Consider the following 115,343-nt stretch of genomic DNA (forward strand, 5'->3'; position numbering starts at 1 on the left):
TGCGTGTTGATGCTGTGCCTGAAGATGCTGGCGATTTCCTGCTATCAGGGCTTCTTCCGCCTGCGCGCGCGGGCGTTCACCAACCCCGAAGATGCGGCTTTCTTCAACCGTGTGCCGCAGCCAGACGAACTGCCGCAAGTCGGCCGTGCCGCCAGGGCGTGGGCCAATGACCTGGAGAACATTCCGCTGTTTTTTGTCCTCGGCGGGCTGTGTGTCGTGGCGGGCACCGCTTCGGTAGCCACGGGAGTGCTGTTCGGGGTTTTTACCCTGGCGCGGGTGGCACACACGCTCATGTACCTGATGGAGTGCCAGCCCTGGCGCACGCTGGCCTATGGGGTGGGCGTGGCGTGTCTGATCGGGTTGGGCGCGATGCTCGTGTTGAACATGATATGAAGGGCACCGGCGTCCTCAAGCGCTAGCTGTAGGCGCCGGCCCCGTGCGATCGAGCCGCCGGATGCCCCGGCAGGCTCAACCGATCAAACGCCTTTGGTCGACGGCAACAGAATCGTCAGAACCCCAGCAACGGCAGGAACGAGCACAGCGTGTAGACGTACTCGATGCCATGGCTGTCCGCGAGCAACCCCAGCAATGCCGCGCCGATACCGCTGAAGCCGAACATCAGGCCAAAGAACACGCCGGCGATCATCCCGACATTGCCCGGCACCAGCTCCTGGGCGAAGACGACGATGGCGGAGAACGCCGACGCCAGGATGAAACCGATCACCACGCTGAGCATCGCGGTCCAGAACAGGTCGACATACGGCAGGGCCAGGGTGAACGGCGCCGCGCCGAGGATGGAGAACCAGATGACGGTCCTGCGTCCGATCCGGTCGCCGATCGGCCCGCCAAAGAAGGTGCCTGCAGCCACCGCGCCGAGGAACAGGAACAGGTAAAGCTGGGAACTGGCGACCGACAGGTTGAATTTCTCGATCAGATAGAAGGTGAAATAGCTGGTCAGGCTGGACATGTAGAAGTACTTGGAAAACACCAGCAAGGCCAGCACCACCAAGGCAAAGGTCACGCGACCTTTCGACAGGCCGTGGGTGGCTTTGCTGCCTTGCTTGAGCTTGAACAAATTGAGGTGGTTGCGGTACCAGCGGCTCAAGCCATACAGCACCAGGATCGCGAACACCGCAAACAGGCCGAACCAGGCGATATGCCCCTGGCCGTAGGGAATGACGATCGCCGCCGCCAGCAGTGGGCCGAACGCGCTGCCAGCGTTGCCGCCGACCTGGAAGGTCGATTGCGCCAGGCCGTAGCGCCCGCCGGAAGCCAGGCGGGCCACCCGCGACGTTTCCGGGTGGAAGGTCGACGAGCCGACGCCGATCAGCGCTGACGCCAGCAGGATCGCCGGGAAGGTGCCGACAAACGCCAGCATCAGGATGCCGATCAAGGTACACACCATGCCCGCCGGCAACAGCCAGGGCTTGGGGTGGCGGTCGGTGTGGTAGCCGATCCACGGTTGCAGCAGGGAGGCAGTCAGTTGGAAGGTCAGGGTGATCAGGCCGACCTGGGTGAAGCTCAGCCCGTAGTTGGCCTTGAGCATTGGGTAGATCGAGGGCAGCACGGCCTGGATCAGGTCATTGATCAAATGCGCCAGGGCGCAGGCGCCGAGGACGCGCATGACCAAGGGGCTGACTTGGGGCGGGCTGGAGGTGGCAGCGGGAGACGCGGTCAAGGTCGACATGCAGGCATTCCATACAAGGCAGTGAACGACGGGGACGGGCAGCGATGATTTAAACCGCCGCTCCATGGATGAACTCGGCGTTTATGCTAGATTTGTCGAAAACGCCTGTCTCGCGAAATTCGGGCAGCAAACATCGCAAAAGAGGCGTAGCCATCAAAACACTGGATAAATTTCTGCGGGATATCGATGAGGGCGAGTGGGCCGTCATCAGCTCGGCCACCGACTATCCGGAGAGCTGGGTGATCCCCGACCATAGCCACGAGAAGCATCAACTGCTGTACGCCACCGAAGGCGTGATGGTGGTGCATTCGGCGCAGAATCAGTGGACGGTGCCACCCAATCGCGGCTTCTGGATGCCCAGTGGGCATGTGCATTCGCTGCGCTGCGTCGGGGCGTTGAAAATGCGCAGTGTGTTTGTGCGCCCCGCAAGTTTTCCGAACCTGCCGAGCGAAACCAAGGCCGTCAGCATTTCACCGCTGCTCAGCGAACTGATCAAGGCGTCGGTCAGCTTGAAGCCGCCGTATGCCGAGGATTCGCGCGACGCGCGGATCATGCACCTGATCCTCGACGAACTGGCGCTATTGCCGGCCTTGCCGTTGTCCTTGCCCCAGCCTGCAGACCCGCGCATCCGCCGGATTTGCCTGGCGTTGCAGGACGACCCGGGCGATGCCTCGACCGTGGCGGATTGGAGCGAGCGCCTGAGCCTGGACCAGACCACCATCCAGCGCCTGTTCCGCCGGGAAACCGGCCTGACCTTCGGCCAGTGGCGCCAGCAAGCGCGGTTGCTGCTGGCACTGGAGCGCATAGCCGTGGGCGAGAAGATCATCGATGTGGCATTTGAGCTGGGCTATGAAAGCCCGAGCGCCTTTACCAGTATGTTCAAGAAACAGTTCGGCAAGACGCCGAGTCATTTCTTCCGCTAGCGCAAGGCGCTGTCGAGCGCTAACACGGCGGGGTGCTTGCGCACACGTCCAGCAGGCCGTTGAAGGCGTCGACGTCCAGCGGTCGGCTGAGGAAGTAGCCTTGGCCTTCGTCACAGGCCACCGCCTTGAGCAGTGCCAGGTGTTCGGCAGTTTCGATTCCTTCCGCGGTGACTGTCAGCGACAGGGCGCGTCCCAGGCCGACAATCGCCTGCACAATGGCCTTGTCATCGGCGCTGTCCTCCAGCCGGTTCAAGAAACTGCGATCGATTTTCAACCCGTCGAACGGGAACGCGCGCAAGTAGCTCAGTGAGGAATAGCCGGTGCCGAAGTCGTCCATGGCGATGCGGATACCCAGGTGCTTGAGGGTGTGCATGACTTCAAGCGCGCCGACGGCATCTTCAAGCATCACGCTTTCGGTGATTTCCAGCTCCACGCGCGTTGGCTCGATGCCGGACTTATTCAGGGCGTACCGCACGCGCTCCACCAGGTTGCCGCGCTTGAATTCGGTGGGTGACAGGTTTACCGACACAAACAGCTCATCCGGCCACTGCGCGGCGCACGCGCAGGCGGTTTCCAGCACCCAGTCGCTCAGCGAGAGGATCAACCCCGACTCCTCGGCAATCGGGATGAACGTGTCCGGTGCGATCAGGCCACGCTCCGGGTGTTGCCAGCGCACCAGCGCTTCGGCGCCGACCATTTGCCCGTCGCTGATGCGATAGCGCGGTTGAAAGTGCAGACGCAGCTCTGCGTGCTTGATCGCAAACCGCAGGTCGCTTTCCAGGCGGCGCCGTTCGATGATCCGCGCGTTCATTTCGCCGGAGTAAAAACGCCAGGTATTGCGCCCGGCGGCCTTGGCTTCGTATAAGGCAATATCGGCGTAGCGCAACAACTCGGTGACGCCGTTGGCATCATTGGGCGCGAGGGCGATGCCGATACTCGCGCTGATGAACACGTCCTGCTCGTCGACCCTGATCACCCGCTCGACGGACTCGATCAAGCGCCGGCACAGGGCTTCGACTTCGTCCTGGGCGCCGGCATCGATCAGGATCAGTACAAATTCATCGCCGCCGACCCGAGCGACCAGGTCACCGTGGCGCACGCAATCAGAGAGGCGGCTCGATACCTCATTGAGCACCCGGTCGCCGGCGGCATGCCCGAGCAAGTCATTGACCGGTTTGAACCGATCCAGGTCCAGGCTGAGCATGACCAAAGGGTGGGTGAGGGTGGGCAAGGCTTTGAGTTTACCGTCCAGAAACGCTTGCAGGCGCGTGCGATTGGGCAGCCCGGTGAGGGCGTCGTGCTGGGACAGGAACTCGATGCGGCGACGCGCCTCGACTTCTTCGGTGACGTCGGTGGCCGTGCCGCGAAACCCGCCGCAGGGCATCTCGCGCGCCGACAGCCGGGTGGTGCGCTCCCGTCCCCGGGCGTCGACGTAGCGACACTGCAGGCTGATATCCGCGAGCCGCCCGGGCGTGGTCAGCCACTGAGAAAGGGCGCCGGCATCGGTGTCCAGCAGGTCGTACAGCGTGGCGCCGATCCAGGCCTGGCGGTCCAGGCCGGTGACGCTTTCGAAACGCTCCGACAGGTAGGTGAAACGCCACTCGCCGTCGATTTCCCAGACCCAGTCCGAACTGGCTTCCACCACATCGCGAAAGCGTGCTTCGCTGGTGGCCAGCGCGTTTTGACTGTCTTGCAGCGAGGTGTGGCTGTTGTCGAGGGCCTGGGCGTCCGCCGTGGTGCGGCGCACAATCAGCCAGGTCATCAGGCACACCAGCAACGCCGCCAGGCCCAGCAGCGGCAAACCGACAGCCACCAAACGCATACCGGGCCGCTCGGGGTGCCAGTGCAGGCTGCCGGCGGCACCGTTCTCACCGAGGGCAAACAGCAAGGTCTCGCCGATTTCATCGGGTGTGGCGATGTGCAGGTGATCGACGCCAAAATCGTTGCCGATTTCGGTCAGCTTGGCGCTGTCTAGGATGTTGATGAAAAGCAATACCGAGGCTTTTCGGTCATCGGCGATCACGCTGGGGTCAGTGCCGGGCGTTATTGCCGCTGCCGCCACCAGCGTGGGGTTGCCGCGCACGTTAATGAACGTCGTGACCGGTGTGTCCGTCGCGGCGCCTGCGCGCGCTTGTTCGAGTAGCGCCGCGACGGGCTGGTCGAGCCATTCGGTCAGCTCAATCGGTTGCAGCTTGCCCTCGACCAACGCGTATACCGTGCGGTCCAGGTCGTCGACGACAAATACGCCTTGGAAACCGAAATCATGAAACAGCGTCGGCCCGACGTTTTCGCGGGTATAGGCCCAATCCGTGTCCACGGAAACGTGCAGGTGTTTGTAGGCATCGCCCCAGAATGCGTAATCCTTGACGGTCAGGCGCTGGGATTTTTCCAGGGACTGCACCGCCTTGCGCGTGTAGAAGGCGCTTTCGCTGTCTTCGAATCGGTTCAGTTCCTGGGCGAGGTACACCAGCGAATAGCTGGCCGCCGCAAACACACAGGCGAGCAGCGCCACGCACTGGAACAACGACGTGCGCGCCATCGACAGGCTGGTGCGTTGGGAAAGGTTACGAATGATCGGGGCGAAGGTATTTGGCATTGATTCCCGCAGGGCGTCGCCGCTTGTCAGGGTGATGACAGGCTATCGGCAGCCTTACGCAGAAAATGAGCGTTTGAGGCGCGGCGCGCCCATTCTCCCGGTACCTGGCTCAAGTGTGGGCGGGTGCCCTTAGTTGATTCGAGGCATGGAACCTCATCCCAACAGCCGCGGGAGAGGCGGGCGTGGGTCTGCCGGTTGTCGGTTCAAGAAGTTTGGCTTTGGCCAATTGCTGGATCAGTGCTTCGCTGGGCTTTTCTGGCGGGACGTTGGCCAGGCGTGCTTCCAGCCATTGCAGTTTGCCGTCCCAGGCGGGGAGTTTGGCGGGAGGTAAGGGGAGGATGTCGTTGATTTCGGGGACTTTGGGGTTGGCGTAGGAGTAGTCCGCTAGCAGGCTCCAGATTTTTTCATAGCGTTTAGCGCGTTCGAGGTCTTCCTGTTGACCGAGGTAGTACAACCTATCGGAGGGAGGATGACCGCGAAAGGCTTCTTCCAACCTACCAGCAGCGCTCTCGTGACCAGCTACAACGCCCATCTGGAAGACCTCAAGCGCTTCCTGGTACCGACTCTCGTTTTTAAGATCGACACCCAAAGCAATAGCTGCATCGCCATTACCCTGTTCAGCCGCACAGCGGCGCATCTGCCGGGCAACATCAGGCGCGATGTCAATCGGCGCCAGTATATCCCCTACAGCGTACTGAGCTTGGGCACTGCCCTGATCGGCCGCCTTGCGAAAATAGCGCAATGACATAGCCGTATCCTGCTTCAGTCCGGCAGAACCGTTCTTCAGGAAAACGCCGATAAAGTAATATCCCGTTGCCACGTTCACGTCGATCAATTGCTGACTCAGGCGCAGGTGTTCGGCGCCACTGAGCGTGAAGTGGCCGCGCATGGTGCCGTTTTGCAGGTTGATGTTGGCTTTGTAATGGCCATTCTCGGACGCAATACGGTACAGCCGTTCGATCTCCAGATCGACCGCCTTATCCTGCTTGAGCAGGTTGTTTTTCTGGAGCCAGCGAGCGTATTGGAACAGCTCATCGGCCTCGGCGGACGGCGAAGGAATTTGCTCGTGTACACAGGTAAAGGCCAGCTTGGCTTTAATCTCGGTCAGTGGGTTCACGGCAGGGTCCTGAGTTGGGTGAGTAGGGGCGCTGCCGTTATCGCAGGCAGCCAGCAGCAGGCTTGTCAGCAATAGGAGTCTGCACATCAGTCAAGGTCCTTCACGATCTTTCCACACTAATAATGTCGACGCGACCGATAGAGCCGTACCGCCGCCGGTTGTCTTGTCGCCGACGCGAAAGATGCCTCACCCCAACAGCCGCCATTCGATGCTTTCCTCATTGACTGTGATGATGTCGGGCAGCAAAAGCCGTGGCTTGTGACTCTCAACCTGCAGGGTGGGCATGATCTCGTTCTTCTCGAAACGGCGGATCACGCCATCGTTGAACCGCGCGTAAACATCGCGACTCAGGCTGAATGCCCGCCAATAGCCAGTCTGGGGGCAGGCCTGGCCGCTGGAACAGGTCGGTTCGGGGTAGCTGGCCTTGATGAACGCGGGGGAGTCGGGCGTGGGTCTGCCGGTTGCAGGTTCAAGGAGTTTGGCTTTGGCCAACTGCTGGATCAGTGCTTCGCTGGGCTTTTCTGGCAGGACATTAGCCAGGCGTGCTTCTAGCCATTGCAGTTTGCCGTCCCAGGTGGGGAGTTTGGCGGGAGGTAAGGGGAGGATGTCGTTGATTTCGGGGACTTTGGGGGCAGCATAGGAGTAGTTTGCGAGAATTCGCCAGATTTTTTCATAGCGTTCGGCGCGCTCAAGGTCCTCCTGCTGGCCGAGGTAGTACAAACGATCATCCGACTTGGGGCCGAGAAAGCCTTTACTCAGAAAGGACGCGGAGGTGCTGTCACCTGCAATTAACCCAAGTTGAAATGCCTCAAGGGCCTCCTGATAGTGTCCATCTGTCGACAGGTCAACTCCTAGCGCCCTGGCGGCCTTACCATGGCCCTGTTCGGCCGAGCATCGGCGCATCTGCCGGGCGATGTTCGGAGCAATGTTGATTGGCGCCAGTATGTCCCCCACTTCGTACTGGGCTTGCGCGCTGCCCTGATCGGCGGCCTTACGAAAGTAACGCAATGACATGGCCGTATCCTGCTTCAGCCCAGCCGAGCCGTTTTTCAGAAAGAGGCCGATAAAGTAGTACCCCGTCGCCACCTTCGCGTCGATCAGTTGCTGGCTCAGGCGCAGGTGTTCGGCGCCACTGAGCACGAAGTGGCCGCGTATGGCGCCGTTTTGCAGGTTGATGTTGGCTTTGTGATGACCATTCTCAGTGGCGATGCGATACAGTCGCTCGATCTCAATATCGGCCGTCTTGTCCTGCTTCAGCAGGTTGTTTTTCTGTAGCCAACGAGCGTACTGGAACAGCTCATCGGTTTCGACGGACGGCGCAGGGATCTGTTCATGTACGCAGGTAAACTCCAGCTTGTTTTTGATCTCGGTCAGCGGGTTCACAGAAGTGTCCTTGGATGAGTGAGGAGGGACGCTGCCGTTATCGCAGGCGGCCAGCAGCAGGCTTGTCAACAACAAGGCCCGGTGCATTAGTCGAGGTCCGTCAGGGACTTTTCGCCGTAATAAAACTCGACGAGCGGAGTGATGGGTGCCAAATTTTTGGATTGACGATCCTTGTTCTTATCGATGATCTCCTGCCAAGCATCGAATGCTTTCGCGACATCATCCTGCGCCCCCCTCCCATTCGTATGCAGATCCCACAACCTGCGCCGCAACGCCCGCGTCACACTCATCCACTCATGCGCAATGTTCAGCTCGCTATCCACCTGCATGCTGCGCGTGTTGATATTCGCCGAGCCGTGGGTGGTGAACACGTCATTGACGATCATCAGCTTGGAATGGATGTACACCGGCATCCACTGCTGCCCCGCCGGCGAATCAGGCGCGACCAGCGAGCACACGTGGATTTTCAGGCCTGGGCGCGACTCTGGTTCAAGCGTGCTTTGCTCAATCGCCGCGATCTGGGCTTTGAGAGCTATCTGTCGAGACGCATTGTTTCTGGCGGCGTCCCGTTGGGCTTCACGGGCCTTATCGCTTATCTCGCCACCCCCCAGTGCGTCGGTCAGGCTGGTCAACGTGAGCAAGGCTTGTCGCTCAAGCAGTTCAGCCAAGGTCGGCGTCTGCGCGTTGGCTTGGGCTTTGGCCTGTTCAATGCGCTGCAACTTGGTGATTTCAGGAATGGTATCGCCGCGTCCGAGGCTTTCGAGCATGCGCTGGGTGTTCAAGCTCCCCGGCCCCACGCCGTCTGGGCTGGCATTGGTGATTACAAACAGGTGTAAATTTCCATGCAGGCCCGGATCACGCCCAGCGCCGGTTTGGACTTCGGCCGCCGCTTTGATCGCCTCGGCCAATGGCGGCCAGCGAAAGTACTGGTTCTCGATGTAGATGAATTGGGTCGCGTTGTTGACCGCCTTCAGGTAGATCTTTTCGATATCGCGCTTGCCGTCTTGTGCCTGGGTACGCACGATTTGGGCCAGTTGGCGGGTGACGCCGGGGGCGCATTGCAGTTGGGGTGCCACCGCCATCGCTTTGCGCGATGCGAGCAGGTCTTCGCCGGTTTCCTTGCGCCAGGCGGTGGCGAAGTTATGGTGCAGGTGCTCCAGAATCGGCCCGCTGATCTGGCTGGAAATATCCTGGCGTGGTGTGTTGCCACGCGGCCCGCGATTGGGTGCAGGCTTGCTGCCCTCGGTGCGGTTCAGTGCTGAGTGCTTGTCGGTGTCCCAGTACTCGTCGAGCATGTTGTGGCCCATGACAAAACCAACGGCGCGGTCTGTCTGTTCATAGTCGATCAGGACGGTCTTCTGATGGTGGGTCGCAGTGCTGGCCAGCACGCCCAACGTGCTGAGGCTGAGCTGTGGGTCGAGGCTTTTGTATTTGGCCTGATAGGCAATTTCAGCCCGTTCATACATGCTGAAACCGCGGCCGACAAACACCGGCACATTACGAGCCACTCGGATCGCGGGCGCTAAGTGATCGGCGAATGCACATCGGGAAAACCATTTCCGATCTTCGGTATATTGGTCAGCGGTGGAGCTCTGCATCGCCCGATCCTTGATACGAAGCGGTCCTTTACCGGGAAGGTTGGCCTCGCCCCCTGCGCCCGCAGCATTGAACGGCATCTCCCAACCGAGCACCCGAACCTCGATCCCTTTCCCGGCTTTGGTCATCAGCAGTTCGCCAATGCTTGGGGCACTGCCATCGCGGATAAAGTACATCGACGGTTGAAACCCCCAGCAGATGATGTCGATGGTTTTAGTGGCTTGGGCGATAGCCAGATGCACGGCCTCGAAGGCTTCTTCACCGTTGATCAGCGGCTTATAGGTGGCTTTCGCAGGAGGGTACTCGGTGTTCGGCACGTACCAGGGCGCGGAGCAGGTCACCTGCTGTGTGTGTTGCAGGGCGACGGGGGCGACGATATCGGGTTCAGTCATGAAGTTTTCCCTTCCTGGTCATTGATCACGGCGGCATACAGGGCACGGTGATCCGTGTGCGATGTGGGTTGGCTCACCTCGGTGTCGGCTCGCGAGAGGTGGTTGTGCATGCCGCCATTGGCCAGGTGTGCTTGTTCGGCATTGCGATAGTCAGTAGGCACCGGGATCTGGTAGCTCACCCCGTTGGCCAACACCATTCGGTACTGCTGCGTCACGACCGCGTGGTCGATCGACACTTGCCCGGACTTGTCCAATACGCCGTGATTGAGCACTGCACCATCGGCGTAGAGCGTGTAGGGCATGCCTGCCCAGCCTTGATCAGGGGCATTGGGGGTTTGCGGCACGTTGAACCGCAGTGCTTGTTTGAACAGGCTTTGTGGGTACTCCGGACCTGCGGCTTTCTGGCTGGCTGGACCGAGGGCTTCGAAGTACGCCGATTTGATCAGGTAGTCGCCCAGGGTCCCTGACTCGATGCTGCTCGCATCGAGGGTGATGTAGCTGCCGCCGGCATTCAGGGTGATTTTCTTTTTCGCAACGATGCGGATTTCATCTTCGGAGCTGGTGATCTCCAGACCATGCCGGGCCATCAGTTCCAGTGTGTCGTTCTGTGCCTGGACACTCACCGGCCCCTGGTTGGCGATCAATTTGATGCCCAACTCGCGTACAAACAGGCTCAATCCTTGGCCCACGCCTATAAACAGTCGTTTGACCACACTGATATCCGCCTCGGCTCCGGCGTTGATCATCAGGTTGTCCTGAGCGGCCAATTGCAGGTGCTGGCCGCTGGTGACGGCAACGCCTTGGGGGGCGCTGAGCAATACGACCGAGGCCTTGAGTTGATCGAGCTGGTCTCGCATCAATTTCAGTTGCGCTTGCACATCCGCTGGATCTGCGTTGGCGGCCTGGGCATCGGTCGATAATCCTTCCAACTGGTTACTCGCCTGTTGCAACCGACCCAGCGCGGCGCTCATTTCCAGCATGTGTCCCTGAGCCTTGGGTTGTGCGTCGGCACTGATCAAGATCCCACTGCCGGCACGAATGGCGGCATGCCCATCAGTCCGCAACTCCGCGCCCTGGCCTCGCGGTTGGCGCTTGGCATCAACCAAATGCCCCAGGTTGAGCTGGCTCTTACCACTGTGCTCAGTACTGAGCTTCACGTGTTCTTGCCCCCGCGTGTCGTCCATGCGCAATTTGTTATTGGCGGGGGTGCGCAAGACGTTGCGTTTGTAGTTGCGCAAGGTCACATGGTCAGGATGCTGGCTGTCGTGCAGGGCATGGGCGATGTAGGGCCGGTCGGGGTCGCCTTGTTCAAAGGCGATCGCCACTTCGGTGCCGGGGATCAACGGCAGGTGCAAGCCGTGGGTGTCGCCGGCGTAGGGCCTGGCCAGGCGCAGCCAGAGGCTTTCTTCGCCGGGTTTCCAGGTGTCGCGGTCGAACAGGAAATTGACCTTGTAGCGGCCTTCGATGTCGATGTGGCCGTAGGGGTCGTGGTCCTGCGGGCTGGTGACGCGGGCCGGGACGGTGCCGGCGATCCGAGGTTTTGGCGGCAGTGCTGGACGAAAGCACACGGTTTCCGAGTAGGGAATGGCTTCAAAGTTGATTTCAAAACTGCGATCACGGGCGGCGTGGGTGGTCAGTTGCGTGATCACCGCGCCGGGAGCAAAGGCCTGCGGCGCGCCGCCGGAGATGTTCAGGACCTGGCCGGGCGCCAGGGCGGCGCTACTGCTGACGCCGCTGAGTCGGGTCTGGCCGTTGAGGTAACGCTCGTGACGCAGGCGAGCATAGAAGTAGCCACTTTCGCTTTGCAGGTCTTCGTCATGGGCGTATCGGTCGCCCATCCCCGTGTACGCTTCGGCGTAGTGATAAGCCTCGCCGTAGGTACCGCTGGCGCCACGCGTTTGGTCGATCTCGCCATTCAGGTGAGCGTTGGCCACGCGGTGATGGTAGGTGCGGATGTTGACGCGTTTTTCCACCACGTGGTGGCTCGATTGCAGGCCCCACGTGCTGTCTTTTCCGCCGCTGCTGAGCCCGGATTGCGGACGGTAGGCCAGCTCGACATCGAACGTGTAATGACGCTGGTCGTCGTGAAATTCCACCACATCGATGTTCAACCGCTCATCGTGGGTGAAGCGATACCAGATGCCCACATCGGCCAATAAGCGCGAGATAAAGGCCAGGTCGCTTTCGCCATATTGCATGACCTGCTCGCGCCTGGGGTATTCGCGCACCAGCTTGAAGAGGAAGTCCTGGCCTTCAAAGTCGTGGCGGCTGCGCAGGATGCTTTCGACGATCTGCGGGACAGATTGGTGTTGATAAATGCGGAACTGGCGGCCACGCCCAAGCAGGGCCAGGCGCGGTTGCAGAGTGATTTCGTAGCGGGCTTCATCAACGGAGCCGGACAGGCGTTTGAAGCCGGTGACCACGCCGTGCAAGACACGCAGCGGTTCGCTCGAGGGCACGCTCAGGCCGCGAAAGGGCGGAGGCTGCCGCGCCCCGTACAGACTGAAGCAGGCGTTTTGGCCGAGCATCTTTTCAGCGGCAATGTCGCCGTCGGTGCTGGTGAATTCCACAGCATAGTTGAATGGTTGGCTCAGGCCTTCTGTGCCCTCGAAGGCCAGGACGTCGAGCGGCTCGTCAACATCGCGAACAGTGAGCGTGTGCCGACGATGGTCGAAGAAAACGCTCGGTAATACGCTGGAAGCCATTCCTTTTACTCCTAGGCGCGAAAGCCCGAAGAGTAAAGATTTGGTCTCGGTGATTAATGTCGGAAGATTCGCCTTTACGAGACAGCCACTTCCTGAACGTGTTTTTGCGCCCCCTCTCACACAGGGAATGCGGCGTGCTCGACGATGTCCCCGGTGAGGCGCCGAACTTGGCGATTTGGCGTGTCATCCTACAACTAGGGTTTTCATGGCCAGCGCTGTATCCGCATAACCCCCAGATAAACGGCAATCTTTCAGATTGACAGCGCAGAGGGCGCCCGCTATAAAAGTCGCAGTTGTACGACGACATATGACGTTGCATATGTCTTATCTAACAAAAATAAAAAGTGATGCCATGAACTTGAATGAGCCCATCAACGCCCATCGCGTGGGCCAAGCGGTAGGCAACTATCGCTGGACCATCTGCGCGATGCTGTTCTTCGCCACCACCGTCAACTACCTCGACCGCCAGGTGCTCAGCCTGTTGGCGCCACAGTTGTCCACGCAATTTGGCTGGAGCAACACCGATTACGCGAACATCGCGGCGGTGTTCCAGTTTGTCTATGCGATTTCCATGCTGTTCGCCGGGCGGTTCGTCGACAAGATCGGCACCAAGGCGGCCTATGTCGTGGCAATCGGCATCTGGTCCACCGGCGCCATCATGCATGCGTTCGCGGTGCCGATGGGTGAGGGGATCGCGGCCGTGAGCGGCGCGATTGGCCTGGCGGTGATTCCGGTGTCGATCGCGGGCTTTATGCTGTCCCGTGCGGTACTGGCGATCGGCGAGGCGGGCAACTTCCCGATTGCGATCAAGGCCACCGCCGAGTATTTCCCCAAGAAAGAACGCTCGCTGGCCACCGGCATTTTCAACTCGGGCGCCAACGTCGGCGCGATCCTGGCGCCGATCTGTGTGCCGCTGATCGCCGGGGTGTGGGGCTGGGAAGCGGCGTTCATGATCATCGGCATGCTCGGCTTCATCTGGGTCGCGGTGTGGGCCGCGCTGTATGAAAAGCCCGATCAGCAAAAACGCCTGTCGGCCGAGGAACTGGCCTACATCCGCAGCGATCAGACGGTCCAGCCGTTCACCGCGCAGGCTGCAGGCGCGGCGTCGCAAAAAGTCTCATGGTTCAAGCTGCTGACCTATCGCCAGACCTGGGCCTTTGCCTTCGGCAAGTTCATGACTGACGGCGTGTGGTGGTTTTTCCTGTTCTGGCTGCCGACTTATCTGTCGGCGCAGTACGGCATGAAAGGCGCCGATATCGTCATGCCGCTGGCGGTGCTGTACAGCATGACCATGGTCGGCAGCATCGGCGGCGGCTGGTTCCCCAGCTACTTCATGGCGCGTGGTGATGCGCCCTACGACGGCCGCATGAAAGCCATGTTGGTCATCGCGCTGTTTCCGCTGGTGGTGCTGCTGGCGCAACCGTTGGGCTACATCAGCTTCTGGGTGCCGGTGTTGCTGATCGGCGTGGGAGCGTCGGCGCACCAGGCGTGGTCGTGCAATATCTTCACTACCGTGTCCGACATGTTCCCGCAGAAAACTGTGGCCTCGGTGGTCGGTATCGGCGGCATGGCCGGTGGCCTGGGCGGGGTGGTGATGACCAAGGTCGGCGGCTGGGTGTTCGATTATTACAAGTCCATCGGCGATATCCACACCGGCTACATGATCATGTTCGCGATCTGTGCGCTGGCGTACCTGGTGGCCTGGAGCGTGATGAAGACGCTCGTGCCGCGCCACAAGGAAATCACCGACCTGTAAACCGGGCGGGGCTTGAGTCGTGCCAGCCCCGCATCACAACGCACGCGCCCAGGTCTGGCTGACCAATGGCTTGCCGAAACTGAGAGTGGGCTCTTCTTCAACCAGCTCAAAACCGGCTTTCTGGTAGAGCCTGCGTGCGTCGGTGAGGGCGCTCATGGTCCACAGCATCATGCGCGTGTACCCGGCATGTCGGGCAAAGCGCAGGCATTCGTCCACCAGCCGCTGGCCGATGCCCAGGCCCCGCGCACTCGCGTCGACGTAGAGCATGCGCAACTTAGCGGTGCTGTCGTCATGGCGCACGACGAACACTGAGCCCACCACCGCGCCGTCTTTCTCCGCGATCCAGCAGCGCTCACGGGTCGGGTCGAACTCGCGCAGGTACTTGGCGACAATCTCCGCCACCAACGCTTCGAACTCCCAATTCCATTGGTATTCTCGCGCATACAGTGCCGATTGCTGCTGCACCACCAGGCCCATATCGCCGGGTTGTGGGTCACGCAATACGTAGCTCGGCGCGCTGCCTTGCAGCAACGTCTGAATGCGCTGCATGGCTGCGGTCAATTGCTGTTGTTGCGGCTCGGGCAAGGCACTCAATAAGGCCATGACTTCTTGCTGGGTTTTCTCTTCCAGCGGAGCCAGGACTGACCGGCCGAGGTCGCTGAGGTGCAGTTGCACCGCGCGCGCATCGGTGATCGAACGGACTTTCTGGATCAAGCCCTTCTTCTCTAGCCCGCTGATCAACCGGCTCAAATAACCCGCGTCGAGACTGAGCATCTGACACAAGTCGGCGCTGGTCAGGTCGCCACGCGAGGACAGTTCGTACATCACCCGGATTTCGGTGAGGGAGAAGTCGCTTTGCAGCAGGTGTTCCTGCAGCACGCCGATCTGGTGCGTATAGAAACGGTTGAAGCCGCGCACGATACCGGCGCGCTGCACAAGCAGGGGAGTGGACATGATGCGCGCTCTAATAGTTGCCTTGGGCAATTATATTGTTGCCTTAGGCAATTATGTCAATATGTTTAATTCAGCCGAACAGCACCTTCATCAGCGCGGCGACGATGGCTTCCGGTGCGTCTTCCTGCACCAGATGCCCCGCGTGCGGGACGCGAATGCAGGTCGGCTCCGCCAGCCGGCTCGCGAGTGCATCGCCTTGCGCCACGGCGAGCCACTGATCTTCCTCGCCCCACAGCAGCGTCACCGGGCAGCGTATCTCGGCGAGTCGCTGTTCGATCGCGTCGGTGTAGCGTTGATCCATCTGTGCGATCTGTCGATAAAAGGCCATCTGGCCTGTTTCGCCGGTCCACGGTGCGACATAGGTTTGCAGTACCTCGGCCGGCAGTGGCTTGAAGGCGGCACCTTGGAGGTAGGCGCGCACAATTGCCTCGTGGATATATGCCGGTGCTTCGCTGAACGCCGATTCGTGCAGGCGCACGTGCTGGATCAACGGGGAGCCCCAGGGCGCCATCGCGACGGGATCGACCAAGGTCAGGCTGGCGTAGTTGCAGCCATCCAGCAGATGGGCGCGCAGCGCCGTGGCACCGCCGAAGTCGTGGGCGAGCATGTGCGGGCGGTCCAGTTGCCAATGCTCGAGCAGCGCCGTGAGCAGGGTGTTTTGCATGCCGAGGGAGACGTCCTGGCCGGAGGCTTTTTCCGACTGGCCGTAGCCGAGCAGGTCGTAATAGAACACGCGACACCGTTGCGCGAACAACGGCGCAATACGCCGCCAGACCTGGGACGAGAAGGGCGTGCCGTGAACCATCACCAGCGCCGGTCCCGCCGTGCCGATGTGCCCCCAGCGCACGGCCTGGCCGTGAAAATAAAAGGTGTCGGGTAATGCAATGGCGTCACGCGCGATGGTCATCGATGAATCTCCTGTGAGGATGATGCGAACGGTTATGAACACGCCGCCCGACACCGGCGAATGTTGAGGAGTGTGCAGCGGTCATCAGGCTTATCCATGAGGCCGTGCCTGCATGGTGCATAACCCCGATGCTGTGCTACAAACGAGTTCTCGGCCCTGAACGCATAACTTCAGATTATGAATATGTTCGGCAAGACCTTACCGCCGCTCGCCAGCTTGTTGCCCTTCGAGGCGGCGGCGCGCCTGGAGAGTTTCTCCAGGGCCGCCGATGAGCTGCACATCACCCAGGCCGCCGTCAGTCGGCAGATCCGCGGGCTTGAGGACAACGTCGGGGTGAAACTGTTCTGCCGGCGCAATCGCGCGGTGTTTCTCACGCAAGAGGGGCGTGAACTGGCGCAGGTGGTCAGCCAGGCACTGCTCAGCATCAGCGAGAAGGCCGCCGCTCTGCGTGCGACGCCCCAGCGCAACCGTGTGGTCCTGCTCTGTCAGTTGTGCGAAGCGTTTTACTGGCTGATGCCGCGGCTGTCGAGCTTCCACCAGCAATACCCGGCCATCGAAATCCAAGTGGTGACGTCCACCCGGCCACTCGCCGAATTCAATGACCACTTCGATGTGGCCCTGCAAAGCACGCGGCGCGCCAGCGGGCCGCATGCGTTGATGTTCTCTGCCGCCGACGAGGTGTTCCCGGTGTGCAGCCCGGCCTACCTGAGTGCGGAACGACCGCTGCACCTCAGCGAGCTGCAGCCCTGTACGTTTTTGCACCACAGCTCCGAGCCGCCCCATTTGATGGAGTGGGACAGCTGGTTGCAGGTGTTCGGTCAGACGTTGGCCAGCGACGCGCGCAGCGCCACGTTCGACAGCTACCCGCTAATGCTCCAGGCCGCTGTCGAAGGGCATGGGATCGCCATGGGCTGGCGGCGCACCGCGAGCCGGCTGATTGAAAGCGGGGCGCTGGTAAGGCCGTGTGTCGAGAGCGTGCATTTACCGCAGGCGCTCTCGGTCTACCGACAGCGGGGCGGCGGCAACCGCCCCGAGGTGATGGCGCTGTTGGCCTGGCTTGAGGCGCAGTTGCAGAATGAGGGCTGACGGGAGCGAAACCGCTTGCGCCAACCATGTGGCAATGTAAGCGTTCTACGCGTATTTCAAACATCCTTCGACAGCGAAAACGGAGCCTTTCCTTATGCCCACCCTGCACCTGCTGTGCGGCAAGATCGCCTCGGGCAAGTCGACGCTTGCCAAGGCGCTCGTCAGTGAACACGCCGCCATCTTGCTCAGCGAAGACCTGTGGCTGGCACAACTCTATCCCGGTGAAATACTCGCGGTGGCCGATTACGTGCGCTGCGCCCAACGCATTCGCGGGGTCCTGGGGCCGCTGGTGATCGATCTGCTGCAGTCGGGCGTCAACGTGGTGCTGGACTTCCCGGCGAACACCCTGGCCAGTCGCGAGTGGTTGCGTGGCCTGGCCCAGGCCGCACAGGTGGAACATCGCCTGCACTATCTGGAGCTGGATGACGACACCTGCCGCAGCCGCCTGCATGCTCGCAATGCCCAGGGTGAGCATGACTTTGCCGCGACCGATGCCGAGTTCGAACTGATCACCCGCCACTTCTGTGTGCCGAGTGAGGACGAGGGCTTGGTCATTGAGGTCCATCGCCCATGAGCATGGAATGGCCAGCGGGATTTCAGCGCTGATGTCATCGGTCACGCCGACACTGACGCGGCGTGACCGTTCTGTCACGGCTCAGTAGACATCGCGCAAGTAACGCTTCTGCTCACTCATCCGCCGCCAGTAATCGACGGCGCTCTCGACGCCCAGCCCGCCGTGGCGATGGGCAACCTGGCGCAGGGCCTGGTCGACATCCTTGGCCATGTGGCTGGCATCCCCACAGATATACAACTGCGCACCTTCCTGCAGCCAGCGCCACAGCTCGGCGCCGTGTTCGCGGATGCGATCCTGCACGTAGATCTTCTGCGCCTGGTCGCGGGAAAACGCCAGGCTCAGGTGGCTGAGCAAACCGTCGCGCTGCATGCCCTGCAGTTCATCCTGGTAGTAAAAATCGCTCGCCGCATGTTGCTCACCGAAAAACAGCCAGTTGCGGCCCTGATGCCCCAGGGCCCGACGTTCCTGCAAAAACGCGCGGAAGGGCGCCACACCGGTGCCGGGACCGATCATGATGATCGGCACATCGCCGTCGGCGGGAAGCCGGAAGTGCTTGGAGGGCTGCACGAACACCGGCACTTCGCCGTTGCCGGCACGGTCGGCGAGGAAGGTGGACGACACCCCCTTGCGCTTGCCGTAGCGCACGGCCGCCACGGTGAGGTGGACTTCACGCGGGTACGCCTTGGCGCTGGACGCGATCGAATACAAGCGCGGTTGCAGGCGCTTGAGCGTGCCGAGCAGTTCGTCCGCCGAGCAGTCGATGGGGTATTCGTGCAGCACGTCCGCCAGTTGCCGGCCCCACAGCCAGTCTTTCAGTTCGGCTTTGCGCTCAGGTTCGAGCAGGTGTTTCAGGCCTGGCTTGGCGCTGCGTGCGGCAATGAAGGCCAGGGTCTCGCTGTTGGGCCGGGCAATTTCAAAGTGCTCGGTCAGGGCCTGGTGCAGCGGCACGTCGCCGAGTCTGTCGATGTTTACGCAGGTACTGGAACCCAGGCGCGTCAGCTCGAGCAGCTCGCTGACCAGTTCCGGGCAGTTGCGTGGCATCACTCCCAGGGCGTCGCCGGCTTCGTAGGTCAGCGCGGAGTCCGCCAGGTCCAGGGAGAACTGGCGGGTTTCCTTGTGCGGGCTTTGCTGGTTCAGGTGCAGGTTGAGCAGCAACCGTGACGCATGAGGCTTGGGTTTGCCGCTCGGCGTGGCGAGCGCGACGGGCGTTGCCGGGTTGAGGGTGTGTAGGAACTGTGTGAACCAGGCATCGGCGCGCTCTTCGAATTCGGTATCGCAGTCGACGCGCTCCAGCAAGCGCGTGGCGCCCAATTCGAGCAGGCGCCGGTCGAGTTGTTTGCCGTGCTGGCAGAACTGGTCGTAGTTGGGATCGCCCAACGCCAGTACCGCGAAGCGCAGCGACTCCAGGCGGGTTTCGGCGAGGGTCAGGCTGTGCCAGAAACCTTCGCCGTTGTCCGGCGGGTCGCCGTCGCCGAAGGTGCTGCTGATCAGCGCGAGGTTCTGCGTGTGCGCCAGTTTGCTCGCGGGGAAGTCCGCCATTGCGCTCAGTTCCACCGCGATGCCGCCGGCGCGCAGGCGTTGGGCAAAGCGCTCGGCCAAGGCTTCGGCGTTACCGGTTTGCGAGGCCCACAGCAAGGTGACGGCCTGGGTGTCGGCAGCGGGCGCCGGTGCCACGGCGCTGGCCTCGGTGCGGCTGAACAAACCGCCCAACAGGCCGTCCAGCCACAGCCGCGCGTCCCTGGCCACGGGCGCATTCGCCGGCAGCGTCGGAACACCGCTGGCCTGGCGCGCAGCACTGGATTGCAGGCCACTGAGAAAACCGGCGAGGTAGGTGCGCTCATTGTCGCTCAATGACGGCGACGGCAGGTTGCGGATGCCGACCAGGTCGGCGAAGGCGTCGAGGCGCGACATGGCGAGTTCCTCTGTTAAGGGGGAAACGGGGTGGGCGGCCGGTGCCGATACGTCGAGGAACTGGTGCTCGATCAGCTCGACCCGTTGCAGGGCGACCGCACAGAACTTGAACTCGGGCTGCAGCGAAATCGGGTCGACCGCGTCATGGGTCACGGCGTTGATCGCCAGGTTGTCGCCGAACACATCGTTCCAGTGAAACGGCGCAAAACAGTTGCCCGCCCGCACACGGTCGCTGATCACCGCGGGCAGCACGGCGCGGCCGCGTCGTGAGCGCACCTCGACCGGGTCTTTGTGCTTGATGCCCAGGCTGGCAGCGTCGTCGGGGTGGATTTCCACGAAAGGGCCGGGGTTGAGTTTGTTCAGCGTGGCGACCTTGCCGGTCTTGGTCAGGGTGTGCCACTGGTGTTGCAGGCGGCCGGTGTTGAGCACGAACGGGAACGCTTCATCGGGCATTTCCGCCGGGGACAGGTGTGGGCGCGGGAAAAACCGGGCTTTGCCGTGTTCGGTGGCGAAAACGATCGTCGGCTGGCGGCCGTCGGCGTCGGTCTTGAGGGGCTGGTTGATGCCGTTGTTCAAGTAGCGGATCGGGTTGCGCTCTGCGGCCTCAATCGACGCGCACGGCCATTGCAGCGGTCGTTCGCGCAGGCGCGCATGGCTGGCGCCGCGGATGTCGTAGCCGGTGGCGGGGTTCCAGGCGCGCTTGATCTCGTCGAACACCTCGGCGGCGGACGCATACGTGAAGGCGTCGGCGAAGCCCATTTCGCACGCGACCCTGGCGATGATCTGCCAGTCGGCCAGCGACTCGCCGGGTGGCTCCACGGCTTTTTGCATCAGGGTCAGGTTACGCTCGGAGTTGATCATCACGCCTTCGGCTTCGGCCCACAGCGCGCCGGGCAAGAGGATGTCGGCGTAGCGATTGGTCTCGGTATCGAGGAACGCATCCTGGGTGATCACCAGTTCGGCGCTTTGCAGCGCCTTGATCACGGTCTGGCGATTGGGCGCGCTGGCCACCGGATTGGTGCAGATGATCCAGCAGGCTTTGATCTGCCCGGCCGCCATTTGTTCGAACATGCCCACGGTGCCACTGCCGGCCTGGCGCGGCAGGCTGTCGGCGGGCAGGTCCCACAGTGCTTCGATAAATGCGCGGTCGGCGTCGACCAGCACCGAGCGCTGCCCAGGCAGGCCGGGGCCCATGTAGCCCATTTCACGACCGCCCATGGCGTTGGGTTGCCCGGTCAGGGAGAACGGCCCGCTGCCGGGGCGGCAGATCGCGCCGGTGGCCAGGTGCAGGTTGCACAGCGCGTTGGTGTTCCAGGTGCCGTGGGTGCTTTGGTTGAGGCCCATGGTCCAGCAGCTCATCCACTCGGCGGCCTGGCCGATCCAGTCGGCGGCTTGGCGGATGTCGGCTTCGGCCAGTCCGGTCAGTTCGGCGACCCGCTGCGGCGGGTAGTCTTCCAGAAAGCTGGGCATGGCCTCCCAGCCTTCGGTGAACGCGGCGATAAAGGCCGGGTCGGTGTGCCCGTTTTTCACCAGCAGGTGCAGCAAACCGTTGAGCAGCGCGAGGTCGGTGCCCGGCTTGATCGGCAAGAACAGGTTGGCCTTGTCGGCCGTGGCGCTGCGCCGCGGGTCGACCACGATCAGTCTGGCGCCGGCCTTGACCCGGTCCATCATGCGCAGGAACAGGATCGGGTGACAGTCGGCCATGTTGGCGCCGATCACGAAGAACAGGTCGGCGCGGTCGAAGTCTTCATACGAGCCGGGCGGCCCGTCGGCACCGAGGGAGAGTTTGTAGCCGCTGCCGGCGCTGGCCATGCACAGGCGTGAGTTGGATTCGATATGCGCGGTCCGCACAAAGCCCTTGGCCAATTTGTTGATCAGGTACTGGGCTTCCAGCGACATCTGCCCGGACACGTAGAACGCCAGGGCGTCCGGGCCATCGCGGTCGAGGATGGCGCGCAAGCGGCCGGCGGTCTCGCTGATGGCCTTGTCCATGCCGATCCGCACCGGGTCATGCTCCCGCGCCTGGCGCAGGTAGGCGTTTTCCATGCGGCCGGACTCGGCGATGGCTTGCCCGCAGGTGGTGCCTTTGGTGCAGAGCCGGCCGGCGTTGGTGGGGTGGGCCTTGTCGCCGATCACCTTGACCACGCGGTTGTGCTCGACCTGCATGACGATGCCGCAGCCCACGCCACAATAAGGACACACGCTGCGTACACTTTGGTTTGCCATCGGTAACCCTCGGATCATTTCTGCCACCCATAAAAAAACGCCCTGCAACCCTCCGTTGGAAACGGGGATTACACGGCGCCTTTGTCGTGAGTGGCAGTCTGCGTTGACTGCTTGGTATGCGTATTCCTAGCAAGTCACGCGCCAGGTTTTTCACACGCCGCTGTGACGGGCCTGGTTGCCCCCAGCGCGGGCCCGTCACGCGCAGAAATGCACTTTTATGACGCCGGAGCGCACCAGTTGGAGGCACAACCAGCGGTGTCTGGCAGGGTTGAGCACCGTTTGCAGCCTTTGCGACGGGCATGGCGGCTGGTTGGCACAGAGCCTGCAAGCACTCTGTACAACCCACCTCGGTCAACGACGATCGACAGGCCATACAGGTCATGGGCACCAGCGGTAGAACCGGCGAAGACGTCCGGATCGACCCCGCATCAGAACAGGCAAAGGCGCCTGGAACCGCAAGGTTTCAGGCGTTTTTTTTGCTTTTTAAACCGTGATGAGCTTTGTCGGGTGCTTGATATGAATTCCACTCTCGCCAGTCTGAAACAGCTGAAAACCCTGATCGTCGTCGGCAATGGCATGGTCGGCCATCATTGTGTGGCGCAACTGATCGAGCGCGGCGCCCTGGAGCACTATCGCCTGCATGTGTTCAGCGAAGAGCCGATGCGTGCCTATGACCGCGTGCATTTGTCCGAATACTTCACTGGCCGTGATGCCGAGTCGCTGGCGTTGTCGCACGCTTCGCTGTACCAGACGCCGGGCGTGACCCTGCACCTGGGGGCGCCGGTACTGGAAATCGACCGCGCCCGCCGCGAGGTGATCACCGCCACAGGCAGCGTGGCGTATGACAAATTGGTCCTGGCAACCGGCTCTTACCCGTTTGTGCCGCCGATCGACGGCGCGCAAGGCGATTCGCGGCTGGTCTACCGCACCCTTGAAGACCTCGATGCCATCCGTGGCGCCGCCGCGAATGCGCGGCGTGGTGTGGTGGTCGGCGGTGGCCTGCTCGGCCTGGAAGCCGCCAACGCCCTGAAAAGCCTGGGCCTTGAAGCCCATGTGGTGGAGTTCGCGCCGCGCTTGATGCCGGTGCAACTGGATGACTTCGGCGGGCTGGCGCTCAAGGCGCAGATCGAGCGCCTGGGCGTGGGCGTGCATTTGTCCCGCGCCACCCAATCGATCAGCGCAGGCGAGCAGTACCGCTATCGCATGAACTTTGCCAATGACGAATTTCTGGAAACTGATCTGATCGTGTTCTCCGCTGGCATCCGCGCCCAGGACGCACTGGCCCGCCAGGCCGGCCTGGAGATCGGCCCGCGCGGCGGGGTGGTGATCAACGATGAATGCCTGAGCAGCGACCCGGACATCTACGCGATCGGCGAGTGTGCGTCGTGGAACGGCAGTCTGTTCGGCCTAGTCGCGCCGGGTTACCAGATGGCCCGAGGGGTGGCCGCCCTGTTGTGCGGGCAGACCGCCGAGCCCTTTGTCGGCGCGGACATGTCGACCAAACTCAAACTGCTGGGGGTGGACGTGGGTTCCATCGGCGACGCCCATGCACACACCCCCGGTGCGCGCAGCTACCAGTTCATCGACGAGGCTAGCGCCAGCTACCGGCGCCTGGTGGTGGACGCCAGCGGCAAGCAGGTGATCGGCGCGGTGCTGGTCGGCGACAACAGCTATTACGACACCTTGCTGCAGTACATGCAGAACGGCATTGCGTTGCCGTCCGAACCGGCCGGCCTGATCTTGCCGTCGTCCGCCGGCGCACCGAGCCTCGGCCCTGGCGCGTTGCCGGAGTCGGCCACCGTCTGCTCCTGCCATAACGTCACCAAAGGTTCGATTTGCGCGGCCATCGACAGCGGTTGCGCCGACCTCGGCCTGCTCAAGGCGCAGACCAAGGCCTGCACCGGTTGCGGCGGCTGCGCCGGTTTGCTCAAGCAGGTGTTCGAGCATGAACTGGTCGCCCGTGGCGTCAGCGTCGACAAGAGCCTGTGCGAACACTTCGCCTACACCCGTCAGGAGTTGTATGCGCTGGTACGCGTGGAAGGGGTGATCACCTTCGAAGAGTTGCTGGCCAAGCACGGCCGTGGCCACACCGGTTGCGATGTATGCAAACCGGCGGTGGGCTCGATCCTGGCGTCGTGCTGGAACCAACCGATCATGGACGCCTCGCTGGTGCCGTTGCAGGACACCAACGACACGTTCATGGCCAATATGCAGAAGAACGGCACCTATTCGGTGGTGCCGCGTATTCCGGGCGGCGAAATCACCGCAGAAAAACTCATCGCCATCGGTGTGGTCGCGCAGAAATACCAGCTCTACACCAAGATCACCGGCGGCCAGCGTATCGACCTGTTTGGCGCGCAACTGCATGAGCTGCCGGACATCTGGGCCGAGCTGATCGACGCCGGGTTTGAAACCGGGCACGCCTACGGCAAATCCACGCGCACGGTGAAGTCGTGCGTCGGCAGCACCTGGTGCCGCTACGGCGTGCAGGACAGCGTGAAAATGGCGCTGCTGATCGAGGACCGCTACAAGGGCCTGCGTTCGCCGCACAAGCTCAAGTTCGCGGTGTCCGGCTGCACCCGCGAATGCGCCGAAGCGCAAAGCAAAGACGTCGGTGTGATCGCCACCGAGAAGGGCTGGAACCTCTACATCGCCGGTAACGGCGGCATGCGCCCACGCCACGCCGAGCTGTTCGCGACCGACCTGGATGACGCCACGCTGATCCGCTACATCGACCGCTTCCTGATGTTCTACATCCGCACGGCCGACAAATTGCAACGCACCTCGGTGTGGCGTGAAAGCCTGGAAGGCGGCCTGGATTTCCTCAAGGACGTGATCCTCGACGACAGCCTGGGCCTGGGCGCCGAACTCGAAGCGCAAATGCAACTGGTGGTCGACCGGTACGAATGCGAATGGGCCAACGCCCTCAAAGACCCGGAAAAACTCAAACGCTTCCGCACCTTCGTCAACGACAAACGCCCGGATCCGGACATCCATTTTGTCCACGAACGCGGCCAGCGCCGGCCGATCATGGCCGCCGAACTCAACCTGATTCCCGTCATCGAGGAGCTTGCCTGATGAGCCAGTCCAACACTTTGCGTAACCTTGCCACCTGGAAAAGCGTGTGCAGCGAAAGCGACCTGGTGAACAATTCCGGCGTGGTGGTGTGGTACGACGGCGCACAAGTCGCGCTGTTCTACCTGCCGGACGCGCCGGACCAGACCCTCTACGCCATCGACAACCATGACCCGGAATCCGGCGCGAACGTGATCGGCCGCGGGCTGGTCGGCAGTATCAAGGGCGATCTGGTGGTGGCTGCGCCGATCTACAAACAGCATTACCGTCTGGCGGACGGCCAATGCCTGGAGGCACCGCAGCAGCGCTTGCGGGTATGGCCGGTGCGGTTGAATGCGGGGGTGGTGGAGTTGGGGGCGAGTTGAGGCGAGGTCGGCCGAAGGCGCCCATCCTCCAGCTGCCTGCGGCATGTGGAGAATGGGCGCGTGCCTATCCGCCGTCAGCGGTTGAAGCGTTCAACCAGTGCGTATTGGGTGGACGCGGTGTGGGTCAGTTCCTTGCTCAGGTCCGCGGACTGATGGGCCTGGACCGACGTCTGGTCGGCCAGTTCGGCGATGGTGGTGATGTTGCGGCTGATCTCTTCGGCCACCGCGCTTTGTTCTTCGGTGGCGGCGGCGATCTGGGTGGTCATCTCGGTGATGTGGGACACCGCTTCGCTGATGCCGACCAGCGCCTGGTCGGCCTCAAGTACCCGGGCCACGCCTTCCTGCGCCTGGCGCTGGCCGTGTTCCATGCTTTGTACAGCGTTGCTGGACGATGCCTGGAGCTTGGTGATCAAGTCATGGATCTGGGTGGTGGAGTGCGACGTGCGTTGCGCCAATTGGCGGACTTCGTCGGCGACTACGGCAAAGCCGCGGCCCATATCCCCGGCACGCGCCGCCTCGATCGCGGCGTTGAGGGCCAGCAGGTTGGTCTGGTCGGCGATGCCTTTGATCACGTCGACGACAGTGCCGATTTCGTCGCTGTCGCGGGCCAACTGCGCCACGGTGACACCGGTTTCGCCGACCACGGCGGAGAGGCGCTCGATGGCTTCGCGGGTATCGCGGGCCACCTCGCGGCCACGCCCGGTCAGCACGTTGGCTTGCTGGGTGGCATCCGCGGTGCGCTGCACGTGGCTGGCGACTTCCTGGGTGGTTGCGGCCATCTGGTTGACGGCGGCCGAGACCTGCTCGGTTTCGACGCGTTGACGGTCAAGGCCGGTCGAACTGGCCGTGGCCAGTCGGTTGGATTGCCCGGCCAGCGCGTTGAGCTGCTCGGCACTGTCCTGCAGGCGGGTGAGGCAGGTTTTCAGCCGAGCGTTCTGGCTGAGGAACGCGGTTTCCAGGCGGCCCTGGGGGCCGCGTTCATCGCTGTACATCTGCGCAATCAGCGCATCCGAGGTCGACGGTTCGATGCCCGAAAGCAAGCGTAACGTTGCACGCCGACGCACCTGCGCGCCGATCATGCTTACGGGCACCGCAACGGCTACCGCCACGGCCATGGCCAGCGGCGCACTGAGGAACAGCCCGCCCACGGCGCCGGCAAGCCCGGTGGCGACGTAGGGCACGCTGTCGAATAACGTCGACAGCCAACTGTCCCGGCGCGAAACCGCCGATTTGTTCTGGCTCAAACGCCGGTAAAGCGCCTGGGCACGTCGGATTTCATCGGCGCTCGGCTTGACCCGTACCGACTCGAAGCCCACCACGCGGCTGCCTTCGAAGATCGGTGTAACGTAAGCATTGACCCAATAATGGTCGCCGTTTTTCGAGCGATTCTTGACGATACCCATCCACGGCAGGCCTTGCTTGAGCGCGCACCACATATGGGAAAAAACGGCTGAGGGGACGTCGGGATGGCGCACGATATTCTGCGGGGCGCCGATCAAGTCGGCGCGTTCAAAACCACTGATATCGACAAAAGCATCGTTGCAGTAAGTGATCATCCCGTTAACATCAGTTGCGGAGATGAGCTTCTGCGAAGGCGCGAGGGAAATCTCGCGCTGTGTCACGGGTTGGTTATTGCGCATTCGACTACTCCCAGAATTGCCTGTAGGACATCGGCAAGCATTCAGATAAGTTGAAGACCGATTGTCTGACAATCTCAAACAGCAACATTTCACCGGTCTAAATCAGGTATTCAGCCCTGTCAGTCGGCGGCCGAAACGCGAAAGCACAAGACTTCAAACGCAAATACCGGATAATGGCGGCCAATTTGAAGTTCGCTATTTTGGTAATCCCGTATGGAAATTAAGGTTAACTTTCTCGACAACCTTCGGCTTGAAGCCAAGTTCGATGACTTCACGGTGATCGCCGATCAACCGATTCGCTATAAAGGCGACGGGTCGGCGCCGGGGCCATTCGATTACTTCCTGGCTTCGTCGGCATTGTGTGCGGCGTACTTCGTGAAGTTGTACTGCGAGACACGCAATATCCCCACGGACAATATCCGGTTGTCGCAGAACAACATTGTCGACCCGGAAAACCGCTACAACCAGATTTTCAAGATCCAGGTGGAATTGCCGGCAGACATCTCCGACAAGGATCGCCAAGGCATCTTGCGCTCTATTGACCGTTGCACGGTGAAGAAAGTGGTACAGGCCGGCCCTGAGTTCGTGATCGAAGAGGTGGAAAACCTCGACGCCGACGCCCAGGCCCTGTTGATGCCCAATTCCACTTCCGAGGCGGGCACCTACATCGTGGGCAAGGACCTGCCGCTGGAGCAGACCATCGCCAACATGTCGGGCATCCTGGCCGGCCTGGGCATGAAGATCGAGATCGCCTCGTGGCGCAATATCGTGCCGAACGTGTGGTCGCTGCATATCCGCGATGCCCATTCGCCGATGTGCTTCACCAACGGCAAGGGCGCGACCAAGGAAAGCGCGTTGGCCTCGGCGTTGGGCGAGTTCATCGAGCGCCTCAACTGCAACTTCTTCTATAACGATCAGTTCTGGGGCGAAGAACTGGCCAACGCGCCGTTCGTGCATTACCCGGACGAGCGCTGGTTCCAGCCTGGGCGCAAGGATGAACTGCCAGCGGAAATCCTCGACGCCTACTGCCTGAATATCTACAACCGCGACGGCGAGTTGCGTGGCTCGCACCTGTTCGACACCAACTCGGGCAATGAAGACCGCGGGATTGTGGCACTGCCGTTTGTGCGCCAGTCGGACGGCGAGGTGGTGTATTTCCCGTCCAACCTGATCGAAAACCTGTACCTGAGCAATGGCATGAGCGCCGGCAACACCCTGGCCGAAGCCCAGGTGCAGTGCCTGTCGGAGATCTTCGAGCGGGCGGTCAAGCGTGAAATCATCGAAGGTGAATTCGCCCTGCCGGATGTGCCGGCTGACGTGCTGGCCAAGTACCCGAGTATTCTGGCCGGGATCCAGGGGCTGGAAGCCCAGGGCTTCCCGGTGCTGGTCAAGGATGCCTCGCTGGGCGGCGAGTTCCCGGTGATGTGCGTGACCTTGATGAACCCGCGTACCGGTGGTGTGTTTGCCTCGTTCGGCGCGCACCCGAGCCTGGAAGTGGCGCTGGAACGCAGCCTGACTGAATTGCTCCAAGGCCGCAGTTTCGAAGGCCTGAACGATCTGCCGCAGCCGACGTTCGAAGGTCACGCAGTGACCGAGCCGAACAACTTCGTCGAGCACTTTATCGACTCCAGCGGCGTGGTCTCGTGGCGCTTCTTCAGTGCCCGCTCGGATTACGAATTCGTCGAGTGGGACTTCTCCGGCCAGGGCGAAAACTCCAACGCAGAAGAAGCCGCGACGCTGTTCGGCATTCTCGAGAACATGGGCAAGGAATCCTACATGGCGGTGTATGAGCACCTCGGTGCCACCGCCTGCCGCATCCTGGTGCCGGACTACTCGGAAATCTATCCGGTGGACGACCTGATCTGGGACAACACCAACAAAGCCCTGTTTTTCCGCGCCGACATCCTCAACCTGCATCGCCTGGACGACGCGCAACTCAAGGCCCTGGCCGAACGCCTGGTGGAAAGCGAACTGGACGACTACACCGATATCACCACCTTGATCGGTATCGAGTTCGACGACAACACCGCCTGGGGCCAACTGACCATCCTCGAATTGAAGCTGCTGATCTACCTCGCCCTGCAGCAATACGAGGAAGCGAAGGAAGCGGTGGAAATGTTCCTGCAGTACAACGACAACACCGTCGAGCGCGGCCTGTTCTACCAGGCGGTGAACGCGGTGCTGGAGATGGAACTGGATGAAGACCTGGAATTGGCGGACTACGAGGCCAACTTCCGGCGGATGTTCGGTAACGAGCGGATGGATGCGGTGATCGGCTCGGTCAACGGCAGCGTGCGCTTTTATGGATTGACGCCGACCAGCATGAAGCTGGAAGGGCTGGACCGGCATCTGCGCTTGATCGAGAGCTATAAAAAACTGCATAGCGCGCGGGCCAACATCACGTCAGCCTGACGCAGCATCCAGTGTGGGAGGGGGCTTGCCCCCGATAGCAATCTGTCAGTCACTGAATCAGGAGACTGGCCACCGCTATCGGGGGCAAGTCGAATCGTCGCACCGCCCCTCCCACATTAAGATGGAACTGGCAGACTACGAGGCGTCTGCAAAAACTGCACGGCACGCGGGCCAACATCACGTCAGCCTGACGCAGTATCCATTGTGGGAGGGGGCTTGCCCCCGATAGCAATCTGTCAGTCACTGAGTCAGGAGACTGGCCCACCGCTATCGGGGGCAAGTCGAATCGTCGCACCGCCCCTCCCACATTAAGATGGAACTGGCAGACTACGAGGCGTCTGCAAAAACTGCACGGCACGCGGGCCAACATCATGTCAGCCTGACGCAGTATCCAGTGTGGGAGGGGGCTTGCCCCCGATAGCAATCTGTCAGTCACTGAATCAGGAGACTGGCCCACCGCTATCGGGGGCAAGCCCCCTCCCACATTAGATATGTGCCAACGCTTGCGCGAGGTCTGCGCGCAAGTCCTCCACGTCCTCGATCCCCACCGACAACCGCACCAACCCATCGCCAATCCCCAATTGCGCCCGCGTCGCTGCCGGGATGCTGGCATGGGTCATGATCGCCGGGTGTTCGATCAGGCTTTCCACGCCGCCGAGGCTTTCGGCCAGGGCGAAGAGTTTGACGTGTTCCAGGAAACGCCTGGCGCCGGCCAGGTCGCTGTTCAATACCACCGAAATCATCCCGCCAAACCCGCGCATCTGCCGACGTGCCAGGGCGTGCTGGGGGTGCGAGACCAGGCCCGGGTAGTGAACCCGCGCCACCTGCGGTTGGTGTTCGAGCCAGCTCGCCAGGTCCAGTGCATTGCTGCAATGGCGCTCCATGCGCAGGGCCAGGGTTTTCACGCCGCGCAGGGTCAGGAAGGCGTCGAACGGCCCGGCGATGGCGCCGACCGAGTTCTGCAGGAAGCCCAGGCGCTCGGCCAGTTCGGGGTTGTCGCCGACAATTGCGATGCCGCCGATCACGTCGGAGTGGCCATTGAGGTATTTGGTGGTGGAATGCACCACGATGTCGCAACCCAGCTCCAGCGGGCGCTGGATCCACGGGCTGGCGAAGGTGTTGTCGGCCACGCAGAGGATGCCGCGGGCGCGGCAGATGCGCGCGATGGCGCTGAGGTCGGTCAGGCTCAGCAGCGGGTTGCTGGGCGTCTCGACCCAGACCATGCGCGTGTCGTCCTGCAACGCCGCTTCAAACGCCTGCACATCGCTCAAATCGACAAAACTGAAACGGTGCCCGGCGCTGCGTTGGCGCACCTTGTCGAACAGGCGGAAGGTGCCGCCATACAGGTCGTTGCCGGAGACGACATGGCTGCCGGCATCCAGCAACTCCAGCACGGTGGAAATCGCCGCCAGCCCCGAGGCAAAGGCAAACGCCTGGCGGCCGCCTTCCAGGTCGGCCACGCAGCGCTCCAGGGCGAACCGCGTGGGGTTGTGGGAGCGGCCATAGTCGAAGCCCTTGTGTACGCCGGGGCTGTCTTGCCGGTAGGTGGAATTGGCGTAGATCGGCGGCATCAGCGCGCCGGTGGTCGGGTCGGGCGATTGCCCGGCGTGGATCACACGGGTGGCAAACGCGCTTTTATCGGGCTGACTCATGCAAGGGATCTCCGCAGGTGATTGAGCAGGTCGACACGGGTGATCAGGCCATGGAAGCCCGACGCGTCGGCGATGATGGCGACCAGGCCGCGATCCAGCTCCGCCTGCAACTCGGCGAGGCTGGCGCTGGGGTCGAGCGTGTGTACGGTTTCGGTCATGGCGCTGGCGACGATCATGGAAAAGTCCGCGGCGTCGTGGTGCAGGCCCAGCAGGATGTCGGATTCGTCGATCACACCCACCAGTGCCTGGCCGTTCACCAGCACCGGCAATTGCGAGACATCGGCCAGGCGCATGCGCTGGAAGGCCGTGAGCAGGGTGTCGTCGGGGCTGACGCTGATCACGCGGCCGTCTTCGAAGCGCCGGGCGATCAGGTCGCGCAGGTCGCCGTAGTGCTTGTAGTGCAGCAAGCCCGCGTCGCTCATCCATTGGTCGTTGTAGACCTTCGACAGGTAACGCGTGCCGGTGTCGCAGACGAAGCTGACCACGCGCTTGGGCGCGGTCTGTGCGCGGCAGTAGCGCAAGGCTGCGGCGAGCAGGGTGCCGGTGGACGAGCCGCCGAGAATGCCTTCGGCCTTGAGCAACTGGCGGGCGTGGTCGAAGCTCTCTTCATCGCTGATGGAATAGGCGTGGCGCACGCTGGACAGGTCGGCAATCGAGGGGACGAAGTCTTCGCCGATGCCTTCCACCGCCCAGGAACCCGGGGTGACCAGGGTGCCGCTGCGGCTGTATTCGGCCATCACCGAACCGACGGGGTCGGCCAGCACCATCTCCAGCGCCGGCTGCACCCGCTTGAAGAAGCGCGTCAGCCCGGTGAGCGTGCCGGCCGAACCGACGCCGACCACAATCGCGTCGAGGTCATGCTCGGTCTGCGCCCAGAGCTCCGGCGCGGTGCTGGTTTCGTGGGCGAGCGGGTTGGCCGGGTTATTGAACTGGTCGGCGAAGAACGAGCCCGGGATGTCCTTGGCCAGGCGCGCAGCCACGTCCTGATAGTACTCGGGGTGGCCTTTGCCGACATCGGAGCGGGTGATATGCACTTCGGCGCCCATGGCCTTGAGGTGCAGCACCTTTTCGGTGGACATTTTGTCGGGCACCACCAGCACCACCCGGTAGCCTTTCGCCCGGCCCACCAGCGCCAGGCCCAGCCCGGTGTTGCCGGCGGTGGCTTCGACAATCGTGCCGCCGACGCGCAGGCGGCCGTCGCGCTCGGCGGCGTTGATCATGGCCAGGCCGATGCGATCCTTGATCGAGCCGCCGGGGTTTTGCGATTCGAGTTTGAGAAACAGCGTGCAGGGGCCTGTGTCGAAGCGGCTGATCCGCACCAGCGGAGTGTTGCCGATCAGTTCAAGCACGGCGGGGCGGGCAAGCGTGGGCATGTCGTCACCTGGGTGTAGGGTGGGGGACAGCAAACGGCAAAGCGTGGCTTGGAACATAGGCCGCTATTGCACGGGTCGCAACTGCGCGGTCGGCCGGCTGTCTTTTTTTGGCGCATGAGCGAAGGCTCGGTGCGCCATCGGTGGGCAGTCTTGCCGCGCCGCCTGGGCGCGAACCCGCGCAATCGTTGGGTGTGCGCAGTTGGCCTGGGGTTTGCTAGAAACAAATCCAAACTTGGATACAAGATGGAGACCCTTATGCAGAGTGTTATCGGCTGGACCCTCGGCGAATGGCGTGAGGCCTATCGCAACGGGACGATCACCCCGGACATCGTGCTGACCCTGGCCGCGCAATACGCCGCCGCCGACAACGCCTGGATCGCCCGCGCGCGGCCTGAACAACTGACGGCGCAGTTGGCGCAATTGAGCGAGCGGCTGGCGGCAGTCGGTGGCGATATGACCCAGTTGCCGTTGTATGGCGTGCCGTTTGCGATCAAGGACAACATCGACGCGGCCGGTTGGGAGACCACGGCGGCGTGTCCGGAATTTGCCTACGCCCCGGCGTCGGATGCGAGCGTCGTCGCCAAGCTGCGTGCGGCCGGTGCGATCCTGATGGGCAAGACCAACCTCGATCAGTTCGCCACCGGCCTGGTGGGCACCCGCTCGCCGTATGGCGCGGTGGCCAACAGCTTCAATCCGGCGTATGTCAGCGGCGGTTCCAGCTCCGGTTCCGCCTCGGTGGTCGCCCGGGGTTTGGTGGCGTTCTCCCTGGGTACCGACACCGCCGGCTCCGGTCGTGTGCCGGCGGGGTTCAACAATATCGTCGGGTTAAAACCCAGCAAAGGTCGCCTGTCCAATACCGGCCTGGTGCCTGCGTGCCGCACGGTGGATTGCATCTCGGTGTTTGCCCTGACCGTGGAAGACGCCGAATCCGTGGCGCAAGTGGCCGAAGGCTACGACGCGAGCGACGCCTATTCCCGCGCCAACCCCCATACCGCGCCGGTGGCGGTGGGGCGTGCGATCAAACTCGCTATTCCGGCGACTCTGGAGTTCTTCGGCGATACCCAGAACCAGGCCGTATTCGAGCAGGCCGTCGAGCGCTTCAAGGCGTTGGGTGCGCAGATCACCCCGGTGGATTTCAGCCCGTTCAAGGCGCTGGCGGACCAGTTGTATTTCGGCCCATGGGTCGCCGAGCGCACGGTCGCCCTGCACAGCATGCTTGAACAGCAGCCAGACGCGATCAACCCTGTGGTGCGCGGCATCGTCGAAAACGGGCTTGAGTACAGCGCCTGCGACGCCTACAAAGCCGAATACCTGCGCGCCGACCTGAGTCGGCGCATCAACGACACGCTGGCGGGCTTCGACGCATTGCTGGTGCCGACCTCGCCGACGATTCGCACCCAGGCCGAGATGGCGCTGGAGCCGGTGCGCTACAACTCGCAATTCGGCTATTACACCAACTTCACCAACCTGGCGGACCTGTGCGCGCTGGCGCTGCCCGCCGGCTTGCGCGCAGATGGCTTGCCCAGCGGCATCACCTTGTTGGCGCCGGCCTGGCACGACACGGCCCTGGCCCACTTGGGCAAGCGCTGGCAAGCCGGCCTCGGCCTGCCGCTGGGCGCCACCGCGCGCGAGTTGCCCGTACCGGCCGCACCAACCCCCGCGCCCGGCAGCGTGCGCCTGGCGGTGGTCGGCGCGCACCTGAGCGGCATGCCGCTGAATTTCCAACTGACCACGCGCAATGCGGTGCTGGTGGAGCAAACGCTGACCGCCGACAGCTATCGACTCTACGCGCTACCGGGCACGGTACCGCCCAAGCCGGGGCTGGCCAGGGCGGACAGTGGCCGCTCGATCATCGTCGAGCTGTGGGACATGCCCATCGCCCGCTTTGGCGAGTTCGTCGCCGAAGTCCCCGCACCGCTGGGCATTGGCAACCTGAGCCTGACCGACGGGCGCAGCGTCAAAGGCTTTATCTGCGAACCCTGGGCCCTGGCCGATGCGCTCGACATCACCGAATTCGGCGGCTGGCGCGCCTTTATCGCGAGCCGGGGCTAAGCATGCCGGGCTCAACCCTGAAAAATCCCAAGGCGCGCCCCGACAGCCTGGCCGAACGCATCTACGCGCAGCTCAAGGCGGATATCTTCGACTTTCGCCTGCTGCCGGGCGACCGCTTCAGCGAAGGCGAAGTGGCCGAGCGCATGAACGTCAGCCGCACCCCGGTGCGTCAGGCGCTCTATCGTCTGGAGAAGGAAGGTTACCTGGAGGTGTACTTCCGCAGTGGCTGGCAGGTGAAACCGTTCGACTTCACCTACTTCGAAGAGCTGTATGACCTGCGGATCATTCTGGAACTGGCGGCGGTCAACCGTTTATGCCTGATGGATGAACCGCGCCCTGCACAGTTGCAAGGGTTACAGGCGATCTGGCAGGTGGAGGAGGGCGAACGCCAGCAGGACACCCAGGTGGTGTCCGAGCTGGATGAGCGCTTTCACTGCGCCTTGGTGGAAGCCACCGGCAACCGCGAAATGGCGCGCATGCACTACGCCATTACGGAAAAAATTCGCATCATCCGCCGGCTCGACTTTACCCAGGTTTCGCGGATCGCGGCGACCTACGAAGAACACGCGCAGATACTCGACGCTATCCTGCAACGGCGCGGTGAAGAGGCGCAGCAGCTGCTCAAGCGGCATATCGAACTGAGCAAGCAGCAGGTGCGCAACATCACGTTGCACCGGTTGCAGGTGGCGCGGGACACTCAGTCAAGTGGCTTCACAGCAACGCTTGCAGACGGCTGACGGTGGCATCGCCGGCCCGCTGCATCGGTGCGCGCAATTCACTGCCGATCAGCCCCTGCAAGGCCAGCGCCGCCTTGACCGGTGCCGGGTTGGGCTCCATAAACAACGTATCGATCAACGGCAGCAACTGGAAAAACGTCTGCCGCGCCTCGCTCAACTGGTTATCCCGCACCTGCTGCCACAGCGCCACGAACTGCTCGGTGTGTACATGTGCCGACGCTGCGATCGCCCCAGTGGCGCCAAGGCACAACGCGTTAAAGATCTGGATGTCCTCGCCACACAGCACATCCACCGCCCCACTGGCCAGCAGCGCCAGGGTATTGCCCAGGTTGCCGCCACAGTCCTTGACCGCGACGATGCGCGGATGGGCGACGATGTTCAGCAGCGTGGCCTGTTCGAAGGTCGCGCCGGTGCGATAGGGAATGTCATAGAGAATGATCGGCACGCCGGAGGCGTCGGCCACCGTGCGGAAGAACGCTTCAAGGCCGCTCTGGGACGGACGGATATAGCTGGGCGCCGGCACCAACAGACCGGCCACCGGGCGTTTGAGGATTTCGCCCTGGAACTGCAACAGCTCAATCTGGTTATATCCCGCCAGGCCCATCACCACGCGGTGCGCCGGCACCCATTGCAACACCGCATCCAGCACCGCCAGTTGTTCCTGGCGGCTCAACGCCGCGGCTTCGCCCGTGGTGGTGCAGACCATGATCCCGGCCACGTGCTTTTCCAGCAGATGCTCGACCAGCCGGCGCAAGCCGATAAAGTCGATGGCGCCGTCCTGAAACGGCGTGACCACGGGAACCCAGATACCTTGAAACGCTGACATGCACTCTCTCCTGATGATTGACCGATTAAGTCACCGTCAGAAGGGCAGAAGGAATTGTGCAAGGGCAGGGTGTCCGTCGCGCTCAATGTCCTGTCAGCTCATCTGACGGGACAGCGCGCCCCGGTCACATGAGCGACTGTTTCTTCGATTTGAGGGCGCGCGCAACGCAACCTTGCGCCTTGGCGATCAAGCCAATGACGGAAAGGTTAACGGAAGACGTTGCAAGCATGAGCTGACACACCCTGAATGAGGGCTCCATCTTCAGGGGGTGTGAGTAAATGTGTCAAGCCCTGCGTAGTTACCGGCAGGTTGCACGGCCCAGGCACTTGAACAGTGCCTGGGCGGTGAAACGATCGTTGTCGGTCAGGGATTAGCCACTGCGGCCTCAATCGCGGCAATGTCGATCTTGGTCATGGTCATCATCGCCTCGAAGGCTCGCTTGGCCGTCGCCGGGTCGGCATGGGTCACGGCGGCCGACAACACACGCGGCGTGATTTGCCACGACAGGCCCCACTTGTCCTTGCACCAACCGCAGGCACTGGCCTGGCCACCGTTGTCGATGATGGCGTTCCACAGCCGATCAGTCTCGGCCTGGTCATCGGTAGCCACCTGAAAGGAAAACGCCTCGGTGTGCGGGAATGCCGGACCGCCATTCAGGCCGAGACACGGGATGCCCAGCACGGTGAACTCGACGGTCAGAATGTCGTCGCCCTGTTTACCTGCTGGATAATCCCCCGGCGCGCGGTGTAACGCCTTCACCGCACTGTCCGGGAAGGTCTTGGCATAAAACGTCGCAGCGTCCAGGGCGGTGCCGTTGTACCAGAGGCACAGGGTGTTTTTGTTGTTCATGTTCGGTCTCCACGGTGAATGGGTGTGTGGAGTTTAGATCAGGGTGAAGGGCGGATGCGGTGTTGCGAACCGAGTACCGCGGCCTCGCTGACAGGCGCATGCTGCGCCATCAGCTCCGCGACCCAGTCGATGAACACGCGCACCTTGATGCTGATATGCCGGTTCGGCGGAAATGCCACGTAGATCGGCATCGGATCGAGACGCCAGTCCTTGAACAGGGGCACCAATTCGCCGCGTGCTTCGTAGGCCGTGGACATGTACTTGGGCAGCCAAAGCACACCCAGCCCGGCCAGGCCGGCCGCGAGGTAGGCGTTGCCATCGTCGACTGCCAGCGCATAGCGGCCTTTGACCTGGAGGCTCTCAGCGTGGTTGCGCATGGAGTAGGGCAGGGCTTTACCGGTGCGCGCCCACAAGAAGCCGACGATACGGTGTTGCGAATCTTCCAGCTCCCGCGGATGCGCGGGGATACCGACGCGGGCCAGGTAGCTCGGTGCGGCGAAAACGCCAAGCTGGAGGTCGCCAACCTTCCGGGCCATCAGCGACTGATCCTTTATCTCGCCGCCGCGCACCACGCAATCGATGTTCTCACCGATCATATCCACGATCCGGTCGCTGACGCCCATGTCGATCTGGATGTCCGGGTAGCGCAGGTAAAACTCGGGCAATGCGGGGACTAGAATCATGCTGGCCAGGGGGCTTGGCACATCCACTCGCAATCGCCCCCTGGGCAGCGTCGAGGCGCCGGACAGGCTGGTCTCGGCGTCGTCCATGTCGGCCAGCAGTCGTAACACTCGCTCGTAATAGACTGCACCGTCGGCCGTGACGTTGACTTTGCGCGTGGTGCGGTTAAGCAATTTAACCCGCAACCGTGCCTCCAACTGCTGTACCAGTTGTGTCACGGTGGTCTTGCTCATGTGCAGTGTTTCGGCCGCTTTGGTGAAGCTGCCAGCTTCCACCACGCGAGCAAACGCCTGCATCGCATCAAAACGGTCCATTGCTAACCCCCGCTCTCGATTGGATTGTTTGGATTTTACAAACAGTGCTAGCTAGGGTTGCGTGTTTATCGCCCAGGTACAAGTCCATACAGTCTCTGCATCGTTAGTTCCGGGTCGGCTTTGACCCATTGATGGAGGCACCTATGACGCAGCGTGATGTTGTTTTTCCACCTGGACGCCAGGCGCTTTACGAGCGCAATCGCTATTCGCCGGCGATCAAGTCCAATGGTTTTTTATTTGTGTCGGGGCAAGTCGGCAGCCACGAAGACGGCTCGCCCGAACCCGATCTGGAGGCCCAGGTCCGACGCGCGTTCACCAACCTGAATGCAATCCTGGTCGCTGCCGGTTGCACCTTCGACGATGTGATTGACGTCACCGTCTTCATCGTCGATCCCGAGTCGACGTTCGAGACGATCTGGAAGGTTGTGCCGGAGTTCTGGGGCCGGGCGCCACACCCGACGCTGACCGGCGTGGGTGTCACGTGGCTGTATGGTTACCAGTTCGAGATCAAGGTGATTGCCAAGCTGCCGGAAGGCACCGGGGGATGATCTGGCCAGCGATTACGCAAGGGCGCGGTACCGAAAGCGGTTCATCCTGAACCGTTGGGCTGTGACAGCGCGCACGTCACACCACCGCAGTTGCAAGCGTTCTGGAACGCCAGGCAAAAGCCAACACCATCAGCAGCCCCAGCCCCGCCATTGCTGCTCCGGCCAGGGAAATCGCCGGATAACCCAGCCCGGCATTGATCACCGCTCCGCCCAGCGCCGCACCAATCGCGTTGCCTAAGTTGAAGGCGCCGATGTTCACCGCCGAGGCCAGATTGGGCGCGTCCTTGGCCGCTTCCATGACGCGCATCTGCAGCGGCGGCACCAGGGCGAAGCTGGCGATACCCCATATCAGGATGGCAACGGCGGCCGGCAGCGGCCAACGCATCAGTACGGTGAACGCGAGCAAGACGAGAATAAGCACGCTCAGTGAAACGATCAGGGTGCGATCTATCGAGCGGTCGGCGGCCTTGCCGCCCCACATGTTGCCCAGCGTCAACCCCACACCGAACAGCACCAGCATGGCGGTGATGTAGGCGGTGGACGCGTGGGTCTCGCTGCTGAGAATCGGCGCGATGTAGGTGAAGACGGTAAACATTGCCCCCGAGCCGACGACAGTGAGGGCCAGTGCCCCCAGCACCGGGCCACGGCCCAATACCCGAATTTCGGCCAGTACGCCGCCGCTTTGCGGCGCCGGCAGGTTGGGCAGGGCGAACCATAACGCAGCCATGGCCACCACACCGAGGCCGGTAATCCCCCAGAATGCGCTGCGCCAGCCGAACAGTTCGCCGAACCAGGCGGCCAGCGGCACACCGCCGATGGTCGCCAGGGTCAGGCCCATGAACATGGCCGCAACCGCTCCGGCACGTTTCTGCGGGGCAACCACGCTGGCGGCGACGATGGCGCCGACGCCAAAGAACGCACCGTGGTTCAGTGAGGTCACCACCCTGGCGACCATGAGGCTGTAGTAATCGGTCGCCAGGGCTGACATCAGATTCCCCAGGGTGAAAATCGCCATGAGTCCGATCAGCAGATAGCGCCGTGGAATCCTGCCGGTGGTCAGGGTCATCAGCGGCGCGCCGAGCAGTACGCCCAGGGCGTAAGCGCTGACCAACAGACCTGCGGCGGGAATGGAAACACCGAGATCCGCCGCGATGCCCGGCAACATGCCCATGGGGGCGAACTCGGTAACGCCGATGCCAAAGGCACCCATGGCGAGTGCGACAAGTGGTGGATTGATACGCATGGAAGGCTCCTTATCTATGCCGCCAATGCTACGATTCAGCCTTTTCAGGCGGTAGATAGCATTTTTGGCAATCACCTTTGCGTAAGGGGCACAAATGGACTTCAACGGCAGATCGGGTGAAATGGGCGTGTTCGTCAGCGTGGCGCAGGAAGGCAGCCTGTCGGCCGCCGCGCGGACATTGGGGCTGACACCCTCGGCGGTCAGTCGGATTATCGCCCGTACTGAACAGCGTCTTGGCACTCGGCTGCTGTTGCGCACCACCCGATCGCTCACCTTCACCGCCGAGGGCGAGGCGTTCCTGCGCGGCGCCCGGCGCATCCTGGCCGACATGGCCGAGGTCGAAGAAGCCATCGCCGACCAGGGCGTCCCAAGGGGGCGATTGCGCGTCAGCGCCGCGCTTGGTCATGGGCGGTTGGCGATCGTGCCCTTGGTGGCGGCATTCAGTGCGCGCTACCCGAACATCGTCGTCGACCTCACCCTCGGCGACGAAGTGGTCGACATTCTCGGCGGCCAGGCCGACGTGGCGGTACGCTTTGGTTATCTGCCCGACAGCCCGCTGACCGCACGCAGGATCGGCGCCACCGGCCAGGTAGTGGTGGCATCGCCCGCGTATCTGCAGCGCCACGGCATCCCCCTGGAACCGGAGGATCTACTTCGGCACAACTGCCTACGCTTCAACTTCCGACGTGCCGAACCCAACTGGCCATTCATCCGCGACGGAAAAGCGTTTTCCCTGAAGGTCAGCGGCAACATCGAATGCAGCAGTGGCGAAGCGCTGGCCCAACTCGCGCGAGTAGGTGCCGGCATTGCGCGTATCGGCGAATTCAGCGTGAGCGAGGACCTGCAGCGTGGCGATCTGATACCGCTGCTGGAAGCCTGGAACCCCGGCGACGAGGAACCGATTCATGCGGTGTTCGTGGGTGGCTCGGCAATGCCGGCGCGGGTGCGGTTGTTCGTGGACTTTCTGCTGGAACAGCATCGGATGTAGGTGCTGGCGTTAGCTGATCCTTGCGGATACTCGCGCGATGCTGTTTGCATTAAGCAAATAGTGAGCAACACCCGAATCCAAACTCATTCGAGTGCTAATAGAATGTTGCGCAGCAGCTGGCGAAGTGCCGAACATGAATTGTATTCGACCGCCGAGCAATAAATTTATTGGCTCGGAATTGGTCGTTTTGGGTGAGATGCCGGGGCCAACCGCGAAGCACTGTTTTAGCTGCGCTTAAGCGTGACTTTGTTGTCCGACTTACTCACTATCTTATAGTTGCCTCTTAACTTTTTTAACACGCTAAGGCTTCTCACCGAAACGGCCATGGAAATAGCCGCCGAAGTTGCTGCAGCCCCTAGAACGCTGAGGGCTCCGCCTGACCCGGCAACCGCAGCGAAGCCAGCAACCGGTGTGGCAACACCACCCGTACCGACGGTGGCTATGACGCCATAAAAGACTATGCATATAGAACCAATGGCCACAGCCCATGCAACCGTACCGGTAGCCTTTATCCGAATGGTTTTTTTTGCAAGATCGCCTTCAATCACGATGGTGTCTTCATTGCGGTTTACCGCGTCGGCTAGTTCTTTCTCTGTCGTTACGCTCATTGCTTGTCCTTCGTTTTTTTATTGCCGGCAATAATGAACCCGATGATTAAAAAAAGAATAATGATCGGTGGAAAAGCTACGCACAAAGCGATTGCGCCAAGTAGCAGCAGCCCGCCGATTATCACGCCTACCATTTCCCCTAAAAGTGGAAGCAATAGCTTGAACATAACGACGGCTAAAATAATTCCGGCTATTACGACAATAATCATGTGCGGCCTTATGTGGGTTGTGTTGGTTTTTAGAATATGTTTGTCGGGTCTGCACTAAAGGCCGTACCCCGGAATGATCCGGAAATCGTCGATTGAGCATCCATGTCCGTCGCGTGAATTTCTGATCTTCCAGTTTGAAATCCCATCGCGATCCTGCGTACTTTGCTTATCTGATACTTGGTTGGGCTTCTAAAATCCCCCTTCGCACGCTCAGGTTGTCGGCTGTCGCCCATCATTCTTTAGTTTTAAGGCATCCCTGCCAGTCATTCCCAATCCCCTCAGTGATTAATGATCTGCACTTCGCGGTACTCAAATAACAGTTTGAGGTGTCGAGGGCGAGGCACAGCCATTGAGCACGCTAGGGTTAGAGCAGCCCTTTGTTATTCAGCTTCAAGCGCGCATAGAAGAGAATCGCAACCGCGGGAATCAAGGCCGAGTAGCCGGGCTTGACTGCACTTTTCAGGTTCGTAACCGCCGCCTTGATGCGCTCGGTCGAAACCAGATGAGTGAGGGAGGGCAGTCGCGTTGCAGATCCCAGCGTTAACTCCTTGTTCTTACTGGTCAGCGTTGAGTGCGCCTTGCGATACACAGGGGCAGGTGCGCTAGGGGTCGAGAAGTAAGACGTAACGGTCAGGCTTGCCGCCAACGCATCGACCTGCTCAAAGTAAGCTTTCTCGGACATGACCTCCAAATGCTGGACAATGTCCTGTTTTGACGCGAGTACATGACCCTCACCGAAAGAAGAGTGGAAGCATTTGCTGATGAGCAACCCCTCCATCTCAATCACCCGAGCACAATCGTGCAACTCGTCTACCAAGTCGTAGTGTTCTGTCAGCATGAGCAGGATCTGTAGATACTTAAGACCGCGTCTACGCGCCAGGTTGGCCAAGCAGTGGCCGCCCAGTAGTTGGAATTCCTTAGTCAGCAGATACAGTGAATGGTCGGTCTCAAGGGTCGTCCAACTGCTGCTACGCAGGTGCTTGGCGACTTGATTGCGGATTCGATCGCTGGTCAGTTCGAGCAGGTCATAAATGAAGTGGTCGGTCACGACCGGATCGGGATTCTTGATGATCAGTTGGGGCTGATTCGACGCCGGCAGGCCACTTTTGTAGCCATGGAAGCCTGATGCCCTGAGTACTTGCTCCAGACGCGGCCAATAGTCTGTATGACCGAAGGACTCCATCCGAACGTTTTTGCAGTTACCGATTGGCTGGCGACCCGCGCTGCTTTCGCCCATATTCAATCGCAGAACGTCGTCATCTTTTGAGTAAGCATTGTACAGCCTGCAGTTTGTGCGCTTGCGGATGGCTCGAGCCTCGTCTCCCGACAATTCGGCAGCCGCCGCCATCAACAACACATCGCCAATTTCAAGATCGTGATCAGTTGGCCTGTCGAGCAGATCGAGTAGCGCACTCACGATGACCCGCCCGCCAAGCGAGTGCCCAACCAGATTGACCTTCGACACGTAGGGGTGATGTTTGAGCAGGTAGCCCTCAAGTTGCGAGAGCAGTGTCTTGCCCATGGCGGTGGCGCGCTTGCGGCTGGTGTTGAAGTGGACGGCGCGATCGGCCACTGCTGCCGCGGTACCCGCGAAGATGTTCAACCGAGCCATTGCCGCCACGCTACTGCTGGATAACTTATCGAACTGGCTCCAATGACCGGAAGGCCAGAACGCAAAGATGTTGATGCACTCGTGGAGGGATGACGGGATACATTTGCTCAGCGCGCATCGGTCTTCTATATCGTGGCCGGCTGAGTAGCCGTGGATAAAGATGTTGGCGACCTCGCCGGAGCGGTGGGGCAGGGTCAAGAACTTGAAGTTGTGGCTCACGCGACGCCCTTGTAGCAAATCGTAGATGAGCGAATGGTGGCATTTGGCTATTGCTGTTGTAAACGGATGTTTAGGCACAAAGGCGCGGGGCTAGACCTCGACTCAGTAGGGCCTGAACGTGGCTTGCTGCTTATTCGTCCCGAAAACGCGGTGTTGGTGTTTGAAGAGCAACCCATGAGGCCGACAGGCATCACCGCGCGCATCCCGCCGCCTTGAGAACGCCATTCAAGCCCGCCGCGCCATCAGCAACACCGTCGCCGCCGCAGACAACAGCCCCGCGCAGCAGCGATTGAACAACCGCTTGCCCCGTGGCTCGGCGAACCAGCGGCGCATGTGCAGGCCCATATAGGCGTAGAGGCTGATGGCGATCCATTCCAGCACCAGGAACAGTGCGCCGAGCAGGGCGAACTGTGGGGTGATGGGCTGGCCGGGCACCACGAACTGTGGGAGGAAGGCGGTGAAGATCAGGATGGCTTTCGGGTTGCCCGCCGCTACCAGAAACTCCTGACGCGCCAACGCCAATATTCCTACCTTGGCCGTAATCGATTCGTCCTGTGCCTGCGGATCGGCCCGCCACAGTTGCAACGCCAGATAGAACAGATACGCCGCACCGACGATCTTGATCGCGTAGAACAACAACTCCGACGTTTGCAGCACCACCGCCAACCCGGCGGAGGCGAGGGCGATCATCCCGGCGAAGGCGAGCAGGCGGCCGATGCCGGCGAGGCAGGCAGTGCGGTAGCCGTAGCGCGTGGCGTTGCTGACGGACAGCAGGTTGTTGGGGCCGGGTGCCATGTTCAGTGCGAAGCAGGCAGGTAGGAAGAGGGCGAGGGTGGTGAGGTCCATGGCGGTTCCGGGTACTGGCGGGGAGGGGCGAGGATAAAGGGGCTTGAGGGGGGAAGACAATCCAAGTCCTAAAGTTTGCCCCCTTGACGTCGATAACCGCTGTGAACCACTCAATCATGGACCGATGAAATGGTACTTACCCTCAGTTCTACCTATATCCCGCCCGCCAATACCCACCTTACGCCTGCCGACCAGATACTCGTGGCCAAGCCTCTGACGGACCTCGCGAAGGACGCCGTGGCCAGCGCCGGCCCGGCGGCTGTCTACCATCCCAGCGCAGACGCTGAACCAATGCAGTCGCTGGAGGCTATCGATACGTGGGTCGGCCGCTCCGCATCACGGGCGCTTCCTCGGATCATCGAGATCGCCAAAGGCGCGCAAAGCGTGCTGAACGTCACGTTCAAGACATTCCAGTCAACGCTCGCGGCGACTTATCCGGATTTGGCCGGCACGAAATACGGCTTTACGGTGGAGGCCGATGGCGCGTTGAAGGTGCTCAATGAAGCCGGTCAGCTCAGCAGTTCGCAGACTCAGCGGCTGACCCTGCTGCTTAATCAATCCAAGGATCTGAAAGCCGCCGCCATTACGTTCCGCGATGCATCTATCGATATGGTCGATGCTGATTCGCCGTGGTCCGGGAACTACCTGGGCCGCTACAGCCTGACCAAGGAGAACTTCGCCGCCACGATTGACCTGGTGCCATTGTTCAACAAACCAGGCTCGGTGCCTCCTCAGGAGTATGCCGACGGCTTTTTTTTCAGCCAGTTGGAGTACAAAGGCGAACTGGCCACGCGCGAGACGGAAACAGCGATGCTTGAGCGCCGCGGCGCGCAGGGGCTTGCATCGCTCTACTGATGGGGCTTGCGCGCCACTCTCAACGCACGGATGAAACCCGCGTTCGTGCGTCTTTTGCGCCTGCCTGAAGATCGAGAACGGCTACCCGAGCGGCCTCATCAGCGTCAGAAACTGTACTTCGCCGTTACCCCAAAGCTGCGCGGGTTGCCGTAGGTGTCGGTGGAGCCCCAGATCGGGCTGTTGCCGATCGCCGAGTAGTAGGTGCGGTCGAAGATGTTGTTGGCGTTCACTTGCAGGTCCAGGTGCTGGTTCACTTGGTAACCGGCCATCACGTCCGCCACCGCGTAGCTGCCTTGCTCCAGGCGATAGCTGCCGTTGGTGAGGGCGATGTCGTTGTACATGCGGCTCTGCCAGTAGACGTTGCCACCGATGCGCAGTTTTTCCAGCGGGCCCTGGAAGCGGTAGGACGTGGTGAGTTTGAACAGGCGCTCCGGTGTATCGGAGCTGAAGCGCTGGTTGTCATTGGCCGGGTCGCTGTCCTTGATGAAATGCGCGCGGGTGTAGGTGAAGCCGCCGCCGACTTGCCAGTTTTCGGTGAGGGCGCCTTGCAGTTCCAGGTCGATGCCCTGGCTGCGCACCAGGCCGGCGGCTGCGTAACAGGTGAGCACCGGGCAACCGGCCTGGGTGGCGGCGGTGGTGGCGCGGTTTTTCTGGTCGATCTGGAACACCGCCAGGCTGGCGTTGAGCGCACCGTTGAAATATTCGCCCTTGATGCCGACTTCGTAGTTTTCGCCCACGATCGGTTCCAGCACCTTGCCCGAGAGGTCCTTGCTGCTTTGCGGGTTGAAGATGTCGGTGTAGCTGGCGTAGACCGAGTGGTGCTCGTCGAGGTCGTAGATCACCCCGGCGTAGCGCGTCAGGTTGCGGGTGACTTTGTAGTCGCCGTCCTGGCTTTGGCGGTCGTCATAGTCGTACCAGTCCAAGCGTGCGCCGAGGATCACCTTGAGCGGGTCGGCCAGGTTGAGGCGCGTGGTCAGGTAGACGCCGTCCTGGGTGGTGAGGGTGTGGGTTTTGCCGTTGCGCTGGAAGTCGGGTTTGGCGCCGTTGAGCGGGTAATTGGTGTCGTAAGGGCTGTATTCCTTGGAGGTGGCGTCGTAGATGCGTTTGCTGGTGCCGACCACCACTTCGTGGGTGCGGCCGAAGGCGTCGACCGGGCCGCTGGCGAAGGTGTCGAAGGCGTACTGTTTGTCGTCCTGATGCGACTGGTAGGCGGTGCGCGCCAGCTCGGTTTGGTAGCGCGATTGGTAACTGCCGGTGAACACGCCGTCCAGCTGTGACGCGGAGCCGGCGACGTTGAGTTTCCAGCCATTGTCGAAGCGGTGCTGGATGTCGCCGAATACGGTGTTGATCGTCAGCTCCTTGTTTTCCCAGTCGCTGCCGGGGTTGGTGGAGCGGGGCAGGTTCAGGTGATGGCCGTCGGTGCCGATGGGCAGGCCGCCCCAGAAGAAGTTGGTCTGGTCTTCCTGCCGGGAGAAACCGAGGGTGGCGGTGGTGTCTTCGCTGAGGTCGGCTTCGCTGATCGCGTAGAACAGGCCGTGGTCGCTGGTTTCGTTGTCGCGGAAGCTGTTGGCGTCGCGGTACGAGCCGACGACGCGGCCGCGCAGGGTGCCGCTGTCGTTCAAGGCGCTGGAAGCATCGAGCTCCATGCGATAGTCATCCCAACTACCGGCCGCGCCAGTGATCGACACCTGCGGCGTAGCGGTGGGGCGCTTGCGCACGAAGTTGATCGCCGCCGAAGGGTTGCCGGCGCCGGTGACCAGGCCGGTCGCGCCGCGGATCACTTCGACCCGGTCGAACATCGCCAGGTTGGGCTGCACGCTGTTGGCGTAACCCGAATAGGCGCTGGGCAGACCATCGAACATCATGTTGTCGATGTCGAAGCCGCGCGAGCTGTAGGTCTGCCGGCCGGGGCCGCTGGACTGGCTGAGGAACAGGCCGGGGGTGTTCTTGACCACATCGTTGACGCTGGTCATGGCCTGGTCGTCCATGCGTTGGCGGGTGATCACGGTCACGGCCTGCGGGGTTTCGCGCATGGTCAGCGGCAACTTGGTGGCTGTGGCCATAGCACCGGTGGTGTAAGACTGGGTGCCTTCGGTGGTCTCGCCGAGTGCCTGGCCGCTGATCTCGGTGGCGCCCAGTTCAAGCGGTGCCGCTGCCTTTTCGGTATCGGCCGCCAGCGTTGTCTGGGTGCCGCTGAGGCAAATGGCCAATGCCAATAGGCTGGGTGAAAAACGCGTACCGACAGGTTGTTGAACGGACATGAATCTGAGCCTCCCCCGAGCGCCATCCATGGCGAATAATAAACGTATTGATAATTATTCGCGTAAGTGTGACAGATTAGATCCGCGCAAAAAAGACTTGGGGGAGAATTGCTTAACAACTTTTTCACATCTGTCGGGGGGACAGATCACCCTCCCAGCGCGAAATCATCCGCCGCTGCGTGGGCTCGCGGGCGCCAATGGGCTGGCGCTCAAATCGACGGCACCGCGAAAAAAGTCGCCGTCAGAATTCCATTCGCAGGCCCACGGTGCCTTGTCGGCCATTGAGCATCTGGCTGTCCAGGTTGCGGTTATAGCCGACTTCGCTGTACAGGCTGACGCCCTTGGCCACCTCCAGCGTGGCGCCCAGACTCAGGCCCAGGGTGGTGGATTTCTGTTCGGTGTCGATGTCTGTCACACGGTTAAAGGTGACGGTGTTCTGCCCGGCGGCGGTGTGCCAGATATTGGCCCGCGCGTAGGGCTGCAACGGCAGGCCACGAACCTGATAATCGCCGCGCAGGCGTATGCCCAGGCGCGTGGTGACGTTGGTGTCGGCGTTGTAGGCCACGTCGGAGATGCCATCGTTCTGACTGTCCAGTTTGGTTCGGCTCAGGATCAATTGAGCCTGCGGTTCAACCACCCAATCGGCGATCATCTGGAACGGCCTGCCGACCTCGACGGATGCGGCGACGTTATGCCCGCGGGTTTTCATCTTTACCCCACGGTCCGATTCGTTATTGCCATCGAAACGGGTGCCCATCAGCACCAGATCGAGGTAGGCCCGGTTGGCACCGATCAGTGTCCAGTAAACGCCCAGGCTGTCACCGCGCAAGGTGGTGTTGCCGGCGGCCTTGTCTTGCCAGCCGCCGTTGAAGCCTTTCACGTCACCTTTCAAGCGACTGTGGCCGACGAAGAAGCCGACTCGCTGCACCGCGCCGTTGGCGGTAGCGCTCGCGTACACGTCGGTACCGATCTGGAAGGCGGACATCGAACTGTCCAGCGTCGGGCTCACCGTGCCGGCAAAGCTCTGGCGGCTGCTGTTGCCATACACACGCCCCCAACCGGCAGGAAACGCACCGGTCTGCTGTTGTTGGCGCTGATCGCCCATGCGTTCGTGATAGGTGCCGAGCATGGCCTGTACGATTTGTTGCGCGGCAGGAAACAACACCGCGTAGATCGGTACTTCCGGACGATAGATCGGGATCGGCGTGAGGCCCGGATTGGTCGGCAGTTCAGGGGTGCCCACCACCGGTTCGGGGAGCTGTGTCACCGGGCCCGGCAGTGGTGCCACCGGCACTGAAGAGCGCAGGTAGTAGTTTTCGCCCGTGCCCGCCTTGTCGCCCCCTTTGAACAGGTAGTAGTCGAAGGCGCCTGCGGAAACCCGGTTTGCCAGGGTGAACTGGGTGCCGGCGCCGCTGGCGCCGTTGATTGCGCGGACCACCTGGATGCCGTCCTGCACGGTTTCGGCCCCCGGCCCGGCGAGATTGGTCACGCTGATAGCGGTGGTGCCGCTGATCTGGCCCGTGCCGATCACCAGCAAATCGCTGGGTGAGCCGTCGCTGCCCAAGACGCTTTGCAAGGCGAGTCGGCCAGCGTTGCCGTTGTAGTTCCCGTTCACTGTCAGCATGTCGGTGGCGCTGGTACTGCCGGTGGTCATGTCGATCAGGCCGCCGTTGTTCAAGGTGACGGATTGGCCGGCGGTAAAGGGGTCGATCGAACCGTTGGTGACAGTCAATTTGCTCGAACCGTCGAGGCTCATGATGCCGCTGCCGGTTGCGCTGTCGCCCAGCACGAAGGTACCGCCCAGCTTGAGGTCCGAGCCGTTATCCAGCAGCACCTGTTCCCAGCCGGTATAGCGTGCGGGGACGTCGGTCTGCGTGTTGTCGAATGTGAGCGTGTCGTTACCCAGGCCACCATCCATCAAGGGGTTGGAGGACAGCGACGTTTCGTTGAGGTTTTTCAGCAGCGCGGTGTCGTCGTCGGCGCCCATGACGATCAAACCGTTGACCTTGCCGCCATCGTGCCAGATCAACTGGTCCTTGCCGAAACTGGCGAGAATTTGCCCGTTGACCGTGCCGCCGCTGACTTCAATCAAGTCATCGCCGCCGCTGGTGCTGATGTTGCCTCCGATGTAACTGGTGCCCGAGACGAGAATATGGTCATTGCCGAACCCGGTGACCAGATTGCCCAGGATGGTGCCGCCTTGCATGTCGAACACGTTGTTATCGAGCTTCATATCGACCCGGCCAATGGTGCCGCTTCTCATCGTGGCTTGGTCGCCATCTTCAAACGCCCCGGTGATGACCCCGCCGCTCATGTTGAAGGTGTCCAGGCCATCGCCCTGGGCCAGGGACGCGATGGTGCCGCCGCTCATGGCAAAGCTGTCGATGCCGCCGCCTTGGCTTATTGCCCCCGCCTGCCCACCGGTGATCTGTACCACATCCGCGCCTGCGCCTTGGGCGACCGAGCCAGTGACGGTGCCCAGGTTGAGGCGGAAAATATTCGCGCCGTCGCCTTGGTTCAGCGCACCGTTGAGCGCCGCCGTCGGCCCGTTCACGTCCACCAGGTCGTTACCCGCACCAAAGGTGACATTGCCGTTGATGGCGCCGCTGCCACTGATATTCAGGGCGTTGTTGCCACCGGTGTCGGTAAACCCCGGTGCCGAGGCACTGTCGCAGGTGGAGATGTCGTCGCCGGCGCTGTTGTTGATCGTGCATGCGCCATAAGAGGGGAGTGGCCACGCCGTCACGGCGATGATTGAGCTGATGCCCAGGTACCACAAAGAAGGTGTTGGTGCGCGCATGACCCGTCCTCGTTCGAAGGGAACATCTTCCGGCACCTGGGCAAGCAGGTGCGTTCGGACCATGGCAACAACGAACGATACGGATCAGGGAGTACCGGTTACCCGATTCTGAAAACATCGGCCAATGCAAAGGGTTGGCATGGCTTTCTCGACTGCGCCTTAAGCAGTGCAGGTTTTTTGCACCTTAGTCGCACATCAAACGGGCCGCCACTGTCAGAAATAACAGGTATAGACGAGTGGGCTTCTAGACGAACACGATCTCATAGGGCTCGCGCATCCGCTCCAGCAACACCTGGGCGAGCATCGGCGCGAGCCCGATCTCCGGGTCTCCGGCCAGTTGGCTGGCATAGGCATGGGCCGCATGCAGCTTGCGCGCCACGCTCCAGGTGTCGAGGCGCACCTTGCGCGCACGCTGCCAGGGGATCATCGAACCTTCGCGCGCCGTCCAATGCCAGGCCCAGATCGGCAGCTCATACAGACGTGCCCCGACCAGGCTGCATGCCTTGGCGCTGGCACGGCCGACGGCGTCGTGGTCGGCGTTGCCGTCGTTGCGCCAGGTGCTGAAGACCACATCGCCGGGCTGCAGATATCGGGCGATGAGTTGGCTCATGGGGTGTTCGCTGGCGGCCAGCGCGTCATCGCGAAAGCCGCCGCGAATCCACTTCAGGCTGTGCAGCGGCATGCCCAGCCGGCGCAGCGCTTCGACGCTTTCCTGGGGCCGCACCACGCTCAAGCGCCTCGCCGGCCAGACATTCGAGCCGGGGTGGCTGGCGCTGCCGTCGGTGATGGAAATCAACAGCATCGGGTGTTCGAGGGTGCTCAGCCGTTGCAGCAAACCGCCACAGGCCAACACTTCATCGCCGGGGTGGGGCGCGATGATGACCACCCGCGCACCCGCAGGCACCAGCGAGTGAGGATGAATGGCGGGGATTTGCGCCAACTGCGGGGCACTGTTCCAGATCTGCGCTGGGCCGCGGCGGCTTTCGCTGAGGGAGGCGGGTTTCATGGCGGGCACGTCCTTGTCAATTGATGCTGGGTCGTAGCCCGTGGACGGGACGACGCTCTTTTTAGTCGCCGCAGGCTCCGCTGCAGCGATTGCTCGGCATTTCAATCCTGGATTGCCGGCAAGGCGTCCTCAGCATAGACAAGGATTCGCTGCTTTCACATCTTGTAACTTCGATTTTTTTTAACGGCCCCGTCTCAGGCTGCTCAACGCAGGCCCTCATGGGTGGCGACCGACGTACCGTCGCGGCTCCAGAGGTCGAGCAGGAAGTCACTGTCGTGGTGCCGCGCAACACACGGCATGGCCAGCCGTTGCTCGAGCAGCGCATGCACTTGGGCGGCGGTTTGCGGGCAGCCGTCGATCGGCGCGCGCCAGTGACAGGCCAGCAGTTGACCGTCGTCGCTCAGCGCGGCGAGGGCGCAGTCGATCAGGCGGGTGAGGTCATCGGCGTCGAGGTAGTAACACAGCTCGCTCAGGACGATCAGGTCGAAGCGGCCGTCAGGCCACTGTGCGGGCAGGCGACTCTGCTGCACCTGGGCATGGGGAAATCCCATCAGACGTGTCTTGGCCAGGGCCACTGCCGCGGCCGCGGTATCGCAGCACACCAGGCGGTCACAACGCGGCGCCAGTTCGACGCTCAGTTCACCATTGGCGCAGCCGGGCTCAAAAATCGCGGCGTAACGCGGGCGGGTCAACAGCGCCAAGGTCAGCGCGCGCTTGCGCCGCTCGTACCAGCGTTGACGGAAGGCCCAGGGGTCATCGTTGTCGGCGAACAGCCGATCAAAATACGGTGTCGCCACGCTCATACAAACACCACTTCAAAAGGCTGCAGCAAACGCTCGACGACATACGGTGCCAGCACCGGCGGCAAGCCGATCTGCGGATCGCCCTCCAATTGGCTGGCGAACGCGTGGATGGCATGGCGCTTGCGCGCGACGACTTGGCAACTCAGCGGGAGTTTGCGCGCGCGATGCCACGGTACCTGGCTGTCTTCCGGGGTTGCCCAGTGCCAGGTCCACACGGGCAACTCGTACAGGGTCGCGCCGACCGCCAGTGCGGCACTGGCACTGGCGCGGCCGACGGCTTCATGGTCGCAGTGGCCGTCTTCGCGCCAGGTGGTGAACACCACGTCCCTGGGTTTGAGGTGGCGCTCAATGAACGCGGCCAACTGCGCTTCGCGGGCGGCGACCTGGCTGTCGGTAAACCCGGCGCGCAGCCACTTCAACCGGTGCAGCGGCAAGCCGAGGCGGTGCAAGGCCTGGGCCGACTCCTGCGGGCGCACCACGCTGAGGCGCTCCACCGACCAGCGCCGCGAACCGGGGTGACTGGCGCTGCCATCGGTGACAGAGATCAACTGGATCGCCCGACCCAGCGCGGCCAAGCCTTGCAACAGGCCGCCGCAGCCCAGCACTTCATCGTCCGGGTGCGGTGCGATGATCACTGCGCGATGCCCTTCGGGTACCAACTGTTCGACGCTGATCGGCGCCAGTTCGGCCATGTGGGACGAGGTCTGCCACTGATGCAGCGACGTGCCCTGGCCCACGATCGGATTGGCTTTCATAACTGCCACCTCCCAGGTGGCTCGGCGGCAACCTGTTCACCGAGGGCGGCCAGGTCACGCTCGGCATGGCTTTGACGTACATACACCGGCAGGTCCGCCATCAGTTGGGCAAAGTGCGGGTCTTTGCAAAAAGGCCCCGCACCGGCGGCGCGACCGACGTGGCGCATGACCTGTTCAACCGTGTCTTCGAGAGACGCGCGTACCTGTTGGGCCAGTTGCCTGGCATCGGCCAGCGGGGCGCGGTCGATCTGCCGCGCACTGGCGCGCAACACGCAGGCGGCACTGTTCAAGGCGCTGTCGACCGCGCCGAGGTGGGCCAGGGCATGCGGTTCCGCACGCCTGTTGCACTGCTCGCGCAGCACTTCAGCCAGGCGTTGCGCCGCGCCATACCAGCACGCTGCGATACCGACGGCGCCTTGCCAGAAGCCGGGGCGGGCGAGGTAGTCGCCGGGCCTGCCGATGGCAATCCCGCTGGCCGCCTCGAACAGGACGTCGACACTGCCGGTGGCCGCCATGCCTACCGCCTGCCACCCCTCATCGGTCACGCAGATGCCGGGCTGGCCCATCTCCACTGCGACCAATTGCTGGCGATCCTCCTCGTCCCAGGCGGTCAACAACCCATGGCTGACCACCGCCGCCCCCGAACACCAGGCTTTACGCCCCTGCAGCACCAGACGATGGCCGTTGCGCCGCGCCCGCACCCTGGCCGTCGGCGGTTCTGCCGCCCACATGCCCCAGAGGCTGCCCTCCGGCGGCAAGGGGCTGCGCAGCTCGGCAATGATCGCCAAGGCATCGGTGTGACCTTCGAACAACTTGCACAAGCGCAGGTCGTGTCCGGCGACCTGGGCCAAGCGGCTGAACCGTTCGAGGGTCTGGCCGCTGCCGGGGAGCGGCAGGCGGTCCAGCCCCTCGGCCTGCAGCGCCTTCAAGGCCGCGCCCAGGGCCTGCGTGTCCGCATAGCCTTGGTAGCCTTGAAGGAATCCATGCAGGCCCATGTCACACCTCTTCGTCGTGCTGCAGTTCAAACAGCAGCAGCGAGCGCCCGGTGACCGCGTACTCATGGTGGAAATCAAAGCGTTCCTGCCCGCGTATCGTCGTGTCATGGGTGTCGAGCATGCAGGTCCAGAACTGGCCTTCCGGCACGGGGGGCAGGCGGAAATTGACCAAGTCGTGATGGGCGTTGACCACCAGCAACAACGTGGCATCGCCACCCGGACGGCGAATCCCGGTCTCCTGGGCGCGGCCATCCATCAGCATGCCCAGGCAACGGCCGTGACTGTCTTCCCACTGTTCGGTGCTCATCTCGTTGCCATCCGGCGCGAGCCAGGTGACGTCCTTCACGCCGATGTCTTCGTTGTAGTCGCCCACCAGGAAGCGGCCACGGCGCAGGATCGGGTACGTCATGCGCAGTTTGATCACGCGCTTGACGAACTTGAGCAGCGCCTTGCCGTCATCGTCCAGCTCCCAGTTGACCCAGCCGATCTCGCTGTCCTGGCAGTAGGCGTTGTTGTTGCCGTGCTGGGTGCGCGCGAACTCATCCCCGGCCACCAGCATCGGCGTGCCTTGGGCGAGCAGCAGGGTGGCGAAGAAGTTGCGCATCTGGCGCAGGCGCAGGGCGTTGATTTCCGGGTCGTCGGTGGGGCCTTCGACGCCATGGTTCCAGGACAGGTTGTTGTTGCTGCCGTCCTGATTGTTTTCGTCGTTGGCTTCGTTGTGCTTGTCGTTGTACGACACCAGGTCATGCAGGGTGAAACCGTCGTGGGCGGTGATGAAGTTCACCGAGCTGTAAGGCCGGCGGCCACGGTGGTTGAACATCTCGCCGGATGCGGTCATGCGCCCGGCGAAGTCCGCCAGCTGGCCGTCATCGCCTTTCCAGAAGGCGCGCACGGTGTCGCGGAAGCGGTCGTTCCATTCCACCCAGCCCGGCGGGAAGTTGCCCACCTGATAGCCGCCGGGGCCGCAGTCCCAGGGTTCGGCGATGAGTTTCAACTGGCGCAGCACCGGGTCTTGACGGCAGGCGACGAGGAAACTGTGGCGCTCGTCGAACCCGTCACGATAACGGCCGAGGATGGTCGCCAGGTCGAAGCGGAAACCGTCGACGTGCATCTCGGTGGCCCAGTAACGCAGGGAGTCAGTGACCATCTGCAGCACGCACGGGTGGCTCAGGTCGAGGGTGTTGCCGGTGCCGGAATCATTGATATAGAAGCGCTTGTCGTCCGGCATCAGGCGGTAGTAGGAAGCGTTGTCGATGCCGCGCATGGACAGGGTCGGGCCGCGCTCGTTGCCTTCGGCGGTGTGGTTGTAGACCACGTCGAGAATCACTTCCAGCTTGGCTTCGTGCAGGTGCGCGACCATCTCCTTGAACTCGGCGATCTTGCCGCTGGCCAGGTAGCGCGGGTCCGGGGCGAAGAAGGCGATGCTGTTGTAGCCCCAGTAGTTGGTCATGCCTTTTTCCAGCAAATGCTGGTCGTTGACAAAGGCGTGTACCGGCAACAGTTCCACGGAAGAAATACCCAACTGGCGGATGTGCTTGAGCAGATCGTCTTCCATCAGCCCGGCGCAGGTGCCGCGCACGGCCTCGCCGACCGAGGGGTGACGCATGCTGATGCCGCGCAGGTGGGTTTCATAAATGATCGTGCGGTCCCATGGCACGCGCACCGGTTGGTCGTCGCCCCAGGTGTGCGCCGGGTCGATGACCTTGCACTTGGGCACGAAGGGCGCACTGTCGCGTTTGTCGAAACTGAGGTCGTCGTCGGGGTGGCCGATGGTGTAGCCAAACAGCGCTTCGGACCATTTGAGCTCGCCCACCAGCTGTTTGGCGTAGGGGTCGATCAGCAATTTGTGGTGGTTGAAACGGTGGCCGTTGGCCGGGTCATACGCGCCGTACACACGGTAGCCGTAAATCAGCCCGGGGTGGGCGTCGGGCAAGTAGCCGTGGAAGATTTCATCGGTGTATTCGGGAAGTTCGATACGTTCCAGCTCGACCACGCCAGCGTCGTCGAACAGGCATAACTCGACTTTGGTGGCGTTGGCCGAGAACAGGGCAAAGTTGACACCCAGGCCGTCCCAGGTCGCCCCCAGGGGGAAGGGCAAACCTTCGCGAATCCGCGATGGTTCGTGGGCCGGGGGGGCCTGTTTTTTATCGGCTTTGCTCATTGTGTTGCTCCTGCATGGGTCTTTTTTCGGGCCGAACGTAGCCCTGCTGACGAAGGGTCAGCTAACAATCGGGCAAGTGGCTGACCTCCGGCCGGGGTTGCCGGCCGGAGGTTCATGACGGCACAGGGCTTACGGCTTGGGCTTTTTTGTGGCCGCCGGCTTTTTAGCCGCCGGCGTGGCCGGTTTGCCTGCGGCCGCTGCCGGCTTGGCTTTCGCTGCCGGCTTGGGCGCGGTTTTCGGTTTGGCGGCGGGTTTGGGCTTGCTGGGTGTCAGTGCTTCGGCTTCTGCCAACTTGCGGGCCATTTCCCAATGGCGCGCATCCTGACCTTGCGGCTTGCCCTCCGATTCCCAGATCTGATACGCGAATTCGCGAACACGTTTGTCTTCAGTACTCATCACAATGTTCCTCGCAGAAAATTTCAGCTTGATTGATCATCAGGATCGATAAAGACGTTGACCGGGAAATCCCCCAGCGCAGTGCTGATCAACAGCTCCTTGTCTGGTGTGACTGCGCGTGTATGAAAAAGTCCCTTCCAGTTTTCGGTTGGCGCGGCGAACGGTAATTTCACTCGGGTATCGCCCCAAACCCGCGCATTGACCTGGGGATGCACACCGTTTTCCAGCAGGCGATAGGGCCAGCGCGGCACCACCACCAGTGCGCGTTTGCCCTGGTATTCGCGGCAGAACGCGACCACGTGCTCGGCGTGTCGACCGACCACGTCCAGGGGCGTGTAGCTGCCCCGATGGAACAGTTCAGGATGGGCCTTGCGCAAGGCCAGCACCTGGGCGATCAAGGCTTGTTTGATACGCCCGTCCTGCCAGTTGAACAACAGCTTGCCGATGTCCGGTGGGGTATCCAGCGCGTGCTGCCGTGCGTTGAAATCCACCGGGCGGCGGTTGTCCGGGTCGACCAGGCTGAAGTCCCAGAACTCATTGCCCTGGTACAGGTCCGGCACACCCGGCACTGTGACTCGAAGCAAGGATTGCGCCAGCCCATTGAGCGCGCCAGCGGGGGCAATCGCTTGGGCGGCGGCGCCGATGGCGGTGCGCAGTGCGCGGCCTGCGTCGCTGAGCAGCAGGCGCGTGAGAAACGTTTCCACGCCCTGTTCGTAAGCCTCGTTGGGCGCGCTCCAACTGCTCTGCAACTTGGCTTCGCGCAGGGCCTTTTGTTGCCATTGCCAGAGGCGTTGTTGATAGGCTTCGAGTGCCGGCCGGTCGTCCAGGTGCAGGTCCAGCGGCCAACTGCCGAGCAGTACCTGATAGAGGATCAACTCATCGCCTGCCGATGGGCAACTGGCGTCGTTGCGCAGCGGCGCGGCGAGGCGGCGCCAATGCGTCACCTGTTCGGCATACCACCCTGCGCACTCACTCAACACGGCGAGGCGGGCGCGGCTGTCTTCACCGCGTTTGTGGTCGTGGGTGGCGGTGGCCAGCAGGTTATCGGGGAACGCCTGCAAGCGCTGCTGATTGGCCGCGTGAAAATCGGCCAGCGGTGCGCTGAACTGTTCGGTACTGAAGCCCACGTCGTTGCGCGACAGCAACACCGCCGAGCGATAGAACGCGGTGTCTTCCACGGCTTTGGCGGCGGCCGGCGAGGTCAATTGCTGGAAGCGCACGCAGGCGTGCTTGAGCAGCTTGCGCTCGCGGCCGAGCGGGCGATTGCGCCACGGTTGGCCGCCCAACCATTTTTCCAGGTTGTCCAGCACCGGCCAGTCGCCTTCGCTCAAGGTGCTGCGCGCGCCCGCCAGGGCTTGCAGGAAAAACGTGTCGTCGCGTTCGCTGCGGCCACAGGCGCTGATGTAGGTGCGGTACACCGGGAAATGCACGATCAGTTCCTGCAGGGCGCGGCGGATCGCGCCGAGGGTCAGGTCGCGGCTCATCACGTCGTCGCGGGCCACTTGCAGCAAGGCCTGGGCCACGCTTTCGAAGTCGCCGGCAAGAGAACCGTTGAGGATCTGCCGGCGCGCCAGCCAGGCTTCTTCGATAAAGGCCGACGGCCGTTCGCTGTGCCGGGTCCACAGCTCGGCCAGCGTTGCGAAGCCTTGCGGGCGGTGTTGCAGCAGCGACAGCTGGTTCATGAATTCGTAGCCGGTGGTGCCGTCCACCTGCCAGTCCTCGCGCAGGGTTTCGCCTTCGCCGAGGATTTTTTCGACGAAAATCGGCAGGTGACGCTCGGGCGACAGCGTATCGACCCGCCGCCGCAGCTTGCGGCAATACCCGCGTGGGTCGGCCAGCCCGTCGATATGGTCGATGCGCAGGCCATCGACCAGCCCCTGGCTGATCAACTCGAAGATCTTGCCGTGGGTGGCTTCGAACACGGCACTGCGTTCTACGCGCAGGCCGCCCAGATCGTTGACATCGAAGAAGCGCCGCCAGTTGATATCGTCCGCCGCGGTGCGCCAACTGGCCAGGCGATAGGCCTGTTGCTCCAACAGCCCGTGCAGGCGCTGGAAACCTTCGGGCTGACGTGCGTCGAAGGTGCCCAGCCGCTGTTCGATGGCCTGCCGCACGGCGTTGTCGGTGGCGCGTTCGGCCAGGGCTTGTTTGAGCCAGGCCGCCTCGGCGTAGGCATCGCTCTGGTAGGCGAGGGTGCTGAAGCGGTCGGCGAGGGGCTTGAGCAGTTCATCGGCGCCCAGAATCGTCGCGTAATCTTGTGGGCAGATCGGGAAGCGGTGTTCGTAGTGCTCGACGGAAAAACTGCCATGCGCGGCGTCGAAGTGCAGGGTCAACGTGCCGGCTTGCAGGGCTTCGCCGTAGTCGCAGCCGAGGAACGGCATGAGCAATTGGCCCTTGAGCAGCGGGTCGGGCGAGTGCCATTGAATGTCGAAGAATTCGCAGTAGGGACTCAACCGGCCCCATTCCAGCAGGTCGAGCCACCAGGGGTTGTCGGCGCCGCCCACGGCCATGTGGTTGGATACGATATCGAGGATCAGCCCCATGTCGTGTTGGCGTAGGGCGGCCACCAGGCGGCGCAACGCGGCTTCGCCGCCCAGCTCCGGGTTGACGGTGGTGGGGTCGACCACGTCATAGCCATGCATGGAACCTGCGCGGGCACTGAGTAGCGGTGAGGCATACAGATGGCTGATGCCCAGCCGGGCAAAGTACGGCACCAGAGCCACCGCGTCATCGAGGGTGAACCCTTTATGAAACTGCAGGCGCTGGGTAGCGCGCAGGGGCAGAGCCTTCATCGGTCACGCTCATGGGCTTGATTGCGCGCCACCGCCAGCAGTTCCAGGCGGCGCGCGGCCCCCGCGTTGTCGAGCAGGCTCGCCGCCTCACCCGGCAGGCGGCGGCGCCAATTGGGGTGGGTGTCGACGGTGCCGGGCAGGTTGGCTTGTTCTTCGAGGCCCAAGGCATCTTCCAGCGGCAGCAGCACCAGCGGCGCGCGGGTGTGGCCGAGGTAGCGCACGCTGGCGTCGATCATGTGGTCGGTTTCATTGCGCACTTCATCGACGAAGTTCTGCGGGTCCTGGCTCAAGGCCTGGCGCAGTGCCTGGCGTTCGCGCAGGCGGTGCTCGCGCCATTGCTCCGTGGTGGGCGCATCGATCAGGCCGAGCTGGACGTTCCAGTCGATGTCGCGGCTGTGCCACCAGCCATTGAGGGTTGGCAGGTCGTGGGTGCTGGTGGTGGCCAGGGCGTTGTCCGGCCAGTCGAGGATCGGCTTGAATTGGCCATCATGACCCTGTTCGAACAGCAGCACGCGCATGCCCAGAATCGAGCGGCCGATGAGTTTGTCGCGCAGGCCGTCGGGCACGGTGCCGAGGTCTTCGCCGAGGACGATGGCCTGGTGGCGGTGCGATTCCAGCGCCAGCAGACGCAACAGATCGTCCACCGGGTAATACAGGTAGGCGCCGTCCTGGGGCGAGGCATCCATGGGCATCACCCACAGGCGTTGCAGGCCCATCACATGGTCGATACGCAAGCCGCCGGCGTGGGCGAAATTGGCCCGCAGCATCTCGATAAATGCACGGAAGCCGTGGCGCTTGAGACCTTCGGGGGCGAAGGCGGAGATGCCCCAGCCCTGGCCGGCGCGGTTGAGAATGTCCGGCGGCGCGCCGACGGTTAGGCCGGCGAGCAATTCATCCTGGCGGCTCCAGGCCTGGCTGCCGCCACCGTCGGCGCCGACGGCCAGGTCGGCGATCAGGCCGATGCTCATGCCACTGCCTCGGGCGGCTTGTTGGGCGCGTTCCAGGCAGCGCGCGATCAGCCATTGGCCGAAGGCGTAGAAGCCGATGTCGTCGCGGTTTTCCTCGGCGAAGCGCAGGAGTGCCGGGCTTTGCGGGCTGCGCCATTGCTCTGGCCAATGGCGCCAGTCGAGGTCTTCGCCAGCGGCGGCGCGCGCGGCCTGGACCGCTTCGAAACGGCAGTGGTTCTCCAGGGCTTCACCGCCCGCCTGGCGGAAACTGAGGAAGTCGGCGTGTTGCGGGTGTTGACCGTGGCGGAAGTCGTCGTACAGGGCACGCAACAGGCGGTGTTTGGCCTTGGCCGCGGTGGGCCAGTCGATCAGGGTGTGTTGTTCGAGGGTGTGCAGCTCGTCGGCCAGACCGCAGGCCTCGATGGCATTGCGCACCTGGCGCTCACCCAGGATGCAGCCGGGCGATGCGTACAGGCTATTGAGAAACAGGCGGCTCGACGGCGAGTACGGGCTGTAGCGCTCGGGGTCGGCGCTGAACATCGCGTGCATCGGGCTGATCGCCAGGGCGTCGGCCCCGCGTTCGGCGGCCGAGCGGGCCAGGTGTTCCAGCGCCAGGGTGTCGCCGAACCCGCCGTCGCCGAGGCGACGCAGGGCGTACAACTGGGCGCTCAGGCCCCAGGCACGTGGGGTTTGACTGTCGACGGCATCGGCGACGCTGTAGCAGTGGCGAGGGGCCACGGCCAGGGTGAAGGCCTGGTCGGCGATATGCACTTGGTGGTAGCCGAGGGCGATCACGCCGGGCAGTACCGCGTTGCCGTCGAGGCGTAATTCGAGGACTTCGCCCTCCTCGAGGCTGACCCGGCAGACGGTGTCGGGCGCGAAGTAGCGCGCCAGGTCCAGGCCTTCGCCACTGTCGACGGTGAGCAAGGGCGGCAGGTGTTTGTCCTGTTGCACTTGCTCCAGGTCTCGCAGGCTGGCGTCGATCTCGGCATCGCTGTCGGCCGGGTGGCCCAGGCCTTTGAGGACGGCGCGCAGGGCGTCCGGTTTGACACGTTGCGGGCGGCCGTTTGCGTCGATCCAATCGACCGCCAGGCCCGCTCGGCCGGCGAGGATTTCCAGGTTCGCTTCGCTCAAGGGTGCTCTCCAACAGGGGATAGGGTAACGCGTGCGCTGAAGGGCGCCAGGTGCGCGTGGTCATGCGCTGGCGTTTGGAACAGCACATGCTGCGCAGCGGGGTGATCCAGGGCCGTGGCACTCAGGTTCAGGTCGATCTGTAACAGGCTGCCGTTGCCCAGGCGCCAACGCGCACTGACAGCGCGGTCTGCCAGCACCTGCGCACCGAGGGCCACGCTGCCGGGCAGGTGCGGCACGATATGCTGGTGGCGCAGGCGCAGCAGGTGGCGATAGAACTCGGTGTGTTCGTTGGCGGCGAACGACGGCGCCGATTGCTCGAAGGTCGGCAGCGCGTTGGGATCGGGAATCCGCTCGCGCCGCTCGGGGTCGTGGAACGCGGCGAAATCGGCGAATTCATTGCGACGACCTTCGCGTACCGCTTCAGCCAGTTCGCCATGGTGGTCAGTGAAAAACAGAAACGGCTCGCTGGCGTTGACTTCATCGCCCATGAATAGCAACGGGATCATCGGCGACATCAGTAGCAAGGTGGTCGCCGCCTTCAGCGCCTGGGGCGAACACAGTTGGTGCAGGCGTTCGCCGAGGGCGCGGTTGCCGATCTGGTCATGGTTCTGCAAGAACGCCACGAAGGCGGTGGGCGGCAAGCCGCTGCTGGGTTCGCCGCGTGCATGCCCGTGGCGTGTGGTGTGGCCTTGGTAGACAAAACCGTCGCTGAGGCAACGTGCGAGTTTGGCGGTAGGCGCTTGGGCAAAGTCGCTGTAGTAGGCTTCGGTTTCGCCGGTCAGCAGCACATGCAATACGTTGTGGAAGTCGTCGTTCCATTGCGCATCGAAATCGTGTTTCAGCAGGCTGGCCTGGTTCAGTTCGTTTTCCAGCACCAGCCAAACATGACGGCCGATGTCGACCTGCTGGCGCACCCGGTGCGCCAGTTCCCGCAGGAAACCGGGGTTGTCGATGGCGTGTACCGCGTCCAGGCGCAGGCCGTCGAAGCGGTAGTCGAGCAGCCACATCAGGGCGTTGTCCAGAAAGAAGTCCCGCACTTCACGCCGCGCGAAGTCGATGCCGGCGCCCCATGGCGTATGCACATCTTGCTGGAAGAAGTCTTTGGCGTACTGGCCCAGGTAGTTGCCATCGGGGCCGAAGTGGTTGTAGACCACGTCGAGCAAGACCGCGAGCCCGTGTTCATGGGCGCTGTCGATCAGATGCTTGAGCTGTTCGGGGCTGCCGTAGGCGGCGTGCGGCGCGTAGGGCAGCACGCCGTCGTAGCCCCAATTGCGCTCGCCGGGGAATTGCGCCAGGGGCATCAACTCAATCGCGGTAACGCCCAGTTCGGCCAGGCGTGGCAGGTGCTGCTCGACGGCTGCGAAGCCGCCCAGCGCGCCGACATGCAGTTCGTAGATCACCGCTTCATGCCAGGGGCGGCCCTGCCATGGGTGGTGTCGCCATTCATAGGCGAGCGGGTCGACCACCAGGCTCCAGCCATGCACGTCCGAGGCCTGGGCCCTGGATGCGGGATCGGGGACATCCATTTCCCCATCGATGTTGTAGCGGTAGCGCGTGCCTGCGGGGCACTTTATCTCCGTTTCGAACCAGCCATTTGCCTGGGGCAGCATGGCGACCGAGCGGCCATCTTGCAATTCAACGCTGACATAAAACGCGTCTGGCGCCCACAAGGCGAAACGCGTGTGTTGCGCGTCCAGCATGATTGCGCCGTGGGGCCAGGTTTCCAGAGTCCGTAACGGCATCTATGAAGACCTCCCTTGATTATTTAGTCGATTTCCCCAGCGCCTTGGCCACCAGTTGTTCATACAGTTCGGCATAGGGTTCGACCGCCTGGCACCAGTTGAACGGTTGGGTCATCGCCCGGCAGCGCATGGCGTTGAGCAGGCCTGGGTAGGCGAACACTTTGAACGCACGGTTCAGGGCTTCGCGGTAGCTGTCCACGGTGGACTCGTTGAACAGAAACCCGGTGACGCCGTCTTCGATGGTGTCCGCCAGGCCGCCGGTGTTGCGCGCCACCGGCAGCGAGCCGAAACGCTGCGCGTACATCTGGCTCAAGCCGCACGGTTCATAGCGCGACGGCATCAGCAGGAAGTCGCTGCCGGCAAACATGCGGCGGGCGTCGGTTTCGTTGAAGCCGATGCGTACACCGACCTGGCCCGGGAAACGCAGCGCCAGTTCGCGCATGGCCTGTTCTTCTTCCGGCTCGCCACGACCGATGATCGCGATCTGGCCGCCGTTCTCGACGATAAAGCTGGCGACCGCTTCGGTCAGGTCCAGGCCTTTTTGATAGACCAGCCGCGAGACCACGGCGAACAGCGGCCCGGTGGAGTCATGCAGGCCAAACAGGTTGCGCACGTGGGCGGCGTTGACCGCCTTGCCTTCCCAATCGCCGATATTGAAGTTGTGGGTCAGGTGCGTATCGGTGGAGGCTTCCCAGCTTTCATCGATGCCGTTGGGAATGCCGCTGAGTAAGCCTTGCTGGGTCTTGCTGGCGAGGAAGCCGTCCAGGCCGCAGCCGAATTCCGGGGTGGTGATTTCCTGGGCGTAGGTGGCGCTCACGGTGGTGATGTGGCTGGAGTAGGCCATCCCCGCCTTGAGGAACGACATCTTGCCGTAGAACTCCATGCCTTCCTGTTGCAGCGCATGGGGCGGAATGCCCAGCTCCGGCGTGGAGGCCAGGCTAACCACGCCCTGGTACGCCAGGTTGTGGATGGTGAACAGGGTCGGTGTGCGTGACCCACGCCAGTGCATATAGGCGGGGGCCAGGCCGGCGGGCCAGTCGTGGGCATGCACCAGGTCCGGGCACCAGTGGATCTGGGCGAGGTTGGCGGCCATGTCGGCAGCGGCCAGGCCCAGGCGCGCGAAGCGGATGTGGTTATCCGGCCAGTCGCGGCCGTTGTTGGCGCCATAGGGCGTGCCTTCGCGCTCGTACAGTTCGGGGCAGATCAGTACGTAGATAACCAGGCCATCCTTGAGGTCCATGCGCCCGATCTTGCATGGCGGCAGCGCGGCGTGGCCACCCAGTTCGCCGATGATATGGATCGGGTTGTCGCTTTCCATCACCTGCGGGTAACCGGGGATCAGCACGCGCACATCGTGCAAGTGCCCCATGGCGCGGGGCAGGGCGGCGGAAACGTCGCCTAGGCCGCCGGTCTTGACCAGGTCGGCAAATTCGGAAGTGACGAACAAGACTTTCTTTCGATTGGGGTTATGACTCACGACCGGCCGCACAGCATTGGGCAGATCGACCAACGATGTTGGCCCCCCTGCCGATTTACTAAAACGCTCTCCCTGAGTTTCTACAGCAGCGGCACTGATCATAGTTCTCTCCCACATGTTGGTTGGCTGGTGGCCCGCTGCCACTAGCTCCGAAGACCGCTTCCTGCGGCCAGACGCACAAGCGCTATACAAACTGGCAAGGCTTGTGCCAGTTGCACGGTTAGCTGAAATAGATTGGATGGACGGGCATTCGGTCTGAACCGCTTATGCACGCCTTACCCTAAACCTGACCTACGGCAGAGTTTGAAAGTTTCGATTTTTTGCGGGGCTTTTGTTTTTGAACGGACCCATCGAGCTTGAGTCTAGGACAAATCCTAAAGACTGTAGGGTTTATGTGGAAATTTTGTAGGACAAAAAAACTTGTAACGATATGCGACGTTGGAACACGGTGTGGGCGCCTGGCGATCCGCGGACAGTGCGTAGCGAGGGCGCTCGGTCCGGTTGGTGGGCTGGCGCCCCGCTTCAGGGGCGTTTCGGGAGCAGGTGCCTCGTCACCGCAGTGCGCGTGCGCTGAATTGGTGCGTCAGCCGAGCACGCGAATGGGCGTGCCCGCGGCCCAAGCCTGGATATCGGCAATCATCTGCTGATAGAACTGCCGGTAATTCTGCTCGCTGACATACCCGACGTGGGGAGTGGCCAGCACGTTAGGCAAACGGCGCAACGGATGATCGACCGGCAGTGGCTCCTCGGCATACACATCCAGCGCGGCTCCCGCCAGGCGGCCGTTGCTCAAGGCCTCCAGCAGCGCCGGTTCGTCTACGATCGGCCCGCGTGCCGTATTGACCAGGCGTGCCGTCGGCTTCATCCAGCCGAGCGCCTCGGCATCCACCAGCCCACGGCTACGCTCGCTGAGGACCAGGTGGATGGTGAGAATATCGGCCTGTGCGAACAAGTCGCGCTTGCTGACCCACGTCACCCCGGATTCCGCCGCGCGTTGCGGTGTAAGGTTTTCACTCCAGGCAATCACCCGCATCCCGAACACCTGGGCAAATTGCGCGACCTTCTGGCCAATGCTGCCCAGCCCCAGGATCCCCAGGGTCTGGCCATGCAGGTCGCCGCCCAGGCCCACCTGCCAGTGACCGGCGCGCAGGGAATTGGCTTCGGCCAGCAGGTTGCGCGTGGACGCCATGATCAACGCCCACGTCAGCTCCGGTGCCGCGTGTTTATAGCTGTCGGTGCCGCACACCTGGATACCCAGGGCTTTGGCGGCGGCAAGGTCGATGGCGGCGTTGCGCATGCCACCGGTCACCAGCAGCTTGAGGTTGGGCAGGCCTTGCAGCAACGGGCTATCGAAGGTCGAACGTTCGCGCATCACGCAGATCACGTCGAAGCCTTTCAGGCGCTCGACCATTGTGGCGGTGTCCGCCGGGTAATCATGCAGAAAATGCACCTGGCCGAGCGCCGCCAGGGCTGACCAGTCCACCACATCACGGGCGACGTCCTGCCAATCATCAATGACTGCAATCTGTAGCGACATACGCGGGCGCCTCTTATAACGTTGGATTAAAGGTGGTCGAGCCCCTGCAGCAAGGCCTTGTGGAACTGCGCCGGTTCTTCCATCTGCGGTGCGTGGCCCAGGCCGGGGAATTCCACCAGGGTGGCGCGGGGGATCAACTTGGCTACCTGTTTGCCCAGCACCGCGTAGTGCCCGATCTTTGCCTTTACCGCCGGCGGCGCGAGGTCTTTGCCGATGGCGGTGGTGTCGCTGGTGCCGATCAGCAACAGCGTGGGCACCTGCAGGTCCTTGAACTCGTAGTACACCGGCTGGGTGAAGATCATGTCGTAAATCAGCGCCGAGTTCCATGCCACCTGGGTGTGGCCGGGGCCTTTGTTCATGCCGGCGAGCATCTGTACCCAGCGCTCATATTCGGGCTTCCAGTGGCCGGCGTAGTAGGTGTCGCGCTCGTAGTTGCGGATGCCGTCGGCGCTCACCTGCAATTCGCGTTCGTACCATTGGTCGACGCTGCGATAAGGCACGCCGAGGGCTTTCCAGTCTTCCAGGCCGATCGGGTTGACCAGCGCCAGTTGCTCGGTTTGCTCTGGGTACAGCAGCGCGTATCGGGTGGCGAGCATGCCGCCGGTGGAGTGGCCGAGCAGGGTGACCTTCTGAATGCCGAGTTTTTCCAGCAGTTGGTGGGTATTGATCGCCAGTTGCTGGAAGCTGTACTGGTAGCTGTCGGGCTTGCTCGAGGTGCAGAAGCCGATCTGGTCGGGTGCGATCACGCGGTAACCGGCGTCGCTCAGCGCCTTGATCGAACCCTCCCATGTGGCGCCGCAGAAGTTCTTGCCGTGCAGCAGCACCACGCTGCGACCGTTGGCGGTGCCGCTGGCCGGGATGTCCATGTAGCCCATGTGCAGGGATTTGCCCTGGGACTGAAAACGGAACTGTTGAACCGGATAAGGGTATTGGAAACCCTGCAGTTCAGGCCCGTAGCTGGGGCCTTCGGTGGCGGCGAATGCGGGCGCTGCGCCGGCGGCGAGCAGGCCGGCAAGGCAAAAGGTGCGCAGTAGAGGCATGACGGGGCTCCGAGTGGGGAGCTCGGATGCTGTTTGCAGGCGATTAAGTGGGGATTAACACCCAGTGCAGGGTCAGCGCGGCCAGCACGCCATAACGCACGCCCTTGGCCAGGGTCACCAGCAGTAAAAAGCGCCACAGCGGTTCGCGCATCACCCCGGCGATCAAGGTCAGCGGGTCGCCGATGATCGGCACCCAACTGAGCAATAACGTCCAATGCCCCCAGCGTTCGTAGTGGCGGCGCGCCTTGTCGAGTTGCCGGGCGTTGACCGGAAACCAGCGCCGCGCCTTGAAGTGCTCGATCGAGCGCCCGAGCAGCCAATTGACCAGCGAGCCGAGCACGTTGCCCAGCGTCGCAATGCCCAGCAGCCACCACAGGCTGTAATGCCCGCTGAGCAGCAGGCCCACCAGCACGGCTTCCGATTGCAAGGGCAGGAGGGTGGCGGCGCCGAATGCCGCGAAAAACAGCCCCAGGTAACCCGTCAGCATCGATCAGTGTGCCGGGTAGTCGGCTACCACCACATCTTTACCGTCGCGGGTCAGGCCGATGACTTGGTAGGCGTCGCCGTGGCCGTCCATTTCCATGCCGGGCGAACCCATGGGCATGCCCGGCGCGGCGATACCGAGCAGATCATCGCGCTTGCGCAGCGCCAACACGTGCTCGGCGGGTACGTGACCTTCGATGAACTTGCCGTCGATCACGGCGGTATGGCACGAGCCCAGGCGCGGCGCAACGCCGAGGCGTTGTTTGACCGCGCTCATATCAGCTTCAACGTGATCATTGACCTTGAAACCGTGGCTTTCCAGATGGCGGATCCATTGTTTGCAGCAACCGCAGTTGGCGTCGCGGTGTACGTCGATGGGGATCAGCTCGGCCGCCTGGGCCAGGCCGGTGGTCAACAGGGCTGAAAGCAGGGCCAGTCGCAATGGAGTTTTCATGGGGCGTCTCGCAAGTCAGAGAAGGTTGTGGGATGGGCGCTATCATGCCAGTTTACGTCCACCGCCAAACCCCCTTCAGGTGCTGGGTTGACCTGCGTCCTGTGGTTTCAGCGAAACTCGAACCGTTCGCTGTGCAGGTTGGCCGGTGGAATCCGGTGGGCGTTCATCAGCTCGCGAACCTTGACCAGCAAGCCTTTGGGGCCGCAGAAGCTGATATGCACTTTGTCAGGGGCGGTCTCGGCCACGGCTTGGCGCAGGGTGTCGGCCAAGCGTTCGAGGCCGCCGGCATTACTGACGAATTGCGCACCCCGTAAGCGGGCCATGGTCTGCACCTGTTCGGCCGGCGGGAAGGCGCGCGCGGGCGTGAAGCAATAGACCAGCGTGGCTTTGTCGAAGTCTTTGGCGGCAGGGTCTTGCAGCCAGGAAATAAACGGCGAAATGCCCACGCCGGCGCCGATCCAGATTTCCCGTTCGGCCTGCACAGCACGCTTGAAGCGCCCATAAGGCGCATACAGATCGGCGCGCATGCCGACCTTGGCGCAGTCTGCCAGGGCGTTGGTGTAATCCCCCAACTCTCTGATCATGAACGCAATCTGCCCGTTCTCACGGTTGGCGCTGGCGATCGTGAAGGGGTGCGGCTCGCGCAACCCTTTGACCTGCATGGCCAGGAACGCGAATTGCCCGGCCTTGAAGTCAAACCCGTTGTGAATCGGCGCCAGTGTCAAATGCAACGCGCCGTTGGCGCGGTTGACGGCCGTCACCCGGTATTCGCCGGCACGCCCAACCCAGGGGTAAAGCACCAGTTTATAGAGGGCTCCGATGACGCCCAGGCTGCAGCACAAGGTCAACCAGACGCCCGATGGCGCGGTCAGAGTGATTGGCGATTTGAAACTCAGCCCGTGCAGGATCACGATCAGGAACAGCGGGCCAGACAATTTGTGCCACCAGCGCCAGACGTTGTAAGGAATGTTGCGGTTCAACGCCAACAGCACGATCAGGCCCAGCGCCACGTAGCTCAGTTGACGGACGAGGCGCGTCCAGTATTTGGGCAGCTCGAGGATGGGCACGCTGTTCCACACATCCAGGTTAGCTTTGAACACAAAGTGATACGTGGCGAACACCAGCGCCCAGATGCCCAACCACTTGTGTACTTCATAGACGCGATCCAGGCCGCCAAACACGTTCTCCACCACCGACCAGCGACTGGCCAGTACACAGGACGCCGCCATGTACACCAGCGCGCAAGTGCCGAGCAGCAAACTGAGGGTCGCTGAGGTCAGCCACGTCTTGACCGGTATATCCATGAGTAACGTCAACGTCGTGATCAGGAAGAGGACGACGAGGCAGTGACGGGTTTTCAACGGGTGCTCCTAGGGTTTCTTCGGGGGAGTGAATACTCATCTCACATTTTTTAGGTTACCCGGTTACGTGAAGGGCGGCCTTGACGTCGGTCATGCGCAAGGGCTCAGGCCATGGCCTGGCCCCCGCGCTGAAGTCGACCGAGGTTTTTCGCTCAGTTCTTGAAGGTCGAGTGTTTACGGCCCTGGTCGCACAGGGCGAACACCACCACCAGCAGTGCCGCGATCGCGAGGATAATCACCACCCCGCCTGTGGCGTGGGTCGGCGACGCGGCCACCAGGGACAAGGCTCCCAGCGGTGCCAGGCCGCCGGCGATAGCGGTGCCGATTTCGCGGCCGGTGCCGAAGCCCGAGGAACGCGTCTGGGTCGGGAATTGACGGCTTAAGAACGAGCCCTGGGGCGCGAACATCATGGGAGCGAGCAGGCCGGTGCCGACGCCGATGGCAATGTAGATCATCAGGCTGTCGCCAGTGTCGAGCAGGGCCAGGAACGGGTAGGCAAACAACAGCGAGCAGACGCCGCCGAGTACCAGCACTTTTTTGCTGCTCCATTTGTCGCACAGCCAGCCGAAGCACGGCACCGCGACGATGGCGATCAGGCTGGCAATGGTCACCGACAGCGACGTGACGTGCACATCGACGCCTTTGAATTGAGTCAGGTAGGCCAGGGAAAACGTCTTGAAGATATAGCTCAGGGCGTTGTAGCCAATGGCTACGAAGAACACCACCGCCAACCCCTTGAGATCGTTCTTGAACAGCGCTTTGAGTGGCGAAGGCTTGGCGACCTTGGCTGCCTGGCTCAACTCCTTGAACTCCGGGGTTTCCGGAATGCTGTTGCGCACCCACAGGCCGACGCCCACCAACGCGATACTGCAGATGAACGGGATACGCCAGCCGCCTGCCAGCATGAAGTCGTTGCCATTGATGGTCAGCAGGTACACGGTCAATGACGACAGCAGCAGGCCCAGGTTCAGGCCCAACGCCGGCCAGGCGCCCTGGCTACCGCGCTTGCCTTCCGACGCGTGCTCGTAGGAAGTGACCGCCGCGCCCGACAACTCGGCCCCGGCGCCCAGGCCCTGGATGATCCTGATGAACACCAGGACGATCGGCGCCCAGATGCCGATGGAGGCATAGCTGGGGATCAGGCCGATCAGCGTGGTACACACGCCCATCATGCAGAAGGTCAATACCAGCACCTGTTTGCGGCCGAACTTGTCGCCCAGGTAGCCGAACAGAATGCCGCCGAACGGTCGGGCGATAAAGCCGATGGCGAAGGTGGAAAAGGCCATGAGCGAGGCGGTTTTCGGATCACTGTTATCGAAGAAGATCTTCGAGAACACGATGGCCGCCATGGTGGCGTACAGGTAAAAGTCGTACCACTCCAGCATCGATCCGAAGATCGTGGCGGCGGCGACTTTGCGCAGGCGTTTTTTGCTTTGTGCCGGCGTTTCCGGGGCAGCGGTATGCGGTGTTGCCGTCATTCTGTACTTCCTTCTGAGTCATTATATTTATTGTCAAAGTGACGCTTGTGGCGATGGCCCGGGAAGGGCCGGGGATGCGGTGTCAGCCGGGTGTGAACATGCGATCGGCGATCATTTCGCCGATGGGAATCGCCGAGGTGGCGGCGGGTGAGGGCGCGTTGCAGACATGGAGCATGCGGGGCGTCTGGGCGAACAGAAAGTCGTGGACCAGGCTGCCGTCGCGCATCACGGCCTGGGCGCGGATGCCTGCTTCATAGGGCAGCAGATCTTCGCGGTTCAACGACGGGCAGTACTTGCGGCATTGCTCCAGGTAGCCGGACTTGAACAGTGAGTTTTTCATCTCGACGCTGCCTGAACCCAGGTTCTGCCAGAGGGTTTTCCAGAAACCGGGGAAGCTGGCGTACTGCGCCACGTCGCGCCAGTTGATCGAGAACTTGCGGTAGTTCTCCCGGCCCAGGCCCAGCACGGCGTTGGGGCCGACCGTGATGCTGCCGTCGATCATCCGCGTCAGGTGTACGCCGAGGAACGGCAGTTCCGGGTCCGGAATCGGATAGATCAGGTGGTTGACGAGGTTGTTCTTCGAGGCCGGCAGGCGGAAGTATTCGCCGCGAAAGGGAATGATCTGGTGGTCGATCTTGACTCCGGCCATCGTCGCCAGCCGATCCGACTGCAGGCCGGCGCAGACCACCAGGTGCCTGGCTTGCCAGGCTTCGCCGCGGGTGTTGACGGTGACCTTGTCGGTGTCTTCCGAAATGGCGGTGACGGTGCGCTCCAGGCAGATCTCACCGCCTTGTCGGCGAATTACCTGGGCCATGGTTTCGCAGACTTCGCGGTAATCGACAATGCCGGTCGCATCGAGAAACAAGCCGCCCAGACCGATGATGTTGGGCTCGCGCTGGCGCAGTTGGTCGGCGTCCAGGCGTTCGACCTTCAGCTCATTCAACTGCGAGCGCGCATAAAGTGCCTCCATGCGCTGCATTTCCAGGGGCGTGGAGGCCACCAGCAACTTGCCGCACACCTCGAACTTGATCCCGTGTTCGCGGCAAAACCGTTTGGTGGCCTCGGCGCCGCGTTTACACAGATCGGCCTTGAGGCTGCCGGGGGCGTAGTAGATGCCGGCGTGAATCACCCCGCTGTTATGTCCGGTCTGGTGCTTGGCCAGCGAGGCTTCTTTTTCCAGGATCACCAGTGAGGCGTTGGGCTGGCGTTTGAGCAGCTCCATCGCAGTGGCCAGGCCGACGATGCCACCGCCGATGATGCAGAAGTCGTAAATCATGGTTTGGAGTACCTAAGGGCTGCACATTTCAGTCTGCTTATCAGGTTGTCAGACTAATGTTTTTGTTAAAAAAATGGCGTGCCTGAGGCACGCTGCACAAAGCTTGGATCATTCAGTTCGTGGCAGGCAGCTCAAGTTGCAGGCGTTTGGCCGCTGCGCGCAGGTGCGCTTCGGCATTGGCTGCGGCCGCTTGGGCATCCCCGTCGGCGATGGCCTGGTAAAGCGCCTGGTGTTCCTGGGTGGCGTCGGCCGAGCCACTGGCAAAACGCGACGCCGAGTTTTCCCAGGCGGTTTTGCGCGCACTGGCCAACTGGCTGCGCAGAAAGTCGTGGAAGGCGACAAAGTAGTCATTCTTGCTGGCTTCGGCGATGGCGCGATGAAACTCGACATCGGCGAGGGCGGCGGCCTCGAAGTCGGCGCGCTGGTCGTGCATTTCCTGCAGCGCCTTCTGCATGCGCTGCAGGTCGTCGGCATCACGGCGTTGGGCGGCGATCGAGGCGGCCTGGGTTTCGATCCACAGGCGCACTTCGAACATCTGCGCCAGGTCCGGACGACGACCGTTTTTTTCCGGGAAGCGAAACACCGTACCCGCAGGGGTTTGCGAGATAAATGAGCCCAGGCCACGCTTGGCTGTCAGCACACCATCGGCCTTGAGTTGGGCAATGGCTTCGCGCACCACCGAGCGGCTGACGTTCAGTTGTTCAGCCAGTTGCTGTTCAGTGGGCAAACGCGACTCGGGCGCCAATTGGCCAGAATCGATTTCGGCGCGGATGGCGCTGACGACCCGTACAACGAGCGAGTCAGGGCGCTGGAGCTCAAGCATGGAAAAAACCTTGGTAGTCAGGTTGTCAGACAATAGAGGTTACGCTTTTGCCTTGTCAAGATGTTGCCGGAGATGTTTGCAGGCTGTCCGGTCGTTGGGTCGATAGGCTCGCCGTCGAGACTAAGGCGCATCGCGGCCGTGCGGAAGCTCGACGGTATGTTGGCTCATTCGACGAAGGCGGGGTTTTCCAAGCGTTGCTTGAGCTGGTCCAGCGCAACCGTGGACAGCTCCACCATGCGCTCGTGCAAGCCGGCCAGTTGCAGTTCGGTTTCATAGGTCAACACGCGCTTGAACAGCGTGCCGTCACGACAGGCGTGCAGGCTGTAGTGAATCGAGCCGTCGACGGCCAGGGAGGTGAATACCGCCTTGAATTCTTCCGGCGGCCGGGCGATCTGCACGCGGTAACTCATCGGCACCCGCACGCCCAGCAGGTCGATCACCTCGGTAAAGCGCGTGCCGGCGGAGAGTGAACCGGTGGTGCCGGTGTCGGCACTGAGGGAGGTCGGGTGCCATTCGTGCCAGCGATCGGGCTGGGTTACATAGTTGTAGACAGCCTCGATAGGCGCTTGGATAAAGCGTTCCTGACTGATCCGCTCCAGGCGGACCGACTGCTCGACAGCGCGCATGGAACACCTCCTGTGTGGTGAAACTCTGCACCCGGAGCTGTCAGGATAGACCTACTCCCATGCATTGCACGGGAGTGTCTCATAAATTTATCACTGCACCTTGAAGCGGCTCATCAGCGCGATCACCCAGGCATTGGCGTTGAGCAGGCTTTGCGTATTGGTTTCAGTGGCATGGCCGCTTTGCACCCGCTCTTCGACCATATGTCGGATATGGACCATGCTGCGGTTGATCCACTCGGTCACAGCGCTTTGCTGCTCGGCAGCCGTGGCGTTCTGGGTGCTGAGGTTGTTGATATGGCTGACCGGCTGGCGTGTGAAGGGTGTACTAGAGACCGTCCCCCTGAGCACTGAGATCAAATCGGTAACTTTTCCTAAGCGGTTTACCCATTTCTTCGAGCAGACCGTTCTCAGTGAAGGGTTTTGGATTAATGGTGCTTGGTGGCGTGGCGGGGTCGTTATCGAGGTCAAAAGGTTCTGCATCGCTGGGCAGGCCAACGACTTGGTGTTCTAAATGCGGGACGATGTCCGTTCTGCCTGATTCCCGACGTTGGGTACTCTCACCCGCCAGGAACGTGCCGGTGGCGCCATTGTAGGCATGCCCAATCTCGTGAAAGAGGCCGGTTACGGGAAACCCTGTAAAGGTACCGTCAGCTCGCTCCCGGGTAGACTGGGGGTCATAAAAAATGTGGGCACTATTGGCGCCCAAACCGGCCACACCATTTTGGATGATTCCCTGCTCCGATGGGGTGAGAGCTTCGTATGCCTCAGGTGTCAGCTCGTCCTGATCAGTTCTCCAGAAAATGTATGACGTGTTGCCCGAGTCACCTCGTTCGATGGTGACTTTGCCGCCGTTCAGCACGGCGAGTTCATCCATTTTGGCAAGGGTCTGTTGGCCTAGCGGCGAACTGCGCAGGAATTCGAGGTCGTCGGTTACCCGTTGTTTGAACTCCAGGTGCCCGTCTTTCACGATGAACGCCTGCTCGCCGGCGTTGCTGGGTTTGACCTCGGTGAAAGCCGAGCCTTGGGTACGGTCGAAATGATCACTGGCGTTGGCGTAGATACGGTCCTTGCGCTGATTATTCAAAATGGTGTCGTGGCCTTTCCCTGTATAGAAGGTGGTACGGTCGCGCCCTATAAGAAGGTCATCGTCATTGCCGCCATGTGAAACCGTATGCCCGCTGCCTGAGACGAGTACATCTTCGTTGTCGCCACCGTCCAGATAACTCTGCTTGGTGGCGGGACCGTCGCCGGCAATGAGCAGGTCCATGCCCTTATTGCCATACATCACGGCATGGCCGCTTCCCCCAAGGATGGTGTCGTCGCCGTCATTGCCCTCGGCATAGCCGAGACCACTGCCCAGTTGCAGGAAGTCCTTGCCGTTCCCGCCATAGAGTCTGCTCCGGCCTCCGCCTGCCCGGATGTAGTCGTTGCCATCGCCCCCTTCAACGTCAACACGAAGCTTGACGTCATCGTCGATTATTACCGTGTCATCGCCCCCTTGGGTTTCGATCCAGAGGTGCTGCTCCGGGCCCTGTTTTTCTTTGATGTCGAAAAAATAGGGCTTGTCGTTGATCAGGATTTGCAGCTTGTCGCCGGGCCAACTGCGTACATGGATACGGTCCGAATGGTTACCGCTTTCCACTAAAAGCCAATTGTTCATAATCTCCGGCTTTTCAGGGGTCGATGTATCCCAGTCAATGAGTCGACTGATTGTCACGTCGCCGTCAGTGTGCAGCGGGTGTTTTCTGCGGTTACTGTCGTCTGGCGTCAGATCGGATGGGGGATCGTAAGGCGAGGGTTTATCGCGAGGGGCAGGTTGTGGCGTGTGGGTATGAGTGGCTGCGAAATAAACGAGAGGAAATAGCATCGGCGGGGCCTTCACATTCAATGAGGTGAGCATCTGATTGCGCATCAGGGCTGCCCATTCCGTGGTGGGTTGGCTGAAAGTGTTCCGCAGGATGGCGAGAAGCTTGGTGCAAAATGTTTCGTGCCGGCGGTGATCGGCGGGCCAAACGCGCCCTTTGAAGGCAGGTGGATAAGCGACGGCTTGAGCGGTCTCGCTCTGCGCAGGGAGAGCGAGACGCACGTGTGATCAGCGGTGGTAGTAACCCGGGCCGCCACCGTAGTAACGGTGGTCATGCCAGCCACCACCGTGTGGGAAAATGATGCAGCCGCTCATGCTCAGGATGATCAACAAGGGAATCAGCAGTGTGATTCGACGGAACATTTCAAAATCCTCTAGGGTACTCATAGATTGAATCAGGCGACGGGCAAGCCAAAGTTTTTCATCGCCTGTAACATGAGACCCTGCCGACCCGATTCCATCCCCTCCAGCGGGTATGTATTTGGCATGTTCGGCGATACAAAGTGGATACATTCTCAAGGTTCAGGAACCCGTCATGACGCAAAAGCAACGTTTGAAATACTCGATTCTGATCTCCCTGGTCGTACTGGGGACGATGTTTGGCCTGTCCTACTTGCAGAACACCGGGGTTATCAGCGAAAAAACGTTCCAGTACATCGCCATTGCGGTGGCGGTCACCGTGGTCGTGATCAACGGTGTGATGCGGCGCAAGGTCAAGCCCAACTTCTGATTCAGCTGCGTGGGTCAGGCGCGGCCTTCGAGTACTTTGGCAGCCTCTTCATGGAGGCTGTAGCTTTTGTCGGCATTGAGGGTGATCACGCCCTCGCTGCACAGGCGCTTGAGTACCTCGCGCACGCTGAGAAACGACAACGGGATGCCCAGCTCCAGCAAATGGCTGTGTACCCCGCGTACCCCAAGGGTGCGCTGGTTGTCGGCGGCGGTGAGGAGGGCGTCGATGACCTTCAGCCGGATCAGGCTGGTGCGCAAACCAAAACACTTGAGCAAATGGCGGATGCGCTGATTGCCGTGCTGTTCAGGTGCGCTGCCGAACGCTTGGGCGCCTCTGCCATGAGCGGCCTCGGCGGTCGGTGAATGTCCGTCCGTGGGCAGTTGCGAGTTGTACATGCAAAAACTCCTTATCAGAGCCTGATCAGGAAAATGATGGCGCTGTTACCTAATAAGACGAACGAGCGATGCAAATCATGAAGTGCCGGATGTAGAAAATTTGTCGGTATCCGCTTTGTGACATTGCAATCGCTCTGGATAGACGTCTTCTGGCTGCTGTTCCCGTCACACCGGCCACACTTCGCCGGCGAAAATCTGCAGGTCGCCGGTCAAGTCATCCGCAGGGGTGAGGGTGCCCGAGGGGCCGGGGCGTGGGTCTGCCGAGCGAACGCCGTAGTTAACGCGTCCGGCTCTTCCATATACGGCGATGCCGGTGGCGCCGGTCAATTCGGAGAGGCCCAGAACATTCTGGGTGGTATTGAGATGATGGCGCCCTACCAGGGCAACCCACTTGTCCTCGCCTGCGTGTTGCTCGATGGTGCGGGTGGCGTAGTAGTTGAACTCTTCGAGTCGTCGTTTGGCCTGCGCAGGTGTCTTGATGGGGCCGCCGAACAGGTGGCGTTCGTCGTTGTGCCGCGTCAGGTAAAAATGGTCAAGCGGTACGATTTCGATCCCGTTGTCTTCGAATTTCTTCAACAGTTCGCCCAGGGTCGGGCGTTGGTTGGGAGGGCGGTATATGAGCCCGATCCGGCCCATGCCATCGTCTTTCCAGCGCATGATTTTGTCGTACACCAGGCCTTCGACGAATAGCTTTTTTACCTTGTTCTGAACAAACACATCGACGTTGTCATACAAAGTCCGGAAAGCCGCCAAGCTGCTGTGGGATTCGCCGAATACCAGGCCAGGCGCCGTGCGAAAAGCATCGGCAATCACATCGCTCGTTTTCTTTGGCGCGGGAATGTTTGGAAACTCGGGGCGGGGGGGCAGCCCGTTTGCGGCCATGTGCGTATAAAAATCGCGCATTTCCTGGGCGAATTTCTCATGGGTTGCCTGCTTTCTGCTGGGGGTGAAATGGCCCTCGATGGGGCGGCCACGAATGCTGCTCACGTACTCGGCGTCGGGCAAATGGTCGATTTTACGCACCGGCTCGACTGGCAGCCCAGCCGGCGGTTGACTGAGTGGCGGACGTGACGGTCGGCTCAACGGGTTGAAGCGATGATCACGAGCCGATCGCCCCGGGTGTTGGGCAGTGGGTGAGGGCGGCATCAGCGTATGGACAGGGGTGAATGCGTCGAGTGCGGGCCCATAAGGCTGCATGGCGTCTGAATCGAAGGCATACCATTTACCGTGTTGGCGTATGGCCGAGCCTTCCACTTGCTGCGTACCCACCTGTAAAACGCCTGTTGCGGCGGCCTCGTAACGTTGGCTGGCGATGACCAGCGACTGGCCGTTGGCCGTGCCGCGCAGCTTGCGGATGCCTTGCGCGCTGGCGCTGATGCCATCCGTGACAAGTCTGCCTGCACCCACCGCCAGGTCAACGCTGCCACTCAACGGGTTGAAGGCGTTGAGTGCGGTGACCCCGAGGATTTTGCCGCCACGCGCCAAGGCACCCAGGGTTGAACCCGCGTTTGTCACTGCCTTGCCGAGCTTTGCGGTAGCGCCCAACCCGGCCGTCACAAAGCCAAATATATCCAGCGCCAGGTCAATCGCGCCGTCCTTGTAGTGACCGTTGCGCAAGTGGGTGATCGCCGAGCGGAGGGGGATCAGGTTCAATAATGCGTCCGTTGTTGAACTCACCCATTCGCGTCGCGCCTCGTCCGGGGTTTCGCCTGCGGCGTATTGCTTGACGGCAGGCTCATCAAACCCCAACGCCTTGATCAGTGCGTCGGCGATGTAGTGGGTTCGCGGACTTTGGAACGTGTTGAAGGTGGGGTATTGCGGTTCCTTTTCTTCGGCGTCGTAGTTGTGGGTTGAGCGATTGGGATGAAACGCTTCGATTTTGTTGACTTCGTCCGACACGTATTGGTGGGGCCGGCTGATCCTGCCCTGGTCAACCTTGGAGATGATGCCGGTTGTGGTATCGAATTCGTATGTCTGATGGCTGTTTTGATATTCGCTGTGTACGAGGATCTTTGGGCTGGTGTGGAAGAGCTTGTCTTGGGCGAAAGGAATCAAGCTGGTGCGGTAGTCGTTTTCCTTGAAAAAACTGATTTTTCCATAATTGAGGCGTGTTCGATCGGCCAACGGCAGGCGGTCAATGACACTGATGAGTGAGTATTTTTTTACCTGTTTGATAGTGTCCAGCGCGTTGGTAAATGCCGCGTCGAACGCCTGCGGGATATTGAAAGACGGGCTTCGGGTGAACTGCGCAAACGCCTCAAGATCGATGTCGGCGCGTGGGCCTCTGACCAGCCAGCTCTGCGCGTCGATTTCCAGCCCCTGCTGAGTGATGTCGAGCATCGAATAGGCTTGGCTGAAGCGCGGGGCCTTGGGGTCGTTGGATTTATAGTTGATGTGCAACACGCGATCCTCAAAGTCATCGCGTTCGCCGAAGGTGGCTTTCAGCAGATCCAGCGCCATCTGTTTGCGCTTGGGTAGTGTCGCGCCGACTTCTTCGGACGCGGCGCTCAATTCGCTGTGTTGGGTATTGAAGGCTTCGCGGGTGTACTCGATTTCTGCGTTGTTGTACGCCGCATCGTCTTTGGCGTAGAGAAAACCGTTCACCACGCCCCAATCGATCAAGGCGGCCTTCTGCGCCGCTTCACCCGCCGGTGCTATTGAGTCGGCATGGCGCATGACTTCGGCAAAATCCATGTGCATTGCCTTGCCGGGTGCCTGGGCTTCAATCGCAGCCACGGCGATGCACAAGTTGGCCCATGCCTGGCTGCCGTACACCACCGTGGCGGGAATATCCTTGACCAGATATTGCGGCGCCACCCGTGCCAGCAGCAACCTGGCGCCGAGATCCGCGCTAGCGAGAGAAGTCTTGCCGCTGTCGCTCAGGTGTTTGGCCAGTGCGCTGATCACACTGGCTGGCGACATGCCCCAGTGGCTCTCGGCAGCGAGGTTGAAGCCTGCGACGGTATTTCTGCCAGGCCGTTCGATGGATTCGGGGTCCAGCCCCAAATGGATCGCGCTCAGTACATAGTCGTTTGCGCTGGTATCGGTCGCGATGCCGCCGACCTTGGCCTGTATCGCCTGGCCCAGCTCCTGCGCCTTGGGGGTATCGAGGAGTTTCTCCAACGCCTTGGCCGGGTCCTGTAGCTCGGTACCGGATAGCGGATTACCTTCCAGCAGATACCCCAATGCTCCGCGCCGAGGGTCGAAAAGGGGCAGGCCCGGCAGTTTCTCGGTGTTGTCGGCCACGACGTCGCGCACCACGCGCTGGTGTTCCACGCTCAGCGGCAATGCCCAACTGAGCCCGCCGCCCAAGTTGCCCAATGGGTGCGACAACGAATGATTGATCAGTGCGTCGGCCATGTCGAAAAGGTCTTCACGCGTGGCCGGAATGTACGTGCCGTGGTGTGTGATGAAACGCTCAAGGCTGATTTTCTGCGGCGATTGATGCTGAAGCGCCGAGTCTGGATCGACGTCCATCAGAGTTTCTTGCAGTGCGCGCAGCACTGCTTCGGCGCTGGCTTGCGGTGCCAGTGACTGGGCGGCCTGCTTGAGTTGGCGGGCGAGCGTTTGCAGGTTGCGCCTGTGCGCCAATGCGGTTTTGAGGGCCTGGCGGTTGTCATTGCTGTCGACTTCTTGCTCTGTAGGCGGGTCTGCGACCGGAGCCATGTCGTCGGTCGCTAAAGCCGTGGGCAACAGCGGGTAAACAGGTTGCTGGGACGAGCCGGAGGTTAGGGTGACGGATGTCATGCTGAGTACCTTCTTTCACACGGTGAGGCAGTCCTTGCCGACGAACGCCTTTGTATGAAGGCGCTCGTTTGGGTGTTGAAAGCAGGTGCTTGTGTTCCGCTTGCGGGCGGTGCGGGTTGTCAGTATGTGTAACGGAGGCCATCGGCACTTGGACTGGCCACCCTCGTAGCGCAGAAAATGACGCGGCCGCATTCGTACCTAAATTATTCGCGGGCTGTTGCGTTCTTACGTTGGGGTGATTGCCCTGTGAGGCGGTTTAATCTGACGGTGGGGTCTGCGTGATTATTTGTAACGGGTTGTCCAGGGTGTGTGTGACGGCGCTGTTGCTGGGCGTGAGCCTGGCCGCATCCGCGCGCGAGGCGGTGGTGCATGCGGCGGCGGACATCCGACGCACCAGTTTCGGTGTGCCCCATATCCGCGCCAGTGATGAGCGCGGCCTGGGCTTCGGCATCGGTTACGCCTATGCCCAGGACAATCTGTGCCTGCTGGCCAACGAGGTGGTCACGGTGAGCGGAGCGCGCGCCAGGTTCTTTGGCCCTGAACAATCGACCCTGGAGGAGCGCAACAACGTTACCAGCGATGTGTTCTTTGCCTGGCTGAATACGCCAGAGGCGGTGGCCACGTTCTGGGCGGCGCAGAGCCCACCGATCCAGCAGCGTATCGAAGGGTACGTCGCCGGCTACAACCGTTATCTGACAGAGCAGGGCGCTCCGGCCCAGTGCCAGGCGGCGTGGGTACGGCCGATCACGCCGCAGGATGTGATCAAGCTGACGCGCAGGCTGCTGGTGGAGGGCGGCGTCGGCCAATTCGCCGAAGCCCTTGTCGGCGCCACGCCGCCCACCACCACCGCCCATCGGCAGGGCGACGCCAAGGCCTTTGAACTGGCCGCTGCGCATCAACAGCGTTTCACTCTGGACCGAGGCAGCAACGCCGTCGCCGTGGGCCGTGACCGCTCATTCAACGGGCGTGGCATGCTGCTGGCCAATCCGCATTTCCCCTGGATCGGCGGCATGCGCTTTTATGAGATGCACCTGACCATCCCTGGCCAACTGGATGTGATGGGCGCTGCACTGCCGGGCTTGCCGCTGGTGAATATCGGCTTTAACCAGCATGTGGCCTGGGCCCATACCGTCGACACGTCCAAGCATTTCACCGTGTATCGCCTGACCCTCGATCCCAAGGATGCCACGCGCTACCTGCTGGACGGTAAATCCATCCCGCTGGATAAAACCACGCTGACGGTGCAGGTCAAACAAGCCGATGGCAGCCTCAAAGAGCAGGCGCATACCGTCTACCGTTCGCAATTCGGCCCGGTGGTGCAATGGCCTGGCAAGCTCGATTGGGACAACCGTTACGCCTTCAGCCTGCGCGATGCCAACCTGGGCAACGACCGCGTGCTGCAACAGTGGTACGCGATGAATCGCGCCGGCAGCGTCAAGGAGCTGCAAACCGCGGTACACACCCTGCAAGGCATCCCGTGGGTCAATACCCTGGCTGCGGATGACCAGGGGCAGAGCCTGTTCATGAACCTGTCGGTGGTGCCCAACGTCAACGCGGCCAAACTCGCGCAATGCAGTGACCCACGGGCCGGCCTGCAATTGATCGTGCTCGACGGTGCCCGCAGCGCCTGCGCCTGGGACGTCGACCCGCGTGCTGCCCAAGCCGGGATCTTCGCGGCCGACCAGTTGCCGCAACTGGAACGTACCGACTACGTGCAGCATTCCAACGATTCGGCCTGGATGGTCAACCCCAAGGCGCCCCTCACCGGTTTTTCCCCGGTCATCAGCCAGGACAACACTGGCCTCGGCCCCCGCGCACGTTTCGCAGTGCAACGCCTGCAGTCGCTGGACAACCGGCCGATCAGCGTTGCCGACCTGCAAAACATGGTGATGGACAACCAGGTCTACCTCGCCAGCCAGGTGATGCCCGATTTGCTCGAATTCTGCGCCAAGCACCTCGGCGCCGACACCGCCACGCTGCAACCGCTGTGCGCCAGCCTGCAAACCTGGGACCAGCGCGCCAACCTCGACAGCGGCCTGGGCCTGGTGCATTTCATCAACCTGATGCAACACCTGCAGCACAGCCCTGACGCCTGGCGTGTCGCCTTCGACCCGGCCCAACCCCTCACCACCCCACGTGGCCTGGCCATCGAGCGAGCGCCCGTCGCCAAGGCCCTGCGCGAAGCCATGCTGGCCTCGACCGTCGAGGCCGGCCAACTCGGGCTCACCGCCAACAGCCGCTGGGGCGACCTACAAGTCTCCGGCCAGACCCCGATCCACGGCGGCCCGCAACAGCTTGGCATCTACAACGCCATGCAAACCGTGCCCCGCGCCGATGGCAAACGCGAGGTGGTCAGCGGCAGCAGCTACCTGCAAATCGTCACCTTCGACGCCAACGGCCCCCGCGCCCAAGGCTTACTGACATTCTCCCTGTCCAGCAACCCTGCATCGAAATACGCAAAGGACCAGACACACGCATTCTCCGAAAAAAACCTCCGCCCGCTGCCCTTCAGCGAAGCGCAGATCAAGGCCGATCCGCAGTACCAATCGCAGGTCATCAAAGAGTAGGACGCGCACGCAACCCCTTGATGCCAGGGCAGAATATTTTTTGAAATCAAGGGGTTGCAGGCAAAAGCAAATGAGTACATAATGGCGCCCATCGAACGCAATGAAGCATTAAAAACTTCAATGTATTCAATAAGTTAGAGTAGAGGCGCGCTTCACATAGCCCACTCAAGTTTGTATGCGGTGAGTGCCAGCAACCAGGGTACTGATCGTTTGAGGCCGAGTAGCAAAATGGTTATGCAGCGGATTGCAAATCCGCCTACGCCGGTTCGATTCCGACCTCGGCCTCCACTCTTAGAAACCCCGTAGATTAACGTCTACGGGTTTTTTTATTGCCTGTTGGAAAGTGCTGGAGTTCCGAAACTTTAGGGGGTGGAGTTCCGAAACTAGCTCATTTTGAAGGCTGCGCGACCGCACCGATGCGCCGGTACACGCGCTTGGTGATCTCTTGTTCCGAGTGACCGAGCAGGAGGCTTGCGTCGGCGATATCCGTGATTTCGGAAGCGGCTTTGGGGCGGATATCCTTGAACTGAAACAGTTGGATATTCTCCGCGTCATCAACTCGTCCCTCACTGGCGGCCAAGGAGCGAGCGGCTTCTCGGGCGTCATCCCACCGGTTGCGGAGCATTTGTTGAGAGACACGCATCCCGGTCCTGCTGAGAATGAAGTGCTGCGAGTTGTGCTGACTGTTCCTGGCCATGATGTCCTCAATGAGCAGGCCGAGGGTGTTCTTCACGCCGCCTGCCTGCATTTGAATCCTGAGGCGCTTGCCTGTTTTTCCCTGCTGCACGGTTAAGTAATCCCCTTCGATATCCCCCCGCCTCATTGCGATCACGTCTGCCGGGCGCTGGCCTGTCAGATAGGCCAAGTCCATCGCGTCCCTAAGTTCTTGTGGGGCTTTTCCATAGACGGCGCTCCAAACCATTTCATTGGCGTAGTAGTCGCGGACCTTCTCTTTATTCTTTCGGACCCCGGCGCAAGGATTTTCCCGATCCGTAAAGCCCCATTCTCGCGCCATATTGTAGACGTGGGAGAGCAGGGCGATCTCTCTGTTTGCTCTGGTCTTCGCCGTCCTGGCGTCCCGGTACTGTGCAACCATGGACGGGGTGATTGCATCGATGGGCGCTGCCTCGAACCCTTTGCGCAGGTGCTTGAGCTCTGCCTTGTTGTCTTTCTGCGTCCGCGGCGCTTTCTTCGGGATGATGTCCCGCTCGTACCTGTCAAAAATCCCCTTCATGATCTTCAGGTCTGCCGGCTTTGCCTTGGACTCAAGTTCTGCCCATTTGAGTCTGGCTTTATCGAGATCGCCTCCCAGCGGAAGCTCTTTGCCGTTCGCGTCCCTGTAGTAATAAAGTGCAGCTTGCAGTAGCGTCGGGCGTCCGCCGCATCGCCGATCTGGGTCATTTCGGCGATTCGCTTGTACATCCCGAACCACAGCCGGTTCTGTTCAAGCGTGCGGTCCTTGCCCGGGCGCAGGGAGACCACCACAAATTTCTTGTTCCGGTACATGGTGGTCAGGCATGTGATGGCCTCGGTGAGCTTGGCCTGGCAGTTGACGCTGATCTTGTCGGTCATTGCGCCGCCCTCTTCTCTTCCAGTTCCTGCGCCTGCTTGATGAGCAGTGCCCGGCGATCTGCCAATTCGTTGGCCGCTTCAATCCGCATTTCGAGCTTCCGTTCTTCGCTGGCCCTCCGCATTTCCAGCATCGAGCTCTTCACGATCTCCAGTTTTTGGCGAAGTACCGGCTCTGCCCGGGTGACGGCACCGGTGAGCAGACCGGCAATGGCGCGACCATCCTCGGTGATCGGCTCAACGCTAAGGTCTGCCAGGTACTTCTGGCCGTGGTCAGCGCTGTAGCAATCGACAAAGCGCAATCGGCACCGATCAAGAAGGGCGCACGCATGCGTAGGCACGAGGCAGTGTTCGCTGCGCTAGGGGAGGACAAGGAGGAGCGCATTCAGGTTGTGCGCCAGAAGATCAGCATCAGCGAGACGCGCGGTACGCCGGTAGGCCGATCCACGGCCCGCGCCGCTCACCTGGCCACCATCGGCAAAGTGCTGCGGGCCATCGACACGCTTCCGTTCCAAGTCCAGCAGTTTGGGCACTACCTGTACCACCCGGCAATGAATATGCGGCACCTACTGAATGCGGTGCTGCTACGGCCAAGGCGGCGCTACCAGACCTGACATCGGCCAAGCGTGTGAAGGCGCAGTACCTGGTTACCCTGGCCCTGCAATCGTACAAGGGGGAGGTGCATGGCGCGGCAGAGTGGGGGCCGGCGCGTGTCGCTGCCGAGATGATGACGTTCTTCGGGGTCTCAGTAGATCAAAACAACTGGAACCGGGACTGGCGAGACCTATGGGTTTCCCTGAGAAAGGTCATCGAGGAAGTGGATGTACAGGCGCAACAACCAATTTGGCAGGTGATTCACTCGGAAAAAGATCAATAGGCGGCATAATAATATTGACATGAATGAATAAAGCGGGTACTTTTTCCATAGTGCACAAGTAACGCAAAACGCACACGAAACTCTGAACCCGGTCATGCGCCGGGTTTTCTGTGCTAAAAATTTGTTCTAAAGAACGCTCGATCGGTGTCGATAAATTTTTATTGTGCATTCATGGAGCGGATGAATATGTTCGGGTTTTTGGCTGACAAGGCGAAGGCGTTATCAGAAGCCGTTAGCGAGACGGTGGTCTCGGCAAAGGACGCAGTCCTCAACTCTGTTGGAGAGGGGGCAAACGTTGTGACTGAGTATCTGGAAAAAAAATTGGCCGCAGATCGAGCGTGTGGTGGTTGATGGCCTGCTTACAGTTACGCATGACCGCATCAAGGATGATGAGGCGTTTTTGCTTGTTGCGGAAAAAGCTTTTGAGCTTCTGCCCGCGCCTGTACGTCTTCTGCTTCCAAGGTCGGCGTTCCTCGCCCATACCGAAAAACATCGTGTCTCGATCGTTGAGTTGTTAGAGGAAAAACGGCAGCAGCGCCTTGCGCTTGAGAGCCCTGCAACTGTAGTGACTGAAGTAATATCAGCCAGCTAGAAATTACTCACCACTTAGACTCTGACCCCGGCCATCGCGTCGGGGTTTTTATTGACTAAAAGTCACCTGTAGCTAGGACTGCCCTCGGGAAGGACTGGGCGCTGTTAGGCCGGTAGTGCGCGCTACGGAAGAACATTGACGTCCCGAACGTCATCTATCAGTTTTAGGCGCTCTATAGCGCGTCTGCATCCATAGTTAGCTGCTTTTTGAAGATAGCGGATCTTTTCCTGCTTAAGGTTCTGCCCTGAAATTTGAGTTGATAGACTCATGTAGAGCTCGGCTCGAATAGCTTTTTCATTGAGAGATGCAATTGCATTTTTGCTCCTGGAATCACTATCCCTGTCGCAGCTAGGCATAAGCATTGGCTGCGGATAGTACTTGCTTTGCGAAGTTGTATTTTCAGGTAAGGCGTCAATCAATGATCGAAACTCGGCTGTTTTTACATCGTCGAAGCAGTAGCTGATCATCTGCATACCTGCTGGGGCGAACCCTTTTGTTAGGCTAGATTTCAATAAAGAGCAGACCTGATCTACAGCTTGCTCTCTGGGTTCAATGCCTATAGCGAGCCGAGCGAGCCGGTATTGTGCAGCTGGATTTCCGTCAGCGGCTGAGCGCTTGAGTAGGGGGGCGGCCTCCGCCACTAGAGTGCGTAGTTTATTTATGAGTTCTTCTTTTTTCTTTTCGGGAAACTTTTCCTCATTGGGTAGTTGATGCCGAATATTGAAAATTTCGTTATCAATGTCGTCAATTTTATCAAGGTAAGGGAGTGCCTTGAAGTACAGCGTTTCGGCCTCGGGTGAGGCATCTGGCGACTCCGCGTTTGCGATTGTCGCGACGCAAACCAATAGGGTTAATGATAGAAGTTTGATGTTTCTTTTCGTCATAGCGTCATCCTTGTAATTACCTGCCTGGATCGAGCCAATGTCACAACGCAGTATGCCGGTTGGCGGGCTAACTTTTTCATATTCAGGGCCTCGAAATCAATCAGGGCCTTTTCGTTTTCGGCCCCGCCACACCCTTCGCTCTGAGCTGGGAGTGCCGCCGGGGCTGATTCAAATCTGCAGGTCATGGCCTGTCATATTCATAACTCCCTGACGGGGAGGAACCGAGATGTCCAACATGCCAGACAAACCAGACACATGGGCGATTGCGCTTGCGTGGTTGAGCCAGCATTCGCCAATCCTCTATGCGGCTGCGCTGTCCTGCGCCATGGCCGTCCTGCGCATCACCTACGGCGGCGGCACACGGCGCCAGATGCTGGTGGAAGGCGCGATCTGTGGCGGCCTTACCTTGACCATCATTAGCGGCCTGGACTTCTTCGGTCTGCCCCAGAGCATGGCTACCTTCGCAGGTGGCTGGGTAGGCTTCCTGGGTGTGGAGAAGATTCGGTCGATTGCTGATCGGGTGACTGACTTCAAACTGCCCACTCGTAAGGTCGATTAATTCCGCGCCACGTTTTCGAATGCGCCAAATCGTGGCGCGCAATCATGAGGAATCACCCATGGATAACCAGCACAAGAAAATCACCGGCTACCGCGACCTGAGTCAGTCCGAGATCGACGGCATGAACTCCATCAAGGCGCTGGAGGCTGACGCCGGCGAACTGTTCAAGCAGATCGGCAAGATTGAAGGCGTTGATCCGCGACTGCTGGCCTTGGCCAAGACCAATTTGCAGCAGGGCTTCATGTGGTTCGTGCGCTCGATCGCCAAACCCGTCGATCCGTTCAGTTGATGAGCAACGTCACGCGCCTGCGCCACGCTCTGCCGATGAGCCAGGACATCAACAAAGCCCTTACCGATCTGGATGGTGCCATCGCTAAGGCAGTAGACGCAGCAAAGTCTGCCGGACTACCACAAGGCTTGGTGGTGGCAGTCCTACACGGGCACGCTCACGGGCAGGCTCACGAAATGGTGATTGTGTGACCGAGAAACTGATCGAATTAATCGTTGGGGATGGTGAGAGCCGGTACGCAAGGCTTGTAAATCTCATATCACCGCATTGCTAGGTCAGCAAATCGACTAAGTATCAAAGAGGTTGGCACAAGTAACGTTTCGCCTGCTGTGCTTTGTTTCAGTTCCACAGTTTCTGGCGGCGACGTATTAAGCAGGCAGAGGAAGTCTTCTGGGCTCAGGCAGTGTTGGCCGCGAATCCACACTGCGGGGTGAAATGAGCGTTTCGTAAGTTCGTCATGTGCGTCTCCATGGTCGGTTTTCGCCGAGCTCATGCCTTCTTCAGAAAGATTGTCGCCGCGCTGAATCAGGAGTTTCGCAGCGATATAAATCACAGCGACCTGTTCTATGGGGGCTGCCTGGTAATCAATGGGTTTCATTGCGCATTCCACGCCATCCGGCCACCCAGCCCACCAACATCCGGCCACCTATTCCACGCTCATCCGGCCGGGCAGTCGGAGCGCAGCGACGCAGGCTTGCATTGTTAGTCTGAAGTCTCTGTCGCCGTCAATTTCGTTGCGCGTCTGCGCATCGATTCGCCCTTCAGTTCGATCCGATAAGCGTTATGTACCAGCCGGTCGAGGATCGCATCGCCCAGGGTCGGATCGCCGATCAGTGCGTGCCATTTGTCCACCGGCATCTGGCTGGTTACCAGCGTCGAGCGGTTGCCGTAGCGGTCGTCCAGCAGTTCAAGCATGTCGCGCCGCTGAGCAGCGGTAAACGGCGCCAAGCCCCAGTCATCCAGGATCAGCAGGTCGGTCTTGGCGTAGCCGGCCATTAGCTTGGCGAAGCGGCCGTCGCCGTGTGCCAGGCCCAGTTCTTCCATCAAGCGCGGCAGGCGCAGATAGCGCACGCTGTAACCGTCGCGGCAAGCTTTATGAGCCAGCGCGCAGGCGAGCCAGGTTTTGCCTACGCCCGTCGGCCCGCCGATGATCAGGTTCAGGCCATCGCGCAGCCACTGGCCGCTACCCAGTTGCAGGATCAGCGCCTTGTCCAGGCCACGAGGGCTGCGGTAATCGATGTCTTCCAGGCAGGCGTTATGGCGCAGTCGTGCGGCTTTGAGGCGAGTCGTCAGGCGGGCGTCTTCGCGCTCGGTCAGCTCGCGGTCGACCATCAGGCCGAGGCGTTCGTCGAAGCTGAGATCGTTGATGTCGGGCGTTGCGTGTTGTTCGCCAAGCGCCTTGATCATGCCGTGCAGGCGTAGGATTTGCAGCTTGTCGAGGGTCGGGTTAGGCAGCATGTTCGTGCTCCTTTTTCAGTCAGTGGTAGTAGCCAGGGCCGCGCAGATTGATATGTTCATCGGGCAGTAACGGCAGGTTTTGCTGGGCAAGAGGTAGCCGTTCCAGGCCTTGGCGCAGGATCGATTCGAGGCTCTTGTAACTGCATGCGCCTAGGGCCAGCGCACGTTGGCAAGCGGCTTCCAGCCGCTCTTCGCCGTGCTGTTTGCTCAAGCGCAGGATGCCCAGACAGGCGCGGAAGCCATGCTGCGGATGGATTCGGCGTTCGAGGATGTAGGCGATGACACCGGCCGTATTCGGGCCCGTCTGCTCAGCCCAGCGGATCAGCCGCTGGGGCGTCCACTCGGCGTGTTCGCGGTGACTTTTGGGCATGTGCTCGGTGTGGGTAGTGTGGCGGCCTTTGTGCGGCGAGCGCAGATGGCTGGCCACGCGCTGGTTGGCGTGGAAGCACTCGACGGTCTGCGCGGTCAGGCGTACTTCGAGTTGGTGTTTCACCAGTTGGTACGGCACGGAGTAAAAATGGCCGTCGACTTCGACGTGGTAGTCGATGTGGACTCGCACCTTTTTCCATTCGGCGTAGACATACGGATGTTCTGGTAGCGGTTGCAGCGCGGGTTGGTCGATGGTCTCGAAGGCCGAGCGGCGTGAGCCGGGCAGTTTCTTGAAGGGCTTCTGATTGAGGCGATCCAGCAGCAGTCCGATGGCGGTGTTGAGTTCACCCAGCGAAAAGAACTGCCGATTGCGCAGCACCGCCAGGATCCAGCGCTCGACCACTTGAACACCGACTTCGACCTTGGCTTTGTCCTTGGGTTTTCGTGAGCGAGCGGGCAATACGGCGACGCCGTAGTGCTCGGCCAGATCGCGGTAGCTGGGGTTGATATCGGGCTCGTAACGGTGCGCCTTGGTCACGCCACTGCGCAGATTGTCGGGCACCAGGATCTGTGCGGTGCCGCCGAAAAAGCAAAACAGCGGGCATGCGAGCCCAGCCAGTCGGGCAGTTTCTGCGACCAGGTCGCCTCGGCGAAGGTGTAGCTGGAGGCGCCGAGGACGGCGACGAAGATCTGGGCCTGGCGGATCTCTCCGGTTCGCCGGTCGATGATCGGCACGGTCTGACCCGCGTAATCGACGAACAGCTTTTCGCCGGCGCGATGTTCCTGGCGCATGACCACGTCGACCTTGGCGGCCCAGAGCCGGTAGTGCTCGCAGAACCAGCTGTATTGGAAGCCTTGCGGATGGGCGAGTCGATATTCTTGCCAAAGCAGGGCCAGGGTTACGCCGGGGCGGCGCAACTCTGCGTGGACATGAGTCCAGTCCGGCATCGGACGTTGATCGCTGGGGACGTCGGGTGGTGGCGGAAAAAGACGCTGCTGCAACTGCGCCTCGCTCGCCGCACACGGCCAAGTCAGCCCGCTGGCAGCAAAGCGATTGAGGTACTCACCGATAGTTGCGCGACCCACCTGCAAGCTGACAGCGATCTGGCGAGCAGATAGGCCGACCTCAAACTTGAGACGTAGCACTTCCTTAATTTTACGCATGGATAACCGCTCCACGACGACCTCTCTGCTTCGATAAAAGAGGTCGATGGTAGTGAATTAATCCTGCGTTGCTGCCTGCCTTGTGGGTGGCCGGATGGCCGTGGAACGGGTGGCCGGATCATCGTGGAATCAGTGGCCGGATGTTCATGGAATGGGTGGCCGGATGCCCGTGGAATCCGCAGTTTCATTGGTAAATCCTATGTACGAGACGATTGATATGGGGTCTCAGGGCTGGAATTCCAATGGCTAAAAACTGTTTTGTATCCAGGCCAGTACCGCCGCCGGAAGTGCTTGAGCTGTCCGAATTATCCCGCTTCGGTATCCATCTGGCTCCTGCGCCTGAGGTGTGGGAGTGGCTTCAAGCCGAGATCCTTGCCGACACCGGCAGCATTCACAACGAAGACCATGCCCACCTACTGGATGCAGACATCCGGGTCATGTGGGCGTCGTCAGCATTCGAGAAGCAGGGCCGCACAGTCCTGGGCCAGGCCGAACAGGTAGCGTTTCGCGCCGGCGGCTGGCAGAAAGCCCGGATGGAGCAACAGATGCGTGATTGGTTCGGCGACGTGCCGGCTTTCATCATCACCTTTGCTGCCGATTACTGCGCCCAGTGTAGCGACCTTGAGTTCTGCGCCCTGGTCGAACACGAGCTGTATCACTTGGCTCACGCGACCGACAAGTACGGTCAACCAGCATTCACTCAAGACGGTGTACCGAAGATCAAGCTGCAGGGCCACGACGTGGAAGAGTTCGTCGGTGTGGTCCGCCGCTACGGTGCAAGCCCTGACGTTCAAGCGTTGGTGGATGCTGCAAACAGTCCTGCCGAGGTGGGGAAATTGAACATTGCGAGGGCCTGCGGAACCTGTCTGCTCAAGTTGGCCTGATGTAAGACAGGCGTGAGACGGAATCTAACTTATGGCAGCCCTGAAAAATGAGGTGAAGAGCTTCATCGTTCAGGCTTTGGCGTGTTTCGACACTCCGAGCCAGGTCTCACAAGCGGTGAAGCAAGAATTCGATGTGGACGTAACCCGGCAGCAGGTTGAGCAGCACGACCCAACAAAGCGCGCCGGCTCCCACCTGGCGCTCAAGTGGCAGACCCTCTTTCACGACACTCGCAAGCGGTTCCGCGAAGAGACGGCAGAGATCCCGATCGCCAACCGCGCGTTCCGCCTGCGAGCCATGAACCGCTTTGTGGAGAAGGCCAAGACGATGAAGAACATCGGTCTGGCCATGCAGATCCTCGAGCAGGCCGCGAAAGAAACCGGTGACATCTACGTCAACCGGGCACGGAAGGAAGAGGCTGGTGACGAACCGGTGATCCCGACCCGTATCCAGGTCGACGTGGTAGATGCGAGGAAGCCGAATGCCGAGCCTTAACGTTCCGCAGGCTCAGTTCCTCACGCTACCCCACAAGTTTCGTGCGTTCGTTGCTGGGTTCGGCTCAGGCAAGACCTGGGTGGGGTGCTCGGCGCTGAGCAAGCACTTCATGGAGTGGCCTGGCGTCAATGCTGGCTACTTCGCACCGACTTACCCGCAGATCCGGGACATTTTCTATCCGACCATGGATGAGGTGGCCTACGACTGGGGACTGAAGACCAAGATCAACCAGGCGAACCACGAGGTTCACATCTACAGCGGCCGGCAGTACCGCGGCACTGTGATTTGTCGGTCGATGGAGAAGCCGCAGACCATCGTTGGCTTCAAGATCGGCCAAGCGCTGGTGGATGAGCTGGACGTGCTGACCGCCGTCAAGGCGCAGCAGGCCTGGCGCAAGATCATTGCCCGGATGCGCTACAACCTGCCCGGGCTGAAGAACGGGGTGGACGTAACCACGACACCGGAAGGCTTCAAGTTCGTCTTCCTGCAGTTCGTGAAGCAGTTGCGGGACAAGCCTTCGCTCAAAGAGATGTACGGCCTGGTGCAGGCCAGCACTTTCGACAACGAGCTGAACCTGCCGGATGACTACATCGCATCCCTGATGGAGTCGTATCCACCACAGCTGATCATGGCGTACCTCAAGGGGCAGTTCGTCAACCTGACCTCCGGCACGATCTACACGGCCTACGACCGCAAGCTCAACGGGTGCTTCGACACAGTGCAGCCCGGTGAGCCGCTGTTCATCGGGATGTACTTCAACGTCGGCAAGATGGCGGCAATCACCCACGTAAAGCGCGATCAGGGCTTGCCCAGGGCAGTAGATGAGTTGATCGACGGCTACGACACGCCTGACATGATCCGCCGCATCAAGGAACGCTACTGGCAGCACGACGGCAACGACTTCAAGAAAACGTGCGAGATCAGGGGCGGTCGAAGGGGAAGCGATCGGGCTGTCCAGCGATGCCATAGATGATGAGAAGCGTGGGCCCGTCTACAGCAGCCGGATTCGATTGAAAGAAGATCATTTGAATATCAAGGGCCAACGCGTTGCGCTATCGCCGGGTATGTCGGTGACGGCGGAGGTCAAGACGGATCAGCGTCGGGTGCTGGATTACTTCCTGAGCCCTTTGCGCCAGCATGTTCAGGAGAGTTTGAGAGAGCGCTAGGCGGACTATTTTCATGGATGGGGTTCGGTCTGACGCGGTTCAAACCGTCATAGGTTCAGGCCCTCACGTTCGATGGGGTAATTGATCATGATTTGGATGGTCGGATTGGAAGAAATTTTATGCGCGTAAATCGTGTTTTTTTGCGCCGAAATATGGTCAGAATTTTCTTTTTTTTCTGGCAGGCCTTAAGGGGCGTGGCAGCTATCTTGTTGCTGGGTCTGTTGGGACTGTTGGCAGTTGCATTAGTCACTTATCTATCTGAAGTTCAAAAAAGAACCGAGGCGGCGCCAAATGTGTCTTCGGGAAACCGTCCGGGTTGGGTATGCGGGAAAATTTTGGGCACTGTGATAGAAGTACCGAGTAGTTACGTCCTATTCTGGGCTGAATATGAAGGGAAAAGCTCATGGGAAAAAGGCTTTACCGAAAATAAGAAAGGCTGTGATGCTAATTTTTCTTCGGTATCAATGGCGCTGTCTTGGCCATATCTTCTACCTGTGAGAACGAGTGAGTATACGACGACCCCCTACGGAAAATTTCAAGGTGTGGTGTTGACGCTTGAACAGATTGCTGTCAGGCATGGAGATCTTGATTATCTGATAAATAATATGCTGGAGGCCTCTGCATCTAAAGTGGAAAGTGCGGATAATTATCAGAAGGAGTTGGGGTTGTTTCTTCAGGAGAAAGATAATAAATATTTGCCCGGCGAAGTAAATGGCTACTATTGGAAGCGCAGTGCGGAGAAAGTGCCCGTAGTATTTTCCTGTCGACGATATAAAACTGAAAAGGAATTTTATGAATGCACAGGCTATTTTGTCATTGAAAAAATAGGTGCACTTGCGAAAGTTGAACTTGCTCCGAGTAAACTTAAGGACTGGCCAGCGGTTGTAGATGCCATGAACGCCTTCGTTCTCTCAAATATCAAACAGTAAAATTTAAGGTGCCGTGATGCCTCAAATATAGGTGCGCCTGTATCTGATGCTGATGTGGCACGCATTTTAAATCAGATGGCCCGTGGTTACCTTTCTGCTTTAGATAGTAAGCTTGAGACAAACGGAGGCAGTCCCATTTCTTCTGATGTCACGCACCGAGAAGCATGGGGTTTTCATACAAAAGTATTTGAAGATAATGGCCTGTCGAAGGACGCATGGACATTGAATTCTGTACTTTCGAATATCACAGAAAATACTAGGGAAAGCTATTGGCAAAATGTTCTTGATTCTGCTGGTGACATTAAAAAAGAGCTACTATTGGCTATTAATACTGTCCAGCTTATGTCGCTCGCGACCGTGGCCGGCTCTGGGGCGAATAAAGAACTTGCTCAAAGCTGGATTAACAAGGTCGACTCTCCAACTGGGTATTACAATGTTGTTACCCAATTGCTGAACAGTACGAAGGATCCTGCTCTACCCGACGCGAAGACTACGCTCGACAATATCCGTAAAATAGAGATAGAGCCAAATGGCGACATGATCTTGACGGTTCCCCTTTCATCATCTTCTGTCGGTGAGGCCACGCTGCTTTATACGAAAGATAGCGTTCAAGTCAGCGTCGCAGGTATTTCGTTGATGGAAGTACCCAAGGACTCGATCATTTCGGTCGGTAAACAAAATGTTTCCGTATCACACAGCTATGGCGACTTGTCGGCGGCCTATCGCTTGACGGCTCAAGGTGTGGTCGTCGCGTGGAAAAACGCCGAGGGTGGATTAGCGGTAGAACAGACTTACGGTTTCGATGGGCTGCCGGTAAACACTACCTGGAAGCAGAACGGTCAAACCTTCACGGGCCCCGCGCCCGATCTGGCTGCGTTTATCAGCCAGACGTCTACCCAAACTGGCGCGTTGGTCTTGTCCCAGACCGTAGCATCCCAGCAGGCACAGACCGGCACGCTCCTGAATACGTCCGCCGAGGGTGCGATCGCCGCTGCAGAAAATGCCCTGTCCTTGAAGGCTCTGCAGCATCGTCTGGCCCAGGAACCCTATTCTGATCGCTGGTCACCCACTGCATTGGGCGCCAGTATTCCTTTTGCACTGAGGTTGTCGAACGGCTTACAAGCGGCAATCCAGCAAGTACTGAATATCGCTCAACAGGGCTGGAGCACTTACAACGTTGGCATCGTCACCATCCTACCATTGGAGGTGTCGGGTTCTGGTCGATACCACCTGCCGCTGGTGCTGGACCTGACGGGGAGTGGCATCAAACTGCTGCCACCGTCACGAAGTAACGCAGTGTTCGATCATAACGCCGATGGGGCAAAAAGCGCGGTGGGCTGGGTCGGGGCGGACAATGGCATCCTGGTGTTTGACACCAACGGCAATGGGGCTATCGACAATGCTACCGAGTGGTTTGGTGAGTCCTTCGCGGTACCGGGAAGCAAGGCGCCGGTTGGGCAAAATGGCTTTTCGGTGCTCGCGACGCTCGCCGCTGCCGGGAGTACGGTTTTTTCTCGGGATACCGCGTTGATCAACCCTTTCACCGGCGGCAATTACTTTGACGGTGTCAAAGTATGGGTCGACGCGGATCAGAATGGCATTTCCACGCCTGAAGAATTGAAAACATTGACTTCTCTGGGTATCGCATCCATTGATCTGATATCGACGCATGACGGCCGTCAGGTGGGAGGGGGGTTAATCGATTCCACCGCCGGTTTTACGTTCACCAATGGCACACGAAGAGATATTGCCGATATTGGGTTGGCCGAGAAAACCGAGGCCGCTCAAGGGGCCGCCCCCATCAACCCAGGCACCCTGATATTTGCCGATTACGCCTCCAAAGGTTATGCGGCGATGGCCGCAGGCCAGGCGCGCGGGGCTGACGCGGCTCTGGCAACGACGGCGCCTGACTTTGCAGGTTACACGGCCGCGTTGCAGGCGTGGTCAGTCAAGCAGCGTTATCGCAGCAGTCAGGGGTTTCCCAACCCTTTGCTCGGGGTGCGTGACCGAACGCTCATTACCTTCTATGAAGGTGAAAGTGGTGCCGAACAAGGTAGCACTGCCGGTAAGGAAGTGATGGCATTGCTACAGCAGGGCTCGACGTACTACGGCTCTGTTCGCGCCACTCTGCAGGCCGTTGATGCGGGGGCGATAGCGCTGGGGCAGGCGCAAACTGCGGCGCAAATAGCCAACGCCGTGCCGAGCGCTGAGGCGCGTTCGACCGCCCAAACCAAGGCACATTCTGCCGCTGTCGCTTGGGGCGCCGCAGCGACCTCGTATTTGACCACTTCAGAGGCGTGGGCGGCTTACACCGGCAGGTTGGAAGCCTTGCGCGGTCAGGTGAACAGTCTGGTTCCGGTGAATAAGAATTCAATCGGCCATTTACCCGGGAATAATACTTTTTTCTCCCCCGATGATGCGGGTTTTGCTGCGGATACCTTTACCGCTTACGCCGCCTTATTGCAATTGTCCAGGGACCTCAAAGTCGGTATCGACACGTCTCTTGGGGCGTTCGCGCAATCGGCGGGTTACGCCAAGGCCTACACCGGTGTGGCGGGCGGGACAGTGACCGTCGACAAAGGTTACAACCTGATCCTGGCGGGTAACGGCGCCCAACGCTTCGTGCTTAATACCAGCGTCGATAACGTGTTGCTCAGCCAGGCTTCCGGGCAAGTGACGTTGCAAAGATTTCAGGCCGGCAGCGCGGGCGACCAAATTCAGCTACTGGGGCTCGGCGACAGTGCGTCTGTCGTCCGCACCCAAGAGGGGCTGCGTGTGTTAGCCGCTGACGGGCAACATTACGTTGATCTGCTGGGGACCAACGCTTCGGACTTGAACTTGTTCGCCAATTTCAGCGGTGTACGGACGCTGTCTTTTGCCGGGTATGACCAAGCGGGGGTACGCAGCTTACGAAATAATGGCCTGAACGACGGCCAGGTGCATATCAACGAGATCATTGCCTCAAGCCATGGCGATACGCTAATCGGTGGTGACTGGAACTCCGTGCTCAGGGGGGGGGCAGGTGATGACACGTTCCTGGTGACTGGGCGTGGCGCATGGATCGATGGCGGTGCGGGTACCGATGTCGCGAGCTATGTACAGGTCGCTGCCGGGGTGAGCGTCAATTTGTCCTCAGGACGCGATAGCCTGGAAAGTACGCTGTATAACATCGATAACGTTATCGGCTCCGCGTGGAGCGACACATTGACAGGCACCACCGCCAATAATGTGTTGGCAGGTGGTCGAGGCAATGATCGGCTTGAAGGCGGTGGTGGCAACGATGTGTACGTCTTCGATCGGGGAGACGGCCAGGATAAAGTGATCAATGGTGTCTCGGGCAATACCGGGCCGAGTTCGATACTGAAGTTACAAGCAGGTATAAAGGCGGCCGACTTGTGGTTGGCACGTGAAGGCAACAACCTGCTTGTAGCTGTGTTGGGCAGCCATGACCGCATCGAAATTCAGGACTGGTTCGCAGCCGACTACCGTAAGCTCGCGGCTATCGAACTGTCCAACGGTCTGCGGCTTGGCAGCGATGCGGTGGAACTGGCCATTGCCACTCAACAATCCTGGAAACAAGCCAATTCCGGTTTTAATCCCGTAGACCCATTGACGATAAATAAGCCACCGTCGCTGGACGCTTATTTTACCGCCCATGTGGACGTGCCACTGGTGCCTTCGATTTCAAATGTCGCGCTCGAAACGCGTAGGGTTTATGAGTCGGGCGCGGTCACGCAAGGCGCAGGTCTGGCGACGACGGCCGCCAACCAGGCCGCGGCGGCAATTGCGGCGTTGGGCAGCAAGAGTGCTCAGGCCAGCAGCCTTGGCCGTCAGGTGTCGCTGATTTACCTGGTCCCCAGTATGAACAGCTACCGTTATTACAATAGCCAGGACCCACAGGCCTACATCCTCACGACACAGATCAATTTCGATTCAACCAACCCGATGACGGGCCGTCCTAAAGGAGTCGTCAGCTACGAGCGCATCAGCGCACTGAATGCGGATGCCTTCTACGTAAAGAATATTTTCGAGGTTTCATTTCCGGCATCCTCGACGACCAGCAACGCCTACCTGGAACGTGGCGTGGGAACCGTTGCGGCCTCTGTTGCAACCTGTGCATCCATCAGCGGCTCACTTTCGTTGACCACGACGGTTGGGCAAGCTGTAGCGTCATCCGCCCAAGCCCGGCAATTTGCTTTGGGGCAAGCTGTAAGTGCGAATGACACGAAGAGCTCCTCTACTGCGCAGTCAGCTAAAGAGGCTGCCGTTGCGTTTGAGCGCGGGCTCGGCAGCACGGTTTCACTCTATCAGAATGCACTCGATGGCTTGGCAGGCTCATCGTCACTGATCGCTCAAACAGCGGCCAACCTCGCAAGCATCCTGCCGCCAACTGTCATTACGACAACACAACGTTACGTTACCAAGAGTCTATTTCCGCCTTTTACTCCAGCACACTGGGTAACGGTGACCAGCACCAGTCGTTACGAATGGGCGTCTACTGTCGATAGAGACAAAGCCAATGCATTGCTAACTGCTCAGGCGAGTGCACAAGGAGCGTACGCCCAAGCAAGTGCCAGTCTGCAGACTTACAAAACTGCGTTGGGATCGGTGTTGGGTTACGCTGATGTTCAGCTCGTGTCGGGTAGTCAGGTCTCAGCGGTCGCTGGTGCGTCCGCAAGCTTATTGATTTCAGGCTCCGGGAATGGGCATGGCATGACCGGCGGTGCAGGCCGCGATATGTTTTTGTTCACGGAGTCGGCGGGAGCAACCGGGCACCGCATCAATGCTTTTCAGGCCGGAGTCTCAGGCGACCGATTGCTGCTGAGTTCAGCCTCCAGCACGGCTTACTTGGATGCAGATGCTTCGGCGCAGGCCCGTCTGTCTTTCTCGCCAGGCACGCCTTTACTGACCTTAACCGGGGTCAATCTCAATGCTCTCTCCCTGTACGACAATCTATTGGGTGTTGCTACCGTGGATTACTCCGGTTCAGCCAAAGGGATAGTTGCGCAACTTGATTCACTCACTCCACGGGATTTTGATGGCTTTACCCATGTGCAAAACCTCAACGGCAGTGCTTTCGCTGACCGGTTGAGCGGTGACAGTCGGGACAACGTACTCAATGGTGGGGCCGGTGATGATGTTCTGACAGGCAAGGGCGGAAACAACGTGCTGAGCGGTGGTGCCGGTAATGATACGGCCAGTTATGAAGGCGCCCCAACCGGCGTGGTCGTAGATCTGGCTAAAGGCACGGCAAGCAACGGGTACGGTGGGATCGACCGGCTGACGAGTATTGAGAACCTTCTGGGCTCCAGCCACGACGATATCCTGTCGGGAGATACCGGTAGCAACCGACTTGAAGGAGGAGGGGGCAATGACTTGCTGATCGGCGGTGGTGGCTATGACCACTATGTAATTGCCAGAGGGCGGGGGCACGACACTCTTATCAATGGGATAGGAGAAGCCCGGGGTGCCCTGCGCATCGACAACGAGTCCCGTGAGTCGCTGTGGTTTCAGCGGGCGGGTAATGATCTGCGCGTGCAACTGCTAGGCAGCGACACCGACATCACTGTGCAGGGCTGGTATGACAACTCTGTCAGCCGGCTGGACAGGATCGCCCTCGGTGGAAGCCATACGGACTATCTACTGGGGGCGCAGGTTGACCAGTTGGTTCAGGCAATGGCAGGGTTCAGTGGCAGTCATCCCGGATTTGATCCGAAGGCATCGGGCGTTATCTCAGATGCTTCGTTGCTGGCAACGTTGAGCAGTAGCTGGTTGACGAGTCCTGCGGCTTAAACATCAGATCTTAGACGCGGTTGGCGCGCAACCGCGTCGTGTTTGGTTCGATTCCTGTCTCGGCCTCCACTCTTAAAAACCCCGTAGATTACCGTCCACGGGTTTTTTATACCTGCGATTTACGATCCCTTCCGCAACGCTTCAGATGTGTTCCGCAACTTCACTGTTCTGACCGGATTACATACTGGATCACCTCTTCAAGGGTGCCTATGTCTGGAGCGTTGCTCGCTAATGCTTCTGGGCGGCACCATGGATAGTCCAGGCGGGATACCCACTCCATGATGGTGTGAAGGTCGGTAGGCGGCAGGGTTTTCATATGCTCGATGGTGATAGTGAGCCGCTCGACAAGTCCCGACTCGGGATTGAACTGCCATCCATATTGACCACAACCGACTCGGACCTCGCCGGAGTTTTTGTCGGACATAGCGACCAGCCATTGGCATTGGAACGTTTTGCTATCCGGCTCCGGTGGGTGTCCCAGACAAAAGGTATAGACGTTTTCGAATGTCTGGCCGAAGCGACTGACCAGCACGTCGCCGATGGACTCAAGGCCTTCAACGTGGGGTGGAAACGAGATGGACCCCGTGTATACCACCATCTCCAGTTGTGCATCCGGCATAAAAGCCTGGCGCAGCAGATGCGGGCGGTTACTGTCCTTGGCGTTTATGTACTGCTGAATCGACCGTTGAGCTGTGTTCATTGTTGGTCCATTGCATCCATTCGTTGTTGTTGAGGGCAGTGCCGGCATCCAGGAGCGGTTGTTCGAAGGAAAACGAGCAGCCGATGGTGAAGGCAACCAGGTCATCCTGCCACAGGGGCTCTATGTCTGGCAGTTCTTCGCTCATGCGCTAGGGCGGCAAAAATTTCTGAAGGAGCCCCGCTTGGTTAACTGTATCGACCAGTCGACCGGCTGTGTGGGGCAGATGTTGCGTGGACGTCGGAGCTCTCACCCTTCTTGGGAAGGGCGCCTCGCATAGACGGCCAAAACAATGCGTTCGGAATGAATGAGGTATTCAAGCATTGCTTCGCGAGCTTTGGCCATCTCGTTGCGTTCAACGAGTTCAAGAATCTGAAAGTTCATATCGACGTAGGGCTCATGCAAGAACTCGGCGTCCTGCAACAGCCCAAAAGTCAGCCGTAGCTCTGCAAGTATGCGCCGGAACATGGCGTTCAAGCGTTCACTGTCCGCAAGTTCAACGACGGCCGTATGGAAGTCCATGTTAGCTGTGCCCACTGCCAGCCAGTCCCCCGCGTCCCGTGCTCGTTGGGCCTGTTCTGCCGCTGCGCGCATGTTTTTCTTCGCCGGGTGGCGCGGGTAAGCCTCGGCCAACGCCTGGCATTCGATGAGGCGTCGCACGCGGTAGATGTCGATGACGGCCGCGATGCTGGGAACCACCACGAATACCCCACGGTTGGGTTCGTGTCGTAACAGGCCGTCTTTGGCCAGCGTCCGGAATACTTCGCGCAGGGTGTTTCGCGAGATGCCGAGGTTTTCGCTGAGCACCTGCTCGGACAGCCGTTGCCCAGGTGTGAATTCGCCTTGGGTGACTTGCTGACGCAACTGTTCGGCGATCCGCTCGTTTAGCGTCTGGGCTACGAATGAAGGGGAGGCGGGAAGGGGCATCGAGCGGACTTCTGAGTGGCAGGGGCGATTGGATTCTAGCAGGTTTTGCCCTACTCGCAGTGTCGCTTTTTCCTGTAGGGCTGAAACAGATTGGTATTTTGGCATACATATTGCTTTTTATTATCCGTGTTGGATTGTTGAACAATTCTGTTGAAATGATCATTCAATCGGATGAAGATAGTTGAGTGATCTAAGAAAATAACTCAAACAACTTGGAGAAACGCCGGTGCCCACTGACATCAACTTGTGGCCCTTGCTGGGGGTCGTCGTCATCATCGTGGGCTTCGTCCTGCGCTTTAATCCCATGTTGGTCGTGATTGTCACGGCCGTCGTCACCGCCTTCGCGGCGCACTTTCCGGTCGACAGGATTCTTGCCGCCATCGGCACGGGCTTCATCAAGACGCGTAACCTGCCGTTGATCATCCTGCTACCGCTGGCGGTGATTGGCTTGCTCGAGCGTTATGGTTTGCGCCAGCACGCCCAGCGATGGATCAGTAGCATCAAGTCCGCGACTGCGGGCCGCTTGCTGATTGTCTACCTTGGCGCACGCCAGATGACCGCAGCCATCGGTCTTACCAGCCTGGGCGGCCATCCACAAATGGTGCGACCGCTGCTCGCGCCAATGGCAGAAGGTGCTGCCGAAGCCCGTTTTGGGGCACTGCCGGAGAAGGTTCGCCACAAGCTGCGAGCGTATGCCGCAGCGACCGATAACGTCGGCCTGTTCTTCGGCGAAGACATCTTCGTGGCTTTCGGCGCGATCGTGCTGATGACCACGTTCTTGCGTGAGGCGGGCATCGAAGTCGAGCCGATTCGCGTCGCGCTCTGGGGGATTCCGACAGCTGTTTGCGCATTCACCATCCATGCTTGGCGCCTGCGCCGGCTTGACACTTGGTTGATGCGCGAGATGGCCGGCAGCGCTGCGGCCGCGGCTGCAACCGTCACAGTCGAAGGCAAGGAGTCCCGACCATGACGCTCACGATCACGCACCTGTACTATCTCGTCGGTGCCATCCTCGCCATCACCGCGGTGATGACGCTTATGGATCGCCAGCACTCAAAGCGCTATTCCAGTGCCTTTTTCTGGGGCCTTTATTCGCTCGTCTTCTTGCTCGGCGACCAGTTGCCGCCGGTCTGGGTCGGCGTCGGTGTTGTGGTGATGGCGCTGATTGCAGCCTTCGGCGGTGTCGGCATTGGCCGTCACGTGGCCCGCTCGGCGGCGGAGTACTCGGCCAGCGCCAATCTGCTGGGCAACAAGCTTTTCATCCCCGCCCTGGCGATCCCGGTCGTGACCATGATCGGCACGCTGTCGGCGAAGTACCTCGTGGTTGGCGGCATACCGCTGCTCGACCCGAAGAACACCACGATGGTAAGCCTAGGGCTGGGCTGTATGGTCGCGCTTGCGCTGGTCTGCAAGATGACGAACGAAACGCCGATGCAAGGTATCCGCGAATCGCGTCGGCTGACCGATGCGCTCGGTTGGGCGCTGGTACTGCCGCAGATGCTCGGCATGCTGGGCCTCGTATTCTCCGACGCCGGTGTGGGCAAGGCCGTGGCGCATATCACCACCAGCTACATCAACATGGATGTACGTTTCTTCGCGGTGATGGTGTACGTGGTTGGCATGGCGCTTTTCACCATCATCATGGGCAACGGTTTCGCCGCCTTCCCCGTGATGACAGGGGGCGTCGGGGTGCCAGTCCTGGTCGGCATGTACGACGGTAACCCGGCCCTTATGGCAGCCATCGGCATGCTCTCGGGTTATTGCGGCACCTTGCTTACGCCGATGGCAGCCAACTTTAATATCGTACCGGCGGCCCTACTCGAACTGCCCGACAAAAACGCGGTGATCCGCGCGCAGGTGCCCACGGCGCTGGCCTTGCTGACTTGCAATGTTTTCATCCTGTATTTCCTGATGTTTCGCTAAAGAAAAGAAAACAACATGAAGATAGACCTCAATAGTGACCTGGGTGAAAGCCTGGGCGCCTGGCGCATGGGTGACGACCACGCGATGCTCAGCATCGTGAGCAGTGCCAATGTGGCCTGCGGCTTCCACGCTGGCGACGCCGCCGGTATCCTGCGGACGCTACGTCAAGCGGCGGAGCGCGGCGTGGCAGTAGGCGCGCACGTCGCCTATCCCGACCTCGTCGGTTTCGGCCGCCGCCAAATGGACGTGGCAAGCGCCGACCTGCAGGCTGACGTGATCTACCAGATCGGCGCGCTGAAGGGGTTGGCTGTGGTGGCCGGCACGTCGGTACGATACGTCAAGCCACACGGAGCGCTCTACAACACCATCGCGCACGATAAGCGCCAGGCACACGACGTGATTGCCGCCATCCGCGCAATCGACCCGTCGCTGGTGCTGGTCGGTTTGGCCGGCTCGCCGCTACTCGGCTGGGCGCAGGCAAGCGGGCTGAGCACTGTGGCCGAAGCCTTTGCCGATCGCGCCTACATGCCGGACGGTTCGCTGGTCTCCCGTCGCGAGAAGGGCTCCGTGCTGCACGATGCACGGGATGTTGCCGAGCGCATGCTACGCCTGGCGACCGAGGGTGTGGTCACGGCCATTGACGGCAGCATCGTGCGCCTTAAGGCCGATTCGGTCTGCGTGCATGGTGACAGCCCAGGCGCGGTGGAGATGGCGCGGCAAGTGCGTGCGCTGCTTGAGCGTTCGGGCGTCAAGGTCGCTCCTTTCGTCGACATGGGAGTCGTACCGTGATGCGATTTCTGCCGGCTAATCTCGACGCCCTGTTGGTCGAGCTGGATGACTTGTCGCAGACGCTGGCGCTGCTTGCATCACTACAGGCCGAGCCCATCGATGGCATCGTCGAACTCGTGCCGGCCGCGCGCACGGTCATGGTTCACTTCCGGCCTAACACGGTGACGCATGATGAACTCGTCACGCGCATCAGCCGCCGCGACCTCACGGCGCAGATCGAGCGTGCGACCACTCGCGTGGAGATTCCGGTCTCCTACGAAGGAGAGGACCTTGACGAGGTCGCGCAGATGCTTGATCTCTCGCGCGAAGAGGTGATTCGCCGCCATACCGGCTGCGACTACACCGTTGCCTTCACTGGCTTCGCACCTGGGTTCGCCTATCTGAGCGGCGGCCACCCAAGCCTCAACGTGCCGCGTCGCACTACGCCACGCACGCGCATCCCCGCGGGCGCCGTGGGGTTGGCCGGCGCTTTCAGCGGCGTCTATCCGCAGGCCAGTCCGGGGGGGTGGCAGATCATCGGCGTGACTGCCACGCCGATGTGGGACCTAAGCCGTGACGTGCCGGCGCTGCTGCAACCGGGCTTCAAGGTACGTTTCGTCGATGTTTCAGGGCGGCAGCTTTCAGCTTTGCCAGCGCCGTCGCCTGGCCCCGTCGAGGTTCCGCTCCACAATGGTCCGGCGCTTGTTGTCCGTAGCACCGGCCTGCAGGCGCTGTTCCAGGATCTCGGGCGCGAGGGTCTGGCCGGGCAGGGCGTATCCGCCTCAGGGGCGATGGATAAGGGCGCACTGCGCGCGGCCAACCGTCTGGTCGGCAATGCGAGCGACATGGCCTGCGTCGAGATCGTCTACGGTGGCTTCCAAATCACGAGCCGCGCAGACACGGTGGTGGCCTTCACCGGTGCCGATGCGCCGATCGAACTCACGCGTGCGAACGGCGCTCGATATCGTGTGCCAGGCCATGAAGCCATCGCACTTTCTGATGGCGACAGTCTATCGCTTGGCGACCCGCGTGCCGGCATCCGCAGCTACCTGGCGGTGCGCGGTGGCTTCGCGATCGCGCCCGTGCTCGGAAGTCGATCGACAGACACGCTCGCGCAGGTCGGTCCGCCGCCCATCAAAGCCGGTGACATTTTGCCGGTACCTGTGGTCACGCATGGCTCCATCGTTGGCGCGCCCGAAACGCCTCGTGCCGATCTCCCGACGACGACGCAGACCGTGGTGCTCGATGTCGTGATGGGGCCGCGCACCGACTGGTTCACACTGCAGGCCATTGCATTGTTGGCGAGCCAATTGTGGACTGTGACGCCGCAATCGAACCGCGTCGGCCTGCGTCTGGCCGGTGAAACGCCGTTGATGCGCGCACAGATCGCCGAACTGCCCAGTGAAGGCACCGTGTTGGGCGCGATTCAGGTGCCGCCAAGCGGCCAGCCCGTGCTCTTCCTTGCCGACCACCCGCTGACCGGTGGCTACCCAGTGATCGGCGCTGTCGCCCCTTACCACCTCGACCGTGCGGGGCAGATCCCCATCGGTGCGCAGGTGCGCTTCAACCCCATACGCGCGTTCACCGCGGCCCTCTCTTCCGACCTGCGAGAAACCCCATGAAGAAAGTTCTTATCGCCAACCGCGGCGAGATCGCTGTACGCATCGTGCGCGCCTGTGCCGATTATGGTGTGAAATCCGTCGCGGTGTATGCCGACGCCGACATCGACGCGATGCACGCTCGCATGGCCGATGAGGCCTACGGCCTTGACGGCCAGCGCCCGGCCGACACCTACTTGAACATCGAAAAGCTGCTCGCCGTGGCCGACCGCTGTGGCGCCGACGCGGTACACCCCGGATACGGCTTCCTTTCGGAAAGCGCAACTTTTGCCAGGGCCGTGATTGGCGCGGGCCTGAAGTGGATCGGCCCTTCGCCGGCAGCCATCGAGGCACTGGGTGACAAGGTGCAGGCGCGCAAGATCGCCCTGGCTGTCGGTGCGCCGTTGGTGGCTGGCACGTCGGAGCCCGCGCGCGATGCGCAGGAGGTCGTGGCCTTTGCCGAGAAGAACGGCCTGCCGATCGCCATCAAGGCGGCCTTTGGCGGTGGCGGCCGCGGCATGAAGGTCGCATGGCGGCTCGACGAAGTAGCCGAATTGTACGAGTCGGCGGTGCGTGAAGCGGTCACTGCTTTCGGCCGTGGCGAGTGTTTCGTTGAACAGTTCCTCGATCGGCCTCGTCATGTCGAGGCGCAGGTGATCGCCGATACGCACGGCCATGTCGTCGTGCTCGGCACGCGCGATTGCTCGTTGCAGCGGCGCAACCAGAAGCTGGTGGAAGAAGCCCCCGCGCCCTTCCTCAGTGATGAACAGCGTGAGCGCATCCATCAATCGGCGCGCGATGTGTGCGCGAAGGCAGGCTACGTCGGTGCGGGGACTGTCGAGTTTCTGTTGAGTCCTTCCGGAACAATCTCGTTTCTGGAGGTCAACACGCGCCTGCAGGTCGAGCATCCAGTGACCGAAGAGACGACGGGAATCGACCTCGTCGTCGAGCAACTGCGCATCGCCGATGGCTTGCCGCTGTCGGTCACCGAGACGCCGAAGCCGCGCGGTCATTCTTTCGAGTTTCGCATCAACGCCGAGGATGTGGGGCGCGGCTTTCTACCCGCGCCGGGGTTGGTGCATCTGTTCGAGGCACCGTCGGGGCCCGGCGTGCGCGTCGATACCGGCGTGCAGTCGGGTTCTACCGTCCCAGGTACATTCGATTCGCTGATGGCCAAGTTGATCATTACTGGCGCCACCCGTGCCCAGGCTATAGCCCGCGCGCGTCGGGCGCTGAAGGAGTTCCGAATCGAAGGGGTGCCATCGGTGCTCCCGTTTCACCGAGCGGTGATGGCGCACGCCGATTTCACATCAGCCGATGCTTTCAGCGTGCATACGCGCTGGATCGAGACAGATTTTGCCGACACGCTGGCGGCCGCTGTACGGCCTGAACCGCTGGCCGATATCGCACTGGTACGCACGGCCGTGGAGATCGATGGCCGAAGGATTGCGCTCGGGTTGCCGGCTGAACTGCTGCGAGGGCTACATTCCACTGCGCCGTCTGCTGAGCGCGAGGGGGCTGATGTGTCTTCCATTTCGACGGATGCCGCCGCCGTTGTAGCCCCGATCTCGGGCACCCTGCAGTCCTGGAACGTCGCCGACGGCGACAACGTGGCTGTGGGTGACACCCTCGCATCCATGGAGGCGATGAAGATGGAAATGCAAGTCACGGCACACCGCGCAGGACGCATCACCCTAACGGTGTCCGTGGGCTCGACCGTCGCCGCAGGCATTGCAATCGCAAAAATTGTGAGTTGATGAGAGTCGACTCGCTCGCCCAGGGCTCGGCTCAAGACGACTGAATTATTCGCTGTTGAAGGTTGTGATTTTTTAGATGGGGTGGATAAATGATTGATGTTGCAACTCAAATGAAACGGACAGCTTTAGTTGCTTTTATGGCAGTAGCATCGGGGTGTTCGTCACCGCCAGAGCGTAGCGCTAATTCCACCAGACCTGCTGAGCCACTCGCGGATTCTCACTTTCATGTTTCCAACTATGCCTTCCAAGGCACAACGCTGCGCAATCTGGTAGATAACTACGTGTAACCTTTCCAATACATTCAATACCATCAAGTTACACGATAGGCGTGACGCACTTCATTTTGAACGGTCTTATTCATCGAGCATTAAAGCCTGTGACTAGAGAGTGTTGTGATGAAGTTGAACAATCTAACTAAGGCGGCACTGATTGTCGCGTTGTTATCGTCCCTGTCGGGCTGCTGGATATTCATGCCGCCGGGTGGTGGTGGTGGTGGTGGTGGTGGTGGTGGTGGTGGTGGTGGTGGTGGCCACGGTCAGGGCGGTGGCCATGGCGGTCCGGGCGGTCCCGGCCTGCGTTAAGTAACGGCTTATTGGGGCAAGCCACGCTATTCATCTTGATGAGGCGTGGCTTGCCTTTTTTTTGCCCGGCTTAAATCACGGGCAAAGAAAAGCCCGCGATGGGGAGAGCGGGCTAAAAGGTGTTTCTCTAGGAGCTGAAACAACACTAGGCGTTCACCTGTGAAAGCTTTGTGAAAGGCTTGAGCCAATGTGTCGATGGCCAGTTTGCTGGTGCTGTCGCTGTACCCGAGGCTGTTTTTGAGTTGAGGGTCGGGGTTGCGCTGACGTCAAACGGGCGAGATGGTCGCCAGCAGACCGATGCCAATGGTCAGCACCAAAAAGCCAAACAGGAAAATTGCCATCTTGGTCATAAGGCCTCCGAAGGGAAGGGGGCGGCAGGAACATTCCTGTCGCGCTCGACAAGGGTGTCGGGAGTGGCCCTATTGTCCGCCTCGATGACATTTCGATACAGGCGCAGATAGTAAAGAAAAAACCGTATCAGATGCGCGCGCAACGCTTTGGCCCGGGGGGTTGGAGAGGGCTGGGTTTATCAAGATCAGCAGGTGAGCCATGTCTTGAGGGTACGGCGCGCCACCTGAGACAGCCGCAGCATTTCCCCCTAAGATGGCGCCCACAGCCTCAACAATAAGAGAGGGCCGACCCTCGATGGAAAGACGTCAATTCAGCGGTGGCATGAAAGGCAAGAACCTGCGCTACCTCAATGAAACACCCGGCCAGCCAGCGTCGGCCACCCGCGTTGGCTTCCTGCTGCTCGAACACTTCTCCCTGCCGGCCTTCACCCAGACCCTCGACACCTTCGTCACCGCCAACCTGTTGCGCCCCGAGTTGTTCGCATCGCGCACGTTCGGCTGGGGCGACGGCGAAGTCATCAGCGATCTGGGCCTGGTGATCCGCCCGGATGCACGCCTCGACGTGGCGGCCCTGCAAACGCTGGAGTTGTTGGTGATCTGCGGCGGCTTTCGCACCGAACTCAAGGCCAGCGACGACTTCATCCACCTGCTGCGCAATGCCGCCGAGCAGGGCGTCAGCCTGGCCGGCTTATGGAACGGCGCCTGGTTCCTCGGCCGCGCCGGCCTGTTGCAGGGCTACCGCTGCGCCATCCACCCCGAACATCGCCCGGCACTGGCGGAAGTGTCCAAGGCGGCCCACGTCACCAGCGAACCGTATGTCATCGACCGCGACCGCCTGACCGCCTCGAGTCCGTCCGGCGCTTTCCACATGGCGCTGGATTGGATCAAGGGCCTGCACGACAAGGCCTTGGTCGAAGGTATCGAAGATATCCTGGCCTTCGAGGAGTCCCGCTACCGGCGCATCAAACCGACGGAAAACATCTGCGTCAGCGCGCCGTTACGCGAGGTGGTGAAACTGATGGACGCCAACCTCGAAGAACCCTTGGAGCTCGACCAACTCGCCGTCTACGCCGGCCGCTCCCGCCGCCAGCTCGAACGGCTGTTCAAGGAACAACTGGGCACCACGCCGCAGCGCTATTACATGGAACTGCGGGTGACCGAGGCGCGCCGGCTGTTGCAACACACTGAGTTGTCGCAGGTGGAGGTGCTGGTGGCGTGCGGGTTTGTTTCGCCGAGTCATTTCAGCAAGTGTTATAGCTCGTATTTCGGCTACAGGCCGTCGAAGGAAAAGAGGTTGGTCAAGTAGCGTGGAGGTTGTTGGATTTTTCGTGTGACGAGTCATGATCACGGAGTGCTGATTCTCATCATACGTTTCAGAACCGCGCCAACCGATACCCCTCCAACTCCGGCAAACCCGACAGTCGCGGCCGCGTCGAAGCCAGTTGCGCGATGAGCTCCGCGGTCACCGCCGCCTGCGTCAACCCCAGATGCTGATGCCCGAACGCAAGCAACACCTTGCCGTCGGCGACCCGATCGATGATCGGCAGCGAGTCCGGCAGGGAGGGCCGGAAGCCCATCCATGGTGTCGCGTCCTGCGCATTGAGGTCTTGCCGGAACAACCCTTTGCTCAGGCGATGCAGCTGCCAGGCGCGTTGCATATTCGCCGGGCGCTCCAGGCCGGCGAATTCCACGGTGCCGGCCAGGCGCAGGCCGCCGCGCATGGGCGTCATGATGAACTTGCGCTCCAGGGAGGTGACGGCGAAGGGCAGGCGTTCATGTTCGTGGGGCAGCATCAGGTGGTAGCCGCGTTCGGTGTCGAGGGGGACGTGCTTGCCGGTCAAGGCGGCGGTGAGTTTCGCCGAGTGGGCTCCGCACGCGATCAGCACCTGGCGTGCGGCCAATGGGCCTTGATCGGTGGTCAGCGTGACGCCCTGGGCGTCGACTTGCCCGCCCAGCACCTGGCGGGTGAGGAATTGCACGCCGTTGGCTGTGGCGGCGTTCACCAGTTCGCACACCACCTGATAGGGATCGAGAAAGTGCCCGGTGCCCGCAAAGAACAGCCCGCCCTGGATGTGCTCGCTCAACTGCGGCGCGGCCTTGCGAATGGTGTCAGCCGACCAGAACGCCACCGGCACGCCTTGCTGCGCCATCCGTTGCTGCAGCGCGTCGATGGCCCCTCGCGAATCCGCACGCTCGAACACCAGCAACGAGCCGTCTTCGCGCAGCAGCTCCGGCCGGTCGATGCCTTGCAGCAGGCGCTGCCATGCGCCCAGGCTGCCTTCGTTCAGTGCGCGAATGCCGGCGACCGTGCGCCGGTAGCTGGCCGGGCGCAGGTTGAGCAGCAAACGCGCAAACCAGGGCAGGGCGCGGGGCAGGTATTTCCAGTCCAGGCGCAGCGGGCCCATGGGGTCCATCAGCATCGTGGGCAAGCGCTTGAGGATCGACAGGTCGGCGATGGGGAACACTTGTTCGCTCGCCAGGTGGCCGGCGTTGCCATAGGAGGCGCCCATGCCGGGGGGCTGCGCGTCGATGACGACGACCTGGCGCCCTTGACGTGCCAACTGCAAGGCGCAGGCGACGCCGATGATGCCCGCGCCGACTACGGCGATGTCGGCGCTAGGGGTTTCAAGCGACATTCTGTTCCGCCGACCAGTTCGCGTACCACTGGCGGAACAGCGCGTACTGGCTTTCGGCATAACGACGCTGGGCAGCGCTGAGCTGGTCGCTTTCGTTGAAGTGCAGGGCGTAGCCATGGTCGCCGTTGAGCACCATCAGGTGCTTGTAATACAGCACCAGATCGCAGCCTTCGTCGAACGATGACAGCACCGCCAGCGCGGCCTCCAGCTCAAGGGCCTGGCGACGTGCCTTGGCGTCGCCCTTGGCGGCTTGCTTGCTCAGCGCCACCAGTTGCAGCACTTCCCGAGGTAGGGCGTTGCCGACGCCGGTGATAGCGCCGGTCGCGTTGCAGTTGACGAAGCCGTGTACCACCTGGGTATCGACGCCGACCATCAAACTCACGTTATCGTCCTGGGAGGTGATGTGTTCGGCGGCGTAGCGCAGGTCGGCGGCGCCGCCGAACTCCTTGAAGCCGATCAGGTTCGGGTGCTCGCGGCGCAGCTCGAAGAACAGCTCGGCGCGGGTGGCGAAGCCGTAGTAGGGGCTGTTGTAGATCACCGCCGGCAGGTGGCGCGCAGCATTGAGGATCGCGGCGAAGTGGGCCTTTTGCGCGGTGGCCGAAGCGCCACGGGACAGCACGCGGGGAATCACCATCAACCCCTGGGCGCCGACCTTGGCCGCATGCGCCGCGTGGGACACCGCTTCACGGCTGTTGACCGCGCCGGTGCCGACGATGGTCGGCACGCCGGCGGCGGCCAGGCGTGCCACGCCCTCCTGGCGCTGGGCTTCGGTGAGCAACGGCCAATCGCCCATGGAGCCGCAATAGACCACGGCGCTCATGCCGATATCGATCAATTCGCGGCCCTTGGCGACGAGGGCGTCGAAATCCGGCTTGCGCGCGGCGGTACACGGGGTCATCAGTGCGGGAATGCAGCCGGTGAAGATGGTGTCGCTCATTGGGCTAACTCCTTGGAATATTCAGTCAAACCATGCAGGGCTCAGATGCCCCAGGCGAAAGGGTCCTGCGCATCGATCAGCAGGGTGCTGTCGGCGGTCATGTAGGCGCGACCGGTGATGTACGGGCGCACGCGTTCGCCGTCCCATTCATAGCGGCCTTCGAACTGGCTGCCGGTGATGCTGGCTTGTACCCAGGTTTCACCCGGCGCGAGTTTGTCATCGGCGGCCAGGCAGGCGAGCTTGGCGCTGGTGCCGGTGCCGCAGGGCGAGCGGTCGTAGGCTTTGCCCGGGCACATGACAAAGTTGCGGCTGTCGGCGTGGGCGTCATCGGCGAACAACTCGATATGGTCGATCAGTGCGCCGTCTTCGCCATAGATGCCTTGGCGTTCGAGGGCCTTGAGCATCGCCCAGGTGTAGTCGGTCAGGGCGTCGACGTTATCCATCTGCAGCGCCTGGCCGTGCTCCGACACCAGGAAGAACCAGTTGCCGCCCCAGGCGATATCGCCATGGACCACGCCATGCCCCGGCACCTCCACCGCTACCCGTTGGCGAAAACGGTAGGCGGGCACGTTGCGCAGGGTCACGGCGCCGTCTGCATGCAGTGTGGCCGCCACCGGCCCGACGGGCGTGTCGACGGTGTGTACGCCCGGCTCGATGCGCCCCAGATAGTGCAGCGAGGCAACCAGGCCGATCGTGCCGTGGCCGCACATGCCGAGGTAGCCGGCGTTGTTGAAGAAGATCACGCCGCAGGTGGCGCCCGGTGTGACCGGCGCGCAATACAAGGCGCCCACCAGCACATCGTTGCCCCGCGGTTCCAGCAGGCAGGCGCGGCGCCATGCGTCGTGGTGGGTGCGCAGGTTGTCGAGTTGTGCGGCGATGCTGTTGCCGGCCAGTGCGGGGAATCCGTCCATCACCAGGCGCGTCGGTTCGCCGCCGGTGTGAGAGTCGATGACGTGCAGTCGTTTCATGACACGCTCCGTTCAGGGGTGAGCCTGGCCGATGGGATAGGCATGCAGTGGCCATATCGTGAACGCGTCAGCGCTGCGACGATTGATGTTTTGCGCCGGGTTGGATGACGAATTCAGCACAGTTTTCTACGCTCGACAGCATCCCGTGCATGGGGCAATCTGTTGGACGTCGAGGCGCAAAGAGGGGGGCGGAGTGATGTTGCAGAGTGCGTTTGCAGCCCTGTGCCAAGGGCGCGAGGCGAATCGCCCGCAGAGTATCGAGCAGTTATTGGCCGGCGTCATGCAACTGCTGCCGATGCTCGACGTGATCCCCAATGCCGCGATTTTCATCAAGGATCTCGACGCCCGCTATGTGCTCGCCAACCGCACCCTGGTGCAGCGTTGCGGGCTCAAGCAACTGCAACCGTTGCTCGGCAAAACCAGCGCCGAGGTGTTCCCCGCGCAATTGGGGCCGGGTTATACCGAGCAGGACCGGCGCGTGCTGGAGCAGGGGTTTGTATTGGCGGATCAGCTCGAGTTGCATCTCTATGGCAGCCGCGAACCGGGCTGGTGCCTGACCCACAAGTGGCCGCTGTACAACCACGTCGGGCAGATCATCGGCCTGGCCGGCATTTCCGTCGACCTGCAATCGGCCAGCGAAACCCACCCCGCCTACCAACGCCTGGCCGCCGTGGACGCGCACATTCGCACGCACTTCAATCGGCGCGTGACCTTGGGCGAACTGACGCGTATCGCCGGGATCTCGGTGGCGCAGCTGGAGCGCTACTGCAAGCGCGTGTTCCACCTGACGCCGCGGCAGATGATCCAGAAAGTGCGCCTGGAGCACGCCCATCGCTTGCTGCACAGCGACCTGCCGATCACCGACGTCGCGCTGCAGTGCGGTTACACCGACCACAGTGCGTTCAGCCGCCAGTTCAAGGCGTCGACGGGATTTACCCCGAGGCAGTACCGTCAGTTGGGCTAACCGCCGGCATTGCGATGCAACGAATAGCCCCGCTCGCCGCTCCTATGCTTACGAGTAACCTTTTCACGACGACAGGTAATGGGCTTATGACGGCGGCTGACAACGATCATGTGAACTGGCTGGTGCAACAGTCGATGCTGCACGCGGCGCGCCAGCGCGCCAAGCTCTATTCGGGGCAAGGGCGCCTGTGGCAACAGCCGTATGCACATACCCGGCCGCGTGACGCTTCGGCCTTGTCGTCGGTGTGGTTCACCGCGTACCCGGCGTCGATTGTCACCCGTGAAAACGGCACGGTGCTCGAAGCGCTGGGCGATGAGGCGCTGTGGCATGCCTTGTCGAAGATCGGTATCCAGGGTATTCACAATGGTCCGCTGAAAAAGTCCGGCGGCTTGGCCGGGGCGGAACACACGCCGACCATCGATGGCAATTTCGACCGCATCAGCTTCGACATCGACCCGCAGTTGGGCACCGAGGCGCAGTTGCAGGCGCTGACACGCATGGCGGCGGCCCACAATGCGGTGATCATCGACGATGTGATCCCCTCGCACACCGGCAAGGGCGCGGATTTCCGCCTGGCCGAGATGGCCTACGAGGACTACCCGGGGCTCTACCACATGGTGGAAATCCGCGAGGAAGACTGGCCGTTGCTGCCGGAGGTCGCCGACGGGCGCGATGCCCAGAACCTCAGCCCGCTGCAGGTGGACGCGCTGCGCGATAAACACTACATCGTCGGCCAGTTGCAGCGGGTGATTTTCTTCGAGCCTGGCGTGAAGGAAACCGACTGGAGCACCACGCCGGTGGTCATCGGCGTCGATGGCAAGCCGCGGCGCTGGGTCTACCTGCATTACTTCAAGGAGGGCCAACCGTCGCTTAACTGGCTCGATCCATCCTTCGCCGCGCAGCAGATGATCATTGGCGATGCGCTGCACGCGATCGATGTGATGGGCGCCAAGATCCTGCGCCTGGACGCCAACGGTTTCCTCGGTGTGGAGCGCAAGCTCGACGGCACGGCCTGGTCGGAAAGCCATCCGCTGTCGATCACCGGTAATCAATTGCTCGGCGGCGCGATTCGCAAGGCTGGCGGTTTCAGCTTCCAGGAACTGAACCTGACGCTGGACGACATCGCGTCGATGTCCCACGGCGGTGCTGATCTCTCCTACGACTTCATCACGCGTCCGGCCTATCAGCATGCGTTGCTGATGGGCGACACGGAGTTCCTGCGCCTGATGCTGCGCCAGATGCACAACCTCGGCATCGACCCCGGCTCGCTGATCCATGCCTTGCAAAACCATGACGAACTGACCCTGGAACTCGTGCATTTCTGGACCCTGCATGCCCATGACAGTTTCCTCTACCAGGGTCAGACATTTCCCGGCAACATCCTGCGCGAGCATATCCGCGAGCAGATGTACGAGCGCCTGGCCGGCGAACATGCGCCGTACAACCTCAAGTTCGTCACCAATGGCGTGTCCTGCACCACCGCCAGCATCATCACGGCGGCCCTCGGCATTCGTGACCTTGCGGCGATCACGCCGGCCGATATCGAGCAGATTCGCCAGATCCATTTGCTCCTGGTGATGTACAACGCCATGCAGCCCGGCGTGTTCGCCTTGTCCGGCTGGGACCTGGTCGGGGCATTACCGT

The 115,343-nt window shown here is 61.1% G+C and carries 85 protein-coding genes, 1 tRNA gene and 10 pseudogenes (2 of these 96 cut by a window edge); 36 read left to right on the top strand and 60 right to left on the bottom strand.

The features are described 5' to 3' along the window. On the top strand, positions 1-393 hold the 3' portion of the coding sequence (locus RGV59_RS19410; protein ID WP_046491005.1) for an MAPEG family protein. The gene continues 30 nt to the left of window position 1, outside the view; 393 of the gene's 423 nt are visible here — the last part of the coding sequence; the start codon falls outside the window, past its left edge; it ends in the stop codon at positions 391-393. 83 nt (positions 394-476) lie between these two features. Here RGV59_RS19410 and RGV59_RS19415 read toward each other — a convergent pair. After that, positions 477-1,687 (bottom strand): annotated as a pseudogene (locus RGV59_RS19415) (MFS transporter). An 83-nt stretch (positions 1,688-1,770) separates the two neighbouring features. On the opposite strand from RGV59_RS19415, the gene RGV59_RS19420 reads away from it, so the two are divergent. After that, positions 1,771-2,610, top strand: a complete 840-nt coding sequence (locus tag RGV59_RS19420; RefSeq protein ID WP_126585587.1) for an AraC family transcriptional regulator — start codon at positions 1,771-1,773, stop codon at positions 2,608-2,610. Positions 2,611-2,629: 19 nt separating this feature from the next. Here RGV59_RS19420 and RGV59_RS19425 read toward each other — a convergent pair whose 3' ends face one another. From RGV59_RS19425 to RGV59_RS19445, 5 genes are all read right to left on the bottom strand, one after another. After that, complete coding sequence (locus RGV59_RS19425; protein WP_126585588.1) at positions 2,630-5,206, bottom strand: EAL domain-containing protein; 2,577 nt, start codon at positions 5,204-5,206, stop codon at positions 2,630-2,632. A 109-nt stretch (positions 5,207-5,315) separates the two neighbouring features. Next, positions 5,316-6,410 (bottom strand): sel1 repeat family protein, encoded by a 1,095-nt coding sequence (locus RGV59_RS19430; RefSeq protein ID WP_046491010.1) that lies wholly within the window; start codon positions 6,408-6,410, stop codon positions 5,316-5,318. Between the two features lie 99 nt (positions 6,411-6,509). Further along, positions 6,510-7,793 (bottom strand): sel1 repeat family protein, encoded by a 1,284-nt coding sequence (locus tag RGV59_RS19435; protein WP_046491012.1) that lies wholly within the window; start codon positions 7,791-7,793, stop codon positions 6,510-6,512. After that, positions 7,793-9,694 carry a phospholipase D-like domain-containing protein gene (locus RGV59_RS19440; RefSeq protein ID WP_046491015.1) on the bottom strand — a complete coding sequence of 634 codons (1,902 nt, stop codon included), beginning with the start codon at positions 9,692-9,694 and terminating at the stop codon, positions 7,793-7,795. The genes RGV59_RS19435 and RGV59_RS19440 overlap by 1 nt, the downstream gene beginning before the upstream one ends. Further along, positions 9,691-12,399 carry a type VI secretion system Vgr family protein gene (locus RGV59_RS19445; protein ID WP_126585589.1) on the bottom strand — a complete coding sequence of 903 codons (2,709 nt, stop codon included), beginning with the start codon at positions 12,397-12,399 and terminating at the stop codon, positions 9,691-9,693. The genes RGV59_RS19440 and RGV59_RS19445 overlap by 4 nt, the downstream gene beginning before the upstream one ends. A gap of 352 nt (positions 12,400-12,751) precedes the next feature. On the opposite strand from RGV59_RS19445, the gene RGV59_RS19450 reads away from it, so the two are divergent. Continuing rightward, positions 12,752-14,155: an MFS transporter gene (locus tag RGV59_RS19450; protein WP_017846428.1), complete on the top strand. Its 1,404-nt coding sequence runs from the start codon at positions 12,752-12,754 to the stop codon at positions 14,153-14,155. A gap of 33 nt (positions 14,156-14,188) precedes the next feature. Here RGV59_RS19450 and RGV59_RS19455 read toward each other — a convergent pair whose 3' ends face one another. Beyond that, positions 14,189-15,109, bottom strand: coding sequence for a bifunctional helix-turn-helix transcriptional regulator/GNAT family N-acetyltransferase (locus tag RGV59_RS19455; protein ID WP_079443987.1), 921 nt, complete (start codon positions 15,107-15,109; stop codon positions 14,189-14,191). Positions 15,110-15,179: 70 nt separating this feature from the next. Then, positions 15,180-16,016, bottom strand: coding sequence for an alpha/beta fold hydrolase (locus RGV59_RS19460; RefSeq protein WP_126585590.1), 837 nt, complete (start codon positions 16,014-16,016; stop codon positions 15,180-15,182). Between the two features lie 177 nt (positions 16,017-16,193). Between RGV59_RS19460 and RGV59_RS19465 the strand changes: the two genes are divergently transcribed. Then, positions 16,194-17,102: a LysR substrate-binding domain-containing protein gene (locus RGV59_RS19465; RefSeq protein ID WP_126585591.1), complete on the top strand. Its 909-nt coding sequence runs from the start codon at positions 16,194-16,196 to the stop codon at positions 17,100-17,102. A 94-nt stretch (positions 17,103-17,196) separates the two neighbouring features. Continuing rightward, positions 17,197-17,676 (top strand): AAA family ATPase, encoded by a 480-nt coding sequence (locus tag RGV59_RS19470; RefSeq protein ID WP_046383619.1) that lies wholly within the window; start codon positions 17,197-17,199, stop codon positions 17,674-17,676. Positions 17,677-17,757: 81 nt separating this feature from the next. Here RGV59_RS19470 and RGV59_RS19475 read toward each other — a convergent pair whose 3' ends face one another. Next, positions 17,758-21,813, bottom strand: coding sequence for a bifunctional nitrate reductase/sulfite reductase flavoprotein subunit alpha (locus RGV59_RS19475; RefSeq protein ID WP_126585592.1), 4,056 nt, complete (start codon positions 21,811-21,813; stop codon positions 17,758-17,760). Between the two features lie 516 nt (positions 21,814-22,329). On the opposite strand from RGV59_RS19475, the gene nirB reads away from it, so the two are divergent. Then, positions 22,330-24,891: a nitrite reductase large subunit NirB gene (nirB, locus tag RGV59_RS19480; RefSeq protein ID WP_017846423.1), complete on the top strand. Its 2,562-nt coding sequence runs from the start codon at positions 22,330-22,332 to the stop codon at positions 24,889-24,891. Continuing rightward, the gene (nirD, locus tag RGV59_RS19485; protein ID WP_126585593.1) at positions 24,891-25,253 is read left to right on the top strand and encodes a nitrite reductase small subunit NirD; all 363 of its coding nucleotides are present in this window, start codon (positions 24,891-24,893) and stop codon (positions 25,251-25,253) included. The genes nirB and nirD overlap by 1 nt, the downstream gene beginning before the upstream one ends. A gap of 74 nt (positions 25,254-25,327) precedes the next feature. Here the strand turns inward: nirD and RGV59_RS19490 are convergent, their stop codons facing one another. Both RGV59_RS19490 and RGV59_RS31800 read right to left on the bottom strand, forming a co-directional pair. Beyond that, on the bottom strand, positions 25,328-26,368 hold the full coding sequence (locus RGV59_RS19490; RefSeq protein WP_411567472.1) for a methyl-accepting chemotaxis protein: 1,041 nt from the start codon (positions 26,366-26,368) through the stop codon (positions 25,328-25,330). A 252-nt stretch (positions 26,369-26,620) separates the two neighbouring features. After that, positions 26,621-26,893 (bottom strand): annotated as a pseudogene (locus RGV59_RS31800) (PAS domain-containing protein); the annotation flags it as partial. A gap of 213 nt (positions 26,894-27,106) precedes the next feature. On the opposite strand from RGV59_RS31800, the gene RGV59_RS19495 reads away from it, so the two are divergent. Then, positions 27,107-29,305, top strand: a complete 2,199-nt coding sequence (locus tag RGV59_RS19495; RefSeq protein WP_102617019.1) for an OsmC domain/YcaO domain-containing protein — start codon at positions 27,107-27,109, stop codon at positions 29,303-29,305. Between the two features lie 485 nt (positions 29,306-29,790). Here the strand turns inward: RGV59_RS19495 and RGV59_RS19500 are convergent, their stop codons facing one another. Both RGV59_RS19500 and RGV59_RS19505 read right to left on the bottom strand, forming a co-directional pair. After that, positions 29,791-30,957 (bottom strand): cystathionine gamma-synthase, encoded by a 1,167-nt coding sequence (locus tag RGV59_RS19500; RefSeq protein WP_126585595.1) that lies wholly within the window; start codon positions 30,955-30,957, stop codon positions 29,791-29,793. Continuing rightward, entirely contained in the window at positions 30,954-32,330 is a 1,377-nt protein-coding gene (locus RGV59_RS19505; protein WP_126585596.1) for a pyridoxal-phosphate dependent enzyme, read from the bottom strand. Before RGV59_RS19505 ends, RGV59_RS19500 begins: the two co-directional genes overlap by 4 nt. Positions 32,331-32,585: 255 nt before the next feature. Between RGV59_RS19505 and atzF the strand changes: the two genes are divergently transcribed. Both atzF and RGV59_RS19515 read left to right on the top strand, forming a co-directional pair. After that, on the top strand, positions 32,586-34,382 hold the full coding sequence (atzF, locus tag RGV59_RS19510) for an allophanate hydrolase (protein WP_126585597.1): 1,797 nt from the start codon (positions 32,586-32,588) through the stop codon (positions 34,380-34,382). A 2-nt stretch (positions 34,383-34,384) separates the two neighbouring features. Next, positions 34,385-35,119 (top strand): GntR family transcriptional regulator, encoded by a 735-nt coding sequence (locus RGV59_RS19515; protein ID WP_126585598.1) that lies wholly within the window; start codon positions 34,385-34,387, stop codon positions 35,117-35,119. Here the strand turns inward: RGV59_RS19515 and dapA are convergent. From dapA to RGV59_RS19530, 3 genes are all read right to left on the bottom strand, one after another. Next, positions 35,094-35,945 carry a 4-hydroxy-tetrahydrodipicolinate synthase gene (gene dapA / locus RGV59_RS19520; RefSeq protein WP_126585599.1) on the bottom strand — a complete coding sequence of 284 codons (852 nt, stop codon included), beginning with the start codon at positions 35,943-35,945 and terminating at the stop codon, positions 35,094-35,096. The two genes, RGV59_RS19515 and dapA, sit on opposite strands and share 26 nt — an antisense overlap. A gap of 363 nt (positions 35,946-36,308) precedes the next feature. Next, positions 36,309-36,794 carry a VOC family protein gene (locus tag RGV59_RS19525; RefSeq protein ID WP_322247030.1) on the bottom strand — a complete coding sequence of 162 codons (486 nt, stop codon included), beginning with the start codon at positions 36,792-36,794 and terminating at the stop codon, positions 36,309-36,311. Between the two features lie 38 nt (positions 36,795-36,832). Further along, on the bottom strand, positions 36,833-37,789 hold the full coding sequence (locus RGV59_RS19530) for a LysR family transcriptional regulator (RefSeq protein WP_126585600.1): 957 nt from the start codon (positions 37,787-37,789) through the stop codon (positions 36,833-36,835). A gap of 143 nt (positions 37,790-37,932) precedes the next feature. On the opposite strand from RGV59_RS19530, the gene RGV59_RS19535 reads away from it, so the two are divergent. Then, positions 37,933-38,337 (top strand): RidA family protein, encoded by a 405-nt coding sequence (locus tag RGV59_RS19535; protein WP_017846411.1) that lies wholly within the window; start codon positions 37,933-37,935, stop codon positions 38,335-38,337. Between the two features lie 76 nt (positions 38,338-38,413). On the opposite strand, the gene RGV59_RS19540 is transcribed toward RGV59_RS19535, so the two are convergent. After that, positions 38,414-39,580: an MFS transporter gene (locus RGV59_RS19540; protein ID WP_046486042.1), complete on the bottom strand. Its 1,167-nt coding sequence runs from the start codon at positions 39,578-39,580 to the stop codon at positions 38,414-38,416. A gap of 94 nt (positions 39,581-39,674) precedes the next feature. Between RGV59_RS19540 and RGV59_RS19545 the strand changes: the two genes are divergently transcribed. Further along, positions 39,675-40,568: a LysR family transcriptional regulator gene (locus RGV59_RS19545; RefSeq protein WP_017846409.1), complete on the top strand. Its 894-nt coding sequence runs from the start codon at positions 39,675-39,677 to the stop codon at positions 40,566-40,568. 224 nt (positions 40,569-40,792) lie between these two features. Here RGV59_RS19545 and RGV59_RS19550 read toward each other — a convergent pair whose 3' ends face one another. From RGV59_RS19550 to RGV59_RS19565, 4 genes are all read right to left on the bottom strand, one after another. Next, positions 40,793-41,176: a hypothetical protein gene (locus RGV59_RS19550; RefSeq protein ID WP_017846408.1), complete on the bottom strand. Its 384-nt coding sequence runs from the start codon at positions 41,174-41,176 to the stop codon at positions 40,793-40,795. Further along, positions 41,173-41,385: a hypothetical protein gene (locus RGV59_RS19555; protein ID WP_046486048.1), complete on the bottom strand. Its 213-nt coding sequence runs from the start codon at positions 41,383-41,385 to the stop codon at positions 41,173-41,175. Before RGV59_RS19555 ends, RGV59_RS19550 begins: the two co-directional genes overlap by 4 nt. Positions 41,386-41,749: 364 nt before the next feature. Further along, positions 41,750-43,216: a DUF726 domain-containing protein gene (locus tag RGV59_RS19560; protein ID WP_126585601.1), complete on the bottom strand. Its 1,467-nt coding sequence runs from the start codon at positions 43,214-43,216 to the stop codon at positions 41,750-41,752. A 225-nt stretch (positions 43,217-43,441) separates the two neighbouring features. Beyond that, entirely contained in the window at positions 43,442-44,062 is a 621-nt protein-coding gene (locus RGV59_RS19565; protein WP_126585602.1) for a LysE family translocator, read from the bottom strand. A 129-nt stretch (positions 44,063-44,191) separates the two neighbouring features. Between RGV59_RS19565 and RGV59_RS19570 the strand changes: the two genes are divergently transcribed. Next, on the top strand, positions 44,192-44,917 hold the full coding sequence (locus tag RGV59_RS19570; RefSeq protein ID WP_126585603.1) for a hypothetical protein: 726 nt from the start codon (positions 44,192-44,194) through the stop codon (positions 44,915-44,917). 104 nt (positions 44,918-45,021) lie between these two features. Here the strand turns inward: RGV59_RS19570 and RGV59_RS19575 are convergent, their stop codons facing one another. The 24 genes and pseudogenes from RGV59_RS19575 to RGV59_RS19690 form a co-directional block, all read right to left on the bottom strand. Continuing rightward, positions 45,022-47,178: a TonB-dependent siderophore receptor gene (locus RGV59_RS19575; protein WP_126585604.1), complete on the bottom strand. Its 2,157-nt coding sequence runs from the start codon at positions 47,176-47,178 to the stop codon at positions 45,022-45,024. A gap of 241 nt (positions 47,179-47,419) precedes the next feature. Continuing rightward, entirely contained in the window at positions 47,420-49,978 is a 2,559-nt protein-coding gene (locus RGV59_RS19580) for an autotransporter outer membrane beta-barrel domain-containing protein (protein WP_126585605.1), read from the bottom strand. A 244-nt stretch (positions 49,979-50,222) separates the two neighbouring features. Next, complete coding sequence (locus RGV59_RS19585; protein ID WP_017846401.1) at positions 50,223-50,984, bottom strand: PIG-L deacetylase family protein; 762 nt, start codon at positions 50,982-50,984, stop codon at positions 50,223-50,225. A 203-nt stretch (positions 50,985-51,187) separates the two neighbouring features. Beyond that, positions 51,188-51,787: an SAM-dependent methyltransferase gene (locus RGV59_RS19590; protein ID WP_046383600.1), complete on the bottom strand. Its 600-nt coding sequence runs from the start codon at positions 51,785-51,787 to the stop codon at positions 51,188-51,190. Then, positions 51,784-52,542, bottom strand: coding sequence for a PIG-L deacetylase family protein (locus RGV59_RS19595; RefSeq protein WP_017846399.1), 759 nt, complete (start codon positions 52,540-52,542; stop codon positions 51,784-51,786). The genes RGV59_RS19590 and RGV59_RS19595 overlap by 4 nt, the downstream gene beginning before the upstream one ends. Continuing rightward, positions 52,539-53,537, bottom strand: a complete 999-nt coding sequence (locus RGV59_RS19600) for an acyl-CoA dehydrogenase (protein WP_046486060.1) — start codon at positions 53,535-53,537, stop codon at positions 52,539-52,541. The genes RGV59_RS19595 and RGV59_RS19600 overlap by 4 nt, the downstream gene beginning before the upstream one ends. 1 nt (position 53,538) lies before the next feature. After that, positions 53,539-55,698: a glycogen debranching protein GlgX gene (glgX, locus tag RGV59_RS19605; protein ID WP_102617033.1), complete on the bottom strand. Its 2,160-nt coding sequence runs from the start codon at positions 55,696-55,698 to the stop codon at positions 53,539-53,541. 129 nt (positions 55,699-55,827) lie between these two features. Continuing rightward, entirely contained in the window at positions 55,828-56,094 is a 267-nt protein-coding gene (locus tag RGV59_RS19610; RefSeq protein WP_046383597.1) for a DUF2934 domain-containing protein, read from the bottom strand. A 23-nt stretch (positions 56,095-56,117) separates the two neighbouring features. Continuing rightward, on the bottom strand, positions 56,118-58,886 hold the full coding sequence (locus RGV59_RS19615; protein WP_126585606.1) for a malto-oligosyltrehalose synthase: 2,769 nt from the start codon (positions 58,884-58,886) through the stop codon (positions 56,118-56,120). Next, a complete protein-coding gene (malQ, locus tag RGV59_RS19620) occupies positions 58,883-60,967 on the bottom strand; it encodes a 4-alpha-glucanotransferase (RefSeq protein WP_046383595.1) in 2,085 nt (694 codons plus the stop codon). Before malQ ends, RGV59_RS19615 begins: the two co-directional genes overlap by 4 nt. Further along, positions 60,964-62,709: a malto-oligosyltrehalose trehalohydrolase gene (treZ, locus tag RGV59_RS19625; RefSeq protein ID WP_126585607.1), complete on the bottom strand. Its 1,746-nt coding sequence runs from the start codon at positions 62,707-62,709 to the stop codon at positions 60,964-60,966. The genes malQ and treZ overlap by 4 nt, the downstream gene beginning before the upstream one ends. A gap of 19 nt (positions 62,710-62,728) precedes the next feature. Continuing rightward, positions 62,729-64,285 carry a glycogen synthase GlgA gene (gene glgA / locus RGV59_RS19630; RefSeq protein WP_371918431.1) on the bottom strand — a complete coding sequence of 519 codons (1,557 nt, stop codon included), beginning with the start codon at positions 64,283-64,285 and terminating at the stop codon, positions 62,729-62,731. A 484-nt stretch (positions 64,286-64,769) separates the two neighbouring features. Next, positions 64,770-65,723, bottom strand: a complete 954-nt coding sequence (locus RGV59_RS19635) for a D-2-hydroxyacid dehydrogenase family protein (protein WP_017846391.1) — start codon at positions 65,721-65,723, stop codon at positions 64,770-64,772. A 26-nt stretch (positions 65,724-65,749) separates the two neighbouring features. Then, positions 65,750-66,763: an alpha/beta fold hydrolase gene (locus RGV59_RS19640; protein WP_017846390.1), complete on the bottom strand. Its 1,014-nt coding sequence runs from the start codon at positions 66,761-66,763 to the stop codon at positions 65,750-65,752. A gap of 43 nt (positions 66,764-66,806) precedes the next feature. Beyond that, positions 66,807-67,250, bottom strand: coding sequence for a YqaA family protein (locus RGV59_RS19645; protein ID WP_017846389.1), 444 nt, complete (start codon positions 67,248-67,250; stop codon positions 66,807-66,809). 3 nt (positions 67,251-67,253) lie between these two features. Continuing rightward, on the bottom strand, positions 67,254-67,700 hold the full coding sequence (locus tag RGV59_RS19650; protein WP_126585608.1) for a DUF411 domain-containing protein: 447 nt from the start codon (positions 67,698-67,700) through the stop codon (positions 67,254-67,256). A gap of 107 nt (positions 67,701-67,807) precedes the next feature. Next, positions 67,808-69,061: a ferric reductase-like transmembrane domain-containing protein gene (locus RGV59_RS19655; protein ID WP_046486071.1), complete on the bottom strand. Its 1,254-nt coding sequence runs from the start codon at positions 69,059-69,061 to the stop codon at positions 67,808-67,810. Positions 69,062-69,213: 152 nt separating this feature from the next. Beyond that, complete coding sequence (locus tag RGV59_RS19660) at positions 69,214-70,539, bottom strand: MFS transporter (RefSeq protein ID WP_126585609.1); 1,326 nt, start codon at positions 70,537-70,539, stop codon at positions 69,214-69,216. Positions 70,540-70,621: 82 nt separating this feature from the next. Further along, complete coding sequence (gene lhgO, locus RGV59_RS19665) at positions 70,622-71,815, bottom strand: L-2-hydroxyglutarate oxidase (protein WP_017846385.1); 1,194 nt, start codon at positions 71,813-71,815, stop codon at positions 70,622-70,624. A 112-nt stretch (positions 71,816-71,927) separates the two neighbouring features. Next, a complete protein-coding gene (locus RGV59_RS19670) occupies positions 71,928-72,638 on the bottom strand; it encodes a FadR/GntR family transcriptional regulator (protein WP_017846384.1) in 711 nt (236 codons plus the stop codon). A 164-nt stretch (positions 72,639-72,802) separates the two neighbouring features. After that, positions 72,803-73,264, bottom strand: a complete 462-nt coding sequence (locus tag RGV59_RS19675) for an SRPBCC family protein (RefSeq protein WP_017846383.1) — start codon at positions 73,262-73,264, stop codon at positions 72,803-72,805. Between the two features lie 90 nt (positions 73,265-73,354). Further along, positions 73,355-73,567 (bottom strand): annotated as a pseudogene (locus RGV59_RS19680) (methyl-accepting chemotaxis protein); the annotation flags it as partial. A 22-nt stretch (positions 73,568-73,589) separates the two neighbouring features. After that, positions 73,590-75,350: a M91 family zinc metallopeptidase gene (locus RGV59_RS19685; RefSeq protein ID WP_260473867.1), complete on the bottom strand. Its 1,761-nt coding sequence runs from the start codon at positions 75,348-75,350 to the stop codon at positions 73,590-73,592. A gap of 6 nt (positions 75,351-75,356) precedes the next feature. Next, positions 75,357-75,491 (bottom strand): hypothetical protein, encoded by a 135-nt coding sequence (locus tag RGV59_RS19690; RefSeq protein WP_017846380.1) that lies wholly within the window; start codon positions 75,489-75,491, stop codon positions 75,357-75,359. A 172-nt stretch (positions 75,492-75,663) separates the two neighbouring features. Between RGV59_RS19690 and RGV59_RS19695 the strand changes: the two genes are divergently transcribed. Further along, positions 75,664-75,858, top strand: a complete 195-nt coding sequence (locus RGV59_RS19695) for a hypothetical protein (protein ID WP_017846379.1) — start codon at positions 75,664-75,666, stop codon at positions 75,856-75,858. A 14-nt stretch (positions 75,859-75,872) separates the two neighbouring features. On the opposite strand, the gene RGV59_RS19700 is transcribed toward RGV59_RS19695, so the two are convergent. Further along, a complete protein-coding gene (locus RGV59_RS19700) occupies positions 75,873-76,253 on the bottom strand; it encodes a hypothetical protein (protein ID WP_017846378.1) in 381 nt (126 codons plus the stop codon). A gap of 165 nt (positions 76,254-76,418) precedes the next feature. Next, positions 76,419-80,000, bottom strand: a complete 3,582-nt coding sequence (locus tag RGV59_RS19705) for a membrane-targeted effector domain-containing toxin (RefSeq protein ID WP_126585610.1) — start codon at positions 79,998-80,000, stop codon at positions 76,419-76,421. A 278-nt stretch (positions 80,001-80,278) separates the two neighbouring features. On the opposite strand from RGV59_RS19705, the gene RGV59_RS19710 reads away from it, so the two are divergent. Both RGV59_RS19710 and RGV59_RS19715 read left to right on the top strand, forming a co-directional pair. After that, positions 80,279-82,567, top strand: coding sequence for an acylase (locus RGV59_RS19710; RefSeq protein ID WP_126585611.1), 2,289 nt, complete (start codon positions 80,279-80,281; stop codon positions 82,565-82,567). A 214-nt stretch (positions 82,568-82,781) separates the two neighbouring features. Next, positions 82,782-82,855: transfer RNA gene (locus tag RGV59_RS19715), tRNA-Cys, on the top strand. Positions 82,856-82,955: 100 nt separating this feature from the next. On the opposite strand, the gene RGV59_RS19720 is transcribed toward RGV59_RS19715, so the two are convergent. From RGV59_RS19720 to RGV59_RS19730, 3 genes and pseudogenes are all read right to left on the bottom strand, one after another. Continuing rightward, entirely contained in the window at positions 82,956-83,930 is a 975-nt protein-coding gene (locus RGV59_RS19720; protein ID WP_219730776.1) for a tyrosine-type recombinase/integrase, read from the bottom strand. Then, positions 83,915-84,139, bottom strand: a pseudogene (locus RGV59_RS19725) (hypothetical protein); the annotation flags it as partial. The gene RGV59_RS19720 and the pseudogene RGV59_RS19725, both read right to left, overlap by 16 nt. Further along, a pseudogene (locus RGV59_RS19730) lies at positions 84,136-84,411 on the bottom strand (hypothetical protein); the annotation flags it as partial. The pseudogenes RGV59_RS19725 and RGV59_RS19730, both read right to left, overlap by 4 nt. Here RGV59_RS19730 and RGV59_RS19735 point away from each other — a divergent pair. Next, positions 84,358-85,013 (top strand): annotated as a pseudogene (locus tag RGV59_RS19735) (hypothetical protein). The pseudogenes RGV59_RS19730 and RGV59_RS19735 overlap by 54 nt on opposite strands. A gap of 343 nt (positions 85,014-85,356) precedes the next feature. Beyond that, positions 85,357-85,605, top strand: a complete 249-nt coding sequence (locus RGV59_RS19740; RefSeq protein WP_126585647.1) for a hypothetical protein — start codon at positions 85,357-85,359, stop codon at positions 85,603-85,605. 122 nt (positions 85,606-85,727) lie between these two features. Here RGV59_RS19740 and RGV59_RS19745 read toward each other — a convergent pair whose 3' ends face one another. Next, on the bottom strand, positions 85,728-86,489 hold the full coding sequence (locus tag RGV59_RS19745; RefSeq protein WP_102617043.1) for a hypothetical protein: 762 nt from the start codon (positions 86,487-86,489) through the stop codon (positions 85,728-85,730). Between the two features lie 226 nt (positions 86,490-86,715). On the opposite strand from RGV59_RS19745, the gene RGV59_RS19750 reads away from it, so the two are divergent. From RGV59_RS19750 to RGV59_RS19760, 3 genes are read left to right on the top strand one after another with little or no spacing between them, the layout of a single operon-like run. After that, positions 86,716-87,048 (top strand): phage holin, lambda family, encoded by a 333-nt coding sequence (locus RGV59_RS19750; RefSeq protein ID WP_102617044.1) that lies wholly within the window; start codon positions 86,716-86,718, stop codon positions 87,046-87,048. A gap of 58 nt (positions 87,049-87,106) precedes the next feature. After that, the gene (locus RGV59_RS19755; RefSeq protein WP_126585648.1) at positions 87,107-87,337 is read left to right on the top strand and encodes a hypothetical protein; all 231 of its coding nucleotides are present in this window, start codon (positions 87,107-87,109) and stop codon (positions 87,335-87,337) included. After that, positions 87,337-87,528 (top strand): hypothetical protein, encoded by a 192-nt coding sequence (locus RGV59_RS19760; RefSeq protein ID WP_126585649.1) that lies wholly within the window; start codon positions 87,337-87,339, stop codon positions 87,526-87,528. The genes RGV59_RS19755 and RGV59_RS19760 overlap by 1 nt, the downstream gene beginning before the upstream one ends. A gap of 68 nt (positions 87,529-87,596) precedes the next feature. Here the strand turns inward: RGV59_RS19760 and RGV59_RS19765 are convergent, their stop codons facing one another. The 3 genes and pseudogenes from RGV59_RS19765 to istA all read right to left on the bottom strand — a co-directional run bounded on the left by RGV59_RS19765 (position 87,597) and on the right by istA (position 90,328). Then, positions 87,597-87,935 carry a hypothetical protein gene (locus tag RGV59_RS19765; protein WP_177030284.1) on the bottom strand — a complete coding sequence of 113 codons (339 nt, stop codon included), beginning with the start codon at positions 87,933-87,935 and terminating at the stop codon, positions 87,597-87,599. 104 nt (positions 87,936-88,039) lie between these two features. Next, the gene (gene istB, locus RGV59_RS19770) at positions 88,040-88,795 is read right to left on the bottom strand and encodes an IS21-like element ISPsy14 family helper ATPase IstB (protein ID WP_057711072.1); all 756 of its coding nucleotides are present in this window, start codon (positions 88,793-88,795) and stop codon (positions 88,040-88,042) included. 19 nt (positions 88,796-88,814) lie between these two features. After that, positions 88,815-90,328 (bottom strand): annotated as a pseudogene (istA, locus tag RGV59_RS19775) (IS21 family transposase). A gap of 242 nt (positions 90,329-90,570) precedes the next feature. Between istA and RGV59_RS19780 the strand changes: the two are divergent. The 6 genes and pseudogenes from RGV59_RS19780 to RGV59_RS19805 all read left to right on the top strand — a co-directional run bounded on the left by RGV59_RS19780 (position 90,571) and on the right by RGV59_RS19805 (position 99,593). After that, positions 90,571-91,212, top strand: a complete 642-nt coding sequence (locus RGV59_RS19780) for a putative metallopeptidase (protein WP_126585203.1) — start codon at positions 90,571-90,573, stop codon at positions 91,210-91,212. A 31-nt stretch (positions 91,213-91,243) separates the two neighbouring features. Further along, on the top strand, positions 91,244-91,705 hold the full coding sequence (locus RGV59_RS19785) for a DUF2280 domain-containing protein (RefSeq protein ID WP_126585204.1): 462 nt from the start codon (positions 91,244-91,246) through the stop codon (positions 91,703-91,705). Next, a pseudogene (locus tag RGV59_RS19790) lies at positions 91,692-92,630 on the top strand (terminase large subunit domain-containing protein); the annotation flags it as partial. The gene RGV59_RS19785 and the pseudogene RGV59_RS19790, both read left to right, overlap by 14 nt. Then, positions 92,629-92,871, top strand: a pseudogene (locus RGV59_RS19795) (hemolysin secretion protein D); the annotation flags it as partial. The pseudogenes RGV59_RS19790 and RGV59_RS19795, both read left to right, overlap by 2 nt. A gap of 119 nt (positions 92,872-92,990) precedes the next feature. Continuing rightward, positions 92,991-93,800: a hypothetical protein gene (locus tag RGV59_RS19800; protein WP_126585205.1), complete on the top strand. Its 810-nt coding sequence runs from the start codon at positions 92,991-92,993 to the stop codon at positions 93,798-93,800. Positions 93,801-93,854: 54 nt separating this feature from the next. Further along, positions 93,855-99,593, top strand: a complete 5,739-nt coding sequence (locus tag RGV59_RS19805) for a calcium-binding protein (RefSeq protein WP_126585206.1) — start codon at positions 93,855-93,857, stop codon at positions 99,591-99,593. 160 nt (positions 99,594-99,753) lie between these two features. On the opposite strand, the gene RGV59_RS19810 is transcribed toward RGV59_RS19805, so the two are convergent. The 3 genes and pseudogenes from RGV59_RS19810 to RGV59_RS19820 form a co-directional block, all read right to left on the bottom strand. Next, positions 99,754-100,293: a hypothetical protein gene (locus RGV59_RS19810; protein WP_126585207.1), complete on the bottom strand. Its 540-nt coding sequence runs from the start codon at positions 100,291-100,293 to the stop codon at positions 99,754-99,756. 19 nt (positions 100,294-100,312) lie between these two features. Beyond that, positions 100,313-100,438, bottom strand: a pseudogene (locus RGV59_RS19815) (hypothetical protein); the annotation flags it as partial. 101 nt (positions 100,439-100,539) lie between these two features. Then, positions 100,540-101,217: a GntR family transcriptional regulator gene (locus RGV59_RS19820; RefSeq protein ID WP_017846363.1), complete on the bottom strand. Its 678-nt coding sequence runs from the start codon at positions 101,215-101,217 to the stop codon at positions 100,540-100,542. A gap of 226 nt (positions 101,218-101,443) precedes the next feature. On the opposite strand from RGV59_RS19820, the gene RGV59_RS19825 reads away from it, so the two are divergent. The 7 genes from RGV59_RS19825 (at position 101,444) to RGV59_RS19855 (ending at position 109,500) form a co-directional block, all read left to right on the top strand. Then, positions 101,444-102,187, top strand: a complete 744-nt coding sequence (locus RGV59_RS19825; protein WP_102617049.1) for a DUF969 domain-containing protein — start codon at positions 101,444-101,446, stop codon at positions 102,185-102,187. Further along, on the top strand, positions 102,184-103,140 hold the full coding sequence (locus RGV59_RS19830) for a DUF979 domain-containing protein (RefSeq protein ID WP_017846361.1): 957 nt from the start codon (positions 102,184-102,186) through the stop codon (positions 103,138-103,140). Before RGV59_RS19825 ends, RGV59_RS19830 begins: the two co-directional genes overlap by 4 nt. A 15-nt stretch (positions 103,141-103,155) precedes the next feature. Then, entirely contained in the window at positions 103,156-103,929 is a 774-nt protein-coding gene (locus RGV59_RS19835) for a LamB/YcsF family protein (protein WP_102617050.1), read from the top strand. Then, positions 103,929-105,530 carry a 5-oxoprolinase subunit PxpB gene (pxpB, locus tag RGV59_RS19840; protein ID WP_102617051.1) on the top strand — a complete coding sequence of 534 codons (1,602 nt, stop codon included), beginning with the start codon at positions 103,929-103,931 and terminating at the stop codon, positions 105,528-105,530. The genes RGV59_RS19835 and pxpB overlap by 1 nt, the downstream gene beginning before the upstream one ends. Continuing rightward, positions 105,527-107,263, top strand: a complete 1,737-nt coding sequence (locus RGV59_RS19845; protein ID WP_017846358.1) for an acetyl/propionyl/methylcrotonyl-CoA carboxylase subunit alpha — start codon at positions 105,527-105,529, stop codon at positions 107,261-107,263. The genes pxpB and RGV59_RS19845 overlap by 4 nt, the downstream gene beginning before the upstream one ends. 429 nt (positions 107,264-107,692) lie before the next feature. Next, on the top strand, positions 107,693-107,848 hold the full coding sequence (locus tag RGV59_RS19850) for a hypothetical protein (RefSeq protein WP_185833555.1): 156 nt from the start codon (positions 107,693-107,695) through the stop codon (positions 107,846-107,848). A gap of 668 nt (positions 107,849-108,516) precedes the next feature. After that, positions 108,517-109,500, top strand: a complete 984-nt coding sequence (locus tag RGV59_RS19855) for a GlxA family transcriptional regulator (protein WP_079443908.1) — start codon at positions 108,517-108,519, stop codon at positions 109,498-109,500. Positions 109,501-109,567: 67 nt separating this feature from the next. Here the strand turns inward: RGV59_RS19855 and RGV59_RS19860 are convergent, their stop codons facing one another. From RGV59_RS19860 to RGV59_RS19870, 3 genes are read right to left on the bottom strand one after another with little or no spacing between them, the layout of a single operon-like run. Further along, positions 109,568-110,830 carry an NAD(P)/FAD-dependent oxidoreductase gene (locus RGV59_RS19860; protein ID WP_079443907.1) on the bottom strand — a complete coding sequence of 421 codons (1,263 nt, stop codon included), beginning with the start codon at positions 110,828-110,830 and terminating at the stop codon, positions 109,568-109,570. Then, a complete protein-coding gene (locus tag RGV59_RS19865) occupies positions 110,820-111,767 on the bottom strand; it encodes a dihydrodipicolinate synthase family protein (protein WP_126585209.1) in 948 nt (315 codons plus the stop codon). The genes RGV59_RS19860 and RGV59_RS19865 overlap by 11 nt, the downstream gene beginning before the upstream one ends. A 41-nt stretch (positions 111,768-111,808) precedes the next feature. Next, complete coding sequence (locus RGV59_RS19870) at positions 111,809-112,735, bottom strand: 4-hydroxyproline epimerase (RefSeq protein ID WP_017846347.1); 927 nt, start codon at positions 112,733-112,735, stop codon at positions 111,809-111,811. Positions 112,736-112,931: 196 nt separating this feature from the next. Here RGV59_RS19870 and RGV59_RS19875 point away from each other — a divergent pair, with 196 nt between their 5' ends. Further along, a complete protein-coding gene (locus RGV59_RS19875; protein ID WP_102617052.1) occupies positions 112,932-113,699 on the top strand; it encodes an AraC family transcriptional regulator in 768 nt (255 codons plus the stop codon). Positions 113,700-113,785: 86 nt separating this feature from the next. Next, on the top strand, positions 113,786-115,343 hold the 5' portion of the coding sequence (gene treS / locus RGV59_RS19880; RefSeq protein WP_126585210.1) for a maltose alpha-D-glucosyltransferase. 509 nt of this gene lie beyond the right edge of the window; the window shows 1,558 of its 2,067 coding nt (coding positions 1-1,558); it begins with the start codon at positions 113,786-113,788; its stop codon lies off the right edge, out of view.

Origin of the sequence: Pseudomonas sp. FG1 (genome assembly GCF_034313875.1) — a bacterium.
Lineage (GTDB): Bacteria > Pseudomonadota > Gammaproteobacteria > Pseudomonadales > Pseudomonadaceae > Aquipseudomonas > Aquipseudomonas veronii.

Excerpts from the sequence above, each read along its gene's own strand:
- RGV59_RS19420 (WP_126585587.1), top strand. The coding sequence starts at position 1,771 with ATGCTAGATTTGTCGAAAACGCCTGTCTCGCGAAATTCGGGCAGCAAA.
- RGV59_RS19425 (WP_126585588.1), bottom strand. The coding sequence starts at position 5,206 with ATGCCAAATACCTTCGCCCCGATCATTCGTAACCTTTCCCAACGCACC.
- RGV59_RS19430 (WP_046491010.1), bottom strand. The coding sequence starts at position 6,410 with ATGTGCAGACTCCTATTGCTGACAAGCCTGCTGCTGGCTGCCTGCGAT.
- RGV59_RS19435 (WP_046491012.1), bottom strand. The coding sequence starts at position 7,793 with ATGCACCGGGCCTTGTTGTTGACAAGCCTGCTGCTGGCCGCCTGCGAT.
- RGV59_RS19440 (WP_046491015.1), bottom strand. The coding sequence starts at position 9,694 with ATGACTGAACCCGATATCGTCGCCCCCGTCGCCCTGCAACACACACAG.
- RGV59_RS19445 (WP_126585589.1), bottom strand. The coding sequence starts at position 12,399 with ATGGCTTCCAGCGTATTACCGAGCGTTTTCTTCGACCATCGTCGGCAC.
- RGV59_RS19450 (WP_017846428.1), top strand. The coding sequence starts at position 12,752 with ATGAACTTGAATGAGCCCATCAACGCCCATCGCGTGGGCCAAGCGGTA.
- RGV59_RS19455 (WP_079443987.1), bottom strand. The coding sequence starts at position 15,109 with ATGTCCACTCCCCTGCTTGTGCAGCGCGCCGGTATCGTGCGCGGCTTC.
- RGV59_RS19460 (WP_126585590.1), bottom strand. The coding sequence starts at position 16,016 with ATGACCATCGCGCGTGACGCCATTGCATTACCCGACACCTTTTATTTT.
- RGV59_RS19465 (WP_126585591.1), top strand. The coding sequence starts at position 16,194 with ATGAATATGTTCGGCAAGACCTTACCGCCGCTCGCCAGCTTGTTGCCC.
- RGV59_RS19470 (WP_046383619.1), top strand. The coding sequence starts at position 17,197 with ATGCCCACCCTGCACCTGCTGTGCGGCAAGATCGCCTCGGGCAAGTCG.
- RGV59_RS19475 (WP_126585592.1), bottom strand. The coding sequence starts at position 21,813 with ATGGCAAACCAAAGTGTACGCAGCGTGTGTCCTTATTGTGGCGTGGGC.
- nirB (WP_017846423.1), top strand. The coding sequence starts at position 22,330 with ATGAATTCCACTCTCGCCAGTCTGAAACAGCTGAAAACCCTGATCGTC.
- nirD (WP_126585593.1), top strand. The coding sequence starts at position 24,891 with ATGAGCCAGTCCAACACTTTGCGTAACCTTGCCACCTGGAAAAGCGTG.
- RGV59_RS19490 (WP_411567472.1), bottom strand. The coding sequence starts at position 26,368 with ATGGCCGTGGCGGTAGCCGTTGCGGTGCCCGTAAGCATGATCGGCGCG.
- RGV59_RS19495 (WP_102617019.1), top strand. The coding sequence starts at position 27,107 with ATGGAAATTAAGGTTAACTTTCTCGACAACCTTCGGCTTGAAGCCAAG.
- RGV59_RS19500 (WP_126585595.1), bottom strand. The coding sequence starts at position 30,957 with ATGAGTCAGCCCGATAAAAGCGCGTTTGCCACCCGTGTGATCCACGCC.
- RGV59_RS19505 (WP_126585596.1), bottom strand. The coding sequence starts at position 32,330 with ATGCCCACGCTTGCCCGCCCCGCCGTGCTTGAACTGATCGGCAACACT.
- atzF (WP_126585597.1), top strand. The coding sequence starts at position 32,586 with ATGCAGAGTGTTATCGGCTGGACCCTCGGCGAATGGCGTGAGGCCTAT.
- RGV59_RS19515 (WP_126585598.1), top strand. The coding sequence starts at position 34,385 with ATGCCGGGCTCAACCCTGAAAAATCCCAAGGCGCGCCCCGACAGCCTG.
- dapA (WP_126585599.1), bottom strand. The coding sequence starts at position 35,945 with ATGTCAGCGTTTCAAGGTATCTGGGTTCCCGTGGTCACGCCGTTTCAG.
- RGV59_RS19525 (WP_322247030.1), bottom strand. The coding sequence starts at position 36,794 with ATGAACAACAAAAACACCCTGTGCCTCTGGTACAACGGCACCGCCCTG.
- RGV59_RS19530 (WP_126585600.1), bottom strand. The coding sequence starts at position 37,789 with ATGGACCGTTTTGATGCGATGCAGGCGTTTGCTCGCGTGGTGGAAGCT.
- RGV59_RS19535 (WP_017846411.1), top strand. The coding sequence starts at position 37,933 with ATGACGCAGCGTGATGTTGTTTTTCCACCTGGACGCCAGGCGCTTTAC.
- RGV59_RS19540 (WP_046486042.1), bottom strand. The coding sequence starts at position 39,580 with ATGCGTATCAATCCACCACTTGTCGCACTCGCCATGGGTGCCTTTGGC.
- RGV59_RS19545 (WP_017846409.1), top strand. The coding sequence starts at position 39,675 with ATGGACTTCAACGGCAGATCGGGTGAAATGGGCGTGTTCGTCAGCGTG.
- RGV59_RS19550 (WP_017846408.1), bottom strand. The coding sequence starts at position 41,176 with ATGAGCGTAACGACAGAGAAAGAACTAGCCGACGCGGTAAACCGCAAT.
- RGV59_RS19555 (WP_046486048.1), bottom strand. The coding sequence starts at position 41,385 with ATGATTATTGTCGTAATAGCCGGAATTATTTTAGCCGTCGTTATGTTC.
- RGV59_RS19565 (WP_126585602.1), bottom strand. The coding sequence starts at position 44,062 with ATGGACCTCACCACCCTCGCCCTCTTCCTACCTGCCTGCTTCGCACTG.
- RGV59_RS19570 (WP_126585603.1), top strand. The coding sequence starts at position 44,192 with ATGGTACTTACCCTCAGTTCTACCTATATCCCGCCCGCCAATACCCAC.
- RGV59_RS19575 (WP_126585604.1), bottom strand. The coding sequence starts at position 47,178 with ATGTCCGTTCAACAACCTGTCGGTACGCGTTTTTCACCCAGCCTATTG.
- RGV59_RS19580 (WP_126585605.1), bottom strand. The coding sequence starts at position 49,978 with ATGCGCGCACCAACACCTTCTTTGTGGTACCTGGGCATCAGCTCAATC.
- RGV59_RS19585 (WP_017846401.1), bottom strand. The coding sequence starts at position 50,984 with ATGAAACCCGCCTCCCTCAGCGAAAGCCGCCGCGGCCCAGCGCAGATC.
- RGV59_RS19590 (WP_046383600.1), bottom strand. The coding sequence starts at position 51,787 with ATGAGCGTGGCGACACCGTATTTTGATCGGCTGTTCGCCGACAACGAT.
- RGV59_RS19595 (WP_017846399.1), bottom strand. The coding sequence starts at position 52,542 with ATGAAAGCCAATCCGATCGTGGGCCAGGGCACGTCGCTGCATCAGTGG.
- RGV59_RS19600 (WP_046486060.1), bottom strand. The coding sequence starts at position 53,537 with ATGGGCCTGCATGGATTCCTTCAAGGCTACCAAGGCTATGCGGACACG.
- glgX (WP_102617033.1), bottom strand. The coding sequence starts at position 55,698 with ATGAGCAAAGCCGATAAAAAACAGGCCCCCCCGGCCCACGAACCATCG.
- RGV59_RS19610 (WP_046383597.1), bottom strand. The coding sequence starts at position 56,094 with ATGAGTACTGAAGACAAACGTGTTCGCGAATTCGCGTATCAGATCTGG.
- RGV59_RS19615 (WP_126585606.1), bottom strand. The coding sequence starts at position 58,886 with ATGAAGGCTCTGCCCCTGCGCGCTACCCAGCGCCTGCAGTTTCATAAA.
- treZ (WP_126585607.1), bottom strand. The coding sequence starts at position 62,709 with ATGCCGTTACGGACTCTGGAAACCTGGCCCCACGGCGCAATCATGCTG.
- RGV59_RS19635 (WP_017846391.1), bottom strand. The coding sequence starts at position 65,723 with ATGTCGCTACAGATTGCAGTCATTGATGATTGGCAGGACGTCGCCCGT.
- RGV59_RS19640 (WP_017846390.1), bottom strand. The coding sequence starts at position 66,763 with ATGCCTCTACTGCGCACCTTTTGCCTTGCCGGCCTGCTCGCCGCCGGC.
- RGV59_RS19645 (WP_017846389.1), bottom strand. The coding sequence starts at position 67,250 with ATGCTGACGGGTTACCTGGGGCTGTTTTTCGCGGCATTCGGCGCCGCC.
- RGV59_RS19650 (WP_126585608.1), bottom strand. The coding sequence starts at position 67,700 with ATGAAAACTCCATTGCGACTGGCCCTGCTTTCAGCCCTGTTGACCACC.
- RGV59_RS19660 (WP_126585609.1), bottom strand. The coding sequence starts at position 70,539 with ATGACGGCAACACCGCATACCGCTGCCCCGGAAACGCCGGCACAAAGC.
- lhgO (WP_017846385.1), bottom strand. The coding sequence starts at position 71,815 with ATGATTTACGACTTCTGCATCATCGGCGGTGGCATCGTCGGCCTGGCC.
- RGV59_RS19670 (WP_017846384.1), bottom strand. The coding sequence starts at position 72,638 with ATGCTTGAGCTCCAGCGCCCTGACTCGCTCGTTGTACGGGTCGTCAGC.
- RGV59_RS19675 (WP_017846383.1), bottom strand. The coding sequence starts at position 73,264 with ATGCGCGCTGTCGAGCAGTCGGTCCGCCTGGAGCGGATCAGTCAGGAA.
- RGV59_RS19690 (WP_017846380.1), bottom strand. The coding sequence starts at position 75,491 with ATGTTCCGTCGAATCACACTGCTGATTCCCTTGTTGATCATCCTGAGC.
- RGV59_RS19695 (WP_017846379.1), top strand. The coding sequence starts at position 75,664 with ATGACGCAAAAGCAACGTTTGAAATACTCGATTCTGATCTCCCTGGTC.
- RGV59_RS19700 (WP_017846378.1), bottom strand. The coding sequence starts at position 76,253 with ATGTACAACTCGCAACTGCCCACGGACGGACATTCACCGACCGCCGAG.
- RGV59_RS19705 (WP_126585610.1), bottom strand. The coding sequence starts at position 80,000 with ATGACATCCGTCACCCTAACCTCCGGCTCGTCCCAGCAACCTGTTTAC.
- RGV59_RS19745 (WP_102617043.1), bottom strand. The coding sequence starts at position 86,489 with ATGACGAAAAGAAACATCAAACTTCTATCATTAACCCTATTGGTTTGC.
- RGV59_RS19750 (WP_102617044.1), top strand. The coding sequence starts at position 86,716 with ATGTCCAACATGCCAGACAAACCAGACACATGGGCGATTGCGCTTGCG.
- RGV59_RS19755 (WP_126585648.1), top strand. The coding sequence starts at position 87,107 with ATGGATAACCAGCACAAGAAAATCACCGGCTACCGCGACCTGAGTCAG.
- RGV59_RS19760 (WP_126585649.1), top strand. The coding sequence starts at position 87,337 with ATGAGCAACGTCACGCGCCTGCGCCACGCTCTGCCGATGAGCCAGGAC.
- RGV59_RS19765 (WP_177030284.1), bottom strand. The coding sequence starts at position 87,935 with ATGAAACCCATTGATTACCAGGCAGCCCCCATAGAACAGGTCGCTGTG.
- istB (WP_057711072.1), bottom strand. The coding sequence starts at position 88,795 with ATGCTGCCTAACCCGACCCTCGACAAGCTGCAAATCCTACGCCTGCAC.
- RGV59_RS19780 (WP_126585203.1), top strand. The coding sequence starts at position 90,571 with ATGGCTAAAAACTGTTTTGTATCCAGGCCAGTACCGCCGCCGGAAGTG.
- RGV59_RS19785 (WP_126585204.1), top strand. The coding sequence starts at position 91,244 with ATGGCAGCCCTGAAAAATGAGGTGAAGAGCTTCATCGTTCAGGCTTTG.
- RGV59_RS19800 (WP_126585205.1), top strand. The coding sequence starts at position 92,991 with ATGCGCGTAAATCGTGTTTTTTTGCGCCGAAATATGGTCAGAATTTTC.
- RGV59_RS19810 (WP_126585207.1), bottom strand. The coding sequence starts at position 100,293 with ATGAACACAGCTCAACGGTCGATTCAGCAGTACATAAACGCCAAGGAC.
- RGV59_RS19820 (WP_017846363.1), bottom strand. The coding sequence starts at position 101,217 with ATGCCCCTTCCCGCCTCCCCTTCATTCGTAGCCCAGACGCTAAACGAG.
- RGV59_RS19830 (WP_017846361.1), top strand. The coding sequence starts at position 102,184 with ATGACGCTCACGATCACGCACCTGTACTATCTCGTCGGTGCCATCCTC.
- RGV59_RS19835 (WP_102617050.1), top strand. The coding sequence starts at position 103,156 with ATGAAGATAGACCTCAATAGTGACCTGGGTGAAAGCCTGGGCGCCTGG.
- pxpB (WP_102617051.1), top strand. The coding sequence starts at position 103,929 with ATGCGATTTCTGCCGGCTAATCTCGACGCCCTGTTGGTCGAGCTGGAT.
- RGV59_RS19845 (WP_017846358.1), top strand. The coding sequence starts at position 105,527 with ATGAAGAAAGTTCTTATCGCCAACCGCGGCGAGATCGCTGTACGCATC.
- RGV59_RS19855 (WP_079443908.1), top strand. The coding sequence starts at position 108,517 with ATGAAAGGCAAGAACCTGCGCTACCTCAATGAAACACCCGGCCAGCCA.
- RGV59_RS19860 (WP_079443907.1), bottom strand. The coding sequence starts at position 110,830 with ATGTCGCTTGAAACCCCTAGCGCCGACATCGCCGTAGTCGGCGCGGGC.
- RGV59_RS19865 (WP_126585209.1), bottom strand. The coding sequence starts at position 111,767 with ATGAGCGACACCATCTTCACCGGCTGCATTCCCGCACTGATGACCCCG.
- RGV59_RS19870 (WP_017846347.1), bottom strand. The coding sequence starts at position 112,735 with ATGAAACGACTGCACGTCATCGACTCTCACACCGGCGGCGAACCGACG.
- RGV59_RS19875 (WP_102617052.1), top strand. The coding sequence starts at position 112,932 with ATGTTGCAGAGTGCGTTTGCAGCCCTGTGCCAAGGGCGCGAGGCGAAT.